Source organism: Arthrobacter sp. G119Y2 (genome assembly GCF_038069765.1).
Classification (GTDB): Bacteria; Actinomycetota; Actinomycetes; order Actinomycetales; family Micrococcaceae; genus Arthrobacter_B.
On sequence record NZ_JBBPFS010000004.1, the window covers coordinates 336,695 to 449,590 of the forward strand.

Annotated in this window: 110 protein-coding genes, 4 tRNA genes and 1 riboswitch (1 of these 115 running past the window's edge); of the genes, 77 read left to right on the forward strand and 37 right to left on the reverse strand. The window is 67.0% G+C overall.

The features are described 5' to 3' along the window. The first annotated feature begins 75 nt into the window (after positions 1–75). The 7 genes from soxR (at position 76) to WKB88_RS10935 (ending at position 5,405) form a co-directional block, all read left to right on the forward strand. Positions 76–558: a redox-sensitive transcriptional activator SoxR gene (gene soxR / locus WKB88_RS10905; RefSeq protein WP_341394582.1), complete on the forward strand. Its 483-nt coding sequence runs from the start codon at positions 76–78 to the stop codon at positions 556–558. An 87-nt stretch (positions 559–645) separates the two neighbouring features. Continuing rightward, positions 646–1,134: a flavin reductase family protein gene (locus tag WKB88_RS10910; RefSeq protein WP_341394583.1), complete on the forward strand. Its 489-nt coding sequence runs from the start codon at positions 646–648 to the stop codon at positions 1,132–1,134. A 121-nt stretch (positions 1,135–1,255) separates the two neighbouring features. Next, positions 1,256–1,345, forward strand: a riboswitch (TPP riboswitch). Continuing rightward, positions 1,328–2,146: a hydroxyethylthiazole kinase gene (thiM, locus tag WKB88_RS10915; protein WP_341394584.1), complete on the forward strand. Its 819-nt coding sequence runs from the start codon at positions 1,328–1,330 to the stop codon at positions 2,144–2,146. Its footprint overlaps the riboswitch before it by 18 nt. Beyond that, positions 2,143–2,838, forward strand: a complete 696-nt coding sequence (gene thiE / locus WKB88_RS10920; RefSeq protein ID WP_341394585.1) for a thiamine phosphate synthase — start codon at positions 2,143–2,145, stop codon at positions 2,836–2,838. The genes thiM and thiE overlap by 4 nt, the downstream gene beginning before the upstream one ends. Next, the gene (locus WKB88_RS10925; protein WP_341394586.1) at positions 2,835–4,400 is read left to right on the forward strand and encodes a bifunctional hydroxymethylpyrimidine kinase/phosphomethylpyrimidine kinase; all 1,566 of its coding nucleotides are present in this window, start codon (positions 2,835–2,837) and stop codon (positions 4,398–4,400) included. The genes thiE and WKB88_RS10925 overlap by 4 nt, the downstream gene beginning before the upstream one ends. Positions 4,401–4,467: 67 nt before the next feature. Further along, entirely contained in the window at positions 4,468–4,686 is a 219-nt protein-coding gene (locus WKB88_RS10930; RefSeq protein WP_341394587.1) for a PLDc N-terminal domain-containing protein, read from the forward strand. A 2-nt stretch (positions 4,687–4,688) separates the two neighbouring features. Continuing rightward, a complete protein-coding gene (locus WKB88_RS10935) occupies positions 4,689–5,405 on the forward strand; it encodes a pentapeptide repeat-containing protein (RefSeq protein WP_341394588.1) in 717 nt (238 codons plus the stop codon). 1 nt (position 5,406) lies between these two features. On the opposite strand, the gene WKB88_RS10940 is transcribed toward WKB88_RS10935, so the two are convergent. Next, the gene (locus WKB88_RS10940) at positions 5,407–6,885 is read right to left on the reverse strand and encodes an SDR family oxidoreductase (protein ID WP_341394589.1); all 1,479 of its coding nucleotides are present in this window, start codon (positions 6,883–6,885) and stop codon (positions 5,407–5,409) included. A 122-nt stretch (positions 6,886–7,007) separates the two neighbouring features. Here WKB88_RS10940 and WKB88_RS10945 point away from each other — a divergent pair, with 122 nt between their 5' ends. The 3 genes from WKB88_RS10945 (at position 7,008) to WKB88_RS10955 (ending at position 12,730) form a co-directional block, all read left to right on the forward strand. Continuing rightward, positions 7,008–9,659: an ATP-dependent DNA ligase gene (locus tag WKB88_RS10945; RefSeq protein ID WP_341394590.1), complete on the forward strand. Its 2,652-nt coding sequence runs from the start codon at positions 7,008–7,010 to the stop codon at positions 9,657–9,659. Between the two features lie 101 nt (positions 9,660–9,760). Further along, positions 9,761–12,220, forward strand: coding sequence for a phosphoketolase family protein (locus WKB88_RS10950; protein WP_341394591.1), 2,460 nt, complete (start codon positions 9,761–9,763; stop codon positions 12,218–12,220). A gap of 42 nt (positions 12,221–12,262) precedes the next feature. Beyond that, entirely contained in the window at positions 12,263–12,730 is a 468-nt protein-coding gene (locus tag WKB88_RS10955; RefSeq protein WP_341394592.1) for an SRPBCC family protein, read from the forward strand. 106 nt (positions 12,731–12,836) lie between these two features. Here WKB88_RS10955 and WKB88_RS10960 read toward each other — a convergent pair whose 3' ends face one another. After that, positions 12,837–13,838 carry an SDR family NAD(P)-dependent oxidoreductase gene (locus tag WKB88_RS10960; protein ID WP_341394593.1) on the reverse strand — a complete coding sequence of 334 codons (1,002 nt, stop codon included), beginning with the start codon at positions 13,836–13,838 and terminating at the stop codon, positions 12,837–12,839. 177 nt (positions 13,839–14,015) lie between these two features. Between WKB88_RS10960 and WKB88_RS10965 the strand changes: the two genes are divergently transcribed. Then, positions 14,016–15,023 (forward strand): LacI family DNA-binding transcriptional regulator, encoded by a 1,008-nt coding sequence (locus WKB88_RS10965; protein ID WP_341394594.1) that lies wholly within the window; start codon positions 14,016–14,018, stop codon positions 15,021–15,023. A 22-nt stretch (positions 15,024–15,045) separates the two neighbouring features. On the opposite strand, the gene WKB88_RS10970 is transcribed toward WKB88_RS10965, so the two are convergent. Both WKB88_RS10970 and WKB88_RS10975 read right to left on the reverse strand, forming a co-directional pair. After that, positions 15,046–16,089, reverse strand: a complete 1,044-nt coding sequence (locus WKB88_RS10970) for a winged helix DNA-binding domain-containing protein (RefSeq protein ID WP_341394595.1) — start codon at positions 16,087–16,089, stop codon at positions 15,046–15,048. Positions 16,090–16,107: 18 nt separating this feature from the next. Next, a complete protein-coding gene (locus WKB88_RS10975) occupies positions 16,108–17,214 on the reverse strand; it encodes a GTP pyrophosphokinase (protein WP_341394596.1) in 1,107 nt (368 codons plus the stop codon). 139 nt (positions 17,215–17,353) lie between these two features. Here WKB88_RS10975 and WKB88_RS10980 point away from each other — a divergent pair, with 139 nt between their 5' ends. The 4 genes from WKB88_RS10980 to WKB88_RS10995 all read left to right on the forward strand — a co-directional run bounded on the left by WKB88_RS10980 (position 17,354) and on the right by WKB88_RS10995 (position 20,607). Continuing rightward, positions 17,354–18,139 carry an alpha/beta hydrolase gene (locus WKB88_RS10980; protein WP_341394597.1) on the forward strand — a complete coding sequence of 262 codons (786 nt, stop codon included), beginning with the start codon at positions 17,354–17,356 and terminating at the stop codon, positions 18,137–18,139. Positions 18,140–18,173: 34 nt separating this feature from the next. Beyond that, entirely contained in the window at positions 18,174–19,094 is a 921-nt protein-coding gene (locus tag WKB88_RS10985; protein ID WP_341394598.1) for a carbohydrate kinase family protein, read from the forward strand. Between the two features lie 49 nt (positions 19,095–19,143). Next, positions 19,144–19,698, forward strand: a complete 555-nt coding sequence (locus WKB88_RS10990; RefSeq protein ID WP_341394599.1) for a YbhB/YbcL family Raf kinase inhibitor-like protein — start codon at positions 19,144–19,146, stop codon at positions 19,696–19,698. A 105-nt stretch (positions 19,699–19,803) separates the two neighbouring features. Next, positions 19,804–20,607 (forward strand): HAD family hydrolase, encoded by an 804-nt coding sequence (locus WKB88_RS10995; protein WP_341394600.1) that lies wholly within the window; start codon positions 19,804–19,806, stop codon positions 20,605–20,607. Positions 20,608–20,664: 57 nt separating this feature from the next. Here the strand turns inward: WKB88_RS10995 and WKB88_RS11000 are convergent, their stop codons facing one another. The 3 genes from WKB88_RS11000 to WKB88_RS11010 are packed head-to-tail and all read right to left on the reverse strand — an operon-like array spanning position 20,665 to position 25,333. Further along, a complete protein-coding gene (locus WKB88_RS11000) occupies positions 20,665–21,486 on the reverse strand; it encodes a phosphatase PAP2 family protein (protein WP_341394601.1) in 822 nt (273 codons plus the stop codon). Next, positions 21,483–22,784, reverse strand: coding sequence for an alpha/beta hydrolase (locus WKB88_RS11005; protein ID WP_341394602.1), 1,302 nt, complete (start codon positions 22,782–22,784; stop codon positions 21,483–21,485). Before WKB88_RS11005 ends, WKB88_RS11000 begins: the two co-directional genes overlap by 4 nt. Then, positions 22,781–25,333 carry a bifunctional lysylphosphatidylglycerol flippase/synthetase MprF gene (locus tag WKB88_RS11010; RefSeq protein WP_341394603.1) on the reverse strand — a complete coding sequence of 851 codons (2,553 nt, stop codon included), beginning with the start codon at positions 25,331–25,333 and terminating at the stop codon, positions 22,781–22,783. Before WKB88_RS11010 ends, WKB88_RS11005 begins: the two co-directional genes overlap by 4 nt. 173 nt (positions 25,334–25,506) lie before the next feature. On the opposite strand from WKB88_RS11010, the gene WKB88_RS11015 reads away from it, so the two are divergent. Both WKB88_RS11015 and WKB88_RS11020 read left to right on the forward strand, forming a co-directional pair. After that, entirely contained in the window at positions 25,507–26,292 is a 786-nt protein-coding gene (locus WKB88_RS11015; RefSeq protein WP_341394604.1) for a glycerophosphodiester phosphodiesterase family protein, read from the forward strand. Positions 26,293–26,343: 51 nt separating this feature from the next. Next, complete coding sequence (locus tag WKB88_RS11020; protein ID WP_341394605.1) at positions 26,344–27,453, forward strand: glycerate kinase; 1,110 nt, start codon at positions 26,344–26,346, stop codon at positions 27,451–27,453. On the opposite strand, the gene WKB88_RS11025 is transcribed toward WKB88_RS11020, so the two are convergent. Further along, the gene (locus tag WKB88_RS11025; protein WP_341394606.1) at positions 27,450–28,763 is read right to left on the reverse strand and encodes a uracil-xanthine permease family protein; all 1,314 of its coding nucleotides are present in this window, start codon (positions 28,761–28,763) and stop codon (positions 27,450–27,452) included. The genes WKB88_RS11020 and WKB88_RS11025 overlap by 4 nt on opposite strands. 145 nt (positions 28,764–28,908) lie before the next feature. Between WKB88_RS11025 and WKB88_RS11030 the strand changes: the two genes are divergently transcribed. Both WKB88_RS11030 and WKB88_RS11035 read left to right on the forward strand, forming a co-directional pair. Next, complete coding sequence (locus tag WKB88_RS11030) at positions 28,909–29,775, forward strand: SDR family NAD(P)-dependent oxidoreductase (protein WP_341394607.1); 867 nt, start codon at positions 28,909–28,911, stop codon at positions 29,773–29,775. Then, positions 29,772–31,184 carry an aldehyde dehydrogenase family protein gene (locus WKB88_RS11035; protein ID WP_341394608.1) on the forward strand — a complete coding sequence of 471 codons (1,413 nt, stop codon included), beginning with the start codon at positions 29,772–29,774 and terminating at the stop codon, positions 31,182–31,184. The genes WKB88_RS11030 and WKB88_RS11035 overlap by 4 nt, the downstream gene beginning before the upstream one ends. A gap of 103 nt (positions 31,185–31,287) precedes the next feature. Here the strand turns inward: WKB88_RS11035 and pgm are convergent, their stop codons facing one another. The 4 genes from pgm to WKB88_RS11055 all read right to left on the reverse strand — a co-directional run bounded on the left by pgm (position 31,288) and on the right by WKB88_RS11055 (position 36,617). Further along, complete coding sequence (gene pgm, locus WKB88_RS11040; protein ID WP_341394609.1) at positions 31,288–32,919, reverse strand: phosphoglucomutase (alpha-D-glucose-1,6-bisphosphate-dependent); 1,632 nt, start codon at positions 32,917–32,919, stop codon at positions 31,288–31,290. A gap of 53 nt (positions 32,920–32,972) precedes the next feature. Continuing rightward, the gene (locus WKB88_RS11045; protein WP_341394610.1) at positions 32,973–33,200 is read right to left on the reverse strand and encodes a hypothetical protein; all 228 of its coding nucleotides are present in this window, start codon (positions 33,198–33,200) and stop codon (positions 32,973–32,975) included. Between the two features lie 321 nt (positions 33,201–33,521). Then, positions 33,522–34,991: a peptide MFS transporter gene (locus WKB88_RS11050; RefSeq protein ID WP_341394611.1), complete on the reverse strand. Its 1,470-nt coding sequence runs from the start codon at positions 34,989–34,991 to the stop codon at positions 33,522–33,524. Positions 34,992–35,168: 177 nt separating this feature from the next. Continuing rightward, a complete protein-coding gene (locus WKB88_RS11055) occupies positions 35,169–36,617 on the reverse strand; it encodes an amidase (protein WP_341394612.1) in 1,449 nt (482 codons plus the stop codon). Positions 36,618–36,776: 159 nt separating this feature from the next. Here WKB88_RS11055 and WKB88_RS11060 point away from each other — a divergent pair, with 159 nt between their 5' ends. The 4 genes from WKB88_RS11060 to WKB88_RS11075 all read left to right on the forward strand — a co-directional run bounded on the left by WKB88_RS11060 (position 36,777) and on the right by WKB88_RS11075 (position 39,521). Beyond that, positions 36,777–37,094 (forward strand): rhodanese-like domain-containing protein, encoded by a 318-nt coding sequence (locus WKB88_RS11060; RefSeq protein WP_341394613.1) that lies wholly within the window; start codon positions 36,777–36,779, stop codon positions 37,092–37,094. Beyond that, the gene (gene pheA, locus WKB88_RS11065; protein WP_341394614.1) at positions 37,091–38,053 is read left to right on the forward strand and encodes a prephenate dehydratase; all 963 of its coding nucleotides are present in this window, start codon (positions 37,091–37,093) and stop codon (positions 38,051–38,053) included. The genes WKB88_RS11060 and pheA overlap by 4 nt, the downstream gene beginning before the upstream one ends. A 64-nt stretch (positions 38,054–38,117) precedes the next feature. Beyond that, a complete protein-coding gene (locus tag WKB88_RS11070; protein WP_341394615.1) occupies positions 38,118–39,119 on the forward strand; it encodes a DNA topoisomerase IB in 1,002 nt (333 codons plus the stop codon). A 129-nt stretch (positions 39,120–39,248) separates the two neighbouring features. Continuing rightward, positions 39,249–39,521 carry a hypothetical protein gene (locus WKB88_RS11075; protein ID WP_341394616.1) on the forward strand — a complete coding sequence of 91 codons (273 nt, stop codon included), beginning with the start codon at positions 39,249–39,251 and terminating at the stop codon, positions 39,519–39,521. Here the strand turns inward: WKB88_RS11075 and WKB88_RS11080 are convergent. Beyond that, on the reverse strand, positions 39,518–40,651 hold the full coding sequence (locus WKB88_RS11080) for a diacylglycerol/lipid kinase family protein (protein ID WP_341394617.1): 1,134 nt from the start codon (positions 40,649–40,651) through the stop codon (positions 39,518–39,520). The genes WKB88_RS11075 and WKB88_RS11080 overlap by 4 nt on opposite strands. Before the next feature lie 64 nt (positions 40,652–40,715). Here WKB88_RS11080 and serS point away from each other — a divergent pair, with 64 nt between their 5' ends. Both serS and WKB88_RS11090 read left to right on the forward strand, forming a co-directional pair. Next, a complete protein-coding gene (gene serS, locus WKB88_RS11085) occupies positions 40,716–41,993 on the forward strand; it encodes a serine--tRNA ligase (protein ID WP_341394618.1) in 1,278 nt (425 codons plus the stop codon). Between the two features lie 94 nt (positions 41,994–42,087). After that, entirely contained in the window at positions 42,088–42,939 is an 852-nt protein-coding gene (locus WKB88_RS11090; protein ID WP_341394619.1) for an HAD family hydrolase, read from the forward strand. Between the two features lie 58 nt (positions 42,940–42,997). Here WKB88_RS11090 and WKB88_RS11095 read toward each other — a convergent pair whose 3' ends face one another. Together WKB88_RS11095 and WKB88_RS11100 are read right to left on the reverse strand one after the other, a co-directional pair. Further along, a complete protein-coding gene (locus WKB88_RS11095) occupies positions 42,998–43,627 on the reverse strand; it encodes a hypothetical protein (protein ID WP_341394620.1) in 630 nt (209 codons plus the stop codon). A gap of 186 nt (positions 43,628–43,813) precedes the next feature. Beyond that, positions 43,814–44,359, reverse strand: coding sequence for an inorganic diphosphatase (locus tag WKB88_RS11100; RefSeq protein WP_341394621.1), 546 nt, complete (start codon positions 44,357–44,359; stop codon positions 43,814–43,816). A 227-nt stretch (positions 44,360–44,586) separates the two neighbouring features. Here WKB88_RS11100 and dacB point away from each other — a divergent pair, with 227 nt between their 5' ends. The 23 genes from dacB to dhaM all read left to right on the forward strand — a co-directional run bounded on the left by dacB (position 44,587) and on the right by dhaM (position 66,872). Beyond that, positions 44,587–46,023 carry a D-alanyl-D-alanine carboxypeptidase/D-alanyl-D-alanine endopeptidase gene (gene dacB, locus WKB88_RS11105; protein ID WP_341394622.1) on the forward strand — a complete coding sequence of 479 codons (1,437 nt, stop codon included), beginning with the start codon at positions 44,587–44,589 and terminating at the stop codon, positions 46,021–46,023. A gap of 60 nt (positions 46,024–46,083) precedes the next feature. After that, a complete protein-coding gene (locus WKB88_RS11110) occupies positions 46,084–47,223 on the forward strand; it encodes a zinc-dependent metalloprotease (RefSeq protein ID WP_341394623.1) in 1,140 nt (379 codons plus the stop codon). 12 nt (positions 47,224–47,235) lie between these two features. Continuing rightward, positions 47,236–48,384, forward strand: coding sequence for a tRNA lysidine(34) synthetase TilS (tilS, locus tag WKB88_RS11115; RefSeq protein ID WP_341394743.1), 1,149 nt, complete (start codon positions 47,236–47,238; stop codon positions 48,382–48,384). Positions 48,385–48,420: 36 nt separating this feature from the next. Beyond that, positions 48,421–48,972 carry a hypoxanthine phosphoribosyltransferase gene (hpt, locus tag WKB88_RS11120; RefSeq protein ID WP_341394624.1) on the forward strand — a complete coding sequence of 184 codons (552 nt, stop codon included), beginning with the start codon at positions 48,421–48,423 and terminating at the stop codon, positions 48,970–48,972. A 220-nt stretch (positions 48,973–49,192) separates the two neighbouring features. Further along, the gene (ftsH, locus tag WKB88_RS11125) at positions 49,193–51,310 is read left to right on the forward strand and encodes an ATP-dependent zinc metalloprotease FtsH (protein ID WP_341394625.1); all 2,118 of its coding nucleotides are present in this window, start codon (positions 49,193–49,195) and stop codon (positions 51,308–51,310) included. Between the two features lie 127 nt (positions 51,311–51,437). Beyond that, the gene (folE, locus tag WKB88_RS11130; RefSeq protein ID WP_341394626.1) at positions 51,438–52,055 is read left to right on the forward strand and encodes a GTP cyclohydrolase I FolE; all 618 of its coding nucleotides are present in this window, start codon (positions 51,438–51,440) and stop codon (positions 52,053–52,055) included. 14 nt (positions 52,056–52,069) lie between these two features. Beyond that, positions 52,070–52,975: a dihydropteroate synthase gene (gene folP, locus WKB88_RS11135; protein WP_341394627.1), complete on the forward strand. Its 906-nt coding sequence runs from the start codon at positions 52,070–52,072 to the stop codon at positions 52,973–52,975. A gap of 3 nt (positions 52,976–52,978) precedes the next feature. Further along, a complete protein-coding gene (gene folB, locus WKB88_RS11140) occupies positions 52,979–53,365 on the forward strand; it encodes a dihydroneopterin aldolase (RefSeq protein ID WP_341394628.1) in 387 nt (128 codons plus the stop codon). Next, positions 53,362–53,862, forward strand: coding sequence for a 2-amino-4-hydroxy-6-hydroxymethyldihydropteridine diphosphokinase (folK, locus tag WKB88_RS11145; protein ID WP_341394629.1), 501 nt, complete (start codon positions 53,362–53,364; stop codon positions 53,860–53,862). The genes folB and folK overlap by 4 nt, the downstream gene beginning before the upstream one ends. 8 nt (positions 53,863–53,870) lie before the next feature. Further along, positions 53,871–54,383: a DUF3180 domain-containing protein gene (locus WKB88_RS11150; protein ID WP_341394630.1), complete on the forward strand. Its 513-nt coding sequence runs from the start codon at positions 53,871–53,873 to the stop codon at positions 54,381–54,383. After that, the gene (locus tag WKB88_RS11155) at positions 54,376–54,888 is read left to right on the forward strand and encodes a PH domain-containing protein (protein WP_341394631.1); all 513 of its coding nucleotides are present in this window, start codon (positions 54,376–54,378) and stop codon (positions 54,886–54,888) included. Before WKB88_RS11150 ends, WKB88_RS11155 begins: the two co-directional genes overlap by 8 nt. Next, complete coding sequence (locus tag WKB88_RS11160) at positions 54,885–56,573, forward strand: PH domain-containing protein (protein WP_341394632.1); 1,689 nt, start codon at positions 54,885–54,887, stop codon at positions 56,571–56,573. Before WKB88_RS11155 ends, WKB88_RS11160 begins: the two co-directional genes overlap by 4 nt. Next, positions 56,560–57,483 (forward strand): Rossmann-like and DUF2520 domain-containing protein, encoded by a 924-nt coding sequence (locus WKB88_RS11165; protein ID WP_341394633.1) that lies wholly within the window; start codon positions 56,560–56,562, stop codon positions 57,481–57,483. The genes WKB88_RS11160 and WKB88_RS11165 overlap by 14 nt, the downstream gene beginning before the upstream one ends. Beyond that, on the forward strand, positions 57,480–58,400 hold the full coding sequence (panC, locus tag WKB88_RS11170; RefSeq protein ID WP_445818904.1) for a pantoate--beta-alanine ligase: 921 nt from the start codon (positions 57,480–57,482) through the stop codon (positions 58,398–58,400). Before WKB88_RS11165 ends, panC begins: the two co-directional genes overlap by 4 nt. Positions 58,401–58,530: 130 nt before the next feature. Continuing rightward, complete coding sequence (lysS, locus tag WKB88_RS11175) at positions 58,531–59,985, forward strand: lysine--tRNA ligase (RefSeq protein WP_341394745.1); 1,455 nt, start codon at positions 58,531–58,533, stop codon at positions 59,983–59,985. A gap of 3 nt (positions 59,986–59,988) precedes the next feature. After that, positions 59,989–60,171 (forward strand): hypothetical protein, encoded by a 183-nt coding sequence (locus tag WKB88_RS11180; protein WP_341394634.1) that lies wholly within the window; start codon positions 59,989–59,991, stop codon positions 60,169–60,171. A gap of 96 nt (positions 60,172–60,267) precedes the next feature. After that, complete coding sequence (locus WKB88_RS11185; protein WP_341394635.1) at positions 60,268–60,597, forward strand: histone-like nucleoid-structuring protein Lsr2; 330 nt, start codon at positions 60,268–60,270, stop codon at positions 60,595–60,597. 119 nt (positions 60,598–60,716) lie between these two features. Next, complete coding sequence (locus WKB88_RS11190) at positions 60,717–63,224, forward strand: ATP-dependent Clp protease ATP-binding subunit (protein WP_341394636.1); 2,508 nt, start codon at positions 60,717–60,719, stop codon at positions 63,222–63,224. A gap of 135 nt (positions 63,225–63,359) precedes the next feature. Then, on the forward strand, positions 63,360–63,875 hold the full coding sequence (locus WKB88_RS11195; RefSeq protein ID WP_341394637.1) for an amino-acid N-acetyltransferase: 516 nt from the start codon (positions 63,360–63,362) through the stop codon (positions 63,873–63,875). 171 nt (positions 63,876–64,046) lie between these two features. Beyond that, positions 64,047–64,223 (forward strand): CsbD family protein, encoded by a 177-nt coding sequence (locus tag WKB88_RS11200; protein WP_341394638.1) that lies wholly within the window; start codon positions 64,047–64,049, stop codon positions 64,221–64,223. 227 nt (positions 64,224–64,450) lie between these two features. After that, the gene (dhaK, locus tag WKB88_RS11205; RefSeq protein ID WP_341394639.1) at positions 64,451–65,449 is read left to right on the forward strand and encodes a dihydroxyacetone kinase subunit DhaK; all 999 of its coding nucleotides are present in this window, start codon (positions 64,451–64,453) and stop codon (positions 65,447–65,449) included. A 2-nt stretch (positions 65,450–65,451) separates the two neighbouring features. Next, positions 65,452–66,093 carry a dihydroxyacetone kinase subunit DhaL gene (gene dhaL, locus WKB88_RS11210; RefSeq protein ID WP_341394746.1) on the forward strand — a complete coding sequence of 214 codons (642 nt, stop codon included), beginning with the start codon at positions 65,452–65,454 and terminating at the stop codon, positions 66,091–66,093. Next, positions 66,090–66,872 (forward strand): dihydroxyacetone kinase phosphoryl donor subunit DhaM, encoded by a 783-nt coding sequence (dhaM, locus tag WKB88_RS11215; RefSeq protein ID WP_341394640.1) that lies wholly within the window; start codon positions 66,090–66,092, stop codon positions 66,870–66,872. The genes dhaL and dhaM overlap by 4 nt, the downstream gene beginning before the upstream one ends. Positions 66,873–66,888: 16 nt before the next feature. Here dhaM and WKB88_RS11220 read toward each other — a convergent pair whose 3' ends face one another. Further along, the gene (locus WKB88_RS11220) at positions 66,889–67,836 is read right to left on the reverse strand and encodes an A/G-specific adenine glycosylase (RefSeq protein WP_341394641.1); all 948 of its coding nucleotides are present in this window, start codon (positions 67,834–67,836) and stop codon (positions 66,889–66,891) included. Positions 67,837–67,923: 87 nt separating this feature from the next. On the opposite strand from WKB88_RS11220, the gene WKB88_RS11225 reads away from it, so the two are divergent. Then, on the forward strand, positions 67,924–68,670 hold the full coding sequence (locus tag WKB88_RS11225) for a hypothetical protein (RefSeq protein ID WP_341394642.1): 747 nt from the start codon (positions 67,924–67,926) through the stop codon (positions 68,668–68,670). A gap of 54 nt (positions 68,671–68,724) precedes the next feature. Here WKB88_RS11225 and disA read toward each other — a convergent pair whose 3' ends face one another. The 3 genes from disA to WKB88_RS11240 all read right to left on the reverse strand — a co-directional run bounded on the left by disA (position 68,725) and on the right by WKB88_RS11240 (position 72,531). After that, positions 68,725–69,801 carry a DNA integrity scanning diadenylate cyclase DisA gene (gene disA, locus WKB88_RS11230; protein WP_341394643.1) on the reverse strand — a complete coding sequence of 359 codons (1,077 nt, stop codon included), beginning with the start codon at positions 69,799–69,801 and terminating at the stop codon, positions 68,725–68,727. Positions 69,802–69,996: 195 nt separating this feature from the next. Then, positions 69,997–71,364, reverse strand: coding sequence for a DNA repair protein RadA (gene radA / locus WKB88_RS11235; protein ID WP_341394644.1), 1,368 nt, complete (start codon positions 71,362–71,364; stop codon positions 69,997–69,999). 36 nt (positions 71,365–71,400) lie between these two features. Then, positions 71,401–72,531: an FUSC family protein gene (locus WKB88_RS11240; RefSeq protein ID WP_341394645.1), complete on the reverse strand. Its 1,131-nt coding sequence runs from the start codon at positions 72,529–72,531 to the stop codon at positions 71,401–71,403. 271 nt (positions 72,532–72,802) lie between these two features. On the opposite strand from WKB88_RS11240, the gene pstS reads away from it, so the two are divergent. The 4 genes from pstS (at position 72,803) to pstB (ending at position 76,958) form a co-directional block, all read left to right on the forward strand. Then, positions 72,803–73,891 (forward strand): phosphate ABC transporter substrate-binding protein PstS, encoded by a 1,089-nt coding sequence (gene pstS / locus WKB88_RS11245; RefSeq protein ID WP_341394646.1) that lies wholly within the window; start codon positions 72,803–72,805, stop codon positions 73,889–73,891. Positions 73,892–74,071: 180 nt separating this feature from the next. Beyond that, positions 74,072–75,004 carry a phosphate ABC transporter permease subunit PstC gene (pstC, locus tag WKB88_RS11250; protein ID WP_341394647.1) on the forward strand — a complete coding sequence of 311 codons (933 nt, stop codon included), beginning with the start codon at positions 74,072–74,074 and terminating at the stop codon, positions 75,002–75,004. Continuing rightward, positions 75,004–76,107 carry a phosphate ABC transporter permease PstA gene (pstA, locus tag WKB88_RS11255; protein ID WP_341394648.1) on the forward strand — a complete coding sequence of 368 codons (1,104 nt, stop codon included), beginning with the start codon at positions 75,004–75,006 and terminating at the stop codon, positions 76,105–76,107. The genes pstC and pstA overlap by 1 nt, the downstream gene beginning before the upstream one ends. A 71-nt stretch (positions 76,108–76,178) precedes the next feature. Beyond that, positions 76,179–76,958 carry a phosphate ABC transporter ATP-binding protein PstB gene (gene pstB, locus WKB88_RS11260; RefSeq protein WP_341394649.1) on the forward strand — a complete coding sequence of 260 codons (780 nt, stop codon included), beginning with the start codon at positions 76,179–76,181 and terminating at the stop codon, positions 76,956–76,958. A 163-nt stretch (positions 76,959–77,121) separates the two neighbouring features. Here pstB and WKB88_RS11265 read toward each other — a convergent pair whose 3' ends face one another. The 3 genes from WKB88_RS11265 to WKB88_RS11275 all read right to left on the reverse strand — a co-directional run bounded on the left by WKB88_RS11265 (position 77,122) and on the right by WKB88_RS11275 (position 79,625). Then, entirely contained in the window at positions 77,122–78,132 is a 1,011-nt protein-coding gene (locus WKB88_RS11265) for an inorganic phosphate transporter (RefSeq protein WP_341394650.1), read from the reverse strand. After that, positions 78,133–78,750 carry a DUF47 domain-containing protein gene (locus tag WKB88_RS11270; RefSeq protein ID WP_341394651.1) on the reverse strand — a complete coding sequence of 206 codons (618 nt, stop codon included), beginning with the start codon at positions 78,748–78,750 and terminating at the stop codon, positions 78,133–78,135. A gap of 230 nt (positions 78,751–78,980) precedes the next feature. After that, positions 78,981–79,625 carry a hypothetical protein gene (locus tag WKB88_RS11275; protein ID WP_341394652.1) on the reverse strand — a complete coding sequence of 215 codons (645 nt, stop codon included), beginning with the start codon at positions 79,623–79,625 and terminating at the stop codon, positions 78,981–78,983. 247 nt (positions 79,626–79,872) lie between these two features. Between WKB88_RS11275 and WKB88_RS11280 the strand changes: the two genes are divergently transcribed. Continuing rightward, positions 79,873–79,948, forward strand: a tRNA-Lys gene (locus WKB88_RS11280). Between the two features lie 137 nt (positions 79,949–80,085). On the opposite strand, the gene WKB88_RS18235 is transcribed toward WKB88_RS11280, so the two are convergent. After that, entirely contained in the window at positions 80,086–80,484 is a 399-nt protein-coding gene (locus tag WKB88_RS18235) for a CDGSH iron-sulfur domain-containing protein (RefSeq protein WP_445818905.1), read from the reverse strand. Then, positions 80,481–81,569: an iron-containing redox enzyme family protein gene (locus WKB88_RS11290; protein WP_341394653.1), complete on the reverse strand. Its 1,089-nt coding sequence runs from the start codon at positions 81,567–81,569 to the stop codon at positions 80,481–80,483. The genes WKB88_RS18235 and WKB88_RS11290 overlap by 4 nt, the downstream gene beginning before the upstream one ends. A 213-nt stretch (positions 81,570–81,782) precedes the next feature. Here WKB88_RS11290 and WKB88_RS11295 point away from each other — a divergent pair, with 213 nt between their 5' ends. The 4 genes from WKB88_RS11295 (at position 81,783) to WKB88_RS11310 (ending at position 84,385) form a co-directional block, all read left to right on the forward strand. Continuing rightward, the gene (locus tag WKB88_RS11295) at positions 81,783–82,376 is read left to right on the forward strand and encodes a hypothetical protein (protein ID WP_341394654.1); all 594 of its coding nucleotides are present in this window, start codon (positions 81,783–81,785) and stop codon (positions 82,374–82,376) included. 54 nt (positions 82,377–82,430) lie between these two features. Continuing rightward, positions 82,431–82,754: a GNAT family N-acetyltransferase gene (locus WKB88_RS11300; RefSeq protein ID WP_341394655.1), complete on the forward strand. Its 324-nt coding sequence runs from the start codon at positions 82,431–82,433 to the stop codon at positions 82,752–82,754. Between the two features lie 168 nt (positions 82,755–82,922). Next, a complete protein-coding gene (locus WKB88_RS11305) occupies positions 82,923–83,654 on the forward strand; it encodes a hypothetical protein (protein WP_341394656.1) in 732 nt (243 codons plus the stop codon). Positions 83,655–83,671: 17 nt separating this feature from the next. After that, positions 83,672–84,385, forward strand: coding sequence for a hypothetical protein (locus WKB88_RS11310; protein WP_341394657.1), 714 nt, complete (start codon positions 83,672–83,674; stop codon positions 84,383–84,385). 223 nt (positions 84,386–84,608) lie between these two features. On the opposite strand, the gene WKB88_RS11315 is transcribed toward WKB88_RS11310, so the two are convergent. The 4 genes from WKB88_RS11315 to WKB88_RS11330 are packed head-to-tail and all read right to left on the reverse strand — an operon-like array spanning position 84,609 to position 89,836. Further along, positions 84,609–84,887, reverse strand: a complete 279-nt coding sequence (locus WKB88_RS11315; protein WP_341394658.1) for an HPr family phosphocarrier protein — start codon at positions 84,885–84,887, stop codon at positions 84,609–84,611. Between the two features lie 42 nt (positions 84,888–84,929). Then, complete coding sequence (gene ptsP / locus WKB88_RS11320) at positions 84,930–86,639, reverse strand: phosphoenolpyruvate--protein phosphotransferase (RefSeq protein ID WP_341394659.1); 1,710 nt, start codon at positions 86,637–86,639, stop codon at positions 84,930–84,932. Between the two features lie 30 nt (positions 86,640–86,669). Beyond that, positions 86,670–88,805, reverse strand: coding sequence for a PTS fructose transporter subunit IIABC (locus WKB88_RS11325; protein ID WP_341394660.1), 2,136 nt, complete (start codon positions 88,803–88,805; stop codon positions 86,670–86,672). Then, on the reverse strand, positions 88,805–89,836 hold the full coding sequence (locus WKB88_RS11330; protein ID WP_341394747.1) for a 1-phosphofructokinase family hexose kinase: 1,032 nt from the start codon (positions 89,834–89,836) through the stop codon (positions 88,805–88,807). The genes WKB88_RS11325 and WKB88_RS11330 overlap by 1 nt, the downstream gene beginning before the upstream one ends. Positions 89,837–90,184: 348 nt before the next feature. Here WKB88_RS11330 and WKB88_RS11335 point away from each other — a divergent pair, with 348 nt between their 5' ends. From WKB88_RS11335 to WKB88_RS11345, 3 genes are all read left to right on the forward strand, one after another. Next, positions 90,185–90,814 (forward strand): alpha/beta hydrolase, encoded by a 630-nt coding sequence (locus WKB88_RS11335; protein ID WP_341394661.1) that lies wholly within the window; start codon positions 90,185–90,187, stop codon positions 90,812–90,814. 166 nt (positions 90,815–90,980) lie between these two features. Then, positions 90,981–91,250: a GlsB/YeaQ/YmgE family stress response membrane protein gene (locus WKB88_RS11340; protein ID WP_341394662.1), complete on the forward strand. Its 270-nt coding sequence runs from the start codon at positions 90,981–90,983 to the stop codon at positions 91,248–91,250. A gap of 160 nt (positions 91,251–91,410) precedes the next feature. Next, on the forward strand, positions 91,411–92,160 hold the full coding sequence (locus WKB88_RS11345) for a hypothetical protein (protein ID WP_341394663.1): 750 nt from the start codon (positions 91,411–91,413) through the stop codon (positions 92,158–92,160). 72 nt (positions 92,161–92,232) lie between these two features. Here WKB88_RS11345 and WKB88_RS11350 read toward each other — a convergent pair whose 3' ends face one another. Continuing rightward, on the reverse strand, positions 92,233–93,489 hold the full coding sequence (locus tag WKB88_RS11350) for a DUF445 domain-containing protein (RefSeq protein ID WP_341394664.1): 1,257 nt from the start codon (positions 93,487–93,489) through the stop codon (positions 92,233–92,235). 239 nt (positions 93,490–93,728) lie between these two features. Between WKB88_RS11350 and WKB88_RS11355 the strand changes: the two genes are divergently transcribed. Genes WKB88_RS11355 through WKB88_RS11365 form a run of 3 tightly spaced genes read left to right on the forward strand, consistent with a single transcriptional unit; the run spans position 93,729 to position 96,490 of the window. Next, positions 93,729–95,570 (forward strand): glycoside hydrolase family 15 protein, encoded by a 1,842-nt coding sequence (locus WKB88_RS11355; RefSeq protein ID WP_341394665.1) that lies wholly within the window; start codon positions 93,729–93,731, stop codon positions 95,568–95,570. After that, complete coding sequence (locus WKB88_RS11360; RefSeq protein ID WP_341394666.1) at positions 95,567–95,962, forward strand: hypothetical protein; 396 nt, start codon at positions 95,567–95,569, stop codon at positions 95,960–95,962. Before WKB88_RS11355 ends, WKB88_RS11360 begins: the two co-directional genes overlap by 4 nt. Before the next feature lie 12 nt (positions 95,963–95,974). Next, complete coding sequence (locus WKB88_RS11365; protein WP_341394667.1) at positions 95,975–96,490, forward strand: metallophosphoesterase family protein; 516 nt, start codon at positions 95,975–95,977, stop codon at positions 96,488–96,490. A gap of 57 nt (positions 96,491–96,547) precedes the next feature. Here the strand turns inward: WKB88_RS11365 and WKB88_RS11370 are convergent, their stop codons facing one another. The 4 genes from WKB88_RS11370 to pta all read right to left on the reverse strand — a co-directional run bounded on the left by WKB88_RS11370 (position 96,548) and on the right by pta (position 101,678). After that, positions 96,548–97,732, reverse strand: a complete 1,185-nt coding sequence (locus WKB88_RS11370; RefSeq protein ID WP_341394668.1) for a zinc-dependent alcohol dehydrogenase — start codon at positions 97,730–97,732, stop codon at positions 96,548–96,550. Between the two features lie 102 nt (positions 97,733–97,834). Next, entirely contained in the window at positions 97,835–98,299 is a 465-nt protein-coding gene (locus WKB88_RS11375; protein WP_341394669.1) for a hypothetical protein, read from the reverse strand. Between the two features lie 149 nt (positions 98,300–98,448). After that, entirely contained in the window at positions 98,449–99,606 is a 1,158-nt protein-coding gene (locus WKB88_RS11380) for an acetate/propionate family kinase (RefSeq protein WP_341394670.1), read from the reverse strand. Then, positions 99,606–101,678, reverse strand: a complete 2,073-nt coding sequence (pta, locus tag WKB88_RS11385) for a phosphate acetyltransferase (RefSeq protein ID WP_341394671.1) — start codon at positions 101,676–101,678, stop codon at positions 99,606–99,608. The genes WKB88_RS11380 and pta overlap by 1 nt, the downstream gene beginning before the upstream one ends. A 297-nt stretch (positions 101,679–101,975) precedes the next feature. Here pta and WKB88_RS11390 point away from each other — a divergent pair, with 297 nt between their 5' ends. From WKB88_RS11390 to WKB88_RS11400, 3 genes are all read left to right on the forward strand, one after another. After that, positions 101,976–103,526, forward strand: coding sequence for an APC family permease (locus tag WKB88_RS11390; protein WP_341394672.1), 1,551 nt, complete (start codon positions 101,976–101,978; stop codon positions 103,524–103,526). Between the two features lie 42 nt (positions 103,527–103,568). Then, positions 103,569–103,913: a thiamine-binding protein gene (locus WKB88_RS11395; protein WP_341394673.1), complete on the forward strand. Its 345-nt coding sequence runs from the start codon at positions 103,569–103,571 to the stop codon at positions 103,911–103,913. A 118-nt stretch (positions 103,914–104,031) separates the two neighbouring features. Next, on the forward strand, positions 104,032–104,898 hold the full coding sequence (locus WKB88_RS11400; RefSeq protein ID WP_341394674.1) for a spermidine synthase: 867 nt from the start codon (positions 104,032–104,034) through the stop codon (positions 104,896–104,898). A gap of 96 nt (positions 104,899–104,994) precedes the next feature. On the opposite strand, the gene WKB88_RS11405 is transcribed toward WKB88_RS11400, so the two are convergent. After that, a complete protein-coding gene (locus tag WKB88_RS11405) occupies positions 104,995–106,425 on the reverse strand; it encodes an NCS2 family permease (protein WP_341394675.1) in 1,431 nt (476 codons plus the stop codon). A gap of 145 nt (positions 106,426–106,570) precedes the next feature. Further along, entirely contained in the window at positions 106,571–107,206 is a 636-nt protein-coding gene (locus WKB88_RS11410) for an FAD-binding protein (RefSeq protein ID WP_341394676.1), read from the reverse strand. Between the two features lie 282 nt (positions 107,207–107,488). Here WKB88_RS11410 and WKB88_RS11415 point away from each other — a divergent pair, with 282 nt between their 5' ends. Beyond that, entirely contained in the window at positions 107,489–108,481 is a 993-nt protein-coding gene (locus WKB88_RS11415) for a universal stress protein (RefSeq protein WP_341394748.1), read from the forward strand. Between the two features lie 62 nt (positions 108,482–108,543). On the opposite strand, the gene WKB88_RS11420 is transcribed toward WKB88_RS11415, so the two are convergent. Beyond that, entirely contained in the window at positions 108,544–109,473 is a 930-nt protein-coding gene (locus WKB88_RS11420; protein ID WP_341394677.1) for a cation diffusion facilitator family transporter, read from the reverse strand. Between the two features lie 13 nt (positions 109,474–109,486). Beyond that, positions 109,487–109,846, reverse strand: coding sequence for a metallopeptidase family protein (locus WKB88_RS11425; RefSeq protein ID WP_341394749.1), 360 nt, complete (start codon positions 109,844–109,846; stop codon positions 109,487–109,489). Positions 109,847–110,004: 158 nt separating this feature from the next. Here WKB88_RS11425 and WKB88_RS11430 point away from each other — a divergent pair. The 9 genes from WKB88_RS11430 to WKB88_RS11470 all read left to right on the forward strand — a co-directional run. Next, positions 110,005–110,077 (forward strand) — tRNA-Glu (locus tag WKB88_RS11430). Positions 110,078–110,136: 59 nt separating this feature from the next. After that, a tRNA-Asp gene (locus WKB88_RS11435) sits at positions 110,137–110,210 on the forward strand. A 58-nt stretch (positions 110,211–110,268) separates the two neighbouring features. Further along, positions 110,269–110,344, forward strand: a tRNA-Phe gene (locus WKB88_RS11440). 126 nt (positions 110,345–110,470) lie between these two features. Beyond that, positions 110,471–110,914 (forward strand): pyridoxamine 5'-phosphate oxidase family protein, encoded by a 444-nt coding sequence (locus WKB88_RS11445; protein WP_341394678.1) that lies wholly within the window; start codon positions 110,471–110,473, stop codon positions 110,912–110,914. A 54-nt stretch (positions 110,915–110,968) separates the two neighbouring features. Continuing rightward, a complete protein-coding gene (locus WKB88_RS11450) occupies positions 110,969–111,538 on the forward strand; it encodes an Asp23/Gls24 family envelope stress response protein (protein WP_341394679.1) in 570 nt (189 codons plus the stop codon). 87 nt (positions 111,539–111,625) lie between these two features. After that, complete coding sequence (locus WKB88_RS11455) at positions 111,626–111,817, forward strand: DUF2273 domain-containing protein (RefSeq protein WP_152220571.1); 192 nt, start codon at positions 111,626–111,628, stop codon at positions 111,815–111,817. After that, a complete protein-coding gene (locus WKB88_RS11460; RefSeq protein WP_341394680.1) occupies positions 111,814–112,209 on the forward strand; it encodes a hypothetical protein in 396 nt (131 codons plus the stop codon). Before WKB88_RS11455 ends, WKB88_RS11460 begins: the two co-directional genes overlap by 4 nt. Further along, positions 112,206–112,790: a DUF6286 domain-containing protein gene (locus tag WKB88_RS11465; RefSeq protein WP_341394681.1), complete on the forward strand. Its 585-nt coding sequence runs from the start codon at positions 112,206–112,208 to the stop codon at positions 112,788–112,790. Before WKB88_RS11460 ends, WKB88_RS11465 begins: the two co-directional genes overlap by 4 nt. Then, on the forward strand, positions 112,787–112,896 hold the beginning of the coding sequence (locus tag WKB88_RS11470; RefSeq protein WP_341394682.1) for a hypothetical protein. It continues 502 nt past the right edge of the window; only the first 110 of its 612 coding nucleotides appear in the window; its start codon is at positions 112,787–112,789; its stop codon lies off the right edge, out of view. The genes WKB88_RS11465 and WKB88_RS11470 overlap by 4 nt, the downstream gene beginning before the upstream one ends.

Below are 112,896 nucleotides of genomic sequence, written 5' to 3' on the forward strand. Positions count from 1 at the left end.
GCTGCCCGCCGTGAAAGCCCGCAGGATGTCGGCGGCGCCCGCGGAACACCGATAATGGAAGGGACGGAGGCGAATATGGGCAAGACTGCAGGCAGCGACGGATTAGCGGACCCACCCGGCTCCGCCCGGTCCGAACTGACGGTGGGCCAGGTGGCGGAACGCAGCGGCGTGGCGGTTTCCGCGCTGCACTTTTACGAGCGGCAGGGCTTGATCGCCAGCCGCCGCACGGCGGGGAACCAGAGGCGCTTTGACCGCTCCGTGCTCCGGCGGGTTGCGGTGATCCGGGCCGCCCAGCGCGCCGGAATCCCGCTGGCCACCATTGCGCGCGCCCTGGAAGAACTGCCGACGGACGCCGTGCCGGATCACAATGACTGGCAGCGGCTGTCACTGGCGTGGCGGCAGGAACTGGACGCCCGGATCCACTCCTTGGAGGCTTTGCGGGACCGCCTCGGCGGCTGCATCGGCTGCGGCTGCCTCTCGCTTGCCGAATGCCGGTTTGTAAACCCCGACGACGAATCAGCCGGCCGGGGAACCGGTGCACCCGTCCTGGACTACTGATGAGCGGCTGCGGCCGGGCCGCGGGTCGCCGCAGCGGGCAGGCTCCGATTTGACCTCAACCATTGTTGAGGTTCTAGCGTAGGACGTATGCTCACAGACCATTTCAAGGACGCCTTCCGTGCCCATCCGGCGGGAGTGGCCGTCATTACTACCGACGGCGGGTCCGGTCCGGTGGGACTGACTGCATCGTCTGTGTCTTCCGTTTCGGCCGATCCGGCCATCCTGGTCTTTTCGCTGGCCTCGGCCTCCGGTTCAGCCGGCGTTGTTGCCTCTGCCGAGACCATTGTGGTGCACCTCCTGGGCGCCCGGAATGCCGGGCTGGCCGATCTTTTTGCCCGCCCGGGTTCCGAACGCTTCACCTCGGCGCTGGCCTGGGAGGAGCTTCCCACCGGGGAACCGCTGCTGCGGGATGTGCCGCGGGCCCTCCGCGCCCGAATCCTGGAGCGCACCGCCGTCGGCTCCTCCGTACTGGTAACTGCCGAAGTCCTGGAGATCCTGAGCCCGGGGGCGCCGGATGAGCCGCTGGTCTACCACAACCGCACCTATCACCGGCTGGGTGACCACTCCACGCTCTAACCGGCGGACCCGGCGGACCCGGCGGACGGGCGGACAGGCGTAAGCAGGGCGGCCGGAGCAGCGCCGGCCGGGGTCCCTCGGGCCCAGGTGGGAACGGGCGCGCAAATGGCCTAGAGTGCTTTGCAGTGACACGGGGTGCCGACAGGCTGAGATAACACCCGTTGAACCTGATCTAGTTCGAACTAGCGAAGGGATGTCGCGGATGACTATTCGCCTGACACCGTTAACCGTTTCCACCCTCCTGGCGCGCCTGCGCGCCGAACCGCCCCTGGTGCAGTGCCTGACCAATGCCGTGGTCACAAATTTCACCGCCAACGTTCTGCTCGCGCTGGGCGCGGCACCGGCGATGACCGACATACCGGGGGAGGCAGGACCGTTCGCCCGGGCGGCCTCGGGTGTGCTGATCAATTTGGGCACCCCGCATGAGGAACAGCGCCGGGCCATGCTGGAGGCCGCCGAAGCCGCCAATGATGCCGGAACCCCCTGGGTGCTGGACCCGGTGGCCGTGGGCAGCCTGCCGGTGCGCACTGCCCTCGCGGCCGAACTGCTGGCCCTGCGGCCGACGGCCATCCGCGGGAACGCCTCGGAAATCATTGCGCTGGCCGGCCTCGGGTCCGGCGGCCGCGGCGTCGACGCCACCGACGATCCGGAAAGCGCCCTTCCGGCGGCGCTCCTGCTGGCTGAAAAACACGGTTCCGTTGTCGCCGTCTCGGGCCCCACTGACGTGATCACGGACGGCGTGCAGACCCTGCGGGTCAGTAACGGTGATGCGCTGCTCACCCGGGTCACCGGCGGCGGCTGTGCGCTGGGCGCTGTCACCGCGGCATTCCTGGGCGCAGCCGGCGACGGCGGCAAGTTGGCCGCAGTGGCGGCGGCAACCGCCGTTTACACCGTTGCGGCTGAACCGGCAGCGCAGTCCTGCTCCGGACCGGGCAGCTTCGCCGTCGGCTTCCTCGACGCCCTCGCCTCTCTCAACGCGCAGGACCTGAAGCAGCGGCTGGTGAGCGCATGAAGGCCGGAGTCGCTGACGTGTCCCGGGCCCGGGAGCGCGTCCGCAACAGCGGCATTTACCTGGTGACCGACACGGTCCTTTGCGGGCCGCGCGGGGTCGTCGAGACCGTCAGGGCCGCAGTGGCAGGCGGCGTGGAAACCATCCAGGTACGGGAAAAGAACGCCTCGGCGGCTGATTTTTACGCCCTGGTCCTTGCTGTCGCCGAAGCCGCAGGAAACCGGGCCACCGTACTGGTGGATGACCGGGTGGACATCTACCTGGCGGCCCGGGCCGCCCGCGCCGGCGTCCACGGAGTCCACGTGGGCCAAAGCGACCTGCCCGCCGAGCTGGTGCGCACGCTCGTGGGCCCGGACGCCGTCGTCGGCCTGACCGCCAACACCGCGGAGCATCTGGAAGCGCTCGCAGCGCTGCCGCCGGGAACCGTGGATTACCTCGGGACCGGGGTCATCCGGCCCACCCGCACCAAAGCAAATCATCCGAAGCCGCTGGGAATCAGCGGATTTACCGAGTTCGCGGCGCGGGCGCCGCTGCCGGTGGTAGCCATCGGCGGCATCGTGCGCGAGGACATCGGTGCCCTGCGGGCAGCCGGTGCCACCGGCGCCGCAGTGGTGTCGGCCATTTGCGCAGCGGCCGATCCGCAGGCTGCAGCCGCGGATCTGGTCCGGGCCTGGCATGCTGGGAGCCCCGCATGAGCGCCGGCAGGGCCCCCCGGATCCCCCGGATCCTCAGCATCGCCGGCACCGATCCGACCGGCGGCGCCGGAATCCAGGCCGACCTCAAATCCATCGCGGCCACGGGCGGGTACGGCATGGCCGTCGTCACCGCGCTGGTCGCCCAGAACACCCGCGGCGTGCGCTCGGTGCACACCCCGCCGGCCGGCTTCCTGCGTGAACAGCTGGAAGCCGTGGGCGACGACGTCGGCATTGACGCCGTGAAGATCGGCATGCTCGGCAGCACCGATCTCACGCAGACCGTTGACGCGTGGCTGGCGGAAGCCGGCGTGCCCGCCGTGGTCCTGGACCCGGTCATGATTGCCACCAGCGGCGACCGCCTGCTGGACGACGGCGCGGAGGCGGCCCTGCGGCAGCTGCTGCACCGCGTGGACCTGGTGACGCCGAACCTGCCCGAGCTGGCCGTGCTGGTGCAGGAACCGGTCGCGGAGTCCTGGGACTGCGCCCTGGCACAGGGCAAACGCCTCTCTGCCGCCTACGGCGTCAAGGTCCTGGTCAAAGGCGGGCACCTGGCGGGGGACCGGTGCCCCGATGCCCTGGTGGATGCCGGCGCAGCGGACCCCCTGGTGCTGCAGGTCCAGGCACCGCGGGTGGACACGGTCAACACCCACGGCACGGGATGCTCGATGTCCGCGGCCATGGCGACGTTCCATGCCCGCCTGGGCCGCTGGGACCAGGCGCTAACGGCGACCAAAGCCTGGCTGCAGGAGGCGCTGGAAAACGCCGACGAGCTCGACGTCGGTGCCGGCCACGGGCCGGTGCACCACTTCCACGGGGTGTGGGAACGCGGGCTGGAGCCCCTCCCGGCAGCGGGGACGGTGCAGGAACCGGTGAAGGAAACACCGCCCGTGGAAGCGGCCGGTCCGCACACCGGGGCGCTCTGGGAGCAGACGGCCGCGGTACGGACGGAAATCAATGAACTGGACTTCGTCCGGGACCTGGGCAGCGGAAAGCTGAACCGGGAAGCCTTCGACTTCTACCTCGCACAGGATGCCCTGTATCTCCGCGGCTACGCCCGGGCGCTGGCGCGTGCCAGCGAACTGGCTCCCGCCTTTGAAGAGCAGGTGTTTTGGGCCAGGGCGGCGTACGACGCGCTGGCCACCGAGATGGAGCTGCACACCTCGTGGCTGCCGGAGACGGGGGCCGCGGGACGCGGAGCTTCACCGGGGCCGGTCACCCGCGGCTATCTGCAGCATCTGCTGGGCAGCGCCGACGGTGCCGGTCCGGTTCGGGGTGCCCACGAATATGAACGGCTGGTCGGCGCCCTTCTGCCGTGCTTCTGGGTCTATGCGGACGTGGGCGCCCGGCTGTCCGGGACCAACCATTCCGGCCACCCCTACGCCGAATGGTTGAACACCTACAGCGATCCCGCCTTTAACGAGTCCACGGCAGCCGCGGTGCGCATTCTGGAACGCGTGCTGGACCGCAGCGCCGAGGACGTCCGGGAGCTCACCCGCTCGGCCTTCCGTGAATCGACACACCGGGAGTATGAGTTTTTCGCCGCGGGCGCGGGAGAATCGTAAGCACAGCAGCGGTGCCGGGCGGAGGCAGCAGCTCCCGCCCGGCATCCCCAACAGAAACGAGAGCACAGTGGTCAAGAAAAACTCCGCCAAGGACCTCACCGCCCAGCAGAAAAAGATGGTTGGGGTCGGAGCCACCGTCCAGGTGCTCCTGGCCGGCCTTGCCCTCGCGGACATCTGGCGCCGTCCCGCCGCCGAGGTGCGGGGACCCCGGGCGCTTTGGTCCGCGGCCTGCGCCGTGAACTTCATCGGTCCGCTGTCCTACTTCATCTTCGGCCGGCGCAAGTAGGCGTGGCGCCCGCAACGCGCCGGCCGGGCACCGGCCGCGCTGCCGGAGGAAAGACCGGAGGGAAAAACAGCACCGCAAAGACGCGGGAACCGGCACTGGATCCGGTCCGCCTGAACGCACTGACCGATGCGGCGGCGCCCGAAGCCTCCGGCAGCTTCGAGGGACTGCTTTTTGACGGCCGGTCCTTTGACGGCACCGACCTGCAGGGCAGCACCTTCACGGAGTGCGAATTCACGTCGGTGTCCATGACGGAGACCGGCCTGCGCGGAGCCAGGTTCCTGGATTGCCGGTTCAACGGCCTGTACGCGCCGGTGTTCCGTGCACCGCGCAGCACCTTCCGGGACGTGGTGCTGGAGGGCAGCAGGCTGGGATCGGCCGAGCTGTATGACAACGGCTGGAACTCCGTCCACGTCGACGGCGGGAAGCTGGACTTCGTCAACCTGCGCAGCTCCCGGCTCACCGACGTGCTGTTCAGCGGCTGCACCATCGAGGAACTGGACCTGGACGGCGTTCAGGCCACCCGCGTGGCCTTCCGGAACTGCCGCATCGGCAGTTTGAACCTCTCCGGTGCCGTGCTGCAGGACGTGGACCTGCGCACCACAGACTTCCGGTCCATTACGCATCTGCCCGGTCTCGGCGGCGCCACTGTGGATGATGCGCAGCTGATGATGCTGGCGCCGCTGCTGGCGGCGAACCTGGGCCTGCGCGTGGAAGGCTGACTTAGCTTTCCTCCGCCAGCCGGGCCGCGTGCTTGGTGATGTTCTTGGCCATGGACGGGAAAATCAGGCCGTGGAACGGGGCAATCAGCCACCAGTACAGCTTGCCGCCCAGCCCCTTGGGGAAGTAGATGGCACGCTGCCGGTAGAGGCTGCCGTCGCCGTCGGGATCCACCCGCAGCTCCAGCCAGGCCTTTCCGGGAACCCGCATTTCGGCGCGCAGCCGCAGCAGGCTTCCGCGCTCGAGGAGCTCCACCCGCCACCAGTCCACGACGTCGCCGGTGAAGAGGGTGGTGGGGTTCCGCCGGCCGCGGGTGAGCCCGGCCCCGCCCACGGTTTTGTCCAGCACCCCGCGGATGGCCCAGGCCATGGGCAGCGAATACCAGCCGTTCTTGCCGCCGATGCCCTCGATCACCCGCCAGACATGCTCCGGAGCCACCGCGGACCGGCGCTGGCGGGAATCCACGTAGACGGTCTGCCCGGCCCAGTTCGGGTCGCTGGGCAGCGGGGATGAGGCCTCATCGGCCGCCGGGGAGGCTCCGGCCCAGGTGGTTTCCACCTCGCCGCGCTTTTCCTTGCCCAGCGCCCGCTTCACCGCTTCGGAATAGCCGGTGCGGCCGCCGTCGGGCCCCGGCAGGTAGTCGTCGATGTCGTGTTCCTTGGCCACGGCGTCGTGCTGGAGGGATTCGACCAGCGGCAGCGACATGGACCGGGGGATGGGCGTCACCAGGGCCACCCACATGCCGGCCAGCCGCGGGGCGGGCAGGGGCAGGGCGTAGATCCGGCGCCGCGGCAGGCCCGCTTCCTCGGCGTAGCCGTTCATGATCTCCGCGTAGGTCAGCACTTCCCGGGAACCGATGTCGAACGTGCGGTTGATATCCGCGGGCAGGTCGACGGCGCGCACCAGGTAATGCAGCACGTCGCGGATGGCAATGGGTTCGATTCGCCGGCGCACCCAGCTCGGCGCGGGCATCACCGGCAGGGTTTCGGTCAGGTGGCGGATCATTTCAAACGAGGCGGACCCGGAACCGATGACCACTCCGGCCTGGTAAACCACCGCGGGAACCTTGCCCTCAAGCAGGATCCGCCCCACCTCGGTGCGGGAGCGCATGTGCGGGGAGAGCTCACCCTCCGGATGCAGGCCGCCCAGATAGACAATCCGCCGAACGCCCGCTTCTTCCGCTGCTCGGGCGACGATGTTCGCAATGTCCTCCTCCTGGGCCGCGAAGCCCTTGCCGGAGGCCATGGAATGGACCAGGAAATAGACCGTATCCGTGTCGGCCATGGCACCTGCCACGGAGTCCCTGTCCGTGAGGTCGCCCTGGACAATCTCGACGTCGTCGTGCCACGGCACATCGTTCAGCTTCTCCGGGGAACGGACCAGGACGCGCACTTTGTGTCCGTCCTGAATCAGGAGCGGAACCAGCCGCCCGCCGATGTAGCCCGTGGCGCCCGTTACCAAAACCCGCTGTGGATCCGTCATCTTTCCAACTTACACAGGTCCTTCCACTGAACCGAGGGGAGCGGGAACGCCCGTGGCGTAATTCCCCCAGCAGTCTGACAAATAGTGGAAATTGGCCCGTATTCCCGGTAAGACTAGGGACCATGGCGAGCAGCGGAGCGGGTCTGAAGCAGCAGGAAACCGTCAATGTGGACGGCCACCGCCTGCGGCTGACCAACCTCGACAAGGTGCTCTATCCGGAAACCGGAACCACCAAGGCCGAGGTCCTGGCGTACTACGCCGCAGTTGCCGAGGCGCTGCTGCCGCACTCCCGCGACCGCCCGTGCACCCGCAAGCGCTGGGTGCACGGCGTAGGCACTCCGGAGGATCCCGGGCAGGTGTTCTTCCAGAAAAACATTGAGACCTCCGCCCCCACCTGGGTGAAGCGGTTTCCCATCGAGCATAAGAGCGGCACCAACATCTATCCGCTGGTCAATGACCTGGCAACGCTGACCTGGCTCGCCCAGAGCGCCGCCCTCGAAATCCACGTGCCGCAGTGGCGCTTCGGCCCGCGCGGCAAGATCAACAACCCCGACCGGCTGGTGCTGGATCTGGACCCGGGAGAGGGCGCCGACCTGGCCCAGTGCGCCGAAGTTGCCCGGCTGGCCCGCGACATCCTGGCCGACATGGGCCTCGATGCCCGCCCGGTCACCAGCGGATCCAAGGGCATCCACCTGTACGCGGCGCTGGACGGCCAACAGACCTCCGAGGAGGTCAGTGCCGTGGCCCACGAACTCGCCCGGGCACTCGAAGCCGACCATCCGGACCTGATCGTCTCCGATATGAAGAAGTCGCTGCGCACCGGAAAGGTGCTGCTGGACTGGAGCCAGAACAACCGCAACAAAACCACCATCTGCCCGTACTCCCTGCGCGGACGGTTCACCCCCACGGTTGCTGCTCCGCGGACCTGGGAAGAGCTGGAAGATCCCAACCTGGCGCAGCTCGATTACGAAGAGGTTGTGCAGCGGCTGGCCGACGACGGCGACCTGCTGGCGGGCATGGACTCCGGGGAACTGGATGCGGACGCGCTTGGGGACGGCGAATCCGCTGCCGCTGACCGGCTCAGCAAATACCGCAGCATGCGCGATGCCGCCAAGACCCCCGAACCGGTGCCCGAGGAGCCCGCCGAACCCTCCGAGGGCAACAGCTTTGTCATCCAGGAGCACCACGCACGGCGCCTGCACTGGGATTTCCGGCTGGAGCACGACGGCGTCCTGGTTTCCTGGGCGCTGCCCAAGGGCCCGCCGGATTCGCCGGACAAGAACCATCTGGCCGTCCAGACCGAGGACCATCCGCTGGATTACGGCAGTTTTGAAGGCACCATCCCAAAGGGCGAATACGGAGCCGGAGAGGTCCGGATCTGGGACCACGGCACCTACGAGAAGGAAAAATGGCGGGACGGCAAGGAAGTCATCGCAGTGCTGCACGGACAGCCCGACGGCGGACTCGCCTCTGAAGGCAGCGCCGACCGGCGGTTCGCGCTGATCCACACCGGGGGCAAAGGCGGGGCCAACAACTGGCTCATCCACCTCATGAAGCACCAGCCGCAGTCTGGACCGAACTCCGGGTCGGAAGACGCCGGGGCGGCGGCGAAGAAAGCCGGGCCGCCGACGAAAGAACCCGCAGCCACGGCAAAGGCCGGCGAAAGGAACGGGGCAGGTTCTGCAGATTCGCCGCAGGAGGCAGTCGCAGCAGCCGCCGCGGCACCCGCGCCCAGCCGTAAAACCCTTCCGGGTACGGCGGACGTCCCCCGGGCCGTGGCCGCCGACGCAGCGGAGCACGGCATGCCGTCACTGGAACCCATGCTCGCCACCTTGGGCACCCGCGCCGACGTCGGCGACGAGGACGAGTGGGGCTTCGAGATGAAATGGGACGGCGTCCGCGCCATTGTCGACGTCACCCCGGAAGGAACCCGGCTGATCAGCCGCAACGGCAATGACATGACCGCCGCCTACCCCGAGCTGCAGGAACTGGGCGAGTACCTGAACGGGGAACGGGCCGTCCTCGACGGCGAGATTGTGGCGGTCAACAAGGCCGGCCGCCCCGACTTCGGGCTGCTGCAGCCGCGGATGCACCTGACGAAAAGGCGAGAGATCGAAGCCGCCGCGGCCCGGACCCCCGTGCATTTGATGCTCTTTGACCTGCTCTGGCTGGACGGCAACTCCCTTCTGGAACTGCCCTATACGCAGCGCCGGGAGATCCTGCAGCAGGCGGTGGAACCTGCGGGGGAGGACGGCCATGTCCAGGTGCCGCCGGCGCTGGACATGTCCATGGAGGACGCGGTGGAATCCAGCAGGGAACTCGGACTGGAAGGAGTGATGGCCAAGCGCCTGGCCGCCGTCTACCTGCCCGGCCGGCGGTCCAGGAGCTGGATCAAGCTCAAGAACTCCTTCACCCAGGAGGTGGTGGTGGTCGGCTGGCGCCCGGGCAAGGGCAACCGTGCCCACAAGATCGGCTCCCTGCTCGTCGCCGTCCCGGACGGACATGACCTGACGTACATTGGCCGGGTGGGCTCCGGGCTCAGCGAAAAGGACCTGGCCCTGGTGGGCGGCAAACTCAAGAAACTGGGCCGCAAGACGCCGCCACTCAATGACGTGCCCGCCGCAGACGCCTCCGACGCCCAGTGGGTCCGGCCCGTCCTGGTGGGTGAGGTGACCTATTCGGAGCGCACGTCCACCGGCAAGCTGCGCCACCCCGCCTGGCGGGGGCTGCGGCCGGACAAGAAACCCTCCGACGTCGTGATGGAAGTCCCCTGACCGCCTGCTGACAGATCCGCTGAACCGTTCCGCCGCCGCACCTCCGCCGCCGATCATCCGCCGTCGGAACCCGCTGAACCAACCCGCCAAGGAGGCACCGCATGACCTCTGCGCCAACTGCACCGGAACAACCCCTGAGCGAGACCCTGACAGACGTGGACACGTGGTGGCGGGCCGCCAACTACCTCTCCGCCGGGCAGATCTACCTGCGGGACAACCCCCTGCTGCGACGCCCGCTGGAAAAGAAGGACGTCAAGGCCCGGCTGCTCGGCCACTGGGGCACCACACCGGGCCTCAACTTCATCTACGCTCACCTGAACCGGTTCATCCGCGAGCAGGGGCGCGAGATCCTGTTCATCACCGGCCCCGGCCACGGCGGCCCCGCGAACGTCGCCAACGCCTGGCTCGAGGGCACTTACTCCGAGATCTACAGCCACGTGGGCAAGGACGAGGACGGCCTGCGGACCCTGTTTCGGCAGTTCTCCTACCCCGGCGGCGTGCCCAGCCACGCGGCCCCGGAAACCCCCGGCTCCATCCACGAAGGCGGTGAGCTGGGGTATTCCCTGGCGCACGCCTACGGTGCGGTGTTCGACAACCCCAACCTGATCGCCGCCACCGTCATCGGCGACGGCGAGGCCGAAACCGGGCCGCTGGCCGCCAGCTGGCACTCCAACAGCTTCCTGGATCCGGCAGTCGACGGGGCAGTGCTGCCCATCCTGCACCTGAACGGCTACAAGATTGCCAACCCCACCATCCTGTCCCGGATGCCCGAGGAACAGCTGGTGAAGCTGATGGAGGGCTACGGCTACCGCCCCTACCTGGTCACTGTGGAGGACCCGGCGTCCACGGCGCAGGCGCACGCCGATTTCGCCGAGGCGCTGGAAGCCTGCCTGGCGGAAATCGACGCCATCCAGGCTCCCTACCGCTCGGGGGCGCGCACGGCAGTTCCCGCCGACGCCCCGGACGCCGACGAGCGCAACATCCATGCCCCGCGCTGGCCGATGATCGTGTTCCGCTCGCCGAAGGGATGGACCGGCCCGGCCGTGGTGGACGGCAAACAGGTGGAGGGCACCTGGCGCGCGCACCAGGTGCCGCTGTCCGAAATCCATGACAACCCGGAGCATTTGGCGCAGCTGGAGGAATGGCTGCAGTCCTACCGTCCGGAGGAACTGTTCGACGACGCCGGCCGGCTGCGTGCCGGGATTGCCGCACTCGCCCCGGCCGGAGACCTGCGGATGAGCGCCACCCCGTACGCCAACGGCGGCCGGCTGCTGCAGGACCTGGCACTGCCGGCCTACGCCGAGCACGCCGTGGACGTGGAGAAACCCGGAACACAGCGGATCTCCCCGATGATCACCGCCGGCGGCTACCTGCGGGACGTCATTTCGAAAAACCCGTCCAATTTCCGGATCTTCGGGCCGGACGAGACTGCCTCCAACCGGCTGCAGGCAGTCTACGAAGTGACCGACAAGGCCTGGCAGCAGCGCATCGACGAGATCGATGAGAACCTCGCCCGCAGCGGACGGGTGGCGGAAGTCCTGTCCGAGCACCTCTGTGAGGGCTGGCTGGAGGGATACCTGCTGACCGGCCGGCACGGGGTGTTCAACTGCTACGAGGCCTTTGTCCACATTGTCGATTCCATGTTCAACCAGCACGCCAAATGGCTGAAGGTCAGCCGCGGGCTCTCCTGGCGGCAGCCCGTGGCATCACTGAACTACCTGCTCTCCAGCCATGTATGGCAGCAGGACCACAACGGCTTCTCGCACCAGGACCCGGGCTTCATTGACCACGTGGTGAACAAAAAGGCGGACGTCATCCGGGTGTACCTGCCGCCGGACGTGAACACCATGCTCGCCGTCACCGAGCACATCCTGGGCACCCGGGACCGGGTGAACGTGGTGGTTTCGGGCAAGCAGCCCACCCCTGCCTGGCTTAGTCCGCAGGAAGCGCTGCTGCACGTCCAGCGGGGCATCGGCATCTGGGACTTCGCCGGAAGCGAAACCGCGGGGCCCGGCGGGAAGACCGATCCCGACGTCGTCATGGCCTGCGCCGGCGACGTGCCCACGCTGGAAACCGTGGCGGCCGCCGCCCTGCTGAAGGAGCAGTTGCCGAACCTGAAAATCCGGGTGGTCAATGTGGTGGACCTGATGCGCCTGCAGGACGAGGCGGAGCACCCGCACGGGCTGTCCGACAGGGATTTTGACACCCTCTTCACCCAGGACAAGCCCGTCATTTTCGCGTATCACGGCTATCCCTGGCTGATCCACCGGCTCACGTACCGGCGGACAAACCACGGGAATCTGCACGTGCGCGGCTACAAGGAGGAGGGCACCACCACCACGCCGTTCGACATGGCCATGCTGAACCAGATCGACCGGTTCCAGTTGGCCATAGACGTGCTGGACCGGGTAGCGTCGCTGGGATCAACGCAGGCCGGTTTCCGGCAGTGGCTGCAGGATGAACGGGCACGCTGCCGGCAGTACACCCGGGACGAAGGGCAGGACCCGCCGTACATCACGGGCTGGGAACTGCAGGAAGCCTCGGAACAGACTGCGGACTGAGCCGCGAAGGTACGTACTATCCATCTATCGAAGGAGAGTTCATTGACCACTGATCAGACGAGCGTAGTAGTTTCCCGGGTCATCGATGCCTCGGCAGCAGACATCTTCAACCTGTTGTCCAACCCCGAGCGCCACTCCGAGCTGGACGGCTCCGGCATGGTGGTCTCGGACGAGAAGACCGACCGCATCACCGCTTCGGGCCAGGTTTTCACCATGAACATGAACAACGAAAAAATGGGCGACTACCAGACGGAAAACCACGTCACCGGGTACGACCACAACAAGCTGCTCGCGTGGCAGACGGCTCCGGCCGGCACCGAGCCCAAGGGCTGGCAGTGGGTCTGGGAGCTGCAGGCCGACGGCGCGGATTCCACCGAGGTCACCCTGACCTACGACTGGTCCCACGTCACGGACAAGGAGACCCTGAAGAAGGTGTCCTTCCCGATGGTGTCCAAGGATGACCTCGAGGAGTCGCTGAACAAGCTCGCCGCGGCGGTCTCCGGAGCGTAGCGCTTCTCACCCCCCGCACGACGACGGCGGCCGGTTCCCTTCGCGGTGAAGGAAACCGGCCGCCGTCGTGCACTGAATCGGCCGCCTTCGGCCTGTGGAGCGGCGGTTAGACCGCCGACCAGCCGCCGTCGGAGGGCAGGATGGCGCCGTTGATGTTCACGCCGTCGTCGCTGAGCAGGAACGTGATGGACGCTGCCAGCTCCTCGGCGGAGGCCAGGCCCGGAATGTTGACGCGGGCGGGGGTCAGGCGGGCTTCGCCGTACTCGCTGGTCTTGCCGCCCATCGGAATGCCGGTGGCCACGCCGCCCGGAGCCACAGCGTTTACGCGGATGCCTTCCTTGGCATACATGAACGCGGTGCTGCGGGTAATGCCCACAACAGCGTGCTTGGACGCCGTGTAGGCCACGCCGGAGGCCGAGCCGCGCAGGCCGGCCTCCGAGGTGATGTTCACGATCGAGCCCTTGTGCGCTTCGAGCATGGTCGGCAGCACGGCGCGGGTCAGGCGCATCAGGCCGTCCACGTTCACGGCGAAGATCTTCTGCCACATGGCGTCGGAGACCTCGTGCAGCGGGCTGAAGTCGTCATTGATGCCGGCCACGTTGGCCAGGCCGTCAATCGTGGCACCGGATGCTTCCATGATGCGGTCAATGGCGGCGGCGTCGGTCAGGTCTCCCGCAACCGGAACAATGGCGTCGCCAAGCTCGGCGGCGAGCTCCTTGATGCGGTCCTCGGCAATGTCGACGGCGATGACGCGGCCGCCTTCGCGGACAATCCGTCCGGCGGTGGCGCGGCCGATGCCGGAACCGGCGCCGGTGACGATCACGGTGCGGCCTTCGAAGCGGCCGGGAACGGTCGGCAGGACAGCCTCGGCGGTTTCGGGCATGACGCCGCCGTTGGCAGCCTTGACGAGTTCATCCACCGCTGCCTGCGGGAACTTGCCCTGGCTCAGGTCTACCAGCTGCTGCAGCTTCAGGCTCAGCGCCGGGCCCAGCGTGGACTCGTCGCTTCCGGCTGCGGCGAGCATGCCGCGGATGGCGGGTCCGCCCGCGGGGTGGTCGAGCCACTGCTGGACGGTGTTCTGGGCAGTGATGGGCTGGTTCGTGGCCATGCCGGTCCTTTCGGTGGGGATGCGGCCGCAGCTGCGGTCGCCTTCTTGCCGGCAGCTTGGCGCGTGGTTACACGTGTAAGTTGCCTGTATCGTCAGACTACCGGAGAAATCCGGAACTGATAAGTACCGGAAGGCGGGCTGCAGCCCGCCGTCCGGGGAACGGAAAGGGACGGCGAGGTGGATCGCAGAGTCACGTCAACCGACGTCGCGCAGGCAGCGGGAGTCTCGCGCGCCACCGTCAGCTACGTGCTGAACGGCAGTGCGGCCCAGAGCATTTCCGCGGCCACCAGGGAGCGGGTGCTCTCAGCTGCCCGCCACCTCGGATATACGCCCTCCACCGCCGCCCGGACCCTGCGCCGCGGACGCAGCGACCTGGTCCTGATGCTGCTGCCGCCCGAACCGCTGGGCCGGGCCCTGGCCATGATCATTGATGCCGCCTCCGAACAGTTGGAACGGCACGGCCTGCGGCTGATTGCGCACCGGCTGCCGCCGCAGGGCGGCGCGGTGTCCCTGGTCCATTCGCTGGCCCCTGCCGCGCTGATCCTGACCACTGCGCTGGAAGAGCCGGAGCTGGCAGCATTGCGGGCCGCCGGGCTCCCGGTCGCCTCGCTGCACGAGGCACTGTCCGATCCGCTCAGCCCCGACCTGGGCATCGGAGCGCTCCAGGTGAAGCACTTGGCCGAAGCCGGGCACCAGCGGATCGGAGTGGCTGTGCCGCCCGAACCCGGTTACTCCTGGCGGGTGCAGATCCGGCTGGCGGCCATCCGCGAGGCGTGCGCCCGGCACCGGCTGCCCCCGCCGGCGGTTGAACACCTGCGGCTGGACGCGGACGAGGCTGCGGCGTCGGTGGCCCGCTGGCTGGAGGCACCCGAGCCGGTCACTGCAGTCTGTGCGTTCGATGACGACCACGCCTTTGCCCTGCTCTCCGGACTCGCTGCGCTGGGCCGGCGGGCTCCGCAGGACCTTGCCGTGATCGGGGCGGAGGATGTTCCGCTGGCGTCGCTGGCGCTGCCCCCGCTGACCACGGTGCGCGTGGATACCCGGCTGCTGGGGGAGCGCTTCGCCCGGATGGCCCTGGCGGAAACGCCCGACGGCGGCGGGGACAGCGCTGCTCCGCCCGTGAGCCTCGCAGCACCTGGCGGCGCTGTTCCGCCCGTGAGCCTCATCGTGCGGGCCTCGGCCTAACGCCCGCGGACCTGTTGGTCCGTCACCGGTGCGGCCATGCTTCAACCGCCTGTTCGATCCGGCGCCGGGTGGCGGCCGGAACCGGCTCAACGACGTCAAGGACGGGCTCCGCCGGGGTGCGGGCAGTGCGCGGCCACCGCCAGGTCCCGACGACGACGCCGTCCACCAGCACCGCCGGCCGGAAAACGCCGTTGTTGCCCGGCACGAGAGCCGCCAGCATTTTCGCTCCCGCCACGAGCGACCGGTCGGCGTAGCCGAGGATCCATTCGTCGAACCCGGGCACCAGTGTGACGCCGGACGGGCCGGGGATCCGCGGTTCCCCCATGACCCACGCGGGCCGGCCCTCCACCTTCACCTCGACCAGGTTCCCGGCAGCGGCTGCGGCGCGCCGCACCATTGTCTTGGGCAGCTTGGTCCACCACGCGAGGTCCGCCTCCGTCACCGGCCCCCGTGCCCGGACGAAGCCCCGGACCACGTCCGCCAGAGCAGCGTCCGGGTCCTCGGGGGCGCGGACCGCCGAAGCGGTGAGGTACTGCCGGCTGCCGGACGGGTCGAAGCTGCCCCAGTGCATCAGCCCTTCCACCGACAGGTGCATCAGCAGGTGATAGCCGCGCCCTTCGGTGGTGGGGATTCCGGCGCTCTCCCAGAGGTCCAGGACTTCGGAGCGCAGCAGGGGCCGTTCCGCCAGCGCCTCCCGCAGCGTTTCCCGGCCGCGGGAAACCACTGCCTCGTCCAGCCCCAGCTCGGCCCGGCGCCGGGCTGCCATGGCCCGGATGCGGTCGCCGGTGAAGTGCAGCAGCGCGGCCAGATGCTCCGGCGTGGTGGCAAACAGGGTGCCGCGCATCGGCCAGCCGCGCACCAGTTCCCCGCGGTCAAAGGCATCCCGGACCTCCTGCACCCCGGTGCCGGGCCTTGACCGGATGGCTATCGCCTCCAGGACCGCGGGCAGGTCCTGGCCCTGGAGCGCGACGGCGCGGCGCACGACGTCGGCCGGTGCCAGTTCCGAGCCGCCCAGCAGCTGCGACTGCCACCGCAGCCGGCGCGCGTCCTGCCGTGTCAGTTCCATGGCAACGGGGCCAGGCTGCTACTGCGCGTCCCGGGCACGGAAGAGCTGCATTTGCCGGTAGCGCCGGCCCAGGGACTCCCGGCGGGGCTTTACCGGGGCATCTTCCGGTTCGGCGGTGAGGTCAATGTGTTTCTTGCCGAAGCGCCACAGCAGCAGGTCATCCAGCAGGCGGTCGGGGCCGGGGGAGTACCGGTGGTCCAGGGCCTGGCGCACCTCGGTGATCGCGTCGGCCTGCAGCAGTCCGGCGAGGTCCATGGTGGTTTTCATGCCGTGGGCTGCCAGCAGTTCCGCCGCCCAGCCCCAGTCGTCCCCGGTCTTCCGGTTCACGTGCGGCAGCAGGGTCATCCACACGTCCCGAATCCGGTTGGGGGTCAGCGGCGCACTGCCCTGGCCCTCCTCGTCCCAGAATCCGGTGACCGTCTCGTAGCGTTCGTGAAGTTCGGCAAAGGCTGTTTCCACCGTCTCGAGCATTGCCGCGGTAGCCGTGAACTGACGGTCAAAGTAGGGGCTCCAGGCCCGCGGATCACCGGCCTTGAAACGGATGTCGTGTTCAATTTCGGACCAGGCGTGAGCCAGCACGGTACGGATCTGCACCTCGAACAGGTAGCTGCCGTTGGGCCGCTGCTCCGGATCCAGCAGCCGGTGGTACTCGCGGACCGTCTCGTTCTGGATGGTCCTCAGGATCAGGTGCCGGCTGGAATAGCCGTAGGTGCCGGACTCGATGGAACCGATGTCCTTTTCCCGGTCTCCGCGGCAGTCGAATTCTGCGCGCTGGCGCTTGATGAGGTTGGCTGCTTCGTCCACCTCGTGCGGCAGCGTCACGATGACCCGCAGGCCCACCAGGTCGATCAGGTTCCGCAGCGGATCGGGAAACAGCAGCGTCGGCAGTTCATCGGGATCCTCGGAGGGCAGGGTCCGGGCAGCCTTGTCCCGGAAGGACTCCACCGTTTTGGTCCGCGAGGCGACAAACAGCGGGCGGACCGGGCTGTCGGTGAAGGTGTCGCGCAGGCTTTCCTCCATTTCGCGGGTGAGTTTTTCCAGGGCCGGACGAACCCGCGCATACTCATCCGTGCTCGCCTGGACCACCGGACGCAGCCGGTCATCGAGGCTGTCCCACGCGCCCATAAGAAACTCTCCGTTCGTTCAGACCCCGATGGTCGCCCGAAGTCCGGCCGCGCCGGACTTTAGGCCAGGTACCACATTAGGCCCAGTTCCAGATTAGGCTTCCTCAGCATCAGATTAAGCCAGGTGAAGGAGACTGCCGATGCCGCCGAGTCCGCTGCGGATCCCCTACGGGCCCGATCCGGAACAGTACGCGGAACTCACGCTGCCCGGCCCTTCCGCCGCCGGGGACCCGCAGCCGGGCGTGGTGGTCATCATCCACGGCGGCTACTGGCGCTCCAAGTACTCGGCCGACCTGGGTTGGCCGGCGGCGCTCGATCTTGCCGCCCGGGGGTTCACCTGCTGGAACCTGGAATACCGGCGGGCCGGGAACGGCGGCGGTTGGCCGGAAACCTTCAGCGACATCGGTGAAGGAATCGATGCCCTCGAAGCCGCGGCGCGGAATTACGCTCTGGATCTGTCCAGGGTGACAGTACTGGGGCACTCAGCGGGCGGGCAGCTGGCGGTGTGGGCAGCCGCCCGCCGCGGAGCCGCGGTGCCGGTGACCGGCGTCGTCAGCCAGGCAGGCGTCCTGGACCTGGCCCGGGCCCTGGAACTGGAGCTGAGCGACAACGCCGTGCGCAACTTCCTGGGGTCCTCGCCGGAAGCTGATCCGGAGCGGTACCGCAGCGCCGATCCGATGCTTCTCCTTCCGCTGCCCGTACCCGTAGCGGCCCTGCACGGAGACAACGATTCCCATGTTCCCCTCACCCTGTCCGCGGGGTTTGCGCAGGCTGCGGCGGCGAGCGGGTCGAACGCTGAGCTGCGGGTGGTTCCCGGCGACCATTTTGACCTGATCACTCCCGGGACGGCGGCCTGGGCCGCCGTCGTCCGCGCCGTCACGGAAGCCGCAGAAGGCAGGGGGATCTTTGATCTACGCACTTCTTAAGGTGGCCCGCGGGCCGCTCTGTTAGGTTGAAGTCGTGCTCACAGTAATTGGCGAAGCCCTCGTGGACGAGGTTCTCAGCGACACTGCTCCCAAGCGTTTCCACCCCGGCGGCAGTCCGCTGAACGTGGCCGTTGGCGTGGCCCGGCTGGGCCGGCCGGTCCAGTTTGCCGGCCGGTACGGCAGGGATGAGTACGGCTTGCTGATTGAACAGCATCTGCGCGCCAACTCGGTCCTGACGCCGCTGCCCGCGGATGAGCTGCCCACGAGCGTGGCAACCGCGGTTCTGGACCCGGCCGGCGGGGCCCGGTACACCTTCGACCTCGAGTGGCAGCTGCCCTCGCTGGCGGATGCGCTGCCGCAGCTGCTGGACGGGACCACCCTGCTGCACACCGGTTCCATTGCGGCCATGCTGCGGCCCGGCGCGGACGCGGTGCTCCAGGCGGTGCAGCGCGCCCGTCCTGCCGTCACCATCAGCTATGACCCGAACTGCCGGCCGTCCATCATCACTGACGTGTCCTATGCGCGGGAACAGGCGGAGAAATTCGTGGCCCTGGCGGATGTCGTCAAGGCCTCCGACGAGGACCTTGCCTGGCTGTATCCGCAGGATTCACCCCGTGACGCCGCCCGGCGCTGGCTGGGTCTGGGGCCGGCCCTGGTTGCAGTCACCAGCGGTTCCAAGGGAGCCTGGGCCGTGACCGCCTCCGGTGAAGCGGAGGCATCGGTGCCGCCGGTCACTGTAGTGGACACCGTCGGGGCGGGCGACTCGTTCATGTCCGCCCTGCTGGTTTCACTGATGGACCGGGAGCTCGACGGCGGCGCCCGGCGCAGTGAACTGGCCCGGATCGGGACCGGGGACCTGGAAACAGTGCTCGGGTTCGCAGTCCGCGCCGCCGCCGTCACCGTTTCACGCGCCGGCGCCAATCCGCCCTACCGCGCAGAACTGGAAACCCCCTAACCCGGCCCGCGGGCACAGCTCCGGCATAACGTGCCCCACGAAGTCGACCATGAATTGGAGAGTGAACATGCAGTCCTACGATCCCTATGACGCACTGCCGCAGGTGCCGGCCTTCACCGTCACCAGCGACAGTTTCTCGAATCTCGAGCCGTTTACCCTGGCCCAGTACAGCGGCAAAATGGGGATCCCGGGCGGCCGGGATGAATCACCGCAGCTGAGCTGGTCCGGAGCGCCGGAAGGCACCAGGAGCTTCGCCGTCACCATGTTTGACCCGGATGCCCCCACCGGCAGCGGCTTTTGGCACTGGGCCGCCTTCAATATTCCGGCCACGGTGTCTTCCCTGCCGGCCGGCGCCTCCAACCGCCGTGAACTGCCCGCCGGCACGGTGGAACTGGCCAACGACGCCGGCTTCCGCGGCTTTGTCGGAGCGGCCCCGCCCGCCGGGCACGGTCCGCACCGCTACATGGTGGTGGTCCACGCCGTCGACGTCGAAACCCTGGACGTTTCCGCCGACGCGACCCCGGCCTTCCTCGGGTTCAACCTGTTCACCCACACTCTGGCCCGCGCACGCATTGTCGGTCTGGCGGAGGTTGCAGCGGAGTAGCGGACGGCGGCTGCACTGCCGCCTGCAGTGAAGCCGGCCGGGCCGGTTAGGCTGGAAGCCTGCGCAGCCGCGCAGAAGAACTTCGGAAGTGAACGAGGGTGCCCCGTGCGTCTGGTGGCAAGTGACCTGGACGGGACCATAGTCGGTCCCGACAACAGGATCAGTGACCGGACCGTCCGGGCGTTCCGCAACTGCGTGGAAGCCGGCATTGACGTCGTTTTTGTCACCGGCCGCCCGCCGCGCTGGCTCAGTCCCCTGCAGGAATTCTTCGGCCACCAGGGCACTGTCATCTGCTCCAACGGTGCCATTACCTATGATCTGGGTGCCGAGCGGGTCCTGAAGGCGCAGGCCGTGTCCCTGCCCGCTATTCTCGACGCCGCAGGCATTATCCGCGAGCTCTACCCCCGGGCACGCTTCGCCGCCGAGACCGTGGACGGTTTCCACCTGGGGCCGGGTTTCCTGGAACCCGGATCCGCCGAGCTGCCCGGCGCGGTCACGCCCGCTCCGCTGGAATCCACCCTCACCGACGCTGACACGGTGGTGAAGTTCCTGGCCCGCGTGGACGGCGCAACGCCCGACGAGTTCCTGCACCGGGTCCGGCCCGCGGTGGCCCACCTGGTCTCAACCACGCATTCCGCGCCCTCGGCGGCACTGCTGGAAATGTCGATGCTCGGTCTGGACAAGTCGGTCACCCTGTCCGACTACGCTGCCTCGCGGGACATCGACCCGGCTGACGTGGTGGCCTTCGGCGACATGCCGAACGACGTGCAGATGCTGCAGTGGGCCGGGTGCGGTTACGCCATGGCGTCCGGACATGCGGACGCCCTCGCCGCCGCGGACAAGGTGGCACCGGCCTTCGCCGACGACGGCGTGGCCCGCGTTCTCGAAGCGCTGCTGCGCCGCGCCTGACCCGGACTGTTGCCGTCCGCCGGTGCCCCGGTCTGCCCGGTCCTCCTTCTGAACGGCTTACGGCGGCGGCTGACCCGGCCCGGCGGATCCGCCCGCTGCTGCCCTTCCTGCCGCCCGCCGGGAGTGCAGGAGCCGGTGCGCGGTAATGACCACGGCCAGCCAGGCCAGGCCGAGCGTCCAGGCCACCAGGACGTCGGTGAACCAGTGGTGCCCCAGATATACCCGGCTCAGGCCCATGGCGGCCGCAAAACCAGCGGCGGCGAGCACTGTCAGCACCTTGGCGCCGCGGCTTTTCAGGTGCAGCACCAAGAGGTAAGCCACCACCCCGGATATGACGACTGCGTTCAGCGAATGGCCGCTGGGAAATGACGCGGAATGCTCAAAGGGGGGCACGGCTTCCGTCAGCGGCGGCCGGGCACGGCCAATCAGTTCCTTGCCGGCAACCGTCATCAGCAGCGATCCGGCGGCTGCAGCGGCCACGAGCAGCACCGGCGTCCAGGACCGCCACTTCACTGCCATGGCCGCCACAGCCGCGGCCGCCAGGATGGGCATGCCGATGCTGCCGCCGAGATTGGTGAACGCTGTCACCGCAGTATCCAGATCCGGAGAGCGCAGGGCCAGGGCAGCATCCAGGAGGGGCTGGTCCAGCCGGGCCACGCCTTCGGACTCGGTCACCGACTCATAAACTTCCGCCGACCCCAGGGTCAGCAGAACAGCCGGGACCAGGCCCGCGGCCAGCGTAATCAGCAGCGCCGCGTGCGGGGAGGTCCGCTGCACCAGCCATGCGAACGCGGCCGCGAACCAGCCCGGCACGCGGGAGCCGGGCCGGCTCGGAGGACCGGAGCGCTGAGGGGGAAGTGCGGAACTGTCACGGGTCATCTAGACAGTATGCCCAATCGCCGGCAGAGCCAGTCCAGGTTTTCCGCCAGGCCTGCCTGCCAGACCTGCCAGGAATGGCCGCCGGGCAGCGTCTGGAGCGTGACGTCCATGCCTGCGGCCCGGGCCGCAGCAAAAACCGCCTCCCCTTCCGGTGCAAACACGGGATCCTCCGCCCCCACCACCACAATCCCCGCCGAGTCCGGAAAGGAGAACCGCTGCAGCCGGTCCAGGGCGTTCTGGTTGTTGAAGGCCGCGGAGTTCCCGTTGAAGTAGGTGTTGATGAGGGCGTCCCGCCCCTGCGGAAGGCCGGGTTCGGCCGCTCCGGAGATGTCGATGAAGGTCGGGTAGGCGTCCGGGAAGTTGACGGCGAGCTGCAGTGCACAGGTTCCTCCGTAGGAATAGCCGGCTACCGCCCACTGGCGCCCGCCGCGCAGTCCCGACGCCAGATTCTGCTGGACCCACGCCGGAACGTCCAGCGCCAGGTACGTGGCGGAGGAGCTGACCGCGGAATCAAGACACAGCGGCCAGTTGCTGTTGCCGGCATTGGAGGCGTCCGGCATGACCACCACCGGGGCGAGCCCGCGGTGGGCTGCAGCGAAGGCATCCAGGATGTCGAGCAGCTGCCCTCCGATCAGCCAGTCGGAGGGGCTCCCCGGTTTGCCGTGGATCAGCACCAGGACGGGGAGGTTTACTGCCGGCGGATCGGCTAGATAAGCCGGAGGCAGATACACCAGCGCGGGATCGGAGGCGTAGCCCGACGTACTTCCCGGGATGTCCGCGGAATACAGCTTCCCGCCGGCCGGCAGGTCCGGCGGGGGCATCCAGTTGGCCTCCGTGGTGTCCGGAAGCCCTGCGGCGTCGTCCGGGCTGCGTTCCGGCAGGCCCGAGGCCTCCGGCGCAGGCGGGCTGACGAGCGACCCCAGCGTGGGGTATTGCCGGTACGCCGTGTTGGCCGCCTGTGCCACTGCCGCCACGGCCAGGGCCGCCGCCGTGAGTGCCAAAACGCGGGACCTTGCCCGGTCTGCCGTCCTCAACCGCGCAACGGCAAGGATAACCGCAAGTATTCCTGCGGCAGCATATAAATAGAGGCTGCGCGGCAGGGACGCATCCCACCAGTAAAAGACTGTCTCGGCCAGCACCCCGAGGATAAGGGTCAGCACCGCCGCCGCCACGGCGGCCAGGGGAACAACGGTGAGCAGATGGCGGCGCCCTCCCCACACGAGCCAGGCCAGGGACAGTCCGCCCAGAACCAGGGCGGCCGCGGGAACCGGCCCGCTGACGAGCGAAACGGAGTTCACCGGGAGCCGTCGACGATGTTCCGCACGAGGGAAAGGCCCTGGGCCAGGGATATCTTCGGCAGGTAGGCCCTCGCCACCGCGTTGCCGATGGCCGGCAGGGTGGCTGGATCGCGGTACGTCATGTACAGCGGAACGTACCGGGGCTGGAACTTTGCCTTGAAGGCGAGCAGGGACCGGAAGCCGTAGACCGGTTCCAGGGTGGTTCCGAGCACGTCCAGGACGGAGTCCAGGATGGAGGAGTCGCCGTCCCCCGGCCCCCGGCCGGAACCGTCCGCCGGGTCCGTTTCCGGCCTCGAAGCAGGCCGCGCGCGGGCCAGAGGTGCTCCGGAGAGGCTCAGCACTTCATAGCCTTCGTCCTGCAGCATCCTCGCAGCCGAGGCAATCAGAAAGTCCATGGCCGGACGGAAGCCGCTGCTGCGCCGGCGCATGAAGTCCAGCGTCCATCCCACCACCTGCCCGTCCCGGTAAATCGGCAGCCAGGATGTCACCGCGTGAACGGTGCCGTCGCTGTCCACGGCGATCAGGCAGCGGACCTCCGGGTCCTCCATCTCGTCCAGCCCGCCCAGGGTGAACCCCATTTCCGGCATTTTCTTGTCTGCCACCCACTCTTCGGAAATGGCATGCAGCTGGTCCAGCACAGCGAGGGGTGCCGTCGAATAGCTGATCCACCGTGCCTCAATGCCGGCCTTGCGGGCATGGTTGAGCGCGGTCCGGGCGTCCTGGAATTTTTTGCCCCGGAATTCCAGGTTTCCCAGCGGCAGGATGGTCTCCTCGGCGACCTGGAGCCGCGAGAATCCCATGCCTGCCGTGATGGTTTCCACCTCTTCATCCACTGAGTAAAAGCAGGCGGCACTGCCGTTCGCCGTGCAATACGCAGAGAACTCTTCGACTGTGCTGCGCAGCTCGGTCCGGGGCCCCACGGGCGGGCCCACGGTCAGTGCAACGCCGAGATTGGGGCGAAACGCGAAGTAGGAGTTGCCGCTGGACGAAAACCAATACGTATTTCCCGGCCACAGCGTCATCCAGGCCATGGTTCCGCCGCCGTGGGTTTTCAGCAGCGTCCTGGCCCGCTCCGAGTCGCTGGTATCCCGGCGGTAGGCAGGCTCCCAAAAGGATCCGAGCAGGAGCAGGCAGATCAGCACCCAGAACAGCAGCCCGATGCCCTCGTAGAGCAGGTCGGCCGGCACGGTCCGCGGCAGCAGCCCCGGCGTAGACCTTGGAAGTTCCAGTTGCAAAACCGGCAGGAAACGCTCCGGAAGGTCCGCGATGAGAGCCTGGGCGGTGGCCTGCGGGGTGAAGGAGCTCCTGAGCGCAAGCCCGGCAAGGACGTACACGGCGCTGAGCACTGCCGCCGCCCCTGCGACCCTGACCCAGAACCGGCGGTACGTACCCGGCGCGGCGGAGACGGTGAACAGGCCGCGGGTCGCACAGAGCAGCACAAACACTGCCAGCGGCACCAGCACGGGCAGGAACAGGGCTAAAGCGCCTTGCGCCGCTCCCAGGTTGTACCCGCCGCCCGGGTCCTCCGAGCCGGCATACCGAACCGTGCGGACAGCCGCCAGAACGGTCATCAGGCCCTGCAGGACGACGGCGCCCCACCAGGCGAAGTGCCGTCCCCGCCGCAGTCCGTCCGCCAGGACAATCAGCAGGACCTGGGGCAGGGTCGCCAAAAAGAAACCTGCCGGTCCGGCGCGGAGCCGGAGGCCGGCTTCGCCGCAGTCCGCGCTCTGCCCGGGGTCGCTGCAGAGCGCGGCCAGGGTTTGCGGATCCACGAGCTGAATATCGGTGTTCAGGAACCGCAGTACGGCCAGCGGTCCCACCGCCTGGGCACTGAGGGCGGAAATGACCGGTCCCGCGGCCGACGCCGCCACGACGAGGGCCACCAGCACGCGTGCTTCCCGCCGGGTGGCGGTCAGCTGCCCGGGAAAAGCGGGGAGACGTCCCGCCAGCAGCGGGCCGGCCAGCGCACCCGTGACGGCGGCTCCGAGTACCGTGACGCTGTGGAATGAGCCGCCGTAGAGGGCCAGGAGGACCAGGAGGGTGAAGAGCCCCACCCGCAGCCTGCGCCGCCAGAGAGTGGGGAAGCGTGCACTGGCGGCCGTGGCAACGCCGCACACCATGGCCAGGGGGCCGACAAAGGACTCTGATTCCAGTGCCAGGGACCAATCGCCGGGAATTGTGTTGGCGGCATGCGTGAAGCCGACGGCGAACAATGCCCCGAGAACCTGGGCGGACACTGCCGCCGCTGCCAGCTTCGCGGAACCCAGAACCCGTTCACAGGGCAGCACCACGAGGAGGATCAGCAGCGTTGCGGCGACGTATCCGCTCGGGCCGGAGGCCCAGAAGCCGGAGAGCAGCAGGGCCGGCCAATACTCGGGAAGCGATCGGGAGGAGAGGACAACCCAGTCCTGCAGCGGGCCGGAGGGGCCGGAAACAAGGCTTTGGCTGACAATTCCTGCAACCCAGAAGAACGCGGTGAAGGCCAGGGTTACCGGCCCGAGCCGGGCGCTGCCGCGCAGCAGGTGGGCCTGCCACGAGAGGATCCGCATGATTCTCGAGGGTCTTTTTGCCGGGGACTGAGTCGCCAAAACCGGGTACCTCCGCACCACCTCGCCGCTCCCGGCGCCGAGACAGCGGCAGCCGTGCTGCCAGTCTAGGTCGGAGCTTTCCGGAACGGGATGCGCGGTGCCGCTGCGCCGCCCTGTATGGATAAAGTACGCAGGTGAGCTATCCCTATTTCGACTCCCCCGTCCCGCTGGGCCTTTCCCACCGCGGATTCTCCCCGGACGGCTTCGAAAACACGATGGCAGCGTTCCGGGCCGCCGCAGCCCTGGGTTTTGGATATCTCGAAACCGATGTGCGCACCACCCGCGACGGTGTCCTCCTGGCGTTCCATGATGCGTCGCTGGACCGGGTTGCCGGCACCGGCGGTCCCGTGGACAGCCTGAGCCTGCGCGAGGTTCGCCGCGCCCGGGTTGGAGGAGCGGAGCCCATTCCCGCGTTTGAGGACGTATTGACCGGGCTGCCCGGACTCCGGCTGAACGTTGACATTAAAGATGCTGCCGGTTCGGCTGAGCTGGCACGGCTGCTGAACAAGCACGGTGCCCAGGACCGGGTCCTGGTGACCTCCTTTTCGGACCGGCGGCGGCTGGCGGCACTGCGTCGCCTGGACCGTCCGGCGGCCAGCTCCGCGGGCGCCGTTTTCACGGCCCTGACCGTATTGTTCGCCCCGGCCGGTCTCGCGGGCGTACTGGCCCGGCTGGGACGGTACCAGTGCCTGCAGGTTCCGGAACGGCAGGGTCCGGTGCGGATTGTGACCCGGAGGTTCCTTTCCCGGTGCCACCGGGCCGGTCTGCAGGTTCACGTCTGGACGGTGAACGACGCCGCCGATATGGAGCGCCTGCTCGATCTGGGCGTGGACGGCCTGGTTTCCGACCGGGCCGATCTGCTGGCCGACGTGCTGGCTCGGCGGGGAAGCTGGCCGCAGGGACGTTCCGTGAAGCCCTGAACCGCTGCCCCCATCCCGCAGGATGGACCCCGGGACTGGCAGTATGGGTGCATGCGCGTACTCATTGCCCCGGATAAGTTCAAAGGCTCACTTTCAGCAGTGGAAGCGGCAGCAGCCATGGCCGAAGGCGTGCTTTCCGTGTATCCGGAAGCCGATGTGACCCTGGTGCCGGTTGCCGACGGCGGCGAAGGCACCCTGGAGGCTGCGCTCGCGGCCGGGGCAAAGGAGTACACCGCCGGTGTGCGCGGACCGCTGGGAGGGTATGTCACCGCCCTGTGGGCCATGACCGGGGAGACGGCCGTGATCGAGACCGCCCGCGCCTCCGGGCTGATGCTGGTGGATCCCTCCGTGCAGTCCTCGCTGGCGGCAACAAGCTACGGCAGCGGAGAGCTGATCCGCGAGGCACTCGACGCGGGAGCCTCCGAAATTGTGCTCGGCATCGGCGGCTCTGCCATGACCGACGGCGGATCAGGCGCACTCACGGCCCTGGGGCTGCGCATCCTGGACGCAGCCGGAGAACCGGTGCCGCCGGGCGGCGCGGGCCTGTCCCTGGCGGCGTCCATCGATGCCTCATCCCTGGACAGCAGGCTGCGCGGGGTGCGGGTCCGGATCGCCGCCGACGTCACCAACCCGCTGACCGGACCTGAGGGCGCTGCCCACGTGTTTGGCGAACAGAAGGGTGCCGACGCCTCTGCCCGCCTGCTGCTGGATGAAGCCCTGGTGCGCTGGGCTGCGCTGCTGCGCGAGGTGACTGGCGTCGACGTCGATATTGCGGGAGCCGGCGCGGCCGGCGGTTTCCCGTCCGCGTTCCTGGCGTTCACCGATGCGTCCCTGGAAAGCGGCTTTGACGTCATCTCACGGCTTACCGGGCTGGACACGGCCCTGGCCACGGCTGACCTGGTGCTGACGGGCGAGGGCTCCCTGGATGAACAGTCCCGGTACGGCAAGGCTCCGCTGTCGGTGGCGGAGCGTGCCCGTGATGCCGGCATTCCGGTGGTCGCCCTCGCCGGACGGATTACCCTTCCGCCGCACGTGCTGGCGGAATACGGGGTGGTGGCAGCGGTAAGCCTCCTGGACCTGGCGGCGGATCCGCAGGACGCGATGGACCGGGCCGCCCGCTGGCTGACCCGGGCCACGGTCCAGGCCCTCGAAGGGGCCTAGCCCAGCCGGCTCGGCTTGGCGCCCCGGTCTTCCGTAGGCTGGTCCGGATCGGTGCCGCGCCACCGTGCAATGGCCTGCATGCCGTGGAAGGCCAGCAGTGTGGCGCCGGTGCCCAGGGCAATGCCGCCGAACTCCAGTCCGGCCACCACCCAGGTGAAGTTGGCGATGGCGATGATCAGGCCCAGGCCCGCGGTGGAGAGGTTGATCGGGTTGGAAAAGTTCACCTGGTTGTCCACCCAGATGCGCACCCCGAGGATGCCGATCATCCCGTAGAGGATGACGCCGGCGCCGCCCAGGACGCCGCCGGGAACGGTGGCGATCATGGCGCCGAACTTGGGAAAGAGGCTCAGCAGAATGGCCACGATGCCGGCCACCCAGTACGCGGCCGTCGAGTACACCCTGGATGCCGCCATGACGCCGATGTTCTCCGCGTACGTGGTGGTTGCTGAACCGCCGCCGGAGCCGGCCAGCACGGTGGCCAGGCCGTCGGCCATCAGGGCGCGGCCGGCGTAGGGGTCAAGGTCGCTGCCGGTCATCGCCGCCACGGACTTCACATGTCCAATGTTCTCGGCCACCAGCACCAGGACCACCGGCACAAACAATCCGATGACGGAAAAGTGGAAGGTGGGGGACTGGAAATCCGGAAGCCCAAACCAGGCGGCGTCGTTAATAACCTGGAAGTCCACTTCCCCCTGCCAGATTGCCGTGAGGTAACCGGCAACCACGCCCAGCAGGATGGCGAGACGGCCGAGGAACCCTTTGAAGAGGACTGTGGCCACCAGGATCGCCACCACGGTGACGGTGGCGGTCAGGGGGCCTTTCTCAAAGTTGTCGCGGGCCGAACCTGCCAGATTGAGGCCAATCAGCGCAACAATCGTGCCGGTGACCACCGGCGGCATCAGAATCTGGATCCATTTGGTCCCGGCGATCTGCACGGCCAGGCCGATGAGGAACAGCGCCGCTCCTGCCATGATGATTCCGCCGAGGGCCCCGCCGGGTCCGTGCTGGCTTGTGGCTGCTGCGATGGGGGCAATGAAGGCGAAGCTGGAGCCCAGGTAGCTGGGTACCCGCCCGGCCGTAATAATCAGGAACAGGATGGTGCCGATACCTGAGAACAGCAGCGTGGTGGCGGGAGGAAACCCCGTCAGCAGGGGAACCAGGAAGGTCGCGCCGAACATGGCAACCACGTGCTGGGTTCCGATGCCGATGGTCCGCGGCCAGCTCAACCGCTCGCCGGGAGCTACGTATTCGCCTGGTTTGATGGTTTTGCCGTCGCCGTGAATGGTCCAGGCCGTACCGAATCTGCTCATGGGTGTGCCTTTCAAAGACCAGGGGAGGGTTCGTGCAGAATAGTACCGGGCGTTGATGTCCACGGTGTTACCTTGCAGGCGGAACCATTTTACCGGCAGAACAATTGGGCGGACGCCGCAGTCCGCTGCGAACGGACGGATCAGCATGGGCATATCAGTTTCGGGACGAACGGTACTCATCACCGGCGCGGCCAGGGGGATGGGGCGGCTGTACGCAGAGCGGGCGGTGCGCGACGGCGCCGCAAACGTGGTCCTGTGGGACCTCGACGCCGATGCGCTGGAAGCCACGGCCGAGGAGCTGCGCGCCGAAGGCGGGAGCGCCGTCCACCCCTTCGCCCTGGATGTCGGTTCCCTGCCTGAAGTAACTGCTGCGGCCGGCCGGGTCATGGCAGAGGTTGGGGTTCCCGACGTCCTGATCAACAACGCCGGAATCGTGCGCGGCAAGTATTTCTGGGAACACGTTCCCGAAGCGGACATCAACGCCGTCATGCAGGTGAACGCGGTAGCGCCCATGCAGATCACCCGCGCCTTCCTGCCGCAGATGATCTCCCGCCGCACTCCCGCCCGGATCCTGAACGTCGCGTCGGCGTCGGGCACGCTGTCCGTGCCGAAAATGAGCGTATACACCGCGTCCAAGTGGGCAGTGATCGGCTGGAGCGATTCCCTGCGGCTGGAGCTGAATGAATCCGGCAACGGTCACATCCAGGTCACCACCCTCATTCCGAGCTACATCAAGACCGGCATGTTTGCCGGGGCCAGGGGGCCGCTGATGACACCCCTGATGGAGCCGGACTACGTAGTGGACCGGGCCTGGGCTGCACTGATGGCAGGCAAGGCCCGGATCCAGCTGCCCTGGACCGTGCCCCTGGGCAGCGCCCTGCGCGGACTGCTGCCGCAGCCGGTGTGGGACGTGGTCGCCGGGCGGGTGTTCAAGGTGTACCAGTCGATGGACCACTTCACCGGCCGTCCTTCCGCCGCGGCCGCAGCAACGCCGGCGGAGGCCCGCCGTTGAGCACTGAAGCGCCGGCACAATTCTCCGGCACCCACCCCGAATCCCGCATCTCCTCCACGGTGGCGGCAGTGCGGCGCACCTACGAGTCAGGCCGCACCAGGCCCCTCGCCTGGCGGCGTGCCCAGCTCCAGGGCCTGATCCGCATGCTGACCGAGCGTGAAGCCGACTTCAGCGCCGCCCTGGCCCGCGACCTCGGCAAGAGCCGGCTCGAGGGGTACCTGACGGAGCTCTCGATCACCCGTGCCGAAGCGGAGTACGCGCTGAAGCATCTGGCCCGGTGGACGCGCACCACGCGTGTTCCCGTGCCCCTGGGCCTGCAGCCCGCCTCGGCCGCGACGGAGCCGCAGCCGCTGGGGGTCGTCCTGATCATCGCCCCGTGGAACTATCCGGTGCAGCTGCTGCTGGCCCCGTTGATCGGTGCGCTGGCGGCAGGGAACGCAGCGGTGCTGAAGCCTTCGGAGCTGGCTCCGGCCACGTCTGCGGCAGTGGCGGAGCTGCTGCCCCGGTATCTGGACCCGGACGCCGTCGTCGTCGTGGAAGGCGGCCGGGAAGCCAGCACGGCGCTGCTCGCCGAGCGTTTCGATTCCATCTTCTTCACCGGCGGGGAACGGGTGGGCCGCGTGGTGCTGCAGGCTGCGGCCAAATACCTGACCCCGGTCACCCTCGAACTGGGCGGGAAATCGCCCGCCGTCGTGCTGGACGGCAATTTTGCCGCCATTGCCCGGCGCCTGGTCTACGGGAAACTGCTCAACGCTGGCCAAACGTGCGTGGCGCCGGACTACGTCCTCGTCACCGAGGAGGCCGCTCCCAAGCTGCGCAAGCACCTGGTGCGTGCCGTCAGGGAGCTCTTCGGCAAGGATCCGGCCAAGAGCGCCGATTTGGGCCGGATCATTAACGAACAGCACTGGGACCGGCTGCACGGCCTGCTGGAGAGCGGAACCGTGCTTGCCGGAGGCGGCGGGGACCGTGATTCCCTGTACCTGGAACCGACAATCCTGACGGACGTCTCCCCGGAGTCCCCCGTGATGCAGGAAGAAATTTTCGGGCCGATCCTGCCCGTGCTGACCGTGCAGGACCTGGACGAGGCGATGGACTTCATCAATGCCCGCCCCGTGCCGCTGGCGTCCTACCTGTACACGCAGTCGGCCGCAAACCGGAAAGCCTTTGAACGCGGCGTGCGGGCGGGCAGCGTGAACCACAATGTGAGCACCGTGCAGCTGGCCGTGCCCGGGCTGCCGTTCGGCGGCGCCGGTGCGTCCGGCACCGGCGCCTATCACGGCAAATATTCGTTCGACACCTTCAGCCAGCTGCGTCCGGTCTTCACCAAGGGCACGCTGCTGGACACGCTCAAGGTCGCCTACCCGCCCTACAACGGACTCAAGCGGCGGCTGCTACGTCGCCTGCTCTAACTCCCCGGCCCCGCTGCCCCCTCGCACCCCGCCCCTCTCCTTCCTCCTCACGGGGCCGGAAGGCGGGAGGAGGGAAAGGACGGCGGCGGGGGAGCGGGGAAGGCTAGGAGATGACCGCGTCCACGATGGCCTTGGCCTCGGCCTGGACCGTGTGCAGGTGTTCCACGCCCTTGAAGGACTCCGCGTAAATCTTGTAGACGTCCTCGGTTCCGGACGGGCGGGCGGCAAACCAGGCGTTCTCGGTGGTGACCTTCAATCCGCCGATCGGAGCACCGTTGCCGGGAGCCTCGGTGAGGCGGGCGGTGATTTCCTCACCGGCCAGCGTGGTGGCCGTGACGTCCGACGGCGAAAGCTTTGCCAGCGCCGCCTTCTGGTCCCGGCTCGCCGGGGCATCCACCCGGGCGTACTCCGGGTCGCCGAACCGGCCGGTCAGCTCCCGGTACCGCTGGGACGGGGTTTTGCCCGTCACCGCGGTGATTTCCGAAGCCAGCAGGGCCAGCAGGATGCCGTCCTTGTCGGTGGTCCAGGCCTTGCCGTCCCTGCGCAGGAAGGAGGCACCGGCGGATTCCTCTCCGCCGAAAGCCGCCTCGCCGGTGAGCAGGCCCGGAACAAACCACTTGAAACCGACGGGAACCTCCATCAGGGTCCGTCCGAGGTCTGCGGTGACGCGGTCGATCATGGACGACGACACCAGGGTTTTGCCCACCACTGCGTCCTTGGGCCAGTCCGCACGGTTCCGGTAGAGGTAGTCAATGGCGACGGCGAGGTAGTGGTTGGGGTTCATCAGCCCGGCATCCGGGGTGACGATTCCGTGGCGGTCGGCGTCGGCGTCGTTGCCGGTGGCGATGTCGTACTCGCCGGCACGGGAGATCAGGGAAGCCATGGCGTACGGGGAGGAGCAGTCCATGCGGATCTTCTCGTCCCAGTCCAGGGTCATGAAGGCCCACTGCGGATCCACGTTCGGGTTGACGACGGTCAGGTTCAGCTTGTGCATCTCTGCAATGGCGCCCCAGTAATCCACGGAAGCACCGCCCAGCGGGTCGGCCCCGATGTGCAGTCCGGAGGCGCGGATGGCATCCAGGTCCAGGACCGAGGAGAGGTCCTGGACATAGTTCTGCAGGAAGTCGTAGGTGCCCACGGAGTCAGCCAGCCGGGCCTCGCCGAGCGGAATGCGCTTCACGCCGCGCAGTCCGCCCTCGAGGAGTTCGTTGGCGCGGTTGGCGATCCAGTTGGTGGCCTCTGATCCGGCGGGGCCGCCGGTTGGCGGGTTGTATTTGAAACCGCCGTCGGCCGGGGGATTGTGCGACGGGGTGATGATGATGCCGTCTGCTTCCTCGGTGCGGCCGGTGTTGTGCTTCAGGATGGCGTGGCTCAGCGCCGGAGTGGGCGTGAAACCGTTGCGGGAATCAATCAGCACGTTCACCCCGTTGCCGGCGAGCACCTCCAGGGCGGTGTTCTGCGCGGGCTCGGAGAGGGCATGGGTGTCCTTGCCCATGAACAGCGGACCGGTGATGCCCTGTCCGGTGCGGTACTCCACGATCGCCTGCGTAATGGCGGCAATGTGGGGTTCGTTGAAGGCGCCGTTCAGGGACGATCCGCGGTGGCCCGAGGTGCCGAAGACCACCCGCTGCGAGGGGTCCTGCATGTCCGGCGTGATGTCGTAGTAGGCATCCAAAAGCGCCGTCAGGTCAACTAGGTCGGAGGGTTGGGCAACTGTGCCAGCTCGGTTAGACATACCCCTAAGCATGCCAAATAAAATCCTGCCGCGGCAGAAGCGTGCCGGGTTCCCTAGGGTTTCCGGTTCTCTCCGCCGGTGCCGGTGGCGCCGGAGGTCTTGTTCTTCGAGTTAATGCCTTCGGAAATGCTGGCGTGGACTTCCACCCGGTCATCGGCTTCATTGGGATCACCGGTGCCGTCGGGAACAAAATCAGCGGCGTCCTTCACCAGTGCCTCCGCCGGGTTGTCCGCTGCCTCGGCGGGATCCTTGCCGGTGTGCTTGCTGCTGTTCTCAGCCACGGTGTCCTCCTTCTGCGGGACCTGGTATCCCGCCGCATCAACCATCAGTAGGCCTGTTTCAGGTTTATCACTGCCGTCGGGTTCTATCCAGCCTTCCGCACTTCCGGCCGGCGGGGCCGCCGACGGATAAAACATCCCCGCGCCTAAACCATCCCCGCGCCTAAACCATCCCCGCGCTTAAACCATCCCCGCGCCTAAACCATCCCCGCGCTTAAACCATCCCCGCGCCTAAACCATCCCCGCGCTTAAACCAACGACGACGACGGCGGGAGCCGTCGTCGTCGTTGGTTGCGGACCCGGCAGGCCCGCAGGGGGAAGTGCTTAGCGCACGCCGCCCATCAGCTTCTTGATGGCGGGGGTGGCTGCGGCCAGGGCAATGCCCAGGACGATTGCCGTGATACCGCTGAACAGGAAGTAGCTGACTTCGGTGTCCGTGTTGTAGAACTGTGCCAGCCAGCCGGCCAGGGTGGTGCCCAGGGAGACGGACAGGAAGAACAGTGCCACCATCTGGGTCCGGAAGATCGCCGGCGCCAGCTTGGTCGCCACGGACAGGCCGATCGGCGACAGGAACAGCTCGGCGAACGTGAAGAGCAGCAGGATGCCGGCCAGGGCCAGCAGCGGGGTGCTGTTGGGGCCGCCGCCGGAGAACGGAATGAAGGCCAGGAATGCCAGGCCCATAACGGCCAGGCCCAGGGCAAACTTCAGCGGGGAGGACGGCTGCTTGTCGCCCAGCTTGGTCCAGACACCGGCGAATACTGCGGCGAAGATGATGATGAAGATCGGGTTGATGGACTGCACGAAGCTCGGCGGCATCTCCCAGCCGAAGAGATCGCGGTTCAGCGACGTGTCGGCGTAAATGGCGACAACGGTGAACTGCTGCTGGAACAGGGCCCAGAAGGCAGCGCTGGCAATGAACAGCGGCATGAAGGAGTACACGCGGCGGCGTTCAAGCTTGTTGACCTTCTTGCTGGTCAGGATCACCACGAAGTAGCCGATGGATGCCAGGATGGCCACCACGGCCATGACCACTGCCAGGTTCTGTGCGGTCAGCAGGCCGAAGACGACGGCCAGGATAATCACGGCGATGGCGGCAACAGTCCACAGGATGACCTTGGTGAACTGTGCGCGGGGCAGCGGGTTGCTGACCTCATGGGCAGATTCCGGCAGGTATTTGCGCGTCATCCCGTACTGGACGAGGCCAATGGCCATACCCAGGGCGGCCAGGCCGAAGCCGTAGTGGAAGCCGTATTCGCTCCAGGCCAGGCCGGTCAGGAGCGGGCCCAGCAGGCCGCCGATGTTGATGCCCATGTAGAAGATGGAGAAGCCGGCATCGCGGCGTTCATCCTTCTCTGCGTAGAGCGTTCCGACGAGGGACGTCGCGTTGGCCTTCACGCCGCCGGAACCGAGGGCGATGAGGATCAGGCCGGCGGCCAGTCCCGCGGCGCCCGGCAGGACGGCCAGCGAAATGTGGCCGAGCATGACAATGACGGCGGCGTAGAACAGCACGCGCTCGGAACCCAGCAGGCGGTCCGCGATCCAGGCCCCGAGGATGGTGGAGAGGTAGACGCCACCTCCGTATGCGCCGACAAGGCCGGTAGCGACGGCCAGGTCAATGCCCAGCCCGCCTTCCGTGGCCGTGTAGTACATGTAGTACAGCAGGATGCCCTGCATGCCGTAGAAGGAGAACCGTTCCCACAGCTCGACGCTGAAGAGGTTCGCCAACATACGGGGATGGCCGAAAAAGGACTTGCGGGCCGGCGGAGCGGCTGAGGTGCTGGGATTAGAACTCACCCAAACATATTCGCACCGGAATATGAGAGTCTCCAGCGGCGCCGGGGCTTAAATCTCCGCCCTGCGGCTTTTACCGCGGACTGGCGCGTGAGAAACATCACGAACAAATCGGCCCCACGGCACACTGTTACGGCATTCGGGCCGGACTCCCGGACAAGGCGGGATAAGATGTGCGGTTTATTTCTGCGGATATTGCTCCAGCTGGGCCGCCGCTGCCAGCAGCTGGGCCTCCGCCCCGGGCCGCCCGATCAGCTGAATACCCATGGAGAGTCCCTCCGGGGTCCTCAGCGTTGGAACGGTGATGGCCGGAAGCCCGCAGACGTTCACCATCGAGGTGTAGGGGGAGTAGCGGCACTGCCGCTCGTAGTCCTCCATGCCCCGTGCATCCGTGTCCCCGTCTTCGGAGCCGGAGTTCCAATACCAGCCAACCGGCCGCGGAGTCATGCCCAGCGCCGGAGTGAGGATCATGTCATAGGCGCTGTAAGCCCTGATGGTGTCCTCTTCGAACCGGCGCAGGATGTCCAGCGCCGACGCCAGCTCGGCACCCGTTCGCCGCAGCGCCCGACGGCGGACCGCAGCCGTCAGCGGGGTGAGCTTTGCTTCGGCGCCGGCGGGGAGTTCCAGGTTGGCCAGCGATGCGGTCCATACGGTCTGGAAGGCCTCCGGGTACCGCGGATCGTAGCTGAGCCCGGCTTCCACAAGGTCATGCCCGGCAGCCGTGAGACCGCGGATGCCTGCGTCCAGCGCCTCTGCGGCCTCAGGATCCAGGATGATCTCCAAGCGGGAGGCGAACGGTGAGAGGGTGCTGACTCCGATCCTGAAGCTGCCGGCCGCACGCTGCGCGGCTGCCAGGAAGCTCTCCGCGACGGGTGCGGCCGAGGTTGCGTGGTGGTTGGGCCCGGCCACCATGGCATCAAGCAGCAGGCCGGCGTCTGCGGCGGTCCGGGCGAGCGGCCCGGCAACCACAAACTGCCCCAGATCACTCTGTCCCGCACCGGCCGGAACGCGTCCGCGGTTGGGTTTCAGCCCGATGAGCCCGGTGGCTGCGGCCGGAATGCGGATCGAGCCGCCGCCGTCGGTCCCGGGAGCAAAAGGAAGCATGCCCGCGGCCACGGCCGCGGCACTTCCTCCGCTGGAACCGCCGGGGCTGCATTCCGGGTCCAGCGGATTACGGGCCGGAGCACCCGCGAAGTTCTCGCTGTAACTGCTGAGCCCAAACTCCGGAACCTGCGTTTTGCCCAGGCTGATGGCCCCGGCCCTGCGCAGAACCGCCGGCAGGGGCCCGTCCTCAGCCGGAGTGTAAGGCGCCAGCGCCGTGGTGCCGAGGCTGGTGGGGATGCCGGCAACATCGGTCAGGTCTTTGTGGGCCAGAGGCATCCCGTGGAGCATCCCCAGTGGTTCCCCGCGGGCAAACCTTTCATCGGCTGCGGCCGCTTCCTTCAGCGCAGCTTCGGGCGTCGGCAGCAGGAAGGCGCCCAGCGCAGGGTTGAGTTCCTCGATCCGCCGGAGGTAATGGCCGGTTACCTCACGGGCACTGACCTCACCGGAGGCAAGGCGGTCCCGCCACTGCAGGGCAGTGGGATCGGCCGGCGGCGGAACCGGGCCGGGCAGTGTGGAAGCGGACATGTGACCTCCGGGAGGGGGAATTATTTTCCGGGCAGGGCTCCCACTATAGGCTGGGAGGAAGTCGACGCCCGGGCCGGCGATCCGGCACACCGCAGAAGCCGCGGACCCGCCCGGTGCTTCCCCCCGTAATGGCCCCACAGCAAGGACAGGAACCGGAAAATGGAAAACGTATCCGTAGGCGACATCAGCAGCGATGCCAAGATTCTGGACGTACGCGAAGATTACGAATGGGAAGCCGGCCACATTGACGGCGCCCTGCACATTCCGCTGGACGCACTGCCGGAACGCCTCGATGACCTTGATCCGGACCAGGATCTTGCCGTCATCTGCCGCACCGGCGGACGCAGCGCCCGTGCCACTGCCTGGCTGGAGTCCCACGGCTATTCCGCGGTGAACGTCAACGGCGGAATGGGCGCATGGCTTGAAGCGGGCAAGCCCATGGTCTCCGACAACGGGCAGGAACCCACCGTCGTATGAGTGCTTCGCTGGATGCAGCAGCCGGCACGCCGGAAGCCGGAACGGTTTACACCTTCCTGGGACCCGAGGGAACTTTCACCGAGGCCGCCCTGCTGCAGGTTCCGGGAGCTGAAAGCTCCACCCGGATTCCCGCCACCAGTGTGACCGCCGCCTTGGAGATGGTCCGCAGCGGCCGTGCCGATGCCGCAGTGGTTCCCATTGAGAATTCCGTCGAGGGCGGCGTCAGTGCCACGCTTGATGCCATTTCCGCCGGCGGGCCGCTACGCATCCAGCGCGAAATACTGGTGCCGATCACCTTCGTCCTGGCCGTCCGCCCCGGTGTGGACCTGGCCGGGATCACGACCGTCTCCACCCACTCCCACGCGTGGGCGCAGTGCCGGGAATGGGCGGAGAAAAACATTCCGCAGGCGGAATATCTCCCCGCGTCCTCCACCGCCGCCGCTGCGACGGGCCTGCGCTCGGGGGAGCCGGGATACGATGCCGCCATCTGCTCGCCGCTGGTGGCGGAGCGGCTGGGCCTTGAAGTGCTGTGCAGCGACATTGGCGACGTCGCCGACGCAGTCACCCGCTTCGTGCTGCTCAGCCGGCCCGGCGTGGTGCCGGAACCCACCGGAGCGGACAAAACAACTCTCGTGGTGCCTCTGCCGGAGGACCACCCCGGGGCGCTGATGGAAATCCTGGACCAGTTTTCGGCGCGCGGAGTGAACCTGAGTCGGATCGAGTCCCGGCCCACCGGCCTGTTTCTGGGAGACTATTTCTTCAGCATCGATGCTGACGGCCACATCCGGGATGCCCGGATGGCTGATGCCCTGAAAGGCCTGCACCGGATCAGTCCGAACCTCCGGTTCCTCGGCTCCTACCCCCGGGCCGACCACCGTGAACCCGAAATTCCGAAACACACCAGCGACGAGGCTTTCCGCTCCGCGGACCTCTGGCTTCAAGGGCTCCTGAAGGGTTAACCTCGGCGCAGGGGCTTTCCGGTAAGACAAGGCCCGCATCCGGCACAAACCGGATGAACCGGAAATGGATCAACCCGAAACGAGAACGCAAATGGTGCGGCTGCGGAGGAGCAACTGTGAGCATCCGGGATATGCACGGCGGCGGTGGGGCCGCGGCTTCAGTTACCGGGGGCTGCGCGGCGACATCCTGAAGGACCGGGAAACCCTGGAACGGATCCGCTCCCTGGCCATCCCTCCGGCCTGGACGGATGTCTGGATCAGCCCGTATCCCAACGGCCATATCCAGGCCACCGGAACGGACGCGGCCGGGCGGCGGCAGTACATCTACCATCCGCACTGGCGGGAGCTGAAAGACCGGGAGAAGTTCGACCGGTCGCTGGCATTCGCTCAGGCACTTCCGGCCGCCCGGCGCCTGATCACCAAGCATCTGCGCACCGAGGGCAGCGGCCCGCAGCGTGCCTATGCCGCTGCCCTGCGGATTGTCGATGCCGGTGCCCTGCGGATCGGCGGGGAGCGGTACGCCGAGGTCAACGGCTCCTACGGGACCACCACCCTGCGGGTGGAACACGTCAAGGTGCAGGGCAATGAGGTGAGGTTCGACTTTCCCGGCAAGAGCGGCCAGGAATGGCACACCGTCATTGAAGACCCCGACCTGGTGGCAGCCCTGGAGCCGATGCTCGCCCGGCCGGATCCGGACACCGCGCTTGCCTACCAGGGAGCCGACGGCCAGTGGCACAGCATCGCCGGATCGTCGCTGAATGCCTTCCTGAAGGAGGTGACCGGCGGCGACTTCACGGCCAAGGATTTCCGCACCTGGCAGGCCACCGTAGTCGCGGCCATGCACCTGGCCCGCGCCCACCCCCTGGCCACCACCAAGAAGGACAGGCAGAAAGCCGTAACCGCCACGGCCCGCAAGGTTGCCGACCACTTGGGGAACACCCCCTCCGTCGCGCGGAAGTCGTATATCGATCCCCGGGTGGTGGACCGGTTTTTGGACGGCGAGGTGATTGACGCGGCAGGGTTCTCGGCCTCCGAGACCGCGGTGCGGCTCATGCTTACCTCGTAGCCAGGTGACGCCGCCGGCTTTCCCGGTTTCCGCATTCGTAAGTATGCTGATGTTAAGAGTGCGGTGTTGTCCGCACACGCGGCACAGGATCGAAGGCGGTCCTGTCTCAACGTTCAGGAAGGTAAGCGCATGTCTGAATACCCCAATGAGGAAGAACAGCTGACCGACCCCAAGCCCAGCGGGCAGTCCACCGGTGACGACAACTGGCGCGGCGACGCCGGCGACCAGGGCAACGACATCCGCTTCGCCGAAGAAGAGCAGCTGATCCGCGAGCAGGCCTCGCCTGCATCGGTGAACCGCGAGGACGAGGGTGAGTACACCGACAAAGACGAAGCCGACGGCGGCAAGCCGGCCAAGGAAGAGGGCGGCTACACCGACGCCGAAGGCACCCAGGACTCCTAGGGCTGCCTGACCGCCGCAGCCCCGTCCTGCTCGGCGGGAACCGCCGAGTTCCTTCCGCCGAACGGGCGGGGCCGCGGCCGGGCGGGTGCCGGAGACCGGATCAGCAGCGCCAGCGGGTTCACCTCCACGCGCACGCTGGTGGCGGTTCCGGTGACATCGCCGTCCAGCTGGGTCCGGGTGGGCTGGCCGACGCTGATTTCCACGGTTTTTGCCCTCCGGTGGTCAATCACCGGGAGGTCCTTGGGATATTTGGTGACCACCTTGCCCGCCAGCCAAAGCCAGCCGGCGAGGCTGCGCGGACTCATGACCACCACATCCAGCAGCCCGTCATCCATGCGGGCTTCCGGAATGAAGTCGATCCCGGCCGGCAGCCGGCCGATGTTTGCAAACAGGATGCTGCGCACCTTGCGCACCCGCGGCGGTTCACCGTCCAGGGAAATGGACATCTTGGTCCGCCGTCCGGGCAGGAGCCGGACCCCCGCCTCGCTGTAGGCCATCCAGCCCACACGTTCCTTCAGGTCGTCGCGGGTGGCCGCGAGGACCTCTGCATCCAGACCAATGCCTCCCATCACCAGGAACGCGCTGCTGCTGCTGCTTTCCCCCGTGACGGAGTTTTCCTGGGTCATGGTGCCCATATCGATACGCCGTTCCTGCCCGTGCAGCGCGGTGCTGACGGCCGCCTGCAGATCCAGGACCGGCAGGCCGAGGTTTCTCGCGAGCAGGTTTCCGGTACCCAGCGGCAGCAGGCCCAGGGCTGCCGGGGTGTTGGCCAGGGCGCGGGCAACCTCCCGGACTGTGCCGTCCCCGCCGGCGGCAACAACGACGTCGGCCCCCAGCTGCACTGCGCGGCGCGCCTGTTCGAAGCCCGGGCTCTCCCGCGTTGTCTCCAGGACCAGCGGCGGGTCCCACCCTGCGAGCTCGCAGGCTTCCGCCAGCAGTACCCGGGCCGCCGGGGCCTGGACCTTAATCGGGTTGATGACCACGGCGACCCGCTGGTGGCCCGGTGCGAGCGTCTTGACGACGGCCCGGCGCGCGGCCCGCTGCCGCCGCCGTCGCACGGTCACCCACGCCAGGCACGCTGCAGCGGCGGCAAGGAGCAGTGAAAGCAGGATGATCAGGGGAGCGGACATAATGGTTCCCACCCTAACCCGGGTCCGTGCCCGGGCCTGCCGCGCTTTTGGGTACTCTTGAAGCGTGATCGATGTAAATGAGCTCCGCGAAAACCCCGAAAAATTCCGAGCCTCCCAGCGCGCCCGCCAGGCGGACGAGTCCCTGGTGGACGCGATCATTGCTGCTGACGCCGCCCGCCGGGATTCCCGCACGCGGTTTGAGAACCTGCGGGCCGAGCAGAATGCCTTCGGGAAGCGCGTGGCCAAGGCCAAGGGCGACGAAAAGCAGGCCCTTCTGGCCGAGGTCAAGGAACTGGCAGGCGCCGTAAAGGCAGCCGGCGCCGAAGCCGACGCCGCGCAGGCCGAGTCCGACGCCCTGCTGCGCCGGATCCCGAACCTGGTGCAGGACGGCGTTCCCGCCGGCGGCGAGGACGATTTCGAGGTCATCAAGACCGTCGGAAAGCCCCGCGACTTTGCCGCCGAGGGTTTCACTCCCCGGGACCATCTGGAAATCGGTGAGCTGCTGGGCGCCATTGACATGGAACGCGGCGCGAAGGTGTCCGGCTCCCGGTTCTACTTCCTGCGCGGAGTCGGTGCCCGTCTGGAGCTGGCACTGCTGAACATGGCGATGGACCAGGCCGTGCAGGCCGGTTTTGTTCCAATGATCACTCCCACGCTGGTCCGCCCCGAGACCATGCAGGGCACGGGCTTCGACGTGGCGCACGACGCCGAGATCTACCGGCTGGCCGACGACGACCTGTACCTGGTCGGCACGTCCGAGGTGCCCCTGGCCGGGTACCACGCCGATGAAATCCTGGACCTGAACGAGGGCCCGGTCCGCTACGCCGGCTGGTCCTCCTGCTACCGCAGGGAAGCCGGATCCCACGGCAAGGACACCCGCGGCATCATCCGCGTCCACCAGTTCAACAAGGTGGAAATGTTCATCTACACCAAGCCGGAGGATGCCGCCGCAGAGCATCAGCGGCTCCTGGCCTGGGAAGAGGAAATGCTGGCCAAGGTGGAGCTGCCCTACCGGGTCATCGACACCGCCGCCGGAGACCTGGGCATGTCCGCAGCCCGCAAGTTCGACTGTGAGGCCTGGGTTCCGACCCAGAACGCCTACCGGGAACTGACGTCCACATCCAACTGCACCACGTTCCAGGCCCGCCGCCTGAACATCCGGGAACGCCAGGACGGCGAGGGCAAGGGAACACGGGCCGTGGCCACGCTCAACGGAACCCTGGCCACCACCCGGTGGCTCGTGGCCATCCTGGAGCACCACCAGAACCCGGACGGCTCCGTCACGGTGCCTGCCGCCCTGCGGCCCTACCTGGGCGGACTCGAAGTCCTGCCCGTCCTGTAGCCGCTGTTGCCGGTGGGGTTTTTGTGTCCGGAACCGGGGCACGGATGTGAGGCGCGTCCTTTCATGATCAGTAGACATCTGTTTAAATGAGGCGATGACTACTTTGACGAATGCCGGCATCGAAGACCGGCAAGAACCCCGTATCCAACCGCACCTCGTAGCCCTGGACGTCGACGGCACCCTCGTGGACCACGACGGACACATGTCCGCCGGCGTGCGCGAAGCCGCCCAGGCGGCCAGCGCCGCCGGGCACCACCTTGTGATCGCCACCGGACGCTCCTACGGAGCAGCCCTGCCCGTTCTGGAGCGCATCGGCATCACCAAGGGTTACTGCGTCTGCTCCAACGGCGGCGTCACCCTCGAGATAGATACTTCCCTGCCGGACGGCTACCGCGTCCTGGACCGGGTGGTCTTTGATCCGTCGGTGGCACTGGACGCCCTGCGGGTGAGCCTGCCCACGGCCAAATTTGCGCTCGAGGACTCCTACGGCAACTTCCTCTCCACCGAGCGGTTCCAGGACGCCAGCTTCGGTGTGGAAGCCCAGCCCGTCGACTTCGAGCGGCTGCGCAGCGCCGAGGCCGTCCGCGTAGTGGTCTTCAGCACCGATTCAACAGCCGAGGAATTCGGTGAGGCGGTGCGGGCGATCGGGCTGCACGGAGTCACCTATTCCGTGGGCTGGACCGCCTGGCTGGACATCGCCGCCGAGGGCGTCACCAAGGCCAGCGCGCTGGAAAAGATCCGCAGCGCCCTGGACATTGACCGCAAGCACACCCTGGCAATGGGCGACGGCCGCAACGACATTGAAATGCTGGGCTGGGCGGGCCGGGGAGTGGCCATGGGCCAGGCTCCGGAGGAGGTCCTGGAAGCAGCCACTGAAGTGACGGGAACCGTCTACGAAGACGGGGCAGCGGTCATCCTCCGCGGCCTGGCAAACCCGCAGGCGTAAGGAAACACCTCAGGCCCGCACCGCTGCCGTCCGAAGCCCCGGGCGGCAGGCGTGCGGGTCAGTACACCAGCGCCGCCGGCGGCAGGGCAGCCGGTCCGTAGCAGAGCGACAGGAGCCGGGCGGCAGCCGGACGGGTTGCCCACTCCTCCTGCCAGTGGGAACGCACCACCGCTTTGCTGACGGCCTGGGTGGTGATGCCCAGGACCTCGGCCACGTATTTCTGCTGGCCGCGGGCGCCCGGCGTCATCAAATCCAGGACCTTCCACTCTGCGTCGGTCCGGCTGGCAACGATCTGGCCCAGCAGCCGCAGGACGGCCTGGGCCTCGCCGGCAACCTCCATGTCCGGCCCGTCGACGGCCAGCGGAATGCGTTCGCCGGTTTTCCGTGCCCGGTCCACCGCGCGGCGGGCGTACACCAGCCCGAAGCCGTCATTGTCCAGAATGGACTGCATCAGCGGCGGGTGCAGCTCTCCGACGCCGATCCCCACATTCCAGCGCCGCTGCCGGATGGCGGTCAGCGCCGCCTCCACGGCTGCCGGGGCATCGGCCAGGACTCCCTGCGCTTCGTCGCCCACCGAGCGCTGAAACGGAACTGCGGCAGGCAGATGCCGCAGCGAGCGGATCAGATCCGGGACGAGGTCGCCGGATTCGCGGGTGTCCCGCTGATTGATGGTCAGCACGTAATGCATGGCATCAGCATGCCAGAGGCTCGGGAAAACAACCGGTTTCGGTTGCGGCGCGCCCTGTTCTCCCGAAAAGCCTCTCCCGAAGAGCTCCCCGCGCAAACGACGACGGCGGCCGCCCCGGAATGGGGGCAGCCGCCGTCGGGCGTTTGCCGGGCCGGACGCCGCGGGGCGCCGGCCGGAAGGGACGTGCTAGTTGTTCTTGGGGTCGGCGTCGACGTCGCGGCCCTGGGGCTCGTCCTCTTCGCTGCCTTCGCCGATGGCCTCGAAGCGCTTCAGTGAGGCTTCGACCTCGGTTTCGGCGGCTTCGCGGCCGGCCCAGTCAGCGGCTTCAACCCACTTGCCCGGCTCCAGGTCCTTGTACTTGGTGAAGAAGTGCTTGATCTCATCGAGCAGGAAGTCGGAAACGTCCGAGATGTCCTGGATGTGGTCAAAGCGGGGGTCTACGGGGACGCAGAGGACCTTGGCGTCTCCGCCGCCGTCGTCCACCATGTTGAACACGCCGATCGGGCGGGATTCCACCAGGACGCCGGGCATCAGATCGAAGTCCTGGAGCATGACCAGGGCGTCCAGCGGATCGCCGTCTTCGCCCAGGGTGTTTTCGAAGTAGCCGTAGTGGGTGGGGTAGGCCATGGACGTAAAGAGGATGCGGTCCAGGCGCAGGCGGTGGGTTTCGTGGTCGATTTCGTACTTGACCCGGGATCCCTTGGGGATCTCAATGGTGACGTCGAGTTTCATGGATACTCCTCTTGCGCGGCACCGTGCGGGTACCGCAAAACGGGTTGGCGAACGCGGCGTCAACGAAAACAGTGCCGTGAACGTAGGCTGATCAACACACCGGCAACCGCAGAACTGCCCGCGTCCGTGCGGGCTGCGGCGTCGGTCTAGTCTTAAAGATATATGTCTTGGTCCCCATTCACTGTCTTAGGCAGCGGATGCAGCTAACGGAAAGCAATGGTGAAGCGATGGCTCGGGTGTTTACCGGCCTCCTGCTGACCCTGGTCCTGGCCGTGCTTTTCGTTCCGCTGGCGTTGTACGCCGGACCTCCGGTGCTCGCCGCGCTCCGCTCCGAGCAGCCCCCGCGGCAGGTAGTGGTGCCCTCCTATCAGCAGGGCCCGAGCCGGCTGGCATCCCTGGGCGAGGAATTCCCGGTGCCCGCAGGTTCAGGTTCCGCAGCCCCGGATCCGCAGACGCTGAAGGAACTGCTGGACGCCGAGCTGACTGTCTCCGGAAGGGGCACTTTCCACGGCGTCGTGCTCGACACCCTGTCCGGGGAGGTGCTCTACGACCTGGACGGCGGCACCGCCGTCACGCCCGCCTCCAGCCTCAAGATCCTCACGGCTGCTGCCGCCCTCTCGGAGCTGGGGGCGGAGACCACCTTTGAAACTGTTGTCTACGCCGGAAGCACCCCGGACACCATCGTCCTTCGAGGCGGAGGAGACGTCCTCCTGACCGCCGGCAAGTCGGACGAGGAACAGGTCACGGGCCGCGCCGGGCTGCAGACCCTCGCCGATGAGACTGCGGCCGCCCTGGCGGAGCGGGGGACCGCGGGCACGGTCCGCATCCGGGTCGATGACACGCTGTTCAGCGGGGACACCCTGTCACCGGCGTGGAGCAGGGAAGACGTGGAGGCCGGGGAAATGGCGCCGCTTTATCCGCTGGCCATCAATTCGGCATGGGCAGCGGAGGGGGCCTCCTCCGGCCTGCGGACCGACGACGCCGCGCTCGCGGCTGCCGAAGCCTTTGCCGCCGCACTTGAAACGTCGGCCGGGGACTACGGGATGACGGTCGATCCGACCATTGAACGCGGCAGCGCAGGGGACGGGGCGCAGCGGCTGGCGGCGGTGGAATCGGCTCCCGTGTCCGATCAGGTGCAGCACATGCTGCTCACCTCCGACAACTACCTGGCCGAGGCACTGGCCCGGATGAGTGCCCTGGCCGCCGGTCGGGAGGGGACGTTCGAGGGCGGAACGGAAGCAGTGTCGGCAGCGGTGTCCCGGCTCGGCGTCGACACGTCGTCACTGGTGCTGGCTGATGCCTCCGGGCTGGGCGGCGGAACGGAGATCTCCGCCCTGCAGCTGGCCGGGACGGTGCAGGCGGCGCTGACGTCCGCTGAAGATGACGTTCGGATGCTGCCCTACTCCCTCCCCGTCGCCGGATTGAGCGGAACCCTCGCCTCCCGGTTTTCCGGGGATGAAGAGGAGGATTCACCCGCCGGCGTCGTCCGGGGGAAAACCGGAACCCTTTTCGCGGTGACCTCGCTCAGCGGGTTCGTGACGGATGCCGACGGCCGGCTGCTGTCCTTTGCCTTTGTGGCAAACGGGCTGGAAGCCAACACGGCCCAGGCCCGCGCCGCCGTGGATTCGGCAGCCACCGTCCTGGCCGGATGCGGCTGCCGCTAAGGCGTTTGGCGTTCAGCGAACCCCTCTCCAATTCCGGGGAGCGTGTGGTCTGATGGACGGATGGAGAGCTATCAGCGCCACCCCGCCCCAGCCGCCCCCGATCTGGTGAATTGGGACCTGGCCGCCGGAACGGCAGCCACCCTGGTGTCCGCCGGTCCCAAGATGTCAGCCCGTGAGATCCGTGACGCCGTCACGGAGCTGCGCGCCCTGGCAGATGAAGCAGTAACCCACGTACACCGCATCACCGGGCTGGAAGCTGCCCGGGACCTGCGGGATTCCGAGGTGCTCGTGGTGGACCGCGCCTCCTGGGCCAAAGCCAATTCCCGCAGCTTTGCCGCCCTCATGAACCCCGCCCTGGACCATCTGGCCCGAACCCGGCCCGAGCAGCTGAAGAATGCCAACACGGCCTTCAGCGGCACGGTCACCGGCGCCCAGCTCGGCGCCGTGCTGGCCTTCCTGTCCTCGAAGGTGCTCGGCCAGTACGATCCCTTCTCGGCCAAGACCCCCGGCGGCCCCTCCGGCGGACGGCTGCTTCTGGTGGCTCCGAATATCATCAGCCTGGAGCGCGAACTCAACGTGGTTCCGGCTGATTTCCGGTTGTGGGTATGCCTTCACGAGCAGACCCACCGGGTGCAGTTCGCCGCGGCGCCCTGGCTGCGCGACCACATGCTGGAGCAGATCGGCCTGCTCACCAACGGCCTGATGGACAAGGCGCAGACCTTGTCCGAACGCCTGGGACAGGCCGCCAAGACCCTCACCTCGCCGGCCGCCCGGGAAGCACTGACCGGCGGACCCGGCGGCGACGTCCCCAAGCGCCCGATGGACATCATGTCCCTGCTGCAGGACCCCGAGGACAAGGAGCGGATGTCCCACCTGACAGCTGTCATGTCCCTGCTGGAGGGCCACGCCAATGTGGTGATGGACGCCGTCGATGCCCGGATCGTTCCCAGCGTGAAGACCATCCGGCAGCGCTTTAATGCCCGCGGTAAAAGCCACGGCTGGCTGGACCGCTTCTTCCGCCAGATCATGGGGCTGGACGCCAAAATGCGCCAGTACAAGGACGGCGAGAAGTTTGTCCGCGCCGTGGTTGACCGTTCCGGCATGGACGGGTTCAACCGGGTCTGGGAAGCCCCCGCACATCTCCCCACCGAAGCTGAAATCCACAATCCGTCCCTCTGGATGACCCGGATGGGACTGTAACCGCACGTGCACATGCAAGAAGCCGACTTTTCCGCACCCGATTTCCCCGCTCAGGCCCAGCCGCACCGCGGCCGTCCACGCAAGCGCCTGAACCCGACCCTGGGCAAGGCCCGCAACATGATCCGGGAGGCGCTGGAGGATGCAGGGCTCGCGCCCCGCGGGACTGCTTCCGCTCCGCCTCCGCTGCTGCTGGTTGCGTGCAGCGGCGGGCCGGACTCCCTGGCGCTGGCCGAAGCGGCGTCCTTCTTTGCCCGCCGCGGTGATTACCGGGTGGGTGCAGTGGTCGTGGACCACGCCCTGCAGCCCGGATCCGCCGACGTAGCCGCCGCTGCCGCGCAGAAGCTTCGCGGCATGGGTCTGGACCCGGTCCAGGTGCGCACAGTATCGGTGCCTGCAACCGGCATGGGGCCCGAGGCCGCGGCCCGCACCGTGCGCTACGAGGCCCTCGATGCCGCCGTGGAGGAGACCGGAGCCGACGCCGTACTGCTCGGACACACCCTGGACGACCAGGCTGAACAGGTGCTCCTGGGCCTCGCCCGCGGCTCCGGCACCCGGTCCCTGGCAGGCATGCGTGCCGTGCGGGGCAAATACCTGCGCCCGCTGCTGGGACTGCGCCGCAGCGAGACCGAAGAAATCTGCGAAAGCGAAGGCCTCGACCCCTGGTTTGATCCCACCAACTCGGATCCGGCCTTTGCCCGGTCCCGGGTCCGGGCGGAGGTCCTGCCGTTCCTGGAAGAGAAACTGGGCCCGGGAATCGCCGAGGCACTGTTCCGTTCCTCACGTATCCTGGCCAACGACGCCGACTACCTCGACACCGTAAGCGCCGAAACCTATGCAAGGCTGCGCATCGTGCCGGGCGGTGCGGAGGACACGGAAACGCAGGCTGCCGGCACCGTCCTGTTGCCCGAAGCACAGCTGCGTGAGCTGGCTCCCGCCGTGCGCCAGCGCGTCCTGGCCCTGGCCGCCGTCGAGCTCGGAGCCGCCCAGCCCAGCTACGAACGGCTGCGGTCGGTCGAGGCGCTTCTGCGCCGCACCGGCTCCGCCGGTCCCGTGGAACTCGTCGGCAAAGTGAGCGTCTACCGGCAGGTGCGCACAAATCCGGTTCCCCAAGGCCCCTCCGGCTATGGCAATCTTGTCTTTAGGAAAAAGAGCAGCACCTAAAATCCAGCTGCAACATCTCGTACCCGGGAGCCATTCGTGGATTCACACGACGTCCAGTCAGACCTCAAGCACGTTCTCTACACCAAGGAACAGATCGAAACGCGGGTGAGTGAGCTCGCAGCAGAGATTGACCGCGACTATGCCGGGCGTGACATCCTGCTCGTCGGTGTGCTCAAGGGCGCCGTGATGGTCATGGCGGACCTTTCCCGCGCCCTGCACAGCCACGTGACCATGGACTGGATGGCGGTATCCTCCTACGGTTCCGGCACTCAGTCCTCCGGCGTGGTCCGGATCCTCAAGGACCTGGAAACAGACCTCCTGGGCAAGCATGTGCTCATCGTCGAGGACATCATCGACTCCGGCCTGACCCTTTCCTGGCTGCGCACCAACCTGCAGTCCCGCGGCCCGGCCAGCGTCGAAATCTGCACCCTGCTGCGCAAGCCCACCGCCGCCAAGGTCGAAATCGACGTCAAGTACGTCGGATACGAGATCCCGAACGAGTTTGTTGTGGGCTACGGACTGGACTTCGCCGAGCGGTACCGCAACCTCGATTTCATCGGAACCCTGGCACCGCACGTCTACGAGTAAAACCGGCAGCGGAGCAGACAGCACCGGACGGCGGCCAGCAGGCCGCCGTCCGGTTCTGCATCCGCGATCAACATCACTGCGGCGTGCTACGCCCAGAGGGAACTTTCCGGGTATTGGGGACGTGTTCTTTCAGGTAACGGTGTATAGCTAGTTGAAGCATATTTCCGCGCAATATCAGCGTTGTTGATCAGGAGGGACGGGGCGTACGCCCTGACGACGAATGAAATCTAAGAACTTCTTCAAGGGGCCGGGCATTTGGATAGTCCTGGCATTGGCCCTTCTTGTGCTCATTCTTCCCAGCCTTTCCCAGAGCGGGGCAACAAAGGTGGACACCAGCGTGGGGCTGGAGATGCTCAAGAACCGAGAGGTGGAGCAGGCCAAGATTTACGACGGCGAACAGCGCGTCGACCTGACGCTCCGGGAGCCGTATAAGGACAGCAGCGGCAAGGAGACCGAGAACGTCCAGTTCTTCTTCGGCACCGCCCGCGGCGAGGACATTGTCGCAGCGGTGAATGACTCCGGCGCCGACGGGTTCACCGACCAGCCGGTCCAGACCAACTGGTTCACCAGCTTCCTGGGCCTGTTCCTGCCCTTCATCATTCTCGGCGTCATCTTCTGGTTCCTGCTCTCCCGCATGCAGGGCGGCGGCTCCCAGGTCATGAAGTTCGGCAAGTCCAAGGCGAAACTGACCAACAAGGACATGCCGCAGGTAACCTTCGCCGACGTTGCCGGCGCGGATGAAGCCGTCGAAGAGCTCCACGAAATCAAGGAATTCCTCCAGGACCCGGCCAAGTTCCAGGCCGTGGGGGCCAAGATCCCCAAGGGCGTGCTGCTTTACGGCCCTCCCGGCACCGGTAAGACCCTGCTGGCCCGTGCCGTGGCCGGCGAGGCCGGCGTGCCGTTCTACTCCATCTCCGGTTCCGACTTTGTCGAGATGTTCGTCGGTGTGGGTGCTTCCCGCGTCCGCGACCTCTTCGAGCAGGCCAAGACCAATGCCCCCGCGATCATCTTCGTTGACGAGATCGACGCCGTCGGCCGCCACCGCGGTGCCGGCGTAGGCGGCGGCAACGACGAACGCGAGCAGACCCTGAACCAGCTGCTGGTGGAGATGGACGGCTTTGACGGCAACACCAACGTCATCCTGATTGCCGCCACCAACCGCCCCGACGTGCTGGACCCGGCGCTGCTGCGTCCGGGCCGCTTCGACCGCCAGATCGGCGTCGAGGCTCCCGACATGCAGGGGCGCCTGCACATCCTGCAGGTCCACGCCAAGGGCAAGCCGATGGCCGACGGCGTCGACCTGGAAACCGTTGCCCGCAAGACGCCCGGCTTCACGGGTGCCGACCTCGCCAACGTCCTGAATGAAGCGGCCCTGCTGACTGCCCGCTCCAACGCGCAGCTCATCGACGACCGCGCCCTGGACGAAGCCATTGACCGGGTCATCGCCGGACCGCAGAAGCGCAGCCGGGTGATGAAGGAACTGGAGCGCAAGATTACGGCCTACCATGAGGGCGGACACGCCCTGGTGGCAGCGGCCCTGCGCAACACGGACCCCGTCACCAAGGTGACCATCCTGCCGCGCGGCCGGGCCCTGGGTTACACGATGGTGCTGCCGCAGGACGACAAGTACTCCGTCACGCGCAACGAACTTCTCGATCAGCTCGCCTACGCCATGGGCGGCCGGGTGGCCGAAGAAATCGTGTTCCACGACCCTTCCACCGGTGCGTCCAATGACATTGAAAAGGCCACGTCCACGGCCCGGAAGATGGTCACCCAGTACGGCATGAGCGAGCGGATCGGTTCCGTGAAGCTCGGCAGCGGCGGAGGCGAACCTTTCCTGGGACGCGACATGGGCCAGGAACGGAATTACTCCGACCAGGTTGCCTACGTGGTGGACGAGGAAATCCGGCGTCTGCTGGACAACGCCCATGACGAGGCCTACCAGATCCTCACCGAAAACCGGGACGTCCTGGACCGGCTGGCCCTGGAACTGCTCGAGCGTGAAACCCTGAACCAGGCCGAGATTGCCGAGGTCTTCCACGACGTGCGCAAGCGCGACGTCCGCGAAGTCTGGCTCTCCAAGCCCACCCGCCAGGTCCACAGCCTGCCGCCGGTCGTCTCCGCCAAGGAACGGCGCGAGGCCGCAGCGGACGGCAGGCCGAACCCGGACACCGTCTCGCCGCAGGACCAGATTGCGGACGCAGACCTGCCCCAGGACTTCGATGTATCCGGCAACGGGCTGCCCCAGCCCGAAGGCACCGGATCCGGACACGCGGGACAGGGCGGCACCGCCGGCCGGACTGACGGCACGGAAGAATCCGCTCCGAACGACCGCTAGAACACGTCTGTCAGCAAGCGGCCCGGAACTTTGTGCCGGGCCGCTTTGCTGTATCGGTTCGGGCGGGGCCCCGCCGGAGGGCCGCTGCAGGAGCCGCCCCGGGCAGCAGCCACGGTAGGATCGACCAGTGACGGATTTCGATGATGAACTGACGGCGGAGGACATCCCCGCTTCCCCGGCCCCGGTGGACCAGCCCCGGATTGAAAAAGCGGTCCGCGAAATTCTCCTCGCAATCGGAGAAGACCCCGACCGGGAAGGGCTGCAGGACACACCCAAGCGGGTTGCGAAGTCCTATGCGGAAATTTTCGCCGGCCTGCACCAGAGCCCGGTGGACCTGCTGGCAACCACCTTTGCCCTCGAACACGAGGAGATGGTTCTGGTGAAGGACATCCCGTTCTTCTCCACCTGCGAACACCATCTGGTGCCCTTCCACGGCACCGCCCACATTGGCTACATTCCCTCCAAGGACGGCAAGGTCACCGGACTGAGCAAGCTCGCCAGGCTGGTGGACGTGTACGCGCGCCGGCCTCAGGTCCAGGAGCGCCTGACAACCCAGATCGTCGACGCGCTGATGGACAACCTGGACCCCCGCGGTGCCATAGTTGTCATTGAATGCGAACACCTCTGCATGTCGATGCGCGGAGTGCGCAAACCCGGAGCCAAAACCGTCACCTCGGCGGTACGCGGCCAGCTCCGGGAGACCGCAACACGTGCAGAAGCAATGAGCCTCATACTCGGACGATAGGACGCCACCACCCCATGGATTCACTCGCCGCCGCTCCCGGAACCGGACCAGCCACCTCACCCCTGCCGCTGGTCCGCCCCGTGCGGGCGCCCCGCCGGTTCACCGACCTTCCGGCCGACCGCACCCTGGTCATGGGCATCCTGAACGTCACGCCGGACTCCTTCAGCGACGGCGGGCAGTTCGGGCAGGCTGACCAGGCCATCCAGGCCGGGCTGAAAATGCACTACGACGGCGCCGACATCATTGACGTGGGCGGCGAATCAACCCGCCCCGACTCCGTCCGGATCAGTCCGGAGGAGGAGCAGCAGCGCATTCTTCCCGTGGTGGAAGCACTGGTGAAGGCCGGCGCACTGGTCAGCGTGGACACGATGAACGCTTCCACCGCCGAAAAGGCCATCGCAGCCGGCGCCGCCCTCATCAACGATGTCTCGGGCCTGGACGTGGATCCCGGCATGCCCGCACTGATCGCCCGGACCGGCGTTCCGTACGTGCTGATGCACAGCCGCGGCGCGGTCCGGAGCAGCGACCCGCATGCGGAGTATGACTCCGTCGTCGAGGACGTGATCACGGAACTGACGAAGCTCCGCGAGCTGTTTTATGCAGCCGGCGCAGCGCCCGAACAAATCATCCTCGATCCCGGACTGGGGTTCTCCAAAGACGGCAGCTCCAACTGGGAGCTGCTGCGGAACATCGACCGGCTCAACGGGCTGGGCCACCGGGTGCTCATCGGGGCTTCCCGGAAGCGTTTCCTCGGGTCCCTGCTCGCCAGCTCGGGCAAGGCGGCGGCACCGCTGGAACGCGACGGCGCCACCGCGGCCGTTAGCGCACTGGCTGCCTTCTCCAATGTCTGGTGCGTCCGTGTGCACAACGTCGGCCTCAGCGTCGATGCCGTCAAAACCGCCGCAGCCTGGAAGGGATAGGACATGAGCGTTTCCGGCACAGCCACCCGCGACACCATCACGCTGACGGGAATCACCGCCCGGGGATTCCACGGCGTCTTTGAGGACGAGCGGCGCAACGGCCAGCCCTTTGTGGTGGACGTAGTGCTGCACACCGATCTGCAGCCGGCCGGCCTCAGCGACGACCTGACGCAAACCGCACACTACGGCGAGCTCGCGGAGCAGGTTGCTGCCATCATTTCCGGAGAGCCGCTGAACCTGATCGAGGCACTGGCCGAGCGCATCGCTGCGGCGGTCCTGGAGAGCTTTGCCGGAATCGGAGCCGTCGACGTGACAGTCCACAAGCCGCAGGCACCCATCACCGTTCCGTTCGGCGACGTTGCGGTTACCATCCACCGGGACCGGCTGTGACCGGCGCCGCCGCGGTGACCGCGGTCCTGGCCCTGGGCAGCAATCTCGGCGAAAGCCGCGACACCCTTTCCCGGGCCGTGGCCGAACTCGCTGACCATCCCGGCGTCCGGCTCCAGGCGGTGTCTCCCGTGGTGCGGACCCGTCCGGTGGGCGGCCCAGAGCAGCCCGACTACCTGAACCTGGTGGTCTCCGTGGAGACCGACCTGCCGCCGCACGACCTGCTGGCGCACTGCCAGAGCGTGGAAAACGCCCACCACCGGGAACGCGAGGTGCGGTGGGGCCCCCGGACCCTCGACGTCGACATCATCACGTACGGTGACCTGGTGCTCGACGACGAGACCCTCACCATCCCGCATCCGCGCGCCGGCAGCCGTGCCTTTGTGCTGCAGCCGTGGGCCTGGATGGACCCGGACGCCAAGCTGTCGGGAACCCCCGTGGCCGAACTCGCCGCCCGGGCCGAGGACCTGCCCGGGCTGGAAATCTTCGAGGGAGACTGATCCATAACGTGGGGAACATCCGGTACCGCTGGCTGGCCGTCATCGCACTTGTGTCCGGCGTGATTGGCTGGCTGGTGAACAACTGGGCCACCCGCAACTCCCTGCCCGCCCCCGTGCTCAGCGTGTTCGGGCTGCTCACCGTCGTGCTCATTTCCGGTGCCACGCTTTTCCTGGGCCTGCGGGTGAGGCGCTGGCAGCAGGGCAACCGCGACCGCAAGCTGGACCCGATCGCCGCTGCCCGCACCCTGGTCCTGGCCCAGGCCACCGCCTATGCCGGCTCGCTGCTGTTGGGCTGGCACGCCGGCATCTTCGTGGAGCAGGTTCCGCTGTGGTCGCTCCGGCCGGGCCACGTGGCCACGTGGGCCGCCCTGGCCATGATCGCCGGAGGAGTCCTGATGATCGCCGTGGGACTGCTGGTGGAGCGGTTCTGCCGCCTTCCGCCGGATGACTCGAACGGGAACGGCGGGACCACCGCCGGCCCGGATACAAGACGCGAACCGGGAGACGGAGAATATGCCTAGCGAAGCAATCGATCCGGACGGCCTGAACTGGGAGCACGTCTCGCCCCGGTACCTGACCGTCCGCCTCATCGGCTGGGCGGTGGAAGCCGTGGTGACCGTGGCGCTCGCCTGCATACCGCTGATCCTCCGTGCTGCCGGGGTCTGGTCTTCGGCCCCGGACTGGCTGGTCTGGGGGCTTCCGGCCCTGATCGCAGCTGCGTATGTCTGGCGCGGGGTGCTGCTGCCGCGGCAGGTCCGCGCTGTCTGCTACGCCGAACGGAACGAGGACTTCCTTCTCCGGAGCGGTATTTTCTACCAGCGCACGCTCGTGGTTCCCTACGGGCGGATGCAGTACGTTGACGTCACTGTCGGCCCCCTCGAGCGTGCCTTTGGGCTGTGCTCCCTGAAACTGCACACTGCTGCCCCCGGAACCAACGCGGTGCTGCCCGGGCTGCCGGCAGCCGAAGGCGCCCGCCTGCGCGAGCACCTCTCCGAACGCGGCGAAACGCAGCTGGCCGGCCTGTGAGCGTTCCACACAACGGGGAATGGGCCCGCGTCCACCCGGTGTCCCCCCTGGTGCGCGGCTGGATCGCCCTTGCCGCCATTGCCTTTGTCTTTGGGCGGAACGTGGTGGAGGACCTCGTCGGGCTGCGTGGCGGCAACGGCGACGGCGGCAACGACGGCGGCGGCAGCGGCGGCGGGACGGTACCTGAGGGCACGGTCCTGCTGATCGGCATAGCCGTCCTTGCCGGCATCCTGCTAATCATTGCCGTGGGGTTCTTCCTGTCCTGGCGGTTCACCCGATACCAGGTGACCGGCGAGCACGTGCGCGTGCATTCCGGCATCGTTTTCCGCCAGCAGCGACAGGCGCGGCTGGACCGCGTCCAGGCCATCGACATCATCCAGCCGCTGCTGGCACGGCTCTTCGGGCTGGCGGAACTGCGCTTCGAAGTGGCTGACGCCGGTGAGTCCGCGGTCCGCCTGGCCTTCCTGAAGCTCGACGACGCCCAGCAGCTGCGGGCTCTGATCCTGGACCGGGCGTCCGGTGCTCCGGCCACGCATCCGGAGGCCGGCGGAGTCAGCGACGGCGAGGGCGACGGCGGCGGCGGCGGCACAGGCCCCGGCGGCGCTCCGGACACCGCCGGCACGCCTGCCGGCGCATCCGGCGGCATCCGCAGTAGGGGAGCCGCCGAGGCGCCGGAGCAGCCCATCCTCGAGCTGCGTCCGGGACGGGTCATCGCCGCCACTCTGCTGTCCGGCACCACGCTGTTCCTGCTGGTTGGCCTGGCCTGCGCCGTCATCATCACGGCCGTCACCGGCGAGCCGGTCACCCTGGCCGTCATGGTTCCCCTCCTCTTTGGCGTCGTCGGCGGCTACTGGTCAGAGTTCTCCACCTCCTTCAACTTCCGCGCCTCCGTTTCCCGGGACGGCATCAGGGTGCGCTACGGGTTGCTGGACACCCGCACCCAGACCGTTCCGCCGGGCCGGATCCAGGCCGTAGCCGTCCAGCAGTCACCGCTCTGGCGGCTCACCGGCTGGTACCGGGTCTCGGTCAACGTGGCCGGATACGGCGACGGCGCGGGTTCCGAGGGCCTGGCACGGACCAAACTGCTTCCGGCCGGGACGCTGCCCGAGGTTTTCGCCATCCTTGCCCTGGTACTGCCGGAGCCGGGCACCGACCGGCCCCTGGACGTTTTCACCGCGGGCATCACCGGCCGGGACGGCGCTCACGGCTTCACCACGACCCCCCGCCGTGCCCGCTGGATTGCACCCCTGGCCTGGCGGCGCAACGGGTTCACCCTCACCGACACTGCCCTGCTGATCCGCAGCGGCGCCCTGTGGCGGGTTCTCTCCGTGGTGCCGCATGAACGCACGCAGTCGATGGCACTGGAGCAGGGACCGCTCCGCCGCCGCTTTGACACCGCCGACCTGGTCCTTCACTCCACCGCCGGCCCGGTTCATCCGCGCGTGCGGAAAATCGATGCACCAACAGTGCGCCGGCTGTTTCTGGAGCAGGCGGCCCGGGCCCGCGAGGCACGCCGCCGGGACCGCACGGCCCGCTGGAACCGGCCGGCCGCCTCCCCGCCGGCCGTTTCCACAGCGTCCCTCGCAGCGCCCGCACCGCCCGCACCGCCGGCGTCCCCCGCAGCGCCCGCACCGCCCGTTCCCGCAGATCCGGTTTCCAAGGAGTTTCCCCATGAACAGCCCTGAAGCAAGCACCGCCGAGAAACGACGGCGGGGCCGGCTCGGCATCGGGGTCATCGGCGCCGGCCGGGTGGGCGCCGTACTTGGTGCTGCCCTGCGCGCTGCCGAACACGCCGTCGTCGGTGTCTCAGCCGTGAGCGAGGAAAGCCGCGAACGTGCCGCCAACCTGCTGCCCGGCGTCCCGATCCTGGACATTGCGGAAATCGTGGAGCGTTCCGAACTCGTGCTGCTGGCCGTACCGGATGATGCCCTGGGGCCGCTGGTTTCCGGGCTGGCCGCCACCAACGCGTGGCAGCCCGGGCAGCTGGTGGCGCACACCTCGGGCAGGTTCGGCACGGACATCCTTGAACCCGCCCGACGGGCCGGTGCCATCCCGCTGGCCCTGCATCCGGCCATGACGTTCACCGGGATGAGCCTTGACCTCACCCGGCTCGCCGACTGCTCCTTCGGTGTCACCGCTCCCACCGCCGTGCTGCCGATCGCGCAGGCCCTGGTGGTGGAAATGGGGGCCGAGCCGGTGGTCATCGACGAAGCCGACCGGGTGAACTACCACCTGGCGCTGGCCCACGCCTCCAACCATCTGGTCACCATCACCGCCCAGTCAATGCAGCTGCTGACGGACATCGGCGTCGAGAGCCCGAACCGGCTGCTCGGACCGCTGATGCGCGCGTCCCTGGAGAATGCCCTGGCCTCCGGCGAGCACGCGCTGACCGGCCCCGTGGCGCGCGGAGACGCCGGCACCGTGGCCGCCCACCTGAGCGAAATGGCGGACCAGGACAGCGCTGACCTCCGCGACACGTACCGCGCCCTGTCCCTGGCCACGGCCAGGCGCGCCGTTGACCGCGGTCTGCTGGGCGAGGCTGCCGGCCAGGCCATCATTGATGCCCTGACCCTGGATGCCGAAGGGCCGAAGTGAGTACGCCGCGCGTAGTGCGCTCCGCAGCGGAACTGCGGTCCGCGGTTGCCGGGGCCCTGGCCGCCGCCGGTACAGCCGGCGGCGGCACCGGCGTTCCCTCCCTCGGCCTGGTGCCCACCATGGGTGCGCTGCACCAGGGACACCGGGCCCTGGCGGAGGCCGCCCGGGCGGAGAACGACGTCGTGGTCGCCTCGGTGTTCGTCAACCCGCTGCAGTTCAACGACCCGGAGGACCTGCGCCGCTATCCCCGCACGCTCGAGGCGGATCTGGACCTGCTCGGGGCGGCGGGGGTGGATCTGGTCTTCGCGCCGTCGGAGGCTGAGGTCTATCCGGACGGAGCACCCCTGGTCCGGGTCAGTTCAGGAGAGCTGGGGGCCCGCTACGAGGGTGCCTCGCGGCCCGGACATTTTGACGGCGTGCTGACCGTGGTGGCCAAGCTGCTGCACTGGACCCAGCCCGCCGTGCCGGCGCACTTCCGTGCATACTTCGGCCAGAAAGATGCCCAGCAGCTGGCGCTGATCCGCCGGATGGCCGCTGACCTGAACTTCCCGGCGGAGATCAGGGGAGTGCCGGTGGTCCGCGCCGCCGACGGCCTGGCGGAGTCCAGCCGCAACGTTTTCCTGGATTCCGCGCACCGGGAGGCGGCGGCGGTTCTGCCGCGGGCACTGTTCGCGCTGGCGCACCGGGTTTCCGCCGGCCATCCGCCGGACCTGGCCGCCGCCGTCGCACTGGTGGAAGTCGAACCCCTCGTGGAGCTGGACTATTTCGACATTGTGGATCCGCATACGCTGCAGCAGCTGCCGGCAGACCCCGGACCGCTTCAGAAACCGGGCCTGGCGCTCGTGGCAGCGCGCGTCGGGCCGGTGCGGCTGATCGACAACCTGCCCCTGGTGCCCCCGGCCCGGGCAGCCCGGTAGTCCAGCAACCTGCGTGCCCGCTGCACGGCGGCTGGTAACCGGCCGTAAGGGCCCGCCGCGCGGCTCTGTAAACTTAAGGACTGTGACCACATCTAACTCCGTTCCCGAAGCAGCCGACACCTCCGAGCAGATGCGCATCCGCGCCGAGAAGCGGGCGCGCCTCATCGCCCGGGGCGAGGAAGCCTACCCGGTGGGAGTGGAGCGCACGCACTCCATCAAAGAGGTCCGGGAAAAGTTCGGCCACCTGCAGGCCGATGAAACCAGCGGTGAAACGGTGGGCGTCACCGGCCGCGTGGTGTTTATCCGGAACACCGGCAAGCTCTGCTTCGCCACCCTCCAGGAAGGCAACGGAACCCGGGTGCAGGCCATGCTCAGCCTGGCCGTCGTCGGGGAAGAGTCGCTGGCCGACTGGAAGGCCCTGGTGGACCTCGGAGACCACGTCTTCATCCGCGGCGAAGTGATCTCCTCCCGCCGGGGCGAGCTCTCCGTCATGGCTGAGTCCTGGTCCATGGCCTCGAAGGCGCTGCGGCCGCTGCCCGTGCTGCACGCCGGACTCAATGAAGAAACCCGGGTCCGGCAGCGCTACGTGGACCTGATGGTCCGCGAGGAAGCCCGGGACATGGTCTACAAGCGTGCCGCCATCATCCGCGGCGTCCGCGACACCCTGCACGGCCACGGCTACGTGGAAGTGGAAACACCCATGCTGCAGCTGGTCCACGGCGGAGCGGCGGCCCGGCCCTTCGAGACGCACCTGAACGCGTTCGACCAGAAGATGACCCTGCGGATCGCCACCGAGCTGTACCTGAAGCGTGCAGTGGTGGGCGGCATCGAGCGGGTCTTCGAGCTGGGCCGGATTTTCCGCAACGAGGGCGTCGATTCCACGCACAGCCCCGAATTCACGACCCTGGAATGCTACGAGGCATATGCCGACCAGTTCGTCATGGCGGACCGGATGAAGGAAATCATCCTCCACTGCGCCGATTTGGTGGGCAGCCGGCAGATCGAGACCGACGCCGGAACCATCAATCTGGACGGGGAATGGAAGTGGCTGTCCGTGTATCCGGGCCTGTCCGAAGCCGTGGGCGTGGAAATCACCCCCGACACGGATGCTGCAACGCTGCTCGGGATTGCGGAAAAGCACGGCGTGAAGGTCGACCCGAAATGGGACGCCGAAAAGCTGGTTGTAGAACTGTTCGGCGAAATTGTCGAACCGACCCTGATTCAGCCGACATTTGTTTATGACTACCCTCCGTCCGCCCAGCCCCTGGCCCGCCAGAACCGCAACGATCCGCGGCTGATCGAGGCCTGGGACCTCATCATCGGCGGCATGGAACGCGGTACGGCGTTCTCGGAGCTGATCGATCCGGTCATCCAGCGCGAGCGGCTGACGGAGCAGTCCCGCCGTGCGGCCGACGGCGACGACGAGGCCATGGCGCTCGACGAGGACTTCCTGCGCGCTCTGGAATACGGTGCACCGCCCATGGGCGGCATCGGTCTTGGAATTGACCGTCTCGTGATGCTTTTCACGAACACGGGTATCCGGGAAACAATTTTGTTCCCCCTGCTAAAGCCGGAAATGGGATAGACCATGGAATACGTTGAAGTCCTACTGCCCTCGATATGTGTTGCAGCTCTCTTTTATTTCGCCATGAAGGCCCTGCTGAATGTGGACCGTTCGGAACGAAAAGCTCTGGCTGAAGCGGAACGGGAAGCCGACCTTGCCGCTGATCCCGATACAAGTAGTCCGCGATCTGAAAAAGAAAGTAATTAAATCCCCGACTACGCTTTGACGGGGGATTCATAATTGCGTCATACTCTAAGTGGTCTCATTATCATTTTTCCCGGTTTAACTGCTTAGGAGCCTGTCGTGGCGCAAAAGGTAAAAATTATTCTGGTCGATGACCTCGATGCCGGAAGTGCGGATGAGACCGTGCGGTTCGGCCTGGACGGGGCACAGTACGAGATTGACCTGTCAACCGACAACGCGAAGAACCTCCGTGCTGCCCTGAAGCCGTACCTGGATGCAGGCCGCAAGGTAGGCGGCGGCCGCGCGGGCCGTCCCCGCAGCGCCGGATCCGCACGGAACAACGAAGCAGCGCAGATCCGCGAGTGGGCCCGGAACAACGGGTACACCGTCTCGGAGCGCGGCCGCGTGAACAGTGAAATCATCGAAGCCTACCGGGCCGCCCAGAGCTAGAGCCGTGCATGGCCCCGGGAGTGATTCCGGGGCCGCTGGTCACGCCTACGGCGAACACGCTCCTTAAGCAGGCACAGGACACGTAGCATCGAATTACGCGTTAGCTAGGAGTGTGCCTCATGTTTGAAAGATTTACCGACCGTGCCCGTCGCGTTGTCGTGCTTGCCCAAGAAGAGGCTCGCATGCTCAACCACAACTACATCGGCACCGAGCACATCCTGCTCGGGCTCATTCATGAGGGTGAAGGCGTAGCAGCTAAGGCCCTGGAATCCCTGAGTATCTCGCTCGGTGCCGTGCGCGAGCAGGTGCAGGAGATTATTGGCCAGGGCCAGCAAGCCCCCTCCGGCCACATCCCCTTCACCCCCCGCGCCAAGAAGGTCCTGGAACTCTCCCTCCGGGAGGCTCTGCAGCTTGGCCACAACTACATCGGGACCGAGCACATTCTGCTCGGCCTGATCCGTGAAGGTGAGGGCGTAGCCGCCCAGGTCCTGGTCAAGCTCGGCGCCGACCTGAACCGGGTGCGCCAGCAGGTCATCCAGCTGCTGTCCGGCTACCAGGGCAAAGAGCCCGTCAGCTCGGGCGGCCAGCAGCAGGAAGGCCAGCCCGCGGGTTCGGTCGTCCTGGACCAGTTCGGCCGCAACCTGACCCAGGCTGCACGGGAGTCCAAGCTGGACCCCGTCATTGGGCGTGAACACGAAATGGAACGGGTCATGCAGGTCCTGTCCCGCCGAACCAAGAACAACCCTGTTCTTATCGGCGAGCCCGGTGTCGGCAAGACCGCCGTCGTTGAGGGACTGGCCCAGGCCATTGTCCGCGGCGATGTTCCGGAGACCATCCGTGACAAGCAGCTGTACACCCTTGACCTTGGTTCCCTCGTTGCCGGTTCCCGGTACCGCGGTGACTTCGAGGAACGCCTGAAGAAGGTCCTCAAGGAAATCCGCACCCGCGGCGACATCATCCTCTTCATCGATGAGATCCACACCCTTGTGGGCGCCGGTGCCGCCGAAGGCGCCATTGACGCAGCCTCCATCCTGAAGCCGATGCTGGCCCGCGGCGAGCTGCAGACCATCGGCGCCACCACGCTCGATGAGTACCGCAAGCACATCGAGAAGGACGCCGCCCTCGAGCGTCGTTTCCAGCCGATCCAGGTCAAGGAACCTTCCGTTGCGCACTCCATTGAAATCCTGAAGGGCCTGCGGGACCGCTACGAAGCCCACCACCGCGTCTCCATCACGGATGCGGCCCTGGCTTCGGCAGCGACCCTGGCCGAGCGCTACATCAGCGACCGGTTCCTTCCGGACAAGGCCATTGACCTGATCGACGAAGCCGGCGCCCGGCTGCGGATCCGCCGGATGACGGCTCCGCCCGAGCTCAAGGAAATCGACGAGCGGATCTCCGCGCTGAAGCTGGAAAAGGAATCAGCCATTGATTCCCAGGACTTCGAAGGTGCCGCCAACCTGCGGGACAAGGAGCAGAAGCTCCATGACCAGCGGGCCGAAAAGGAGCGCCAGTGGAAGTCCGGCGGACTGGATGACATCGCCGAGGTGGATGAGGAACTCATCGCCGAGGTGCTTGCCAACTCCACCGGCATTCCCGTGGTCAAGCTCAACGAGGAAGAGTCCACGCGCCTGCTCAAGATGGAAGACGAGCTGCACAAGCGCGTCATCGGTCAGGACCAGGCCATCAAGTCCATCTCGCAGGCTATGCGCCGTACGCGGGCCGGACTGAAGGACCCGAAGCGTCCGGGCGGCTCCTTTATCTTCGCCGGTCCCACCGGTGTCGGTAAGACTGAGCTGGCCAAGGCCCTCGCGGAGTTCCTCTTCGGCGACGAAGAGGCACTGATCACCCTGGACATGTCCGAATACTCCGAGAAGCACACGGTTTCCCGGCTCTTCGGTGCCCCTCCGGGATACGTGGGCTACGAAGAAGGCGGGCAGCTGACCGAAAAGGTCCGCCGCCGTCCGTTCTCCGTGGTGCTGTTCGACGAGGTGGAAAAGGCGCACGCCGACCTGTTCAACTCGCTGCTGCAGATCCTCGAAGACGGCCGCCTGACTGACAGCCAGGGCCGGGTGGTGGACTTCAAGAACACCATCATCATCATGACCACCAACCTGGGAACCCGGGACATCTCCAAGAGCGTCTCCACCGGTTTCCAGTCCGGCACCGACACAAAGACCGGCTACGACCGGATGCGGGCCCGGGTCACGGAGGAGCTGCGCCAGCACTTCCGCCCCGAGTTCCTCAACCGTGTCGATGACACCGTGGTCTTCCCGCAGCTCACGCAGGACGAGATCGTCCAGATCGTGGACCTGTTCCTGGAACGCCTGGGCAAGCGCCTGGCGGACAAGGGCATGACTATCGAGCTGACCCCCGCGGCGAAGGTTCTCCTCGCCACCCGGGGCTACGATCCCGCCATGGGTGCCCGGCCGCTGCGCCGGACCATCCAGCGCGAAATCGAGGACCAGCTGTCCGAGAAGATCCTCTTCGGGGATCTGAAGCCGGGCGAACTGGTCTCCGTTGACGTGGAGGGCGAAGGCGACGACGCCAAGTTCACGTTTGTTGGACACGGCGCGCCGAAGGCAATCGAGGAAGCACCGTCGGCAATTGAAGCCGGCGTGGGCGACTAGCCAAACCGCCGCACTGCGGCACGAAAAGAACCCGGAGGGCAGGCGCCCTCCGGGTTCTTTTTGCTTGGGGGACAGCGCCAGCAACGCGACGCCGTATTACGCCGTGACGTGCGGCGCAGGTCCTAGACTGAACCGGTGACTTCTCCCTCAACCATTACCGTCCGCCGTGCCCGCACCTCCGACGTCCCGCGCATCCGTGCCCTGGTGGCACCGCTGGCCGACGAACGGATTCTGGTTGCCAAGGAAGCGGTGGCCTATTACGAGGGGCTGCAGGAGTTTCGCATCGCGGAGGGCCCCGACGGCGAGGTGATCGGCTGCGGCGCCCTGCACGTGATGTGGGAGGACCTGGCCGAAGTGCGGACCCTGGCCGCGGACAGCAGCTGGCGCGGCCGCGGCGTCGGGCATGTCCTGCTTGAGTCGCTCCTCGCCGAAGCGGCCGAGATCGGCGTGCAGCGCGTCTTCTGCCTCACCTTCGAAGTGGACTTCTTCCGCCGCCACGGATTCGAGGTGATGGCCAACCAGTCGGCCGTGGATCCGGAGGTCTATTCCGAGCTGCTCCGCTCCCATGACGAAGGCGTGGCGGAGTTCTTGGACCTCGCCCGGGTGAAGCCCAACACCCTCGGAAATACCCGCATGATTAGGACCCTGTAGCGGGTCCTGCCGGCCCTGCGCCTGTTCGCGAACAGAGTAACCGGAGGTCCCGCGCTGGTCTTTGCCCGCCGAAAGTGGATAAGCTCAGGTTACTTAGCATCACCAACGGCTTGAAACAGGGTGGCGGTTTGCTAGCCGCCCGAGGCCACGATCAGAAAGCGGGATCCACTTATGGGCGCAGATGACAAGGTGCAGAATTCAGCCGAGAAGCTTGGCGGCAAGGTAAAGGAAGGCCTGGGAAAGGCCACCGGCAACGAGAGCATGGAAGCCGAAGGTCACGGCGATCAGGCCAAGGGCAGTGCCAAGCAGGCCGGCGAAAACGTTAAGGACGCTTTCAAGGGCAAGTAAATTCTTTGAAGTGGAACTGTGGGAGGGGCATCTGCCCCTCCCACAGCTGTTTAATCAAGCGGCATACCGAGGTTCGGTGTCCCGGTCCCAACGGGCCGCCGAATCTCCAGCCTGTCCAGCCGGCCCCGGCCCGGGGTATGGTCGTGAACAACTCAGGACCACCCCGAGACCGGAGCAGCGGTGCCGTGCCGGCCGGGGGCCTCTTCGCTGAAGGAGCTGCTCGAGCAATGAAAAAACTCATCAACGATCCGCGGCGGGTGGTGACCGAATCGCTGGCCGGGTTCGGCCTCGCGCACCACGACCTGGTCCGTGTGCACACCGATCCGGACTACGTCGTGCGCAGGGAACCGGCCCGGAACAAGGTAGCGCTGGTTTCCGGCGGCGGAAGCGGACATGAGCCGCTGCACAGCGGATACGTTGGAAGCGGCATGCTGGATGCCGCGGTTCCCGGAGCCGTCTTCACGTCTCCCACGCCGGACCAGATTCTTCCGGCCATCACCGGGACGGACACCGGTGCCGGGGTACTGCTGATCGTAAAGAACTACACCGGGGACATCCTCAACTTCGAGACCGCCGCCGAGCTGGCCCAGGTTGAAGGCGTCAACGTCGCCACGGTAGTGGTCAACGACGACGTCGCGGTGGAGGACTCGCTGTACACCGCGGGCCGGCGCGGGGTGGCCGGAACCGTGCTGGTGGAGCGCATCGCGGGAGGCGCCGCGGAACGCGGAGGTTCGCTGGAGCAGGTGGCGGCGGTTGCTGAACGGGTCAATGCCAACGTCCGGTCCATGGGGGTCGCCCTCGCGCCGTGCACCGTTCCCCATGCCGGGGAGCCCAGTTTTACCCTGGCGGAGAACGAGATCGAGCTAGGCGTCGGCATCCACGGCGAACCCGGCCGGCACCGGCTGCCGATGGCGGACGCTGACAGCATCACCGACCAGTTGCTGGACCCGGTTCTCCAGGACCTGGGCGCCGCGTCGGGGGAGTCCGTCCTGCTGTTCGTCAACGGTATGGGCGGCACCCCGCTGAGCGAGCTGTACATCCTCTACCGCCGTGCCGCCGAGGTCCTGGCTGAGCGCGGTATCCGCGTCGAACGCTCGCTGGTGGGCAACTACATCACGGCACTGGACATGCAGGGAGCCTCAATCACGGTGCTGCGCCTGGATGAGGAACTGACCGAACTCTGGGATTCGCCGGTGCACACCCCGGCGCTCCGGTGGGGAGTATGAGAATGGCACTGGATGCGGACTGGGCGGCTAACTGGATGCGCGCATCAGCGGCGGTGATGGCCGAGAACCGCCAGCGGCTCATCGACCTGGACCGGGACATCGGCGACGCCGACCACGGCGAGAACATGGACCGCGGCTTTTCTGCAGTGGTGCAGAAACTGGATGCTGACGGGACGCCGGCAACTCCGGGGGAGGTCCTGAAGCTGGCGGCCATGACCCTGATGTCGAAGGTCGGAGGCGCCGCGGGGCCCCTGTACGGGACAGCGTTCCTGCGGGCCTCCACGGCTGCGGGTGCGGCTGCGGAACTGGACCCTGCCGCCGTTGTCGCCGTACTGACCGCGGCCAGGGACGGCATTGTCGCCCGGGGAAAGGCTGAGCCCGGGGACAAAACCATGGTGGATGCCTGGACGCCGGCGGTCGAAGCGGCAGCGACGGCTGCCGGTGCGCAGGCGACCGGCGCCGAGGTGCTGGCTGCGGCGGCCAACGCCGCCAACGCCGGGCTGGCCGGGACGGAACCACTGATCGCCCGCAAGGGCCGGGCCAGCTATCTGGGGGAGCGCAGCGCCGGGCATCTGGACCCCGGAGCCGCCTCCACCGTCCTGATCCTGCAGGCTGCGGCGCGGACGGCGGAAGAGGGCGCATGAGAATTGGGCTGGTCATCGTGTCCCACAGCGCCAAGCTGGCCGAGGGCGTTCGCGAACTCGCCGCGCAGATGGCGCCGGACGTGGCAATAGAGCCGGCGGGCGGCACCGACGACGGCGGTATCGGCACCAGCCTGGAGAAAATCTCCGCCGCCATCGCCGCCGCCGATACCGGCGCAGGCGCGGTGCTGCTGGCTGATCTGGGTTCGGCTGTCATGACTGCCGAGACTGCAGTGGAATTCCTGGATGATGAGCAGCGCGACCGGGTGCGGCTGGCCAACGCACCGCTGGTCGAAGGGGCGGTGGCGGCAGCCGTAGCCGCACAGACCGGCAGGGCCCTAGCTGCAGTGGTGCAGGAAGCGGAGTCGGCCGGGGCTGTGGCTCCGGCCGGAACAGCGCCGGCCGGCGGGCAGGCAGCGGCGGACGGCTCCTCCCGGCATTCCTCCCCGGCAGGCTCCGGCAGGCAGCCCGCCGAAGCGTCAGATCCCGATGAGGCCTTCGACGGCCTCGATGCCGGCGGCGAAGGAGTGCACACCGCGTCCTGGGAGCTGATCAATCCCGCCGGCCTGCACGCCCGGCCCGCTGCCGCCGTCGCCCAGGCCATGTCGGACCTGGACGCCGAGGTGCGCATTAACGGCGTGGATGCGAAGTCCGTGATGCTGCTGATGTCGCTGGGGCTCGGCCAGGGGCAAACCCTGACCCTGGCGGCCCGCGGGCCCGACGCCGCCCGCGCCGTGGAGATCATGGCACTCGAGGTGCGGAACGGCTTCGGGGAAATCTAGGGCCCGGGGATCCGGTTCACGCCGGTAGCTGCAGCCCGGTGCCGGTCTCTTCGGCGAGCCTGTCCGCCAGGAGGCCGGCCAGCGCCCGTTCCAGCTGCTCCTCCGGTGCGTTGAGGGCATGCAGCCGGGTCAGGGCCGCCGGCTCCGCGGGAGAACCCGCAGCGACGAGGTCCGCCGGGCCGTGCAGGGCAGCCCGGGGCACCGGGGCTGCCGCCTGCCGCAATACGGCCATGACTGCGCCGCGGACCTGGCGGTCGGTGCCGGCCCAGGCCTGTCCCTTGGGCACATAGTCCGGTGCCGGTTTCCCCGCGGCCACCCAGGCGCAGCGGCCGAGCACGGGACAGTCCCCGCACTTGGGGCTGCGGGCGGTGCAGACCAGGGCCCCGAGTTCCATGACCGAGGCGTTCCAGGCTACGGAAGCTGCGTCGTCCTCGGGCAGCAGGGAAACGGCCAGCCGCATTTCCGCGGCGTTCAGGGCCGGCGCGGGCAGGGCTCGTCCGGTGACGGCCCGGGCGTGGACCCTGCGGATGTTGGTGTCCACCACGGTCTCCCTGCGGCCGAAGGCGAAGGAAGCCACCGCGGCGGCCGTGTAATTCCCGACTCCTGGCAGGGTCAGCAGCTCGGCATGGGTTCCCGGTACCTTGCCGCCAAAGTCGGCAGTCATGGCAGCTGCCGCTGCGTGCAGGCGGAGGGCCCGGCGGGGGTAGCCGAGCCGTCCCCAGGCGCGCACAGCTTCGCCGCTGGGTTCGGCAGCCAGGGCTGCGGGATCGGGCCAGCGCGCCATCCACTGCTCCCACACCGGCAGCACGCGGATGACGGGCGTCTGCTGAAGCATGATTTCACTGACGAAGATCCCCCACGGGCTGCAGTCCGCCCGGCGCCAGGGGAGGTCGCGCGCGTTGGCGGTGAACCAGCTGATGATCTCCGTGTGGAGCTGCGGTGCCTGCCGGGGGCCCGGTTCCATGCGATCTCCCTTGCTTATGACCAGCAATACTCTACTGACCGGCGTGGTGAGACAGGTAATCGGGGACTGTGTATCTAGCCTTAAGTCATGGTAGGGAATGGGTCATCGAACACCGCGTCCGGGGAAACTGCGCCCGGAAACAAGGCCGCCGGTGGAAGCACTGCCGGCCGGCCCAGCGCTGCCGTGTACCGGCGGCGCAGGATTGTCGCCGGCGTCGTCGCACTCCTGTTCGTGATCGGCCTGATCGCTGGCATAACGGCGGTGGCAAATGCGCTCCGGGGGGACGAACCGGCAGCCGCGGACACCACAGAGGCGACGATTCCCGGCCCCGGCGACGAGCCTGCCGGTGCGGATGCCCCGACTGCGGACCCTGCAGCGGAAAAGCCGGCCAAACCCGGCGCCTCAGCCGCGCCAACTCCTGATGCCTCGGCCTCGCCCGGGGCCGCAAAGACATGCCCCTCGGACGCAGTCCAGGTTTCCGCCACCACCGACGCGTTGAGTTACTCGGCCGGGACAAACCCCATGCTGACCATGACCGTCACCAATAACGGAGCCGAGCCCTGTGAGGTGAACGTGGGGACGAGCCAAATGGAGTTCATGGTCACCAGCGGTTCGGACCGCATTTTCTCCTCGGTCGACTGCATGCAGGCCAGTCAGGACCTGATGATGGTCATCAAGCCGAAATCCGTGGAGACAGCGAAGTTCAGCTGGGAGCGGCAGCGCTCCGCCCCCGGTTGTGCCGAGGTCCCCAGCAATCCCAACCCGGGCACCTACATGTTCACGGCCCGGCTGGGCGGTATCACCAGTGAGTCCACCATTTTCGAGCTGGAATAGCTCACGCAACCACCGAAGCTCCTCATGCGCGGAGCATCCACGTCCGCCGCAGACCTACATAAAGCGGTCGAGCAGGCTGGTCTCGGCTATCCGGGAGAGGCCTTCACGCACCGTCCTTGCCCGCTGCTCGCCAATGCCGTCCACGGTCATCAGGTCCTCTATGTTGGCCGCCATGAGGTTCTGGAGCCCGCCGAAATGGTCCACGAGCCGGTTTGAGACTGCCGGGGGAACGGACTTGATGTTGCTCAGCAGCCGGTAGCCGCGCGGCTGCACCACGGCCTCCAACGAATCCTGGCCCGGCTGGAACCCGACGACGGCGGCGATCTTGCCCAGGTCCACCATGTCGGAGGAACTGAGGTTCTGCAGAGTGGCCACCTGGTCCTCGGCCCGGCGTTCGCCGTCATGCAGGTCGGCGTAGTCGCGGACGATCATCTCACTGCCCGGGCCCAAGCCGGCCGTCAGCTCTTCGAGCTGCAGCGAAAGCAACCGGCCGTCCACTCCGAGTTCCAGGACATACTGGGAGATTTCCTCGGAGATCCGGCGGACCATCTCCTGGCGCTGCAGGGTGACGGCAACGTCGCGGACGGTGACCATGGCTTCGATTTCCAGCGCGGACAGGGAGTTTGTCACCTGGTCCAGGCGTGCGCGGTAGCGTTCCAGCGTGGCCAGTGCCTGATTGGCCCGGGCCAGCACGGGTTCGGACCCCTCAAGCACATGGCGGAGGCCGCCGACGTAGAGCTGGATGATCTGCATGGACTGGCTCACCGAGATGACGGGGAAACCCGTTTCGATGGCCACCCGCTCCGCAGTGCGGTGGCGGGTACCGGATTCGTGCGTCTCAATGGTGTGGTCCGGAACGAGCTGAACGGCGGCGCGCAGGATGGTCCTGGCATCTTTGTCACAGACAATGGCGCCGTCCATCTTCGCCAGTTCCCGCAGCCGGGTGGGGGAGAAGTCAATGCCGATGTCGAAGCCGCCGGAGCAGATGGAATCCACGGTGCGGTCAAAGCCCAGCACGATCAGGGCGCCGGTCCGGCCGCGCAGGATGCGTTCCAACCCGTCGCGGAGATCGGTTCCGGGTGCAACCCGGGCCAGCGTGGCCTTCAGCGAATCTTCGGGACTGCGTGCCATGGTCACTTCCTTCCGGCCATCGGGCCCACGGGCGTTCTGGGCGGGCGCTGCACAGACACTTTCCCTATAGTAGTGGTCCGGCAGGGGACAATGGACACTTTTGTGCCGTGTGAACACCGGTTAGACGCTGCTCTCCCGCCCGGCCTGCCGCCAATTTCACAGCCACAGCTGCTGGCCGGGTGCAACGCGGGCCGCTTAGAACAGCAGCTCGAGCGCTTCAGCCAGGGTGCTCACTTCACGGACCTTGAACCCCGCCGGCACCGCGACCGGGCCGTTGGGGGACGCCGGAACGACGGCGTGGGTGAAGCCCAGGCGTTCGGCCTCGGAGATCCGCCGGGCAATGCCCGGGACGGGCCGGACTTCACCGGCGAGTCCGACTTCGCCGAAGGCAATCAGCTGTGCGGGCAGGGGCTTGTTCATTTTGGCCGAGGCCACGGCCAGCGCCACGGCCAGATCGGTGGCGGGTTCGCCGAGCTTCACGCCGCCCACGGTCGCCACATAGCTGTCATCCTTGGCCAGGTTCATGGATGCCCGTGCCTGCAGCACGGCCAGGAGCATGGCCACCCGGGAAGAATCCAGCCCGCTCGTGGCGCGCCGCGCCTGGGCGTTGCTGGTTTCAGCCAGCAGCGCCTGGACCTCGGCCAGCAGGGGACGCTTTCCCTCCAGGGTGACGGTGATGCAGGTGCCGGACACCGGTTCCTTGGTCCGGGACACAAAGAGGCCGGACGGGTCCGCCAGGCCCTCGATCCCTTCCTCGGTCAGGTCGAAACAGCCCACTTCGTCAGTGGGGCCGTACCGGTTTTTCACCGCACGCAGCAGCCGCAGCCGGGAGTGCCGGTCGCCGTCGAACTGGCAGACCACGTCCACGAGATGCTCCAGCAGCCGCGGGCCGGCAATGGATCCGTCCTTGGTAACGTGCCCCACCAGCAAAGTGGTCATGTTGTTGTTCTTGGCGGCATTAATCAGGGACGCCGCCACCTCGCGCACCTGGCTGACTCCGCCGGCGCTGCCGTCCACGGCCGCGCTGCTGAGGGTTTGCACGGAATCTACGATCAGCAGCGCCGGCTTGACCTGCTCCACCTGGCCCAGAGCCTGTCCCAGATCGGTTTCAGCGCTCAGGTACAGGGAATCGGACACCGCTCCGATGCGCTCCGCGCGCAGCTTTACCTGTGCCGTGGACTCTTCCCCCGTGACGTACAGGACATCCCTGCCTCCGTTTCCCACCTTCGCCGCTACGTCCAGCAGCAGCGTGGACTTGCCGACGCCCGGTTCGCCGGCGAGCAGGATGACGGCCCCCGGAACCAGCCCGCCGCCCAGCACCCGGTCCAGTTCGTCCACACCGGTGGGCTGGAAGGAAGCGGAGGAGGCATCGACGTCGGCAATGCGCAGGGCGGGCCGGGCCACGGTGGTTGCAGCGGTGGTGCGGGCAACAACTTCGGCGGCTTCCTCGACCGTTCCCCAGGCCTGGCACTCGCCGCAGCGTCCCACCCATTTGGCCGTGGTCCAGCCGCATTCTGCACAGCGGTAGTTGGCGGTTTTCGCGCGGGTAGTCTTCGTGGCCATCCAAACAGGCTATCCCGCGCCGGTGACACTTTCCGCTCACACCTCGGCGAGGTAGCCCACCGCTTCTTCGTGGGTGAGGCCGGTGGACTCGAGCAGGTCCACCACCAGCGGCCGGAAGAGCATGACCAGGGCATCCCCCTGGATGTCGGTCACTCCCAGAGTTGCCGGATTCAGCCGTGCCCCCACCAGGGCCAGTTCATTGCGGGCCTGACGCAGGTGCTTTTCACGCGTCCCCGCCGATTCTCCGCCGGCCAGGGCACGGGCCAGGATATCCACGGCTTCCGCCGTGTCATTCACGACGTCCGACACGCGGTCGATCGCATCATCATGCAAAGCGGCATGGTTGATGACCGACGTGGTGCGGCGGGCAAACACCCGGCTGTTGCGCACCGCCAGATCCAGGTACCCGATGGATCCGCGCAGGTCTCCGAGCTCGGCAAGATGGCGCCGGTAGGCCGGGGAAATGCGGGCCACCTCCCGCGCATCGCGGACGCTGCGGGCCAGGGCATCGAGCTGGGGCTGGGTGTTGCGGGCGCGGACCAGGGCGTGCCAGGCAATGGTGGAATCGCTCTTGGCCACCGCCTCGGCGCATTGGCGCAGCACCGCGGAGAGCTCATGCAGCAGGTCCCGGACATTGGACTGCGGTTCGCGCCGGGGGTCGCGCGGCGCGAGCATGGTCACGATGAGGGCAAAAAGTCCGCCAACAATGGCATCGAGGCTGCGCGTGAAGGCGCCGCCGTCCGGGGCCGGGAGCAGCACCACCAGCAGCGACTGAAGTCCCAGCTGGGTCGTGAAGATGACGCCGCGGTCCAAAAAGCGCGCCAGCATCACGGAAAGAAAGAGGACGACGGCGGCCTGCCAGAGGCCCGTGCCCAAAACATGCAGGAGCAGTTCGCCAATGGTAATGCCCAGGGTGCAGCCAATGCCCACCTCCAGCACGCGGCGGGTGCGCGGCTCACGGGAAAAACCGAGCGAAATCAGGGCGGCGGTGGCCGCAAAGAGCGGACCTTCATGGCCCATGACGTACTGCGCAAAGGCATACGCACCCACGGCACAGATCGTCATCTGGAGGGCCGGCACCACCGAGTTCCGGCTCCGGTGAAGCCCCACCCGTATCCGGTTTCGCAGGAAGCCCCGGCTCTGGGCTAAACGGTCGCGTGGGGGCATGCCAACAGTCTAGGTCCCGTCCGCCCTTACCCTCCATCCGGAAAGGTTCCATGACGCCGCCCGCACAAAGCATTCGGGACCATAAAACGTTTCCTGCCGCTCTCAGTGCTGTTCACCTTTCGTTAACCTTCCCCGGCGACGATCAGTACAGGGACGGAAACAGTCCGCTCCTGCGAACGGCCCCCGCGTGCCACTGCCTGCACCGGGGATTCGGCCCTTGAAAGGGATAAACGTGTTGGTTTCTGGAAAATTCAGTACTGCAGCAGTCCTTATGTCGGTAGCAGCCCTCACCCTTACAGCCTGCGGCAGCGACAGCGCAACCGCCCCCGCCGGCGGTGCGCAGTCCTCCTCGCCGGAGAGCACGGTCACCGGAACCCTGTCCGGGGCGGGTGCGTCCTCACAGGACTCCGCCATGCAGGCCTGGATCGCCGGGTTCGGCGAAGCGAACCCGGGAGCATCCGTTCAGTACTCGGCAGACGGCTCAGGCGCAGGCCGCGAGGCGCTGCTGGCCGGAGGCGTGCAGTTTGCCGGTTCGGATGCCTACTTGGACGACGAAGAGGCCGCCGCTGCCGCCGAGGTCTGCGGCCCGGACGGTGCACTGCACATTCCCGCCTATATTTCGCCGATCGCCGTGGCCTTCAACCTGCCCGGCCTCGACGCACTGAATCTGGATGCCGTCACGATCGCGAAGATCTTCCGCGGTGAAATCACGGCGTGGAACGATCCGGCCATCGCCGAGGCCAACCCCGGAGCGGACCTGCCCGGCACCCCGATCACCCCGGTGCACCGCGGCGACGAGTCGGGTACCACCAAGAACTTCACGGAGTACCTTGCGGCCGCAGCACCGCAGGCCTGGACGGATAAAGCCTCAGGTGAATGGCCTGCCGGAATCGGCAACGGGGAGAACGCCTCCGGCACCGGCGGCGTCGTCTCCCTCGTGACCTCCACCGCAGGGGCCATCACCTACGCCGATGCGTCAGCGGCCGGGGATCTGGGCACCGTCAGCGTCCTGGTCGGCAGCGACTACGTTCCGCTGAGTTCGGACGCTGCGGCAAAGGCCGTTGAAACATCCACTCCGGTCACCGGCGAGGGCCGGCCGGAAGGTGACATGGCCATGGAGCTTGACCGGGACACCGCCGAATCCGGCGCCTACCCGCTGGTGCTCGTGTCGTACCACGTGTACTGCACCGGGTACCCGGACGCCGAAACCGTTGAACTGGTCCAGGCCTTCGGCGAGTACGTGGTCAGCGAAGAAGGGCAGTCCGCCGCCGGAGAAGCCGCCGGCAGCGCCCCCCTCTCCGATGCACTGCGGAAGCAGGCAGTGACCGCCCTGGAGAGCATCAGCGTGTTGCAGCAGTAGAAAGTCGTGGGACAGTGAAAGTGGGCCCCGCAGACCTGCGGGGCCCACAAGCCTGCGGGAACGTGTTTGACCGGGACGGCGGAGGCCGGAGGGATGTTGACCGCCTCACCCTGGACGGGGGGCCCGCGCAGGGTCAGTAGAGTTTAAGCAGATGCCAGTGAAGAACCGAAGGGTTGTGCAGTGTCCAGCAAGTCCATAGAAGGCACCGGCGGTGCCGGCCGTGCCGGGGATAAGGTCTTTTCCGGCATAACGCTCCTGGCCGGCTGCCTCATCCTTCTTGTCCTGTTTTCCGTTGCCGTGTTCCTGCTCTGGCAGGCGCTGCCCACCTTTACGGCGGACTCTGCGGACATCAGCGGCGGCGAAGGTTTCCTTACCTATATTTGGCCGCTCGTCATCGGCACCGTGATAGCCGCCGCCATCGCCCTGGCTATCGCCACGCCGGTGGGCATCGGCGTCGCACTCTTCATCTCGCATTACGCACCGCGCCGCATGGCGCAGGGCCTGGGCTACCTTATTGACCTGCTGGCCGCCATTCCCTCGGTGGTCTACGGCGCCTGGGGCATGATGGTGCTGGCACCGGCGCTGGTGGGTCCTTACACCTGGCTGGCGGACAACGCCGGGTGGATCCCGATCTTTTCCGGGCCGGCCAGCCAGACCGGCAAGACCATGCTGACGGCCGGGATCGTGCTGTCGGTCATGGTGCTGCCGATCATCACATCGCTGACCCGGGAAATCTTCCTGCAGACCCCGAAGCTGCATGAGGAGGCCGCCCTGGCCATGGGCGCCACCCGGTGGGAAATGATCCGCATGGCAGTGTTTCCCTTCGCCCGCCCGGGCGTGATCAGCGCCGTGATGCTGGGCCTGGGCCGCGCCCTGGGTGAAACTATGGCAGTGGCCCTGGTGCTTTCCTCCGGCGGCCTGATCGCCAGCCTCATCCGGCCGGGGAACCAGACCATCGCGGCCGAAATCGCCCTGAACTTCCCCGAGGCCTACGGGCTGCGCCTGTCCGAGCTGATCGCTGCCGGCCTGGTGCTGTTCCTGATCACCCTGGCCGTGAATGTGATCGCACGCTGGATCATCAGCCGCCACAAAGAATTCTCCGGAGCCAACTGATGCAGACACAGACACTCAGCCGCCGTCCGGCCACGCTCACCAAGAACCGGCTGCCCCGCTACGCGGTGTGGGCCGCCCTGGGCGCAGCCGTCATCCTCGGTGCCGCTCTCTCCGCCCTGATCGGCTTCGGTATCGCAAGTTTTGCCATCTTCACCGCGGTGATCTTCGTTGTGTCGGCCACTGCCGTGACGGGCATCGTTGAAGGCCGCCGCCGTGCCGTGGACCGGTTTGCCACCTACCTGGTGTGCGGATCCTTCCTGCTGGCACTCGTTCCGCTGGTTTCGGTGATTTTCACCGTTCTGTCCAAGGGCCTCGCCGGGCTGAGCCCGGACTTCCTGTTCACCTCCATGGGCGGCATGACCGGCGCCGTGGACAACACCAGCGCCGAGACCGGCGGACCGGTCATGGGCGGGGCGTACCACGGCATTGTGGGCACCCTGCTGATTACCCTGTGGGCCACCATCATTTCCGTGCCGATCGGCCTGCTGACCGCCGTCTACCTGGTGGAGTACAGCCACGGCGGGCCGCTGTCCCGGGCGATCACGTTCTTCGTTGACGTCATGACCGGCATCCCGTCCATTGTGGCCGGGCTCTTCGCGGCCGCCTTCTTCGGGCTGGTGTTCGGCCCGGGCGTTCGGACCGGCTTTGTGGCCGCCGTCGCGCTCTCCGTCCTGATGATTCCCGTGGTGGTGCGTTCCACCGAGGAAATGCTGAAAATCGTCCCGAATGAACTGCGTGAAGCCTCCTACGCCCTGGGCGTTCGGAAGTGGCGGACCATCCTCAAGGTGGTGGTGCCGACGGCGATCTCCGGTATTGCATCGGGTGTCACCCTCGCGATTGCCCGCGTTATCGGCGAAACGGCACCGCTGCTCGTCACCGCCGGGTTTGTGAACACCATCAACATGAACGTGTTCGCAGGCTGGATGACAACGCTGCCCACGTACATCTACCGCCAGCTGATGAGCCCCACCTCACCCACCAACACAGATCCCAGCACCCAGCGCGCCTGGGCGGCCGCCCTGCTGCTGATCATCATGGTGATGCTCCTGAACCTCGGCGCCCGCCTCATTGCCCGCCTCTTCGCGCCCAAGACCGGCCGCTGACCGGGCCAACCCGCACCGCGGCGGTGCCCGCACCGCACCGCCTCCCCGGAATTTCGAACAGAAGGAAAAACATGTCCAAGCGAATCGACGTCAAGGACCTCAACGTCTACTACGGCGACTTCCTGGCCGTAGAAAACGTCAACATCAATATCGAGGCGAAGTCCGTCACGGCGTTTATCGGCCCCTCCGGCTGCGGCAAGTCAACATTCCTGCGGACGCTGAACCGAATGCATGAAGTCCTGCCGGGCGCCCGCGTGGAGGGCGAAGTACTGCTGGACGGCGAAAACCTCTATGGCCCCGGGGTGGACCCGGTGACCGTCCGAAGCCACATCGGCATGGTGTTCCAGCGCCCCAATCCGTTCCCCACCATGTCCATCCGCGACAATGTGCTGGCCGGCGTGAAGCTGAACAACAAGCGCATTTCCAAGTCCGACGCCGATGACCTGGTGGAACGGTCCCTGACCGGGGCCAACCTGTGGAAGGAAGTCCGGGACCGCCTGGACAAGCCGGGGTCCGGTCTTTCCGGCGGCCAGCAGCAGCGTCTATGCATTGCCCGCGCCATCGCGGTCTCCCCGGAGGTCATCCTGATGGACGAGCCGTGCTCGGCCCTGGACCCGATCTCCACCCTCGCCATTGAGGACCTCATTGAGGAGCTCAAGAGTGAGTACACGGTGGTTATCGTGACCCACAACATGCAGCAGGCAGCCCGGGTTTCGGACAAGACGGCGTTCTTCAACATTGCGGGCACGGGCAAGCCGGGCAAGCTGATCGAGTACGCGGACACCCCGGTGATCTTCAGCAACCCGGCCCAGAAAGCAACCGAAGACTACGTCTCCGGCCGCTTCGGATAGCCCCTAGCGGGCCCCTATCGGGCCCTGCAGGGCCGGCTCGGGGGCTGGCTGCCGGCCGGCGCCGCAGCGCCGCAGGCCGGCGCCGCAGCGCCGCAGGCCGGCGCCGCAGCGCCGCAGGCCTGCCCCTCGCGGGCCCCGGAGGCCGCTTAGGGCTGGGGTGCGGCTAGAGCAGCGGGCTGATCGCCAGGAAGAGGATTCCGCCGAGCACGGCGGTGGCCGGTGCCGTGGTCAGCCACGTGACCAGGATTTCGCGCAGCGGAATGAACCGGACGGTGGAAAACCGCTGGTTGGCTCCGGCGCCCACAATGGCCGAGGTCATGGTCTGCGTGCTGGAGAGCGGAATCTGCAGCCACAGGGCGCCCATGAACAGCATCGAGGAACTGGCCGCCGTCGCGCTCATTCCGCGCAGCGGGTCAATGCGCACGAGCCGGTTGCCCAGCGTGTGGCTGATCCGCCAGCCGCCGAAGAGGCTGCCAGCGGCCAGCGCGGTGCCGGCAAAAACCTGCACCCACAGCGGAATGCCGGCGTCTGAAGAGTACCCGGCGGCCACCAGAGCCAGGACAATCACGGCCATGGTCCGCTGCCCGTCCTGCATGCCGTGGCCGAGGGAAAACGCCGAGGTGAACACCGACTGGGCAATCCGGTTGCCGGCGTCGCCGCGGCGCGGTGAGCTGTAGCGCATCAGCCAGGTCGTGGGGAACACCAGCAGATAGGCCAGGACGAAGGCAACCACGGGGGAGAGCAGCAGCGGCAGGATAATCTGCTGCAGCAGCACCTGGTAGGACTCGGCAATGTTGGGCCCGCCCACCAGTGTGGAGGCAGCCCCGGAACCCACGATGCCGCCCACCAGCGCGTGGGTGGAGGACGAGGGCATCCGCCTCCACCACGTCCACAGCCCCCAGCCGCAGGCTGCCAGCAGCCCGGCGATCAGGATGCCCAGGCCCGGAGTTCCAGCGGGGAGCTGGATGAACCTGTCCGCCAGCACCAGGGCCAGGGCCGTGCTCAGCAGGGCACCGGTGAGGTTGAAGACGGCGGCCAGGAGGATGGCTACGGTTGGAGTGAGGGCCCGGGTGCGAACCGAGGTGGCAATGGAGTTGGAGACGTCGTGGAAGCCGTTAATGAACGCGTAGGCTCCGGCAAAGAGCACGACGGCGGCCAGCAGGACCGGCTCCACCTAGGATTCCCGGACCAGGATGCCGCCCACGGAGGTTGCACACCGGCGAAGCTGGGTGCTGGTTCCTGCCAGCTGTTCGGCAAGGTCCCGGTGGCGCGCGTAGCTGAGGGCTTTATGGTCGCGGAGCAGTTCGGAAACCCAGATGCGGTGGGTGCGTTCGGCGCGCTTGGACAGCCGCAGCATTTCAATCCAGTAGTCGTCGAGGTCCTCAAGGGAGGCGAGCCGGCGCATCGCGCCGACGGTCAGTTCCGACTGCCGCCCAATCACCTCGAGCTGTTCGGCGGCACGGGCGGAGATGCCCGTGAGGCGGTACAGGGACACTACTTCCGCGGCCGCATCCAGGTTCTCCATTGCCGACATCAGGATGATTGAAAGGTCATACAGATCTTCGCGCGGCAGGGGATTGATGAAACTGGACCGCATCTGGGTCATCAGGGCGAAGTGCAGATCAGTGGATTCGGCCTCCAGCTGATGCATCTGCTCAGCGAGGCGCTCGTAGTCCGCCGGTTCGGCACCGAGGACTTCGGAGAGGGTGCCCGCTCCGCGCACCAGCACGCTTCCCATCTTGGACAGGAGCTCCAGCCCGGCGTTTTCCTGGGGAAAAAGCCGCAGCCTCACTGGGAGATCCGGGAACGTCGGGTGCTGTCTGGGCCCTGCATGAAGTAGGTCACGGGCCTAAGATTATCGGCTGGGCGGGAAGACACAAAAGCGGTGCCGGACCGGGAGCGCCTCTCGGCGGAAGGCCGCTCGAAGCGGCTCTAAGTTGAAGCCCGGGGGTTCCGCAGTCCGACACCAATTTCAGTTTTCTACGCTTGGCCGACGATGTCAACACGAGGCCCGGCGGGCACCTAGTCCAGCTCTCCCCGGCGCCATGCGGCAGCGGAATGCTCGAGGTCTTCGGCGGTCCTGACGAGCTGGCGTGCATTGCGGGTCAGCTGGCTGGCTGTTCCGGTGCTTCCGATCTCCGCCGAATCCGCGTGGTGGGTCTGGCCCAGGGCCACTACGCGGCAGAACGCGGCGAAGCGCTCCAGTGCCACATCAAACTCTCCTTCGAAGGCTCCGGAGAGGATGGTGTCGGCCATGATCTTGACTTCTTCTGCCCCCAGAGGCTCGGCGACGCCGGCCACCACCTTGGAGACCTGGGCGACGTCCTTGCCCGCAGCGTAGTAGGCCGCGATGCGCTCCGGATTCTGCTGCGTGGCGGCGCGGAGGGCATACAGACGCCAGAGGGCGCCGGGAAGGGATCGGGCAGGGCTTTCCGCCCAGAGTTCCGCGATGGACTCCAGTCCCTGTTTGTCGGCGAGCTTCACCAGGCGGCGGGTGATCTCCGGATCGTCGCTCTCCCGTCCGTGATGGACCAGGGCCTGCGCGGCCAGATGGGCCGCTTCCGAGACCCGGGCAGGATCCGCACCTCCGGGGAAGTTGGCGAAATCCAGCGGAGCGTACAGCTTGGGCTTGTGGTGCCGTGGCGGCATGGAATTCGACTCACTCATATTTTGAGAATACTCCGCCGCGCAAACAGGCGTCGAGGCGGTCCGGCGCCGCCGCCGGGGTTCCGAAGGGGAGTTCGGGGCCGTGAAATGTAAAGGACTGCCTCGGCGGTTTCGTGAGATGCGTCCCGGGTGCGATAAAGTGGAGAAGTCGATTCGTCGACGGCTGGACCGGTGTCAGGTTCGGGTGGGGATTCCTGTCGGAAAACCTGCGCTGAAACTGTCGGAAAAGCCGTCCCGAAATGGCGGGGGGCCTTTAGCTCAGTTGGTAGAGCATCGGACTTTTAATCCGTGGGTCGTGGGTTCGAGCCCCACAGGGCCCACCATGGACGGGCCGTGTCATTCGTTTGAGGATGGTGCGGGACTTCGGCAGCACCCCGGTTTTCGAACCGGGGTGCTTTTCTTTGTCCGGGGTGTTTTTGCCTTCCCGCAGGCCCTGCCGCCGTTCCCCTTTCCCCTGCGGTCAGGAGGGGGCGTCGGCGCTGTGTTCGACGACGGCGGCCTGTTCGACGACGGCGACCTGCTCGACGACGGCGGCCGGCACGGGGCGGCGACGCGAGGTGTCGAATTTCATGAGTTTATGCGTTCCGTCGCAGTAGGGCTTGATCGCTGATCCGCCGCACCTGCACAGGGCCACGGTTTCACGGTCCCGGGGAATCGGCACACCGTCCGGAGTGACGATCTCAAAGTCTCCGCGGACCAGCAGGGGACCGTTCGGGCAGGCCACCACGGAGGCGGCAGGCCCACCGGCACGGGGGGCCGGATCCGAGATGGAATCCTGTACCGAAGAATCCTGTGCAGACGAATCCTGTCCGGGGGAGCCGTGAGCCGGGCAGCTGCTGCAGCAGGCGGCGTCGGTCACGGCGTCACTCCGGCAGCCAGTGCAGCTCCGACGAGCGCGCCTGCCCCGGGGGCTGCGGCAGGGTCCGCGTCGCGGAGGGCGGAGCGGCCGTCCTGCCACGCAGAGAGCTGGTCTTCCCCCATCATCGCGTCCAGGGCAAGGACCGTCGCGGCCCCGAAGATCACATCCGGCAGCAGGCCGGGATCCGACTCCACGAGCCCGCCGGCAAGGTCCCGCGCGGCAATCTGCTCGTGTACGGCGTCGGCTTCCACGTGCTCGTCGAAGTAGTAGGTCACGTCTTCGCCGAAGCCAAGCCGGCGGAACCCGCGCGCATAGAAGGAATTGGGGATGGACGACGTCATTTCAAAGGCTGCCAGATGCCCGGCGATGGCACCGCGCAGCCGCCGGTTGAGGCCAAACAGGGACATGGCGTTGGACGAGGCCAGAGTCAGTGCCGGCACAAAGTCCAGGTACCACCCGTACTCCGTCTCCAGCTCCAGGCCCTTCATCGTGACGGCGAAGAGATGGGAATGCATGCGTTCGGGACGGCCGCCGCCGTATTCGTCGGCCTGGATCTCGATCAGTGCGGCCTTTGCCCGGCCCACCGGGAGGCGGGGTATGGCCCAGCTGTGGGGATCGGCTTCCTTCAGCTGATAGACGGAGCGCAGGATGAGGAACTCCTGCAGCTGTTCCCTGGTGGCCTTCGAGGCGACGAAGCGGGACACACTGGGCCCGTCGTCGTCGGCGGCCATACGGAACAGTTCCTCGGCCACCGCCTCGCTGGTGGCTTCAGGCAGCCCGGGGACGGGGACGGCGCGGCGGAGGGCTGCTTCAAACGCTTCCTCGAGCTCCAGCCGCAGGGCAACCAGGCCCGGATGCCACTCGAGGCTGTCCGGAACGCCTTCCAGTCCGCTGTAGTGGAGCTCGTACAGGCAGAAAAGGGTCAGCTGCAGGTCCTCGTCGCGGAGGATATCGGACGTTTCGCCTACGGCACGCCGAGACGCTTCCGTCACGGAGGCAAGCTCCCGCGCTGACGGGCCGTCCGGCGTACGCAGCAGGTCGAAGAGTTCGGCGCTGACAGGTCCGCGCGCTGCGGGAATTTTCATTCTGGTCCTTTGTGCTCCGTGAAAACGTGCTCCGTGCCGGGAGCGGCGGAAGCCGCAGCCCATAGCGGTAATTCAAGGACATCAGCATACTTGGTATTCCTCTGCCGCACCCAAACACCTTTCCCTGCCCGGGCCGGCGGACATTGACGTTTACGTCCATCCGGCGTGAGATGGGATGAACGGATAACGCAAACTGCGCCGGGGAGGGCACTCATGCCGCAAGTTGATGCCGGAGCGGGGTTCCTCGTTACGGCACTGATCATCATGGCCGCTGCCTTCGCGCTGACCGCGTTCAGGGTGGACGCCGCGTTGGACAGGGGAGACGGCGAGAAGCTGTTTTGGATCGGTTTCACCGGCCTGCTGGCCGCCCTGCTGGCCGTTGCATGGGCGGTGGCCGGCAATCCCGGCGCGGGACCTTGGATCGGGCTCGCGGCCGTCGCCGGGGCAGGGGGTGCTGCCGGTTGGGTGCAGGCACGCCACCGGCGGCGCGTCCAGGACCGGTTGAGGAACGAACGGGCCCGGGCCGTCGCGGCTCTGGAGCGCCGGCATGAGACTGTCCTGCTCAGCTGGAGCTCCTATGAGCTGGATGAGTGGAAGGCCGAGGAGAAGCCCGGCCTGAAGGATCCGGCCAGGCCCGAAACCAAATCCCTGATGCGGGCCATGAAGGCGGCGGCGGCCCTTCGTCCCCTTGAAGGGGCTGCGGAGGCCCCGGAGGCGGAGCTGGACAAATACGCGGCCGCCGTAGCCGGGCTGGAGCAGGCATGGGCCGCCGCGGAGGCAGCCGGAGGCGATGACAGGGCCGCGTAGTCCTGCCGCGGAAAAACTCTGGACGAAACGCCGTTTGGGTGTCAGGCTCGGGGCATGACCGGGCGCAGCAGGGACGATGTCAATTTCTCCCACAACCTTGATAACAGCCGCTACGAGCTGCGCGTGGGAGGTGAGCTGGTGGGAACCGCAGAATACGCGGAATACAGTGAAGAACCGGATTCCGTGGCTCTCACCCATACCGTGGTCCGAGAGGAATTCCGGCACCAGGGTTATTCCTCGATGCTGGTGAAATTCGCGGCCGAGGACATTATCGCTTCGGGCCGGCGCATCAAGCCTTACTGCTCCTACGCGGCGTCCTATTTGGGGAAACACCGGGAGTTCAGCCATCACGTGTCGTGGCCCCAGGAAACCCGCTGACCTAGCTCTGCCGGCTTTCACCGCTCCGCTGGAAACCTGCCAAAACAGGGCTGCTGCGTTAATTGAAGCTGGCTCCCCGCTCTGCATATGGGGGGAACGCAGAAGGGGGAGCCAGTGAAAATAGTATAGTTGCATCCGTCCGGAGAAACCAATCGGGGGGAGTCATCCGTGGCAGTGTCTGCGAAAGCGTTCCAGGACTGGCGCGCCAAAGCTGCCCCTCTCGAAACTACGGCCGACCTGTGCCGGCTGGCCGGCATCAAGCGCTCTACGCTTGCCCAGCAGCTTGTGCGCGGCAAGGTCTCGGTTAGCACCGTGGTTCGGGTGGCGCGGGCCTGCGACCAGGACCCCGTCGAGGCGCTGTCCTTTTTTGAGGAGTACCACGACCTCCAGGCCGGGATGCGCCACCCAACTTCTGCGGAACTGATCAGCCAGGTGACCTATGTCTGCATCCTGGAGCAGGTGGTGGCGCGGAGCAGGCAGCCCGGCATCTCACCCGAGGAACTGCCCGCCCTGTGCGCCTTTCCGCACCGGTACTCGGTACGCGGCTGGTTCGAGGCCGTTGATCCCGGTGACCTGCGGCAGCGGCTGAGCGCCAGCACCGGCGTGGCGCCGCAGAACCTCTCCGCCCAGCTCACGGCCGGGCGCCTGGCCAGCGGCCTCGCCGTGGAAGCGGCCCGGCTGGCCGGCGTTTCGCTGACCAGCGGCCTTGTGGCAACCGGTCTGCTCACTCCGGACGAATGCGGCTGGCCGCCCGGCGGACGCGAGCAGGCACTCGCCCGGCTCTCCGATGCCGATCTGGTGATCCTTGCCCGGGACCGGCTGGATACGCTGGGCAAGGTTTTGAAAAAGGTCGAGAACGATGAAAAAAACAACTTCGCACTCTTGGAGAAATTGGGATGACGCTACAGTGGGCAGCCTTGGGCGCGACCCTTTTCTTCGCGCTGCTGCGGGTTCCGGGCGCAATTCGGGGTGAGAACCGGGGAATGTTCTCTGCACTGATTCTCCTGTCCGCGGCCATGGCGCTGAGTATTCCTTTCTTTTACCTGCCGGTGGACGCACTGCTCGGCGGTGTGAATCTCGCGAACCTCCTCCTTCGGTATTTGCTGTTTGCCGTTCTCCTGATCCTGGGGCTGAAGGCCGCCGCGGCTTTCCAGGCCCCGCTCGCCGCGCGTTTGATCGGCGGGCCGGCCGGGATACTCGTCCTGACAGCTGCAACGGTGGCAGTGGCGGTGTTTTACGGGCTCAGCGACCTGCCCGAATCCTCCACGGCGCTTGCCGACTACTGGGACCAGGACACGGTCCACGCGTACGGGGACAGCTCCAGGCTCTACCAGATCTATGTGGGGGCGTGCCTTGTCCCTTCACTGTTCGGTTCCGCCGCTGCCTTCCGGCGTCCAGCCGGTATTCGGCTCAGCGCCGCCCTCCTGGCCCTGGGGCTGTCCACCGCCGTGATTCACTCCGTGCTGTCCCTCACCGTCGTGAATCCGGACATTGGGGTCTGGGATACCGTGCTTCCCTACTCCGCGGTCATCATGGTGTCTTTGGGACTTGCCCTCCTGTGGAACTCGCACCGGATCGCCAAGCGGCATCCCAAGCCGGGCCTGCTGGCCAGGGCCTACGCCTTCAGATAAAGAATCGGCAACGAACATTCACATTTTCATCATCCTGTGTCAGAATAATGATTATGTAACATCCGCTGCCTGTGGGGGGTCAGCGTGAGGTTACAACCGAAGCCAGCGGATTGCTCCGCTGGCTTCGTTGTATCCGTTTTCCGGAATGTACGGCCAACGCAAAAAAGCGGGAGTTCCGGTAAATCCGAAGCTCCCGCTTTTGCATTTACCCGCAAATGCGGTGCTATTGGGCGTCGAGGTCCGTTTCCAGGATTTTGGCGAGGGCATCGAGGGCTTCGTCGGCGCCCTCGCCCTCGGCACGCAGCACCACCACATCCCCGTTGGAAGCGCCCAGGCTCATCAGCGACAGCATGCTGGCTGCATCCATCGCTTCGTCGGCGGGCTCTCCCTCCATGGCAATGGTGACGTCCACCGGCTGCGCCGCCGCGGCCTCGGCAAAGATCGACGCCGGGCGCGCATGCAGGCCAACCCGGCTGGCAATAGTGGCTTTACGTTCTGGCATGGGATGTTTCCTTCCGGTTGTACTGAACAGTGGGGAGGCCGGTCACAGGCCCAGCTCATCCAGGATGGCCAGCTTGCTGCGCACCGCCGTCCGCGCCTCCGCGGCGGACCCGGCAGCCAGGGCAAGGGACGCCAGGTCCCTGGCCTCTGCGATGCTCACCGAGGCCAGGACCGCGCCTACGGAAGCCAGTGCCCGCGGGGTCATGGACAGGGTGTTGACTCCCAGCCCCGCCAGCACGACGGCGAGTGCCGGGTCCGCGGCCGACTCCCCGCAGACCCCCACATTCTTGGGTGCCTCCAGGGAGTCCGATCCGGCCGCAGCCTCGGCCGCCCGGGCGCCGTCGACCGTGCTTTTAATCAGCTGCAGGACTGCCGGCTGCCAGGGGTCGTTCAGGGTTGCCAGGGAGCCAAGCTGCCGGTCAGCCGCCATGGTGTACTGCGTCAGGTCATTGGTGCCGAGCGAGGCAAAGCGAACCTTGGACAGAATTGCCTGCGACATCACGGCGGCCGCGGGGACCTCGATCATGACCCCGGGGATGGCAAGTCCCGCCCCGGTGCACATGACGGCAAAGTCCGCGGCTTCCTCAGCGGTGGCGATCATGGGAGCCATCACCCAGACATCCGCCTCGTGGGCACCCGCTGCAATCGCAATTGCCTCCAGCTGCCGTTCCAGCACCCCGGGGGAAGTGCGGTCCGTCCGGTAGCCGCGGACGCCAAGTGCCGGGTTGGGTTCGGTGGTGTCCGTCAGGAACGGAAGCGGTTTGTCTGCTCCGGCGTCCAGGGTGCGGATCACGACCTTCCGGCCCGGAAAGGCCTCGAAGACGGTTCCGTAGGCCTGCACCTGCTCCTCCACTCCGGGCTCGGAATCGCGGCCCAGAAAGCAGAATTCGGTGCGCAGCAGGCCGATGCCCTCGGCGCCCGCCACGGCAGCGGCCCGGGCGTCCTTGCCGGAACCCACGTTGGCGAGCAGCGGAACGGCGTACCCGTCCGATGTCATGCCCTTGCCGCTGAACGGCGGAAGGGAAACCCGGGCAGCGTACTTTTGGGCTGCTTCCCGCTCGGCCGTTCCGGGGTCCACCACCACGGTTCCGGCTGCCCCGTCGAGAAAGAGCTCGGCGCCGTCGGCGATTGATTCGGACTCCGCGGCACCAACCACGGCGGGCAGGCCCAGGGAGCGGGCCAGGATGGCGGTGTGGGACTGCGGCCCGCCCCCGGACGTCACGAGGCCGATGACCTTGGCGGGATCCAGGGTGGCGGTGTCGGCGGGAGCAAGTTCTTCGGCAATGAGGATGAACGGAACGTCGGACGCCGGGATCCCGGGGGCGGGCAGCCCGTCGAGCCGGGCCACGATCCGGGCCCTGACGTCCAGGACATCCTGGGTGCGCTCGGCCATGTAGCCGCCCAGGCTCTGCAGCATGGCAGCCACTTCCAGTCCGGCTTCCCAGACAGCCCGTTCCGGAGTCATCCCGGCGTTGATGTGCTTGCCTGCGGCCTTGAGCAGCATGGGGTCCGTGGCCATCATGGCCGTTGCGTTCAGAACGGCTTTCGCGTCTCCCGACGCCGTCTCCGCCCGGTGGCGCAGATCGTCCCGCACGTCCTCCGCCGCGTCCCTGAGGCGTGCTTTTTCACCGTCAACCGTTTGCTCCGCCCCGAACCGGGCATCTGCTGCGGGCTCGGGCACCGGTGGCGGCATCCGCAGTGAGGGCCCCAGCACCCGCCCGGCGCTGACTCCGATTCCCGTGATGGTCCGCATCAATGTGCCTCTCGCTGGATGGATGGTGGGTTATGCAATGACGGGCTCCTCCGTGCGCTTGCGCGCCGTCAGACGCTTAAGGGCAACATAGATCAATCCTGAGGCCACCATTCCCGCGAGGATAGCCACAATGAACATCAGCACGTTGCCGATGGCGAAGAAGACGAAGATCCCGCCGTGCGGGGCCTGCGATGTGACGCCGGTGCCCATGCAGATGGCACCCGCCACGGCACCGCCGACCATGCAGGAGGGGATAACCCGGAACGGGTCCGCCGCGGCAAACGGAATGGCTCCCTCCGAAATGAAGGCGGCACCCAGCAGCCAGGCAGCCTTGCCGTTTTCCCGCAGGGCCATCGAGAACTGCTGCTTGTCCAGGACGGTGGCCAGCGCCATGCCCAGCGGCGGAACCATGCCTGCGGCCATGACTGCCGCCATGATCTGCCAGGGTGCCTGGTTCTCGAAACTGCCTTCGCCGAGTCCGGCGACGGCAAAGGCATACGCAACTTTGTTGATGGGGCCGCCGAGGTCCGAGCCCATCATCAGGCCCAGAATAATGCCCAGCACGACGGCGGCAGCCCCCGACAGCCCGGTCAGCCAGTCGTTGAGGGCGAGGGTCAGGCCGGCAATCGGTCCGCCCAGGACCAGGATCATCAGGCCCGAGGCTATCAGGGAGGCAACGAGCGGAATGATGACCACGGGCATGAGCCCCCGCAGCCAGGACGGCACCTGCCAGCTGCCCACCCACTTGGCAACGTAGCCGGCCAGCAGGCCGCCGATGATGCCGCCGATGAATCCGGCGTCCATAAAGATGGCGACGGCGCCGGCCGTGAAGCCTGGGGCAATGCCGGGACGGTCGGCGAGCGCGTAGGCGATGTAGCCGGCCAGCGCAGGCACCAGGAAGCCGAGGGACAGGTTGCCGATCTTCCAGAACACGGCGCCGAGATAGGTCAGCAGGCCTTCCTCCCCGGGGTTGAACAGCGTGTTCCCGTCGAGGATAAGGTCACCGGTGAGGTTGCCGTCGTCGTCGGCCAGCGAGAGTTCGTACCCGCCGAGCAGGAAGCCCAGGGCAATCAGCAGTCCGCCGCCGGCAACAAACGGAATCATGTAGCTGACACCGGTGAGCAGGGCACGCTTGAGCTGGCCGCCGAAACCCTCGCCGCCGCCGCTGCTGTCGGAGTCCCGTTCCTCGCCTCCCGAACCTCCGCCGCCGGCAACCCGGCGCGCATTGGGGTCCTTTGCGGAAGCGAGTGCTTCATCGATCATCACGCCCGGCTCGTCGATGCCCCGCTTCACGGGGCCGCTGACCACGGGCAGGCCGGCGAAGCGGCCCTTGTCCCGCACATCGACATCGGTCGCAAAGATAACGGCATCCGCGTTCCGGATCACCGAGGGGTCCAGCGGGGTGGAGCCCGCCGATCCCTGCGTCTCCACCTGCAGGTCGATGCCGCGCTCCGCTGCCGCCGCCGCCAGGGAGTCCGCAGCCATGTACGTGTGGGCAATGCCGGTGGGACAGGCTGTGACGGCGACAAGCCGCCGGGTCTCCCCGCTGCCGGACCGTCCCCCGGCCTGCTCCCCGGTCAGGGGATCGGCTTCCGCCGCCCCGGCGTTTCCTTCCTCGGCACTAACGCCGGATGTCCTGGCGCCTGCGGTGTGGGCGCCGCCGGGAGCGCCGGCTGTCCCTGAAGCCGCTCCGGCCTGCGATTCCGGAACGGGACCCAGGCCAAGTGCGCCGTCCACCAGTTCCACGATTTCCGCGGGGGACTGTGCCGTCCGGAGTGCCGCGGTGAAGTTCTTCTTGATCAGGGAGCGGGCCAGTTTGGCCAGCAGCTGCAGATGCTCCTGGTCCGCGCCCTCGGGCGCGGCAATGAAGAAGACAATGTCCGCCGGGCCGTCTTTGGCGCCCCACTCCACCGGCGGGCTGATGCGGGCCATGGCCAGCGAAGGCTGGGTGACGGCAGCGGACCGGCAGTGCGGAATGGCTATGCCGCCGGGAACACCCGTTGCCGTTTTGGCCTCGCGGGCCATCGCATCGGAATAAAGGTCCTCGAAACTCGTGGCACGGTGGGTCGAGACGACATTCTGGACCAGGTGGCGGATCACCTCGGACCGTTCAGATCCCAGGTTTTGGTCCAGCGTGACCAACTCCGGAGTGATGAGTTCAGACATTAGTCTTCCTCCTTGGTGGATGCTGCCCGGGTTGAGCTGGTGTGCGGCACCGCGACGGTGCCGGCTATTTCCGTCACGGTCACCGCGCCGGGATCGGTCTGGGCGAGTGTCGGGACAGTGGTGCCCGGCAGGGAGGCTGCCGCGGCTCCGTGGGCGACGGCCTGGCGCAGGCAGTCCCGGGGCGGCGCTCCGGCGACGTCGGCGAGAAGGAAACCCGCCAGGGAAGAATCGCCGGCGCCCACGGTGGACCGGGCCTCCACGGGAGGACGGGTTGCGTGCCAGGCGCCGTCGGCCGTGACCAGCAGCGCCCCCTTGGGGCCGAGGGTCGCCAGGACTGCGCCGACACCCCGGGCGATCAACGTCCGCGCCGCGCTGACGGCCAGGCCGGAATCCGCTTCGAGTTCATCCTCGGTCCCTATTCCGGTCACCTCCGCCAGCTCCTCGGCATTGGGTTTGAGCAGGTCCGGGGTGGCGTTGTGGAGGAGCGCCCCGAGAAGCGGCGGGCCGGAGGAATCAATGGCAATCCGCGGCGCCCGGTCTCCGAAGCGCTGCCGGACGGCATGCGCAACCAGTGCATACAGATCCGGTGACGCACCCGGCGGGAGGGAGCCGGCAAGCACCAGCCAGGACGCCGGGGAGCCGTCCTCGCCGGCAGCGCACGTGGTGACCAGCAGGGTGATGAGGCCTTCCTGTTCCCCGGCGTCGAGGGGCGGGCCCGGGAGGTTGATCTTGGTGGTGGTTCCGTCCGGCTCCGTGAGCGTGATGTTGCTTCGAAGCGTCGCAGCTATCGGCAGATTGGCGTAGCTGACACCTGCCGTGCGCAGCCCGGCCATCACGGGATCATCGTCGCGGCCCGGAAGGACGGCGACCGCCCGGACCCCGGAGGCGCTCAGGGCCCGGCAGACGTTGACGCCTTTGCCGCCGGGGTCTTCGCTGATGGCCGCTGCGCGCTGCACGGCGCCGCGGACCAGCGTCCCGGGCAGTTCAACGGTCCGGTCCAAGCTGGGATTGACGGTGAGGGTGACGATCATTGAACCACCATGGTTGGGCTCCTGGGAGTGCTGCAGCTTCAGCCGGCTCCGGGCGGCTGGGGCGCTCGCCGGTGCTGCTGCTGTGGGGGAATCATTGGCCGGTGTTGGTTTGGTGTTGGTTGGGAGCTCAGGCATTAGCACCCGCAGGCTGTGGCGCGCACCACGTCCGGTGCGCTCTGTCCAGCGTACTTTTGGGAGATTGGCGCGTGCAATGTCCTGCGCCGGGACGGACCTCCGCCGCGGCACATTGCTTGGCGGCGGCCTCCGCCGAGCAATGCCGGCGGGCCGCTGTGCACCTCCGGGCAGATGCGGGCAGATGCGGGCAGGGCGGCGGTTTAGGGTGGGTGGATGCACATTGAATCGTGGTCGGCGCCCGCGGATGCCCGCTCCGGGACCCATCTCCTGGTGATGCTGCACGGCTACGGCGCCGATGAAGCCGGAATGGTCCGCCTTTTCCCGTCGCTTCCCGCCGGAATCACCGGTGTTGCCCTGCGCGGCAGCTTCCCCGTGGGGGATTCCTTCGGGTGGTTCCTGCTGGATCCCTACCTCGGCTCGGACACCTCCGACGTGCTGGAGGCTGCAGCCGGGCTGCTCTCCCGGGTGGACCGCATCCGGGCTGAAGGCGCCTTCACGGGTGTCTCACTGCTCGGGTTCTCCCAGGGCATGGCCATGGCGACCACGCTGCTGCGGCTGCGTCCGGCCGGCTTCGACGCCGTTGTCGGACTGTCCGGATTTATTGCCGAAAACGAACTGCTGGCCATGGCCGAACCGCTGCCGGAGCCGGTTCCGTACTTTTGGGGGCGGGACCGAAACGACTGGGTGATCAATGAAGATGCGATTTTCCATACGGAGAATTGGCTTCGGGAAAATACTGCGTTGACGGCACGGACGTATCCCGGGATGGGGCACTCTATCGGGTCCGAAGAGGTCCGTGATGTGGGAATCTTTTTGCGCCGTTATGTATTGCCTTCCCCTTGATCTGACGCGAAATACAAAGGGGCCTAACATTGATAACCGACGAAGAAAAATCGACTTCGACTACTACCTAAGCATGCTTATGAAGTAGAGTGGAGGAAAGCGCGGCCCACAGGTCGCTCAGTAAAACAACGAAATCATCACTCGTTCACACAGCAAGGAGTACATCATGGGTTTCATTGCTTTCCTTATTCTGGGTCTTATCGCCGGTGCAATCGCAAAGGCTATCCTTCCGGGCCGTCAGGGTGGCGGCTGGATCGCTACTCTGGTCCTCGGCGTCATCGGCGCCCTGCTCGGCGGCTGGATTGGCGGCGCACTCTTCGGCGCTGACATCAACGAGTTCTTCTCCATCGAGACCTGGCTTGTAGCCATCCTGGGCTCCCTCGTTGTCCTCGTGATCTACGGCTTCGTTACTCGCAAGAGTGGCAACCGCGCCTAGTTTCATGAGTTCCGCGCCTCGGCGCGGACCCCTGCACTAGCTGCAGGCAGCGGGGCCGGCGGATTTCCGCCGGCCCCGCTTTTTTCGTATCACCCTCACGTAGGCTTAACCCGGCCGGGTCACCGCGCCGGTTCGCCGAAGTTGGAAAAGGAGCGTTGCCGTGGGTTTTGCATCCAACCGTGCCTTCAAGGTTGCCGGAGGGGCCGTCTTCGAAAAGGACGGAACACCGAAAGCCGGACTCCTGAGGGCAATGGAACGGGCCGTCGAGGTCCAGCGTCCATTGGTCCTGGCCAACATCCGCAGGCTGCAGCGCAAGCATCCGCACGCGACGCCGGCGGAACTGGTGACGATCATCGAGAAGCACTACCTGGCCACCGTGACGGGCGGGGGAGCCGCTGTGGGAGCCACCGCCGTCGTACCCGCCATCGGCACCATGGCCGCCCTGGGCCTGTCCGCGGCAGCAACCGTGGGCTTCCTCGAAGCCACGGCGCTTTTTGCCCAGTCCGTGGCTGAACTTCACGGCGTGCACCTGCTGGATCCTGAGCGGTCACGGACCATGGTCATGGCCATCATGCTGGGCGAAGAAGGAACTGCCATGATGCAGTCCGTTGCCGGACGCGGAGCCAAGCCCTGGGCCAGCTCGCTGGGCGGCATGTCCTCCGGGGTGATGGGCAGTGTGGGTTCCTCGATCCGCAGGCAGTTCACCAAGCGCATCATTGCCCGCCAGGGCACTGCCATGCTGGGCCGCGCGCTGCCGCTCGGAGTTGGCGCAGTGGTGGGCGGCGCGGGCAACCACGCAATGGGCAAGGGAGTCATCAAGACGGCACGGAAGGCCTTCGGCCCGGCTCCGGAGAGCATCCCCGGCGAACTGGCGGACGACCTGCGGAAGCTTCCGGAGAGCGATTCGTAAACCGCCCGCCGGTCCCGACGCCCGGCCCTTCCCGGCCGGGCGTCTGCCCGGTCCGGCGGTCCGGGCGCAGTCCTAGCCGAAGACCGCGTGCGCGATGCTGAAGATCGCCAGGCCGGCCAGCGAACCGACCACCGTGCCGTTGATGCGGATGAACTGCAGGTCCTTGCCCACCTGGAGCTCGATCTTCTCGGACGTCTCCTGTGCATCCCAGTGCTCAACCGTTTCGGTGATCACCGCGGCGATGTCGCTGCTGTACGTCTTGACCAGGTAGCCGGCGCCGTCGGCGATCCAGGTGTTCACCTTCGCGGCGAGTTCCGCGTCGGTGCTCAGCCGGCGGCCGAAGTCCTGTACGGCAGCCTTGAAGTTCCGCGTCAGCTCACTGTCCGGATCGTCGACGGCGGTGGTCAGGGCATTCTTGATGGTGGCCCAGGTCTGGGTGATGAGCTGCTGGACCCGGGGATCGTCGAGGACCTGTTCCTTGATGGCGTCCGCCTTGGCCATCACGGCCGGGTCTTCCTGCAGATCCCGGGCCAGGCCCTTGAGGTAGTCGTCCAGGGCGCGGCGCAGCTCGTGGTGCTGGTCCTCCTGCACGGCAGTCAGGAAGCGCCGGACCTCCACCTGCACGCGGTCTCCCACCAGGTCATCCACAAAGGACGGCACCCAGGACGGCGAGCGCTGGGTAACCAGTTCGGAGATGACATCCGGGTTGGCGGCCACCCAGTCGCTGATGCTGTCCACCACCAGGTTCACCAGCTGGTGGTGGTGGCCCTCGTCGAAGACCCGTTCCGCCACCCGGCCCATGGGCGGGCCCCAGGGCGGGTCCACCACGTGGCGTCGGAACATGGACTCCAGGACGCTCTTGACGGCGTCATCATCCAGGACGCGCAGGATGCCGCGGATTGCCGCCGATCCTTCGGTCGCCACGCGGGCTGCGCTCTCCGGGCGTTCCAGCCAGGCTCCTGCCTTCTGCGCGAGTTCCATGGAGCCGAGCTTTTGGCGGATGACCTCCTCTGAAAGGAAGTTGCTCTCCACGAACTGCCCCAGGGAAGCGCCAATCTGGTCCTTCTTGCGGGGAATGATCGCGGTGTGCGGGATTTTCACGCCCATCGGGTGCTTGAAGAGCGCCGTGACGGCAAACCAGTCGGCCAGTGCGCCCACCATGCCGCCCTCGGCTGCGGCACGGACGTACTGCAGCCACGGGTAGCGGTCCTGCAGGGCGAAGGAAAAGACGAAAATGACCGCCAGCAGCACAAGCAGGCCGGTGGCCAGCATCTTCATCCGCCGCAGGCCTGCGGCGCGCTCGACGTCGTTCAGCAGCGGGACGCTCATGCGCGGGCTCCGCCGGCCCGGACGCGCCGGACGGGATGTGTCGAAAGTAAGGTCATGCCGCTCCTCGTGCTTGTGCCGGACCGTGTGCCCCGGCCGGTTCGGCGCGGGGCAGGAGCCGGCGAGCCGAATATAGTCTCCAGCCAATATTGTCAGTCTGCTGCGCAGGGTGCCATCTCGGCAAACGCGGGGCGCCCTGCGTCGTCCTAGGACAAGCTGCAGCCGTGTGATTGAGTGGGATGATGGCTGCTCCGATTGAGGACTACGCGCTCGTGTCGGACCTTCACACGGGTGCCCTGATATCCCGGCGGGGAAGCATTGACTGGCTGTGCCTGCCCCGGTTTGATGCGCCCTCGGTATTCGGGGCGCTGCTGGGAACCCAGGACCACGGACGCTGGCTGCTGGCGCCGGACGGAGCCGCCGACGTCGTCCACCGCAGCTACGCGGGCTCCACCTTCATTCTGCAGACCCGTTGGGCCACCGAAACCGGAAGTGTTTTGGTCACTGAATTTATGCCAGTGGGGGACGGCCGTGCCTCGATCGTGCGGCGGGTGGAGGGAATCAGCGGCACCGTGGATATGCGCCAGGAGCTGGAGGTTCGTTTCAACTACGGCACCGTCCTGCCGTGGATGCGCCGGGACCCGTACCCGCACGGAGAACGCCTGCTGGCCATTGCCGGACCGAGCGCACTGGTGCTGCGCGGAGGAAACCTGCCCCTGGCCGAAGACCACCGCCACGTGGGCAGGTTCAGCGTTAAAGCCGGGGAACAGGTGGACCTGGAGCTCACCTGGTTCCGTTCACACTCCGCCGTTCCCGCACTGACGGACATCGATGCCGCGCTGGAGGCCACGGCCGCCTACTGGGAAAGCTGGGCGGCGCACTGCAAACCCGCACCGAAGTACATGCCGGCGGTCCGGCGCTCCCTGCTGGTGCTGCGGGCGCTCACGCACGAGTCCACCGGCGGCATTGTGGCGGCCCCCACCACCTCGCTTCCGGAAGTCGCCGGCGGGGAGCGGAACTGGGACTACCGCTACTGCTGGCTGCGGGATGCGGCCCTGACGCTGGAAGCCATGCTGGGCCACGGCTATGCGGATGAAGCGCTGCAGTGGCGCAACTGGCTGCTCCGCGCGGTGGCGGGGGATCCGGAGGACCTGCAGATCATGTATGCCGTGGACGGTGCCCGTGACCTGCCCGAACGCATCCTGACACAGTTCTCCGGCTACCGCGGAGCCGTTCCCGTCCGGGTGGGAAACCGGGCCGTCAGCCAGTACCAGGCCGACGTCGTCGGCGAAGTGATGGTGGCCCTGGCCAAGCTGCGGGAGAACGGGGTGGCCGAGGACCACTTCTCCTGGCCGCTGCAGCGCGCCCTGATGTCCTTCCTGGAGCGCCACCTGGAAGACAAGGACCACGGCATCTGGGAAATGCGCGGCGAACCGCAGCACTTCACCCACTCCCGCGTCATGATGTGGGCCGCCTTTGACCGGGCGGCGGCCGCGGCCCGGACCTACGGCCTGGACGGGCCGGTGGAACTGTGGGATGCCCTGCGGGACGGACTGCGCGAGGAAATCCTGAACCGCGGGTACAACCCCGAACTGGGGTCGTTTACGCAGTATTACGGCAGCTCGGAGGTGGATGCCTCCCTCCTGCAGCTGCCCCAGGTCGGTTTCCTGCCGTACGACGACGAACGCATGCTCGGCACGGTGGCGCGGCTGGAGAAGGATCTGCTGACCGAATCCGGGCTGCTGCTGCGCTACGCCACCCAAACCGGGGTGGACGGCCTGCCCGGCGGCGAAAACCCCTTCCTCGCCTGCAGCTTCTGGCTGGTGGAGCAGTACGCCGCGACCGGCCGGGAAGAGGAAGCCGCCGCCCTCATGGACCAGCTGGTGGGCTATTCCAATGAGCTGGGTCTGCTGAGTGAGGAGTACGATCCGGTAAACAGCACCATGGCCGGGAATTTCCCCCAGGCTTTTTCCCACCTTGCCCTGGTCCGGGCCGCGGATGCGCTGAACAACGCAGCCCGGCTGCCGGGCCGGACGTCCCCTGTGCCCACCGGCGCAGTTTCCCCCAGTGAAAGAAGCACATGAACCGCCACAGCATTTCAGCCGCCGCCATGGCCTCCCTGCTGACCATTAGCGCCGTGAACCATTTCCGCAATCCCAAGTTCTACAACGCCGTGGTGCCCCGGAGCATCAGCACTGACACCGGCGGCAAGCTCGGCGTGATGACGCGCCGGCAGTGGACGCATCTGAGCGGCGGCCTGGAGTTCGCCGCAGCCGCCGGCCTCCTGCTGCCGGCCACACGCCGGGCTGCGGCCACGGCAACGGCGCTGATGTACGTTGCCTTCATCGCAGGGCACCTCAGCGCCCTGCAGCGCGCCTTCGGACCGCGCGGCTCCGATCAGCAGAAGGCCATCCACCTGGCCCGCCTGCCGCTGCAGCTGCCCCTGATCCGCTGGGCCTGGAGCCTGCGCCGGTAGGAGGGCCGGACCGTGGCTACACACCTGCTGGTGCTCTCCGACACCCATCTGCCCAAGCGGGCGAAGGAACTGCCCGAATCGCTGTGGCGGGACATTGAGGCGGCCGACGCCGTTGTCCACGCCGGCGACTGGGTCAGCGAGGACGCGCTGGACGAGATGCTGCGGCGCTCCCGCCGGCTGATCGCCTGCTACGGCAACAACGACGGCGGTGCGCTGCCGGACCGGCTGCCCCTGGTGGCCACCGCCACCGTTGAAGAGGTCCGTCTGGCTGTCATTCATGAAACCGGCCCGGCAGCGGGCCGGGAGCGGCGCATGGACGAACAGTTCCCGGACACCGACCTGCTGATCTTCGGGCACAGCCATATCCCGTGGGACACGGTGACGCCGCACGGCCTGAGGCTGCTGAACCCCGGCTCGCCGACCGACCGGCGCCGGCAGCCCTTCTGTACCTACCTGCGCGTCACGGTGGACGGCACAACCGTGGACTCCGAGCTGGTGCGGCTCCCGCCGCGAAGGCCCGCGGCTTAAAAGTCTGCTGCCCCGCCCCTCCTAAATGCGGACGGGCGGGGCAGCAGACGGGACTGCTTAGTTGCTTCCGGGCTGGAAGACGACCTTGATGCAGCCGTCTTCCTTCTTCTGGAACTTCTCGTACAGCTCCGGGGCGTCTTCCAGGCTGGCCTGATGAGTGACCAGGTTGGTGACACCCAGCGGATCGGCGGGATCCTCGACCAGCGGCATCAGGTCATCGATCCAGCGCTTGACGTTGCACTGGCCCATGCGCAGATTCAGCTGCTTATCGAACATGTTCATCAGCGGCATCGGGCTGGCCGTGCCGCCGTACACGCCGCTGAGTGAGACCGTACCGCCGCGGCGGACCGCGTCGATGGCGCCGTGCAGGGCTGAGAGGCGGTCGGTACCGGCGTTCTCCATGGCCTTCTGGGCCAGCTTGTCCGGCAGCAGGCCAACCGCAGTCTGGGCGGCCTTGCCCACCGGGGAGCCGTGGGCTTCCATGCCGACGGCGTCCACCACCGAGTCGGGACCGCGCCCGTCAGTCATTTCACGCAATTCGTCGGCTACGTCCTTCTGCAGGTCCAGGACTTCCACGCCGTACTGTTCGGCGAGCTTCCGGCGCTCCGCCACGGGATCGACACCGATCACGCGGTAGCCGAGATGGGTCCCGATGCGGGCTGCGAACTGGCCCACCGGGCCCAGTCCGTAAACGGCCAGGGTGCCGCCGTCGGGCACGTTGGCGTACTGCACGCCCTGCCAGGCAGTGGGGAGGATGTCGGAGAGGAACAGGTAGCGGTGGTCCGGCAGCTCCGAGCCGACCTTGATGGGGCCGTAGTCCGCATGCGGCACGCGGAGGAATTCCGCCTGACCGCCGGGTACCGAGCCGTACAGCTCGGAGAAGCCGAAGAGCTGGGCGCCCATTCCCTTTTCACGGACCTGGGTCACCTCGCACTGGGTCTGGAGGCCCTGCCGGCACATGAAACAGCTGCCGCAGGAGATCTGGAAGGGGATGACCACGCGGTCGCCCTTCTTGAGGTTGGTGACTGCCGAGCCGACTTCTTCCACGATGCCCATGGACTCGTGGCCGAGGATGTCCCCTTCCTTCATGTAGGGCATCAGGACGCCGTACAGGTGCAGGTCCGAGCCGCAGACTGCAGTAGACGTGACGCGGATGATGGCGTCAGTGGGTTCCTGGATCACCGGATCCGGAACACTTTCGACACTGACGGACTGCTTTCCCTGCCAAGTTACTGCTCTCACGCGCGAACCTCCTGCTGATTGCTTTGGGTGCTTTGGACGTAACCCCCATTCTTACAAATAGTAAGGTTACTGACAAAACATCCGGAAGCGGCGCGCGTTCGGTTACCGTTTCCGCGGCCGGCAGCCGTTCCGGTCCGCCAGAACCTGCGAATCCCTCTGTGTGATCAGTGTGGCGGCGTCCTCGTTGGTCAGGGCCAGACCCCAGGAGCCCGCACCCGGTGGTGCCTGGGCTGCCGGAACCGGACCGAGGCGGCAGACCGGCAGGTCCGGCGGTGCCAGGATCTCGACCGGCCGTGTCTCGGCACCGGTATCAACCGCAGCCCCGGCGCCGGCGCACAGCAGTTCAAGGGCTTCCTCTTCCACGTGCGCGGCCCGGAGCAGATTCACGCTCACCGCCGCGCCCAGAGTACCGGTGTGGGTCAGGATGTTTATCAGCGTGGAGCAGGTGTCCGCGGTGAGGCACCCTCGCACTTCCAAGCAGGCAAGCTGCAGCTGGGTGTCGATCCGGACCAGAACCCGGAGCGAATGTTCGAAGGACGGGTGTTCCCGTGAGCTGAAGCTTTCCATGGGATTCTCCGCAGGCGAGGAGCGGCCGGCCTTTGCTTAACCGGTATTCGACCGTAGCCGAAAGGGCAGCGGAATGGCAGTCCCTTCCACCGATTACCGGCCTGTCACTCAGTCTCATCCGGGTAATCCGGGTAATCCGGGAGGTTTCGTCAGCTGCTCGCTGCTCCCGCGGGCGAGGCAAAGTCCCGCGCCACCGTTTCGGCGGTCGCTTCGGCGATGGCTTCCTCCTCATCCGTCGGCACCACCAGTACGGGAATAGCGGACTCTGCCGTGCTGATCAGGCGGGCTTCGGATCCGCGTTTCCGGTTCGCTTCCGGATCCAGTGTGATTCCCAGGGCTGCCAGCCGGTTCACCGTCAGCTCGCGGAATTCCCAGGCGTTTTCACCGATGCCTGCCGTGAACACCAGCGCCTGCGCTCCTTCCACCGCCACGTGGTACGCACCGATGTATTTCGCCAGCCGGTAGGCTGCAACGTTCAGCGCCAGGGCAGCCGCTTCGTCCCCGCCTTCCGCCGCTTCAGTCAGGGTCCGCATGTCCGAGGCACCGCCCAGTGCCAGGAGGCCCGACTCCCGGTTCAGCAGGTTGTCCAGGGAATCGGCGTCGTATCCTTCGCGGAGCAGGAACACCAGGATGGACGGGTCAACGTCGCCGCTGCGGGTGCCCATAACCAGCCCCTCCAGCGGGGTGAAGCCCATGGAGGTGTCAATGCTCCTGCCGTCCCGGATTGCCGTGACGGACGCTCCGTTGCCCAAATGGGCGATGACGGCATTGAATTCGCCGGGATCGATGCCCAGGAACCGGGCCGCGGCCGGGGCAACAAACCCGTAGCTGGTCCCGTGGAAGCCGTAGCGGCGGATGCCGTACTTCCGGTAGAGGCTGTTCGGCAGGGCATAGCGCCAGGCCTGCTCGGGCAGTGTCCGGTGGAAGGCGGTATCAAAAACTGCCACTTGGGGAATCTTCGGCCATTTGTCATGCACGGCCCGGATCCCGCGGGCACTGGCCGGGTTGTGCAGCGGAGCCAGCGGGCTGAGGCGTTCGATTGACCGTACGATTTCGTTGTTGATCAGGACGGGTTCGCTGAACCGCTCGCCGCCGTGGACCACCCGGTGCCCGACGGCGTCGATGCTTCGGCCGCCCAGCGCGTCGGGCAGGCGGCGGCTCAGCTCCTCCAGGGCGGCGCCGTGGTCCGGCACCGCTTCCTCGCCGATGCGGTCAATGATCCCTTTAACGAGGAGTTCTCCGTTGGCGGTGTCCCGCACCTGGTACTTCAGGGACGAGGAGCCGGAATTAATGACGAGTACGAGCATCAGCCCTCCTGGGCCTGGACCGCGGTAATGGCCACGGTGTTGACGATGTCCTCGACCGTGCAGCCGCGCGAGAGGTCATTGACCGGTTTGCGCAGTCCCTGCAGGATGGGCCCCACCGCCACTGCTCCGGCGGACTGCTGCACCGCCTTGTAGGTGTTGTTGCCCGTATTGAGGTCGGGAAAGATGAAAACGGTGGCGTGCCCGGCGACGTCGGATCCGGGCATCTTGGAAGCGGCCGTGCTGGCGTCCACCGCCGCGTCGTACTGAATGGGGCCCTCCACCGGAAGGTCCGGCCTGCGGCTGCGGACAATTTCCGTGGCCTCCCGGACCGTTTCCACCGACTCGCCGTGCCCGGAGGCACCCGTCGAATAAGAGAGCATCGCCACCCTCGGCGTCACGCCGAACCTCGCCGCGGTGTCCGCAGACGCCAGGGCGATGTCCGCCAGCTGCTTGGCATCCGGATCGGGATTTACGGCGCAGTCACCGTAGACCAGCACCCGGTCCTCGAGCAGCATCAGGAAGACCGAGGACACAATATCCACCCCCTCCTTGGTCCGGATGAATTCCAATGCCGGGCGGATCGTGTTGGCTGTCGTGTGCGCCGCGCCGGAGACCATTCCGTCCACACGCCCCAGATGGACCATCATGGTCCCGAAATATGCCCCGTGCAGCATGCGTTCCTGGGCGTCGTCGAGCGTGACGCCCTTCTTGGCCCGCAGCTCCGCGTATTCGCGGGCGAACTCGTCCCGCAGGGCACTGGTCGCCGGGTTGATGATCGTGGTGCCGCTGAGGTCGATCCCCTCGCTGGCCGCCAGTTCCCGCACCTCCCCTTCCGGCCCGAGCAGGGTGAGCGAGCAGACGTCCCTGCGGTGCAGGATTTCGGCCGCCCTCAGGACCCGCGTGTCCAGGCCCTCGGGAAGAACAATGTGCTTGCGCTGCGCCCGGGCCCGGACGATCAGCTGGTTCAGGAAGCGGAGCGGGGTGATTTTCTCCGGCCGGGGCAGCTCCAGGCGCTCCAGAAGCTCATGTTCGTCGACATGGCGGGTCCAGACGCCCAACGCGGCCGCGACCTTGCGGCGCTGGCCCGACGATATTTCCCCGCGGACCCGGCTGACCTGCCGGGCGGCCGAGTAGGTGTCGACGTCGACGGCGAACACCGGAAACGGAGCCTGGGACAGCAGTGCCAGGATTCCGGGATCGATCGGCAGGCCGCCGGTGAGGAGCATGCCGCTGGGCACCGGGAACTCCGGCGAAACGGCGGACGCCAGTGCGGCCACCATGACATCGGCCCGGTCGCTGGGGGCAATCACCAGATTGCCGTGGTCCAGCTGGGAGATAAAGTTGCCCACCGTCATGGCGGCGACCTTGATGCCGACAACATCGCGTTCCAGAGATGCGCTGCCGGCCACCTGCCGCGCATTCAGTGCCTTGGCGACCTCGGACATGGAGGGCTGGGAAATTTCGTTCAATTCGGGCATCACGTACACCGGCCTGCCGGAGGCTCCCGGGCGCACGGCGGCCCTGACCTCATCAACCGCGTCCGATTCCGCCCGGTTGACCATCATGGCGAGGAGGTCACAGTGCGCGTCATGCAGCTCCCGGCGGGCCACGTCCACTGCATCGGCCGTTTCCGGCACTGTCATCTCCCGTGCGTTGACGACCGCCAGCACCACGGCGCCCAGGTTGTTCGCGAGGCGGGCGTTCAGGACGAACTCGAGGGCGACGTCGTGCCCCGAAAGGTCAGTGCCCTCGATGATCACCACGTCGCAGTGGGCGGCAACTTCGTTGTAGATCGTCAGGCATCTGGAATCCACCTCGCCGCGCTCACCGGCTACGAGCAGGGAGCGCACTTCGCGGCGGGTGAGCCCGCCCCGGCTTGTTTCAGCCGTGAGGTTGAACTTGCGCTGCATCAGCCGCACCATCGGGTCCTGCGCCGGTTCGCTGCCTTCCACAATTGGGCGGAAGAACCCCACGCGGTCAGCGTGGCGCAGCAGCATGTCGGCCAGGCCGAGGGTGACAAGGGACTTGCCCGACCCCGGGGTCATGGCACTGATGTAGATTCCGCGGGCCATGGTTGTTGTCCGATCTCTGAGCTGGAGAGCGGGAGGTCCGCGCCCCGTGCTGGGTGAAGCGTGCCGGCATGGCGGTGCGTTTCGCCTCACCGTGCTGTGGTGCTGGACACAGTCTTATCCTCCCAAAAGGGCCGGGCAGTGGCTAGCGGACATGCGGCAGCAGTGCTCCGAATCGGCAGTCGCGCAGCTCCGGCTGGACTGCGGCGTCTCACCATGTGGGATTAAACTGGAGGCAGCCGCGCCGCGGCCTACGATTGGTCGGTTAGTTTTCACGAATACCAGAGCACAAGGACCACCGTGAGTCTCTTCAGAACCAAGCCCATCGAGGATTCCCTCGCGGACGCCGACGAGCCCGGACGCCGGCTCAAGCGGACGCTGACCACGTGGGACCTGATGATTATGGGTGTCGCTGTTGCCGTCGGTGCCGGCATCTTCTCCGTGGGAGCCAACGCGGCGGCCAATTTTTCCGGCCCTGCCGTAACCCTTTCCTTTGTCCTGGCCGCCATCACCTGTGCCTTGGCCATCATGTGTTACGCCGAGTTTGCCACCGCCATTCCGGTGGCCGGCTCCGCCTACGTGTTCACGTACGCCACCATGGGCGAACTGGTGGCGTGGATCATCGGCTGGAACCTGATCCTGGAGCTGTTCACTGCGGCGGCCGTGATTGCCAAGTACTGGGGCATCTACCTCAGTGAGGTGTTCAGCCTGATGGGCCTGGACATACCGGCCACCATTGACCTGGGGATCGTGGACCTCACCTGGGGACCCCTGCTGATCGTTTCGGTGTTCACCGTACTGCTGGTCATGGGGACCAAGCTCTCCGCCCAGGTCGGCAACATCTTTACGCTGATCAAGATCGGCGTGGTGCTGTTCGTCATTGTTGCTGGTTTCTTCTACGTCAAGGCCGAGAATTACATCCCGTTCATCCCGGATTCCGTGCCGACTGAGTCGCTGGGCAGCGAGGGCGTTATGCAGCAGTCGCTGTTCTCCTTCATGACCGGTGCCGCCCCGGCGCAGTACGGAACCCTGGGCGTTTTCGCCGGCGCAGCCATCGTGTTCTTCGCCTTTATCGGGTTCGACGTCGTCGCCACCTCTGCGGAAGAGGTGAAGAATCCCGGCAAGACCCTGCCGCGCGGAATCTTCGCCGGACTGGCCGTGGTCACCCTCCTCTACATCGGCGTTTCCCTGGCCCTGACCGGCATGGTTCCCTACACCGAACTTGCCGCCGCCGAGTCGCCGAACCTCGCCACTGCCTTCACGCTGGTGGGCAACCCCTGGGCGGCGCAGGTCATCGCCGTCGGCTCCCTGATCGGCCTCACCACGGTGATCATGGTCCTGCTCATGGGCCTGGCCCGCGTGGTCCTCGCGATGAGCCGCGACGGCCTGCTGCCGCGCTCCCTCTCCCGCACCAGCGACAAGCACTCGACTCCGGCCCGCCTGCAGATCCTGTGCGGAACGCTCGTGGCACTGGTCGCCGGGTTCACCCAGGTGGACGTGCTGGAAGAAATGATCAACATCGGCACCCTGTCCGCCTTTGTCGTGGTCAGCGCCGGCGTGCTGGTTCTGCGCCGGAAGCGCCCGGACCTCAAGCCCGCTTTCCGGGTGCCCTTCGGCCCGGTGCTGCCGGTCCTCTCGGCTGTCCTGTGCCTGTACCTGATGACGAACCTTGCCGTGGAGACCTGGATCTACTTTGCCGGGTGGCTGCTGGTCGGGTTCCTGCTGTACTTCGCGTACGGCCAGCGTCACTCCCGCCTGAATGACAAATTCGCGGATCTGCGCACGGCGGAGCGGGCAGAGCGCGCCGACCGGCTGGAACGCGAGCAGCACTCTCCCGCGCCGGAAGCTTAGTCCGGACTTGCGCCTGACGCCGGCGGTGGCAGACTGGGCGGCATGTTAGTTGCCTTTTCAGTAGCCCCGTCCGGCGTCGGTCCGGATACCCCCGCTGGCCCCGGTGCGGTGGATGCATCAGTGCACGACGCCGTCGCGGCCGCCGTTCGGATTGTCCGCGAGTCAGGCCTCCCGAACCGCACCGATGCCATGTTCACCACCCTTGAGGGGGAGTGGGACGAAGTCATGGAGGTGGTCCGCCGCGCCACGGAGGCTGTGGGCCGCTACGGCAGCCGGGTATCCCTGGTGCTTAAGGCGGACATTCGGCCCGGCCATTCCGGCGAGCTTGAGGGCAAGGTGGAACGCCTGGAAGCAGCCCTGGAGCGTTCCGGGGAGCCCGGAGCCTGATTCTGCTGGCCCGGGGCCGGGCCGGCGGCGCTTAAACTGGGGATATGACCCACACGCTCAGCCGGATCCCGGCCGCCCGCATCTCCTGGAACGTCCGGATGCTCCGGACGGTGGCCTGATGGGCCGGCAGCGGCCGGGCAAGGGGCCAGCGGTCTCCGAACCGGGCGGGACCCCTGAATCCGGGCCCGTGGCCGGTACTTTTCCCATCGACACCGGAACCTGCGAGCTCCTGCCGGACCAGTTCAATCCCAACGGCTGGATCCTGAAAGTCAACGGCGTGCACAGCTCGCACATCGACGTCGCAGATCCCCGCCAGCTCGACTTTGAGTACATGCGCTGGATCGCCGCCCTGGTTGACACCCACTGGGAAGCCGACGCGAAGCTGCGCGCGCTCCATCTGGGCGGTGCCGCCTGCTCCCTCGCCCGCTACTTTGCCGCGGGCTACCCGAACGCACGCCAGGTTGTCGTTGAGCTGGACGGCCGCCTCGCCGAACTGGTGCGGGCCTGGTTCGACCTGCCCCGCGCGCCGCTGATGCGGCTGCGGGTGGGGGAAGCCCGCGAAGTGACGCAAACCCTCCACGACGACAGCCGGGACCTGATCATCCGGGACGTGTTTGCCGGGGCCAAAACCCCGCCGGCCCTGACCACCCTCGAGTTCACCGCCGAGGCGGCGCGCGTCCTGGCGCCGGGCGGGCTGTACATCATGAACTGCGGAGACACGCCGGATTTGAAAGGCGCCCGGCGCGAAGCTGCCGCTGTGTGCTCGGTGTTCGCGCATACGGCCATCGTTGCCGACCCCGCCATGCTCAAGGGCCGGCGGTACGGGAACATGATTATTGCCGGCAGTGACCTCCCCTTCGCCGGGCACCCTTCGCTGCCCCGGACGCTGCTGGGCGGCGGCGTTCCCGCCCACCTGTGGGACGACGCCAAGGTGCGGGCGTTCGCGGCGGGGACGCACCCGCTCACTGACGCCCAGGCGGCATAAACCGACCGGACGGTGTTCCGGGCCGGCTCCGGATACAAGAAAGCCGTCCGAAGTGCCCAGCACTTCGGACGGCCTTTTGCTGCGCCGGTTCCGGTCCTAAACCCCGAGGACCGAGGAAATGGCACCCACGGAGAAGAACAGCACGAAGGCTGCGGCAACCACGTACATCAGCGGGTGGACTTCCCGGCCGCGGCCCTGGAAAACACGGATCAGGGCGAAGGTGACAAACCCGGCGCCGAGGCCGTTGGCGATGGAGTACGTGAACGGCATCAGGGCGATCGTGAGGAACGCCGGAATGGCCAGTCCTATGTCGCTCCAGTCGATCTTGCCGACCTGCGAAACCATCATGTAACCCACAACCACCAGAGCCGGGGCAACGGCCTCAAAGGGCACCAAGTAGATCAGCGGCGTCAGGAACATGGCGACGATGAAGAGCAGGCCGGTGACCACGGAGGCCAGGCCGGTGCGGGCGCCCTCGGCAATGCCGGATCCGGACTCCACGTAGATCTGGTTGGACGAGACGCCGGCTGCTCCGCCGACAACGGCGCCGGCGGCATCCACCAGGAGCACGCGGTCCACGTTCGGAATGTTGCCGTCCTTGTCGATGGATCCGGCCGAAGTGGCCAGCCCCACCATGGTGCCCATGGCGTCGAAGAAGATGCTCAACAGGATCACGAACGCGAGCAGGGACGCGGCAACGACGCCGAGGGTTTCGAAGGATCCAAAGACACTGACCTGGCCCAGCAGGGAGAGATCGGGTGCCGCCCATTCGGGCATGCTCGGCGTGACCAGTGACCAGCCGGTCGCTATGCCGGCGCCCTGTGACCCCGGTGAGGCCACCAGCTCGACGATCACGGCGAAGATGGTGGAAGCGACGATGCCGATGAGGATCGCGCCCCGAACCTTGCGGGCCAGCAGTCCCATCGTGAGGACCAGTCCGAAGACGAAGACCAGGCTGGGCCAGCCCAGCAGCTGGCCTCCGGTGCCCAGTTCCAGCGGAACGGTGGTTCCCGCCTCATCGGGTATCCGACGGATAAAGCCGGCGTTGACGAACCCGAGCATGGCAATGAAGAGGCCAATGCCCGCCACGATGGCTGTTTTCAGACTGGCGGGAACCGCCCTGAAGACGGCGGTCCGGAACCCGGTGAGCACCAGAATGAACATGGTGACACCGGAGAGCAGGATCAGGCCCATGACGTCCGGCCAGGTCAGGCCCGGATTGGTGGCAACGGTCGCCGCAACGAAGGCATTGACGCCCAGACCGGTGGCCATGGCAAAAGGATGCTTGGCCCAGGCCCCCATGATGATGGTCAGCACGCCGGCCACGAGTGCGGTGGCGGCAGCGACGGCAGGGCCGGACAGTGTGTTGCCTACCCCATCCTCGCCGCCGAGGATCAGCGGGTTAAGCACCACGATGTAGCTCATGGCGAAAAATGTAGCCAAACCACCCCGGACTTCGCGGGAGACGGACGAGCCCCTTTTGGAGATTTCAAAATACCGGTCCAGCTTTGAACCTTGTTTGAGCATGACGCTTCCTCTGAATGAGTGATGGCTAGGTAGGGGAATCCCGCCATCCGATCTTATCGCGCCGGTTCCGGGGCAGACCGTGGCCCGGGTTGCACGGAACGCGGGGATACCGCGTGAGATTCATCGCATTTTGCGGTGCTGTGCTTTAGGCAGTGCCCGTCCGGATGCCGGAAGCGCCGTCGAGTGCCGCATCGCGGGCGGCTATTTCTTGGCCGGCCCGCTTTGCCTGGCGCAGAAGCTCCCGGGTGGGAGCAGTCAGCACCTCGCCGGCGCCCACGACGTAGAGCCCAACGCTGCGCAGGGCGTTCCTCAGTTCCGCGCCTGCCGTGAAACCGAGGGTGCGGATCAGTTTCACCAGTGCCGGCTGACCGCAGCCGGCGAGCACCACGGTGTCCGCCAGCAGGACTCCGTGGCGGGTCCGGACGGCCCATTTCATGCCCGGCTCGGGGGCCGGGCTGCCGGAACCGCGCAGCGGGCCCAGCTCCTCTGCGGGGGTGCTGCGGCGGATATCCAGTGAATGCCCGGCAGCGTAGCCGTGCAGCAGACGCAGCAGTTCCGTGCGCTCCGAAAGGCTCAGGGCATCAGGCACAGGGCCGGGCGCCGGCTCGGTGTCCTGGCGGAGCCCGTTGAGAACGACGGGATGAATTCCATGGCGGCTCAGTTCGCTCGCCACCGCCAAACCCGTCAGTCCGCAGCCGATGACGACGGCGGCCGTCGCTTCCGTGCGCGGTCCCGCCGCTGCGGGTGCGTCATTGTCCGCGACGTTTGTTGTCTTAACCACCGAGGCAACCCCCTGACGTAGATCAAGGCTGCGGGGCCGGCGCCTCTTCCGGTCCCGCAGATGGGCGTCAGCCGGTTGCCCGGCGACGGTCTTCGGTTGTGATGCCCCGAAGCCTAGCCTCCGCGGACACCTCTGTGTAGTTCTTTGGCGGGCGTGTTTGAGCAGAGATAACGTGCGCGGAGCAGGCGCGGTAGGCTACCGAAAACAAGCACTGTTCCGGATGTTCGATGAAGAACGCGGCAGCCGGTGAGGAACTCTAAGGGGTGGGGCACTGTGACTTCAATGTGGAGCGAGTACGGCGGGCTGGAAGGATCGGCGGGCATTGTCGTCGGCGTGGACGGATCGGACCAGAGTCTCTGTGCCCTGGTCTGGGCGGCGAAGGAGGCCGAGCGCCGCAGGACTCCACTGCATGTGGTCACCGCCTACACCGTTCCCATTTTTGCGGCCTCCTCCATGGACGCCGGATACACCACCATGGATGACGCCATCATCCGCGAGGGTGCGCAGTCGGTGCTGAATAAGGCGCTGGAGCGTATTGGCAGGTATGACATTGAGGTCTTCTCGCGGGTGGAGACCGGGGACGCTGCGGCTGTCCTGCTGGAGCTCTCCGAGCAGGCCGATCTCATGGTTGTCGGCTCGCGGGGGCGCGGCGGGTTTGTGGGCCGGCTGCTCGGTTCGGTTTCCAGCGCACTGCCCGCCCATGCGAAGTGCCCCACGGTTGTGGTCCCGCTGCGCACCGCCGGCAGGCTGCCGGAAGCCGGGGTCCGGCCTCCGTCCGGGGCGCCGACGGAGCAAACCGTCGAGGACGTGGTGGTGGTTGGCGTGGACGGGTCGGAGCAGGGGCGGGCCGCTTCCCTTGTGGCTGCGGAGCAGGCAATGAACCGGGGGCTGCCGCTGCAAATCCTGTGTGCCCTGCCGCCGTTCACCGGGTCCCTGGCGTGGGTGCCGGCACCGCTGGATTTGGAAGCGCTGCACGAGGAAATCTCCGAACAGCTGCGGGCGGGCCGGGCCTGGCTGCAAAGCCATTTCCCGAAATTGGCCATGACGGTGCAGCTCATCGACGGGCCGCCGGCGGAAATCCTCATTGACCGCACGGCTTCCGTGGAGCTGCTGGTGCTGGGAACGCGCGGCCGGGGCGGTTTCGCCGGCATGCTGATGGGATCGACCAGCCAGAGCGTCCTCCACCACGCCAAGGGGCCGGTCATGGTGGTCCCCGACCACGACGACCCCCGCCTGGCGGACCGCGCGGCGTTCGGCGCGCTCCCCGAGGAATAACCGGCTCGGTTCGACTGTCTGTCCGGCACCCCGGTCACGGCGGGCCCGCGCTTCACTGGCGCTCAGGCGTGCTGGTGTCCTTCATGGACGGCGTGGCTGGCGGGTTCCAGCTGGAAGGTGCAGTGCTCGGTGTCAAAGTGCCGGCTCAGGCAGCTTGTAAGCCGGTCCAGGAGCTGATCCATCCGTTCCGAGGTGAGGTGGTCGTCGTCGACCACCACGTGCGCCGAGAAGACGGGGACACCGGAGGTGATCGTCCAGATATGGATGTCATGTGCGTCCGAGATGCCCTCCACGTTCACAATGTGGTCGCGGATCATCTCGGTGTCCACGCCCTGCGGTGTCGCTTCGAGCAGGACGTCGATGACTTCCTTCAGCAGCGACCAGGCCCGCGGCAGGATCATCAGCGCAATCAGGATGGAGGCCCAGGTGTCCGCCTGCTGGTAGCCGGTGAGCATGATGACCAGCGCGGAAACGACGACGGCGGCCGAGCCGAGCAGGTCGCCCAGGACCTCCAGGTAGGCGCCGCGCACGTTCAGGCTCTCCCGGCGGCCGCTGTGCAGCACCAGCAGGGATGCGAGGTTCGCCAGTCCGCCGATGATCGCAGCGCCGAGCATCAGGCCCGTGTGCACCTCGGGTTCGGAGCCGAAACGGCGGACGGCTTCCACGAAGATCACGGTGGCAATAACGATCAGCAGGACTGCGTTGGCCAGTGCCGCCAGGACTTCGGCGCGCTGGTAGCCGTAGGTCCGCCGCTTTGTTGCCGGGCGGGTGGCAATCCACGCTGCCAGCAGGGCGATGGAAACGCCGGCGGCGTCGGAGAGCATATGTCCGGCGTCGGCCAGCAGGGCCAGCGAACCGGAGAGCAGGGCACCGGCCACCTGAACGAAAACCACGCTGATGGTGATCAGGAAAACGATCAGCAGCTTGCGGCGGTGTCGTCCCGTTGCGGTGCCTGCCGGCAGTCCGTGGCTGTGGCCGTGATGATCTTCCATGCCTTAAGGCTAGCTACCCCCAGCCGAGTTCATGCAGCCGGGCATCGTCAATGCCGAAATGGTGGGCAACCTCGTGAATGACAGTGATGCGGATTTCACGCACCAGCTCCTCCCTGGAGGAACACATGCGCATCAGCGGCCCGCGGAAAATGACGATCCGGTCCGGCAGCGAACCGGCGTCCCACCAGGAGTCACGTTCCGTCAGGGGCGTCCCGTCGTAGATGCCCAGCAGTTCGGTTTCCGGATCCTCGCCCGGCCCGGGAACGTACTCATCCTCGATGAAAATCGCGACGTTGTTCATGGCCGCCGCCAGGTCTGCCGGGATGGAGTCGATGGCATCGTCAACTGCGGTCTCGAAGTCTTCGGGGAGCATGTCTATGGGCACCCAGCCACTCTAACCGGGCCCGCCCCGGCGGTGCTTGCCGAAGCCGTTTTGCTGTTTTCCCCAACAGGCCCTATAGTTTTATGAGTCCACCGGGGCGCAAACAAACGGAAACTTCCGATCTTGCAGCGCTCAGGTGTGTTCTAAAGGCCCCCATCGTCTAGCGGCCTAGGACACCGCCCTTTCACGGCGGCGGCACGGGTTCGAATCCCGTTGGGGGTACTCATGAGTGGTAATCGGGCCGGCGAAATGCTGGTAGAGTTTACACTCGTGAAAAGTAAGGCCCTGTAGCGCAGTTGGTTAGCGCGCCGCCCTGTCACGGCGGAGGTCGCGGGTTCGAGTCCCGTCAGGGTCGCTCAGATTTTCTGAAGCGATTTGGAAGATCTCGGTGATCATCGGTTGCGATGATGCCCGGCTCTGTAGCTCAGTTGGTAGAGCGTTCGACTGAAAATCGAAAGGTCACCGGATCGACGCCGGTCGGAGCCACCAGCTAAAACCCCGGACTCACAGAGTCCGGGGTTTTTCTTTGTCCTTGTGCCGCCCGGCCGCCGCTGCCCTTCCCAAATTCCGCCCTGTTGCGCTTGACTGGTCCCGAAATCTACCTCGGAGGCAATGATGGCGACGGAAGCACAGGGTTTCGCGTGGGAAACTGCGGCTACACACCAAAGTGTTGATCTGACGGAAGCGGAATGCTGGACACTTTTGGCCAGCCAGGGGACCGGACGGGTCGCCTATCAGGACAACGGCAGGGTCTTGGTGTTCCCCGTGAACTATGTGGTCCATGACAGGGCTGTCTATTTCCGCACCGCCCGTGAGGGAGTCCTGGGCGGTGGCCTGGACTACCGGAACGCCTCCTTCCAGATTGACGAGCACGATGCCCTGCGCATGGATGGGTGGTCGGTCCTGCTCAGCGGACGGGCGTCAGCGGTGGATGACTCCGAATTGCTGACAATCCTCTGGGGGCGCCGCATGGCCGAGCCCTGGGGCGGCGGGCAGCGTGACGTTTTCATCGGAATTGAGCCCGCACTGGTGACCGGCCGCCGGGTCGGAATGCGTTGAGCACCCGGACGCCCGCCTGCCCAAGGACGAGGGCTGCAGGATACGCTGGGCATCATGGATGACGCCCAGAATGAGAACTTTCCTCCGGCCAGTACGCCCCCGGCCGTCAGCGGCTCCACGGACGCTGCCGCTCCGGCTCACCGCACGCCGGGCCACGCACCCGCGCCGGTGCAGGCGCCGTCGGCCGTCCGGGCCCCGGCTGCCTCCGCGGGCGCCGCTGTCCGTCCGGAGGACATCGGCGGCAAGACCGCCATCAGCGAGCAGGCCGTGGCCAAGGTTGCGGCCATCGCGGCCCGTGCAGTGGACGGCGTCTATGCCCTCGGCACCGGCTCCGGCCGGGCGCTGGGCGCGGTTCGCGACGCCGTGGGAGGCTCCAGTGCCACCCAGGGCGTCCACGTGGAAGTCGGGGAAACCGAAGTCGCCGTCGATGTCACGCTGGTGGCTGTGTACGGGATCCCGCTCACCCGGATCGCGGATGCAGTTCGGACCGCCGTCTACTCCGCGGTGGAATCCCTCGTGGGGCTGCGGGTAGTGGAAGTAAACGTGGACGTGAACGACGTCCAGATTCCCGGAGCCCCGGAGGGCCGGCCGGACAAGGCACGTCCGGGCTCCGCTCCGTCCTAGCCGACACGGCTGGGCGGGAGGAAGCGGTATAGGGTCGGAGAGAGCCGGAAACGCAACACCAGGGAACACCGTCATGAGGCAGGAACAATGAAACCAACCGTAACGGGCATGGCGATCGGGGCAGTTCTGGCCTTCACCGCCCTGATTTTCGATTTTTGGGGGTTCCTCCTGATGGCGCTTTTCATCGCCGTGGGCGCCCTGTGCGGCCGCGCGGCCGAAGGCAAAGTGGATTTCCGCACCGTCCGCGATGCGCTGACCGGACGCCGTTCATCCTCGTGAGCCCCGCAGTCCCGGCCGCTGCCCCCGCCGCTGATCGGAACTCCGGCCTCGCCGGCCACAACCGGATCAGCACCCAGGCCCTGACCTCTACGGCGAAGGCGGCTGCCGCAGAGTTCTTTAATGTTCCCCCCGGTTCCATCCGGGTCGGCTGGTCGGATGACCAGGGGATGCTGGCCATGGCACTGTCCCTGCCGGTGTCACTTCCGCCGCTGAACCGCATTGCCGCCGACCCCGGGCTTGTCACCCGCGCCGGCGGTTCCGTCTGGGACCGGGCGCACGACGCGAAACCGTACCTGAAGGACAAAGTCACCGCACTCACCGGGTCGCTGGTGTCCCGGGTGGACATCCGCATCACCGGTGTCCAGCTCAGCGAAGGAAGCAGGGTCCGTTGAGCAGCAACGACTCCCTCACCCGGCGGATAGTGCGCCGCGAGACCCACGCCAGCCGGACCTCCGGCTCCATGATTGCCGCCTTCCTGGGGATCCTGTTCTGCCTCTACGTCCTGCTCGAAGCAACGCTGCAGGCCCTGGGCCAGGACGCCTGGCTGACGGATCCGGCCGCCCTCGGCAGCTGGCTGTCCCGGCTGCCGGCGGAAACGGATTCGGCCATCCTCGGGCTCGCTGGCCTGCTGATCCTGCTGGCCGGGCTGGCCTTTTTCCTGCAGGCGGTCCTGCCGGGCCGCCGTCCGCGCTATGCCCTGCCCAACCCGCGGGCCGCCGTCGTCGTGGACGCCGAGGTGCTGGCCTCGTCTTTGGCGCGCCGCGCACGCCTCACGGCCGGGGTCACCGCCGAGCAGGTGCTGGTCACGGTAGGCCGGAACCGCGTCGACGTGAGGATCCGCCCCACTTCGGGCGTGCCCGTCAACGGCGACACGGTGCGCGAGGCCGTCCAGGAAGAACTGCAGCTGACCGGGTTGGAACCGCAGCCCGAGGTCCGCGTTCAGGTTTCCACTCTCGGGGTGATCGGGCAGTGAACCGGACTCCGCGGTCGCTGAACCGCTTCCTGCTGGGTCTGCTGGGGCTGGTCCTGATCGGCATTGGCGGCGGACTGCTGTGGATCAGCATCGACGGCGGCGCGGC

Excerpts from the sequence above, each read along its gene's own strand:
- WKB88_RS11165 (WP_341394633.1), top strand. The coding sequence starts at position 56,560 with ATGAACAGCCCTGAAGCAAGCACCGCCGAGAAACGACGGCGGGGCCGG.
- WKB88_RS11055 (WP_341394612.1), bottom strand. The coding sequence starts at position 36,617 with ATGTCCGCTTCCACACTGCCCGGCCCGGTTCCGCCGCCGGCCGATCCC.
- WKB88_RS11330 (WP_341394747.1), bottom strand. The coding sequence starts at position 89,836 with ATGATCGTCACCCTCACCGTCAATCCCAGCTTGGACCGGACCGTTGAA.
- WKB88_RS10945 (WP_341394590.1), top strand. The coding sequence starts at position 7,008 with ATGGCGAGCAGCGGAGCGGGTCTGAAGCAGCAGGAAACCGTCAATGTG.
- WKB88_RS11060 (WP_341394613.1), top strand. The coding sequence starts at position 36,777 with ATGGAAAACGTATCCGTAGGCGACATCAGCAGCGATGCCAAGATTCTG.
- WKB88_RS11445 (WP_341394678.1), top strand. The coding sequence starts at position 110,471 with ATGGCGACGGAAGCACAGGGTTTCGCGTGGGAAACTGCGGCTACACAC.
- WKB88_RS11070 (WP_341394615.1), top strand. The coding sequence starts at position 38,118 with ATGGATCAACCCGAAACGAGAACGCAAATGGTGCGGCTGCGGAGGAGC.
- WKB88_RS11415 (WP_341394748.1), top strand. The coding sequence starts at position 107,489 with ATGTGGAGCGAGTACGGCGGGCTGGAAGGATCGGCGGGCATTGTCGTC.
- dhaM (WP_341394640.1), top strand. The coding sequence starts at position 66,090 with ATGAGAATTGGGCTGGTCATCGTGTCCCACAGCGCCAAGCTGGCCGAG.
- WKB88_RS11425 (WP_341394749.1), bottom strand. The coding sequence starts at position 109,846 with ATGCTCCCCGAAGACTTCGAGACCGCAGTTGACGATGCCATCGACTCC.
- WKB88_RS11335 (WP_341394661.1), top strand. The coding sequence starts at position 90,185 with ATGCACATTGAATCGTGGTCGGCGCCCGCGGATGCCCGCTCCGGGACC.
- WKB88_RS11450 (WP_341394679.1), top strand. The coding sequence starts at position 110,969 with ATGGATGACGCCCAGAATGAGAACTTTCCTCCGGCCAGTACGCCCCCG.
- pstB (WP_341394649.1), top strand. The coding sequence starts at position 76,179 with ATGTCCAAGCGAATCGACGTCAAGGACCTCAACGTCTACTACGGCGAC.
- WKB88_RS11200 (WP_341394638.1), top strand. The coding sequence starts at position 64,047 with ATGGGCGCAGATGACAAGGTGCAGAATTCAGCCGAGAAGCTTGGCGGC.
- WKB88_RS11340 (WP_341394662.1), top strand. The coding sequence starts at position 90,981 with ATGGGTTTCATTGCTTTCCTTATTCTGGGTCTTATCGCCGGTGCAATC.
- folP (WP_341394627.1), top strand. The coding sequence starts at position 52,070 with ATGGATTCACTCGCCGCCGCTCCCGGAACCGGACCAGCCACCTCACCC.
- thiE (WP_341394585.1), top strand. The coding sequence starts at position 2,143 with ATGAAGGCCGGAGTCGCTGACGTGTCCCGGGCCCGGGAGCGCGTCCGC.
- WKB88_RS11095 (WP_341394620.1), bottom strand. The coding sequence starts at position 43,627 with ATGCATTACGTGCTGACCATCAATCAGCGGGACACCCGCGAATCCGGC.
- WKB88_RS11300 (WP_341394655.1), top strand. The coding sequence starts at position 82,431 with ATGACCGGGCGCAGCAGGGACGATGTCAATTTCTCCCACAACCTTGAT.
- WKB88_RS11030 (WP_341394607.1), top strand. The coding sequence starts at position 28,909 with ATGGGCATATCAGTTTCGGGACGAACGGTACTCATCACCGGCGCGGCC.
- WKB88_RS11420 (WP_341394677.1), bottom strand. The coding sequence starts at position 109,473 with ATGGAAGATCATCACGGCCACAGCCACGGACTGCCGGCAGGCACCGCA.
- WKB88_RS10970 (WP_341394595.1), bottom strand. The coding sequence starts at position 16,089 with ATGGAACTGACACGGCAGGACGCGCGCCGGCTGCGGTGGCAGTCGCAG.
- WKB88_RS11010 (WP_341394603.1), bottom strand. The coding sequence starts at position 25,333 with ATGCGGATCCTCTCGTGGCAGGCCCACCTGCTGCGCGGCAGCGCCCGG.
- WKB88_RS11295 (WP_341394654.1), top strand. The coding sequence starts at position 81,783 with ATGCCGCAAGTTGATGCCGGAGCGGGGTTCCTCGTTACGGCACTGATC.
- WKB88_RS11400 (WP_341394674.1), top strand. The coding sequence starts at position 104,032 with ATGGGCCGGCAGCGGCCGGGCAAGGGGCCAGCGGTCTCCGAACCGGGC.
- ftsH (WP_341394625.1), top strand. The coding sequence starts at position 49,193 with ATGAAATCTAAGAACTTCTTCAAGGGGCCGGGCATTTGGATAGTCCTG.
- pgm (WP_341394609.1), bottom strand. The coding sequence starts at position 32,919 with ATGTCTAACCGAGCTGGCACAGTTGCCCAACCCTCCGACCTAGTTGAC.
- WKB88_RS11025 (WP_341394606.1), bottom strand. The coding sequence starts at position 28,763 with ATGAGCAGATTCGGTACGGCCTGGACCATTCACGGCGACGGCAAAACC.
- WKB88_RS10910 (WP_341394583.1), top strand. The coding sequence starts at position 646 with ATGCTCACAGACCATTTCAAGGACGCCTTCCGTGCCCATCCGGCGGGA.
- dhaK (WP_341394639.1), top strand. The coding sequence starts at position 64,451 with ATGAAAAAACTCATCAACGATCCGCGGCGGGTGGTGACCGAATCGCTG.
- WKB88_RS11020 (WP_341394605.1), top strand. The coding sequence starts at position 26,344 with ATGCGCGTACTCATTGCCCCGGATAAGTTCAAAGGCTCACTTTCAGCA.
- WKB88_RS11240 (WP_341394645.1), bottom strand. The coding sequence starts at position 72,531 with ATGCCCCCACGCGACCGTTTAGCCCAGAGCCGGGGCTTCCTGCGAAAC.
- WKB88_RS11315 (WP_341394658.1), bottom strand. The coding sequence starts at position 84,887 with ATGCCAGAACGTAAAGCCACTATTGCCAGCCGGGTTGGCCTGCATGCG.
- WKB88_RS11180 (WP_341394634.1), top strand. The coding sequence starts at position 59,989 with ATGGAATACGTTGAAGTCCTACTGCCCTCGATATGTGTTGCAGCTCTC.
- WKB88_RS11325 (WP_341394660.1), bottom strand. The coding sequence starts at position 88,805 with ATGTCTGAACTCATCACTCCGGAGTTGGTCACGCTGGACCAAAACCTG.
- WKB88_RS11220 (WP_341394641.1), bottom strand. The coding sequence starts at position 67,836 with ATGGAACCGGGCCCCCGGCAGGCACCGCAGCTCCACACGGAGATCATC.
- disA (WP_341394643.1), bottom strand. The coding sequence starts at position 69,801 with ATGGCACGCAGTCCCGAAGATTCGCTGAAGGCCACGCTGGCCCGGGTT.
- pheA (WP_341394614.1), top strand. The coding sequence starts at position 37,091 with ATGAGTGCTTCGCTGGATGCAGCAGCCGGCACGCCGGAAGCCGGAACG.
- WKB88_RS10925 (WP_341394586.1), top strand. The coding sequence starts at position 2,835 with ATGAGCGCCGGCAGGGCCCCCCGGATCCCCCGGATCCTCAGCATCGCC.
- pstA (WP_341394648.1), top strand. The coding sequence starts at position 75,004 with ATGCAGACACAGACACTCAGCCGCCGTCCGGCCACGCTCACCAAGAAC.
- WKB88_RS11080 (WP_341394617.1), bottom strand. The coding sequence starts at position 40,651 with ATGTCCGCTCCCCTGATCATCCTGCTTTCACTGCTCCTTGCCGCCGCT.
- WKB88_RS11075 (WP_341394616.1), top strand. The coding sequence starts at position 39,249 with ATGTCTGAATACCCCAATGAGGAAGAACAGCTGACCGACCCCAAGCCC.
- WKB88_RS11000 (WP_341394601.1), bottom strand. The coding sequence starts at position 21,486 with ATGACCCGTGACAGTTCCGCACTTCCCCCTCAGCGCTCCGGTCCTCCG.
- tilS (WP_341394743.1), top strand. The coding sequence starts at position 47,236 with ATGCAAGAAGCCGACTTTTCCGCACCCGATTTCCCCGCTCAGGCCCAG.
- WKB88_RS11290 (WP_341394653.1), bottom strand. The coding sequence starts at position 81,569 with ATGAAAATTCCCGCAGCGCGCGGACCTGTCAGCGCCGAACTCTTCGAC.
- WKB88_RS11380 (WP_341394670.1), bottom strand. The coding sequence starts at position 99,606 with ATGCTCGTACTCGTCATTAATTCCGGCTCCTCGTCCCTGAAGTACCAG.
- thiM (WP_341394584.1), top strand. The coding sequence starts at position 1,328 with ATGTCGCGGATGACTATTCGCCTGACACCGTTAACCGTTTCCACCCTC.
- ptsP (WP_341394659.1), bottom strand. The coding sequence starts at position 86,639 with ATGCGGACCATCACGGGAATCGGAGTCAGCGCCGGGCGGGTGCTGGGG.
- WKB88_RS11350 (WP_341394664.1), bottom strand. The coding sequence starts at position 93,489 with ATGAGCGTCCCGCTGCTGAACGACGTCGAGCGCGCCGCAGGCCTGCGG.
- WKB88_RS11375 (WP_341394669.1), bottom strand. The coding sequence starts at position 98,299 with ATGGAAAGCTTCAGCTCACGGGAACACCCGTCCTTCGAACATTCGCTC.
- pstS (WP_341394646.1), top strand. The coding sequence starts at position 72,803 with ATGTCGGTAGCAGCCCTCACCCTTACAGCCTGCGGCAGCGACAGCGCA.
- radA (WP_341394644.1), bottom strand. The coding sequence starts at position 71,364 with ATGGCCACGAAGACTACCCGCGCGAAAACCGCCAACTACCGCTGTGCA.
- WKB88_RS11275 (WP_341394652.1), bottom strand. The coding sequence starts at position 79,625 with ATGAGTGAGTCGAATTCCATGCCGCCACGGCACCACAAGCCCAAGCTG.
- WKB88_RS10960 (WP_341394593.1), bottom strand. The coding sequence starts at position 13,838 with ATGGCCACGAACCAGCCCATCACTGCCCAGAACACCGTCCAGCAGTGG.
- WKB88_RS11455 (WP_152220571.1), top strand. The coding sequence starts at position 111,626 with ATGAAACCAACCGTAACGGGCATGGCGATCGGGGCAGTTCTGGCCTTC.
- WKB88_RS11110 (WP_341394623.1), top strand. The coding sequence starts at position 46,084 with ATGGAGAGCTATCAGCGCCACCCCGCCCCAGCCGCCCCCGATCTGGTG.
- WKB88_RS10990 (WP_341394599.1), top strand. The coding sequence starts at position 19,144 with ATGAATTGGAGAGTGAACATGCAGTCCTACGATCCCTATGACGCACTG.
- WKB88_RS11190 (WP_341394636.1), top strand. The coding sequence starts at position 60,717 with ATGTTTGAAAGATTTACCGACCGTGCCCGTCGCGTTGTCGTGCTTGCC.
- WKB88_RS11405 (WP_341394675.1), bottom strand. The coding sequence starts at position 106,425 with ATGCTCAAACAAGGTTCAAAGCTGGACCGGTATTTTGAAATCTCCAAA.
- WKB88_RS10950 (WP_341394591.1), top strand. The coding sequence starts at position 9,761 with ATGACCTCTGCGCCAACTGCACCGGAACAACCCCTGAGCGAGACCCTG.
- WKB88_RS11360 (WP_341394666.1), top strand. The coding sequence starts at position 95,567 with ATGAACCGCCACAGCATTTCAGCCGCCGCCATGGCCTCCCTGCTGACC.
- WKB88_RS10940 (WP_341394589.1), bottom strand. The coding sequence starts at position 6,885 with ATGACGGATCCACAGCGGGTTTTGGTAACGGGCGCCACGGGCTACATC.
- lysS (WP_341394745.1), top strand. The coding sequence starts at position 58,531 with ATGCGCATCCGCGCCGAGAAGCGGGCGCGCCTCATCGCCCGGGGCGAG.
- WKB88_RS11395 (WP_341394673.1), top strand. The coding sequence starts at position 103,569 with ATGTTAGTTGCCTTTTCAGTAGCCCCGTCCGGCGTCGGTCCGGATACC.
- dacB (WP_341394622.1), top strand. The coding sequence starts at position 44,587 with ATGGCTCGGGTGTTTACCGGCCTCCTGCTGACCCTGGTCCTGGCCGTG.
- WKB88_RS11090 (WP_341394619.1), top strand. The coding sequence starts at position 42,088 with ATGACTACTTTGACGAATGCCGGCATCGAAGACCGGCAAGAACCCCGT.
- pta (WP_341394671.1), bottom strand. The coding sequence starts at position 101,678 with ATGGCCCGCGGAATCTACATCAGTGCCATGACCCCGGGGTCGGGCAAG.
- dhaL (WP_341394746.1), top strand. The coding sequence starts at position 65,452 with ATGGCACTGGATGCGGACTGGGCGGCTAACTGGATGCGCGCATCAGCG.
- WKB88_RS11225 (WP_341394642.1), top strand. The coding sequence starts at position 67,924 with ATGGTAGGGAATGGGTCATCGAACACCGCGTCCGGGGAAACTGCGCCC.
- WKB88_RS10975 (WP_341394596.1), bottom strand. The coding sequence starts at position 17,214 with ATGGGCGCGTGGGACAGCCTCGATGACCGGCTGCGTCCGGTGGTCCAG.
- folB (WP_341394628.1), top strand. The coding sequence starts at position 52,979 with ATGAGCGTTTCCGGCACAGCCACCCGCGACACCATCACGCTGACGGGA.
- WKB88_RS11355 (WP_341394665.1), top strand. The coding sequence starts at position 93,729 with ATGGCTGCTCCGATTGAGGACTACGCGCTCGTGTCGGACCTTCACACG.
- soxR (WP_341394582.1), top strand. The coding sequence starts at position 76 with ATGGGCAAGACTGCAGGCAGCGACGGATTAGCGGACCCACCCGGCTCC.
- WKB88_RS11155 (WP_341394631.1), top strand. The coding sequence starts at position 54,376 with ATGCCTAGCGAAGCAATCGATCCGGACGGCCTGAACTGGGAGCACGTC.
- WKB88_RS11100 (WP_341394621.1), bottom strand. The coding sequence starts at position 44,359 with ATGAAACTCGACGTCACCATTGAGATCCCCAAGGGATCCCGGGTCAAG.
- WKB88_RS10980 (WP_341394597.1), top strand. The coding sequence starts at position 17,354 with ATGCCGCCGAGTCCGCTGCGGATCCCCTACGGGCCCGATCCGGAACAG.